The organism is Streptomyces sp. NPDC002403, assembly GCF_053593015.1.
Genome location: NZ_JBSFBQ010000016.1, coordinates 1 through 108734, shown reverse-complemented (window position 1 = coordinate 108734; position 108734 = coordinate 1). Strand labels below are relative to the sequence as shown.

Here is a 108734-nt window from a genome sequence, read left to right as displayed (position 1 = left end):
TCCGTACTCCATCGTCCATGCCACGCAGTTCTTCGAGTTCATGAAGGGCATCGCGGCCGAGGCGACCGACGGCGACACCGTGCGCCTGGCCCCGGTCAAGATCCAGCCCATCCACTCCGACGCCGTGGCCGTCACGGTGGGCCGCACGGCTGTCGGCGCCCCCGTCAACGGGGTGGTGGAGGTGGCGGGCCCCGACACCTTCCGGCTGGACGAACTCATCCGCAAGGGCCTCGCCGCGAAGGACGACCCGCGCACCGTCGTGACCGATCCGCACGCCACGTACTTCGGTACCGAACTGGAGGAGACCACGCTCCTGCCCGGCCCCGACGCGCAGACGACCGGCACCCGCTTCGATGACTGGCTCGCCCGGCAGGCATGAGCTCCCCGGGGTGGCCCGCGCGGGCCCTCAGAGCGCGGCCCGTCAGGCAGACGTACCGCGCAACCTCATCGACCACGCCCCGCGCCGCACCACGTGAGCGTGCGCGAGGCACCGAGGCGGTGTCCGGTCCGCAGGCCCACCGATTTCAGCGACGCGGCGCTGCCGATCGGGCAACTACTCGATGAGCGACGGCATTTGCTCGCCGCTCGCACCGGCCTTCATGCGGCGGACAGCGGCATCGGGCAACGGCGTTCGCAGGGCCGTGCGGGCGTCCGACCCGAGCAGGATCGCCGCGTTCCTCGACTCACGCACCCGGGACGCGACCGCGCTGGGCGATCATCCAACGTACCGCCTCCCCCGTAAGGACCGTCATGCGCGACCCATCACGCCCGGGAGCGATCAGCGCCGTGCTCCTCACCCTGTTCTCCCTTTGCGGAACGGCCCGGGCGACTCCGGGCGGACCCGGTGTCACAGGGAAGACGATCGCCCGGACCACCATCGGCGACCGGGACCACGTGCTGCGCGAGATCACCATTCCACCCGGTCAGGGGACGGGGTGGCACTATCACGACGGCACACTGTACGGCCGTGTCAGGCAGGGAACCCTGAGCCACTTCGTTGCCGGCTGCGTCTCGGACGGTGTGTACCCCGAGGGAAGCTCGCTCCAGGAGCCACCGGGCGTCGACCACGTGCACATCGGTCGGAACCGTGGCAGCACCGACGTCGTTCTCGACGTCCTCTACGTTCTGCCGCACGGTGCACCCTTCTCCCAGGACGCCCCCGATCCGGGCTGCGACTTCGCGTAGTCGCCGCAGGCAACCGGGGCATCGAGCAGAGCCCGGACACTCACCTTCCGCGCAGCTGGGGACAGGGACTGAACGACGGGCGTTACGGCAGGCGCCACTGCGAGGTGCTCCGGGCACGTCCGGTCGGGGTCACTCAACTCCTTGCGAAACCTACACCGTAGGAACTATCGTGCGCCGCGTAAACCTACGGCGTAGGTCAGCGATCTCAGGTCGCGAACCTGTCCAAGGAGGAGCTATGAGCGAGGCCACTGCTACGGAACGGCCGCCGGAGCCGGACTGGTTGACGATGACGCCCCAGGACCTGGTCGCCTACCGCGACGCGGAGAACCGCTTCCGGGCGTCCGATGCGGCACGGGCGATCACCGGGGATCCGGATCCCGGAGCCGCGATCCGGTGGCAGGATGTGGCACTGCCCGGCCGCGAGCTCCCGGTCCGGGTGTACCGGCCGCTCCCCGGGCGTGACGACAAGAACGACGGCCCTGCCGAGTTGCCCCTCGTACTCCATGTGCACGGAGGAGGGTTCGTGGGCACGGCGTTGCAGTGCGACTGGGTCAACAGCCACCTCGCCGCCCGGCTGCCCGCCGTCGTCGTCTCTGTCGAGCACCGCCTGCTCGCCCCGGACACCCCCCTGTCCTCGGCCGTCGACGACGGCTGGGACGTCCTGCGACATGTGCTGGAACACCCCGCGCAGTGGGGCATCGACCCGGCACGGACAGCCCTCTTCGGAGAGAGCTGCGGCGCGTTGATCAGTGCCCTGGTGGCGATCCGGGCCAGGGAGTCCGGTCTGCGGCTCCGGGCGCAGGTGCTGGTCAATCCCGCTGTCGATGTGACCGGGACGATGCTCGACCACGCTTCGATGACCGAGCATGCCCGCACCGCGGCCCTCGCCCTGCCCCAACTGCGGCTGTTCCAGCGGCTCGCCGTCCCACCGGGCACCGACCCCCGCGCGCTATCGCCGCTGTACGCCGACGGCCTCGACGGGCTCGCCCCCGCGCTCGTGGTCGTGCCGACGCACGACCCGGTGGCCGATCACGGCCGCCGCTACGCCGAACGGCTGCAAGCGGCCGGTACACCCACGCGGCTGACCGAGTACCCCGGAGCCGGCCACGCGTTCCTCAGCATGCCGGGAATCGCGCAGCAGGCCGAGGCCGCACGGGTGGAGATCCTCGATTTCCTCCGGGTCTCCCTTGCCGCACGCGCCGGGGGAAATGCGCTCCGATGACGAGGACAAGCCATGTACGAGCAGGCCATGTTCCCCCGCAGCGCCGAGACACCCACCTTTGAGGGTGACGAGCTCCTCTGCGACGACGCCACGGCCCGGAACCGGATCGCCGTACCCACCGAGAAGGACCATTGAGCCGTCGGCGTCGGCGTCGGGGTGGGATCGGGGCAGAATCAGCCGTTACCGGCTTCGCTCGCTGCGCGCTCCAGCCGGCGCCGGTGCTTCTCCCACCACGCCCGATCCTCCGGTGGCATGCTGTCGTTGCCCTCCTGGCACCCGACGGATCCGTCGATGATTTCCCGCACGATGTCGGCGTGGCCGGCATGCCGCTGCGTATCGGAGATCACGCGCACCAGGATGTGGTTCAGTGTCACCTCCCGCCGCTCCTCCGGCCACCACGGGACATGTCCGATCGCGTCGAGCTCCAGCGTCGCGATCGTGCTGTTGGAGTGCTCCCACGCCTGGTGGTACAGCCCAACGATGTCTTCGCGCGATTCGTCCGCGGTGGCCCACATGTCCGCGTTGGGTTCCGCGTCCTCCGTATACCACCAGGACGGCGGGTCCGCGGCGAAGAACGGCCGCCCGAACGTGTCACCGAAGTACCCCAGCTCCACGCCGGCGATGTGCTTGACCAGTCCCAGCAGGTTCGTGCCCGTGGGGGTCAGCGGGCGGCGGATGTCGTACTCCGAGAGTCCATCGAGCTTCCACATCAGGGCGTCACGCCCCTCCTGCAGGTATCGGAGAAGGTCTGCTTTCGGATTCGGTTCGATCACGCCGGGCAGTCTTCCACCCGGCACTGACAATCAGGCTCGACGGAACGGGACATCGGGGTTCGGGAACGGGCGCCGAGCTCGTTCCTCAACCTCCGATATCCCGTGACGTCGCACGTGCTCATGCCTCTATGCGCAGCCAGGTATTGCCTGCGCGGAGCCAGAGGGAGCCGTTGCGGCCCTGGCCGCAGCGCATGACCACCCGCCCGGGAACGCGAAGCGTGCGGCGGCTGGTCACGGCCCAGGTGGTGCCGTCGAAGGCGGCACGTACGAGCTCGACGGACCGTTTGTTGTGGTTCCGGCGGGTGAGTACTGCCCGGTTGCCGCTGACCGCGAATCCGTCCGGACCGGGCACGGGGCTGGGACAGCTGTCCACCTCACCGGTGTCCGGAGAGATGTGTGTCAGGAAGGTGCTGCCCCTGCTGCTGCCGGAGTACCAGACGAGCCACACCTTTTCGTTCTCGGTCGCGGCGGTGCAGCCTTCCAGTGGGTGGTCGGGCAGTCGTCCCTCGGGGACCCAGGTCGTCCGGCCCCGGGTGTTCCAGCCCGCGAGACCCGCTGCCGACTCTGGGTGGCCGCCGTAGATGCCTTCGTCTCCGTAGGCCGTCCAGATGCCGCCGTGGATGTCGGTGACCAGGGCAGAGATGCCGTGCCGACGCAGACCTCGGCTTCGGGTGTCCCCGACGGCGAGAACACCACGGCGTTGGTCGCCCATGGACCATCGGTCCGGTTCCGGGACGTGCGGCCGCTCACCAGCAGGAATCGGGAATCCGGGAGCAGGGCCAAGTGGCTGGGCCGAATCCGAATCTCCTTCACCGGGGTGCGCCGCTCCTCCTGCCCTGTGATGGTGACCAGCTCACCGGTGAACGGGACCGCCGGCCCCCACCCGATCCACCCTTTGACGTAGCGGCTGTGATCGAGGTACCGCCGGTGGACCAGCAGGACCGCAAGCTCCCCGGCCGGCCCGACGCTCCACCAGAGGGCGCGGTGCCCCCGCATGGCGTCGGCAGCAGGCAGCCGCCACACGTGGTGTACCGCGGCATCGGAACGAGCAGTCGTGGGGCGGATATTCATAGGCGCTCGCCTTTGGGACTCCGGGGCCGGGCCGTCCGAAGGGAGCTACCTCAGCCTGTGCTCGAAGGTCCGCGACCGAAACCGTCGTGGTCTCTTCCGTGCCAGACGTCAGGCTTCGCGCAGCGCGTCGTCGGGGGCAGGCGTGTTGTTGCGAACCACCTTTGCGGCGCAGGCAGTCGAGGGCGTCGCATTTCGAGGCCCTCAGTATGACGTGAGTCACTCTCCGGCTGATTCGAGGCGAGTGTGCGCGATCATGATCGGAATGGACACTCGTTTCGTTGGCATCACCGAGCTGGCCGAGGACCCGTCCGTGGCGGTCGTAGTCGACGTCATGCGTGCTTTCACCGTGGCCGCCTGGGCCTTTGCCCAGGGGGCGGAAAAGATCATTCTCGCCGAGTCGCTGGACGACGCTCTGGCACTCAAGGCCCGCCATCCGGATCGAGTGGCGCTCAAGGACGGGCCGGCTGCGCCCGGGTTCGACATGGTCAACTCGCCGGGCCTGCTGCGGTCCGTCGACCTTGGCGGACGGACCGTTGTGCAGAAGACCACGGCGGGGACGGTCGGCGCCCTTGCGGTCAAGGACGCTTCGCTGGTGCTGTGCGCCGGCTTCGTGGTGGCGGAGGCAACGGCTCGGCTCTTGCGGGCACACGGCAGCGACGACGTCACGTTCGTGGTCACCGGCGAAGACGGACAGGCCGATGAGGATCTGGCGTGCGCTCAGTACATCGCCCGGAGAGCAACCGAGGCCGGGACGGATGCCGCTGGGTTCCTTCGCCGCGCTGCCGAGTCGCGCGCCGCCGCCGAGCTGGCGGAGGGGGTGCGTCAAGGAGTCCATCCCGATGACGTCGCGCTCTGTCTTGAGCTCGACCGGTTTCCCTTTGCCATGGTGGCGGCCCTGGAGGACTCGCTCATGGTCCTGCGCCCGTGCGCCGTGCCTTCGCCGGCCGACGTCACCTCGATCCGATGAGCGAGCGCCGGCGTCCGGTCGGGCATGCGGCATCAACCGCACCTCCCGATGAGGGTGGTTCGGGGCGGCGGCAGGCGGCTGGGCGGAGTGGCGCCGATGGCGGCTTCGCGCGGCAGAAGGTGTGACAGCGGCGGCCCAGACACCCGGATCCGAGGGTATCCGGCGCTCGGATGCGCTTCCAGCAAGGACGGTTGCCCCATGTCGTGCCCCTGGTGGATCGTGAGCCCGGCGGCGGACGGGACCGGACCGAGACCACGGGCATAGCCGCCGAAGGCGCCCGAGGCGGCGCGCGGCGCTTGACGCCCGGCGCCCGCCGAGGGCGCGCCAGGGCACTGGGACTGCCCGCCCTCCGGGTCGTCGAGACCGGGGGCGACGCGTACGCCTCGGAGCGCCAGCAGTGGGACAGCGGCAACAACGCTGTCGCCGTCGAGCCCGGCGTGGTCTTCGCCTACGACCGCAACACCGGACCAACACCCAACTGCGCAAGGCGGGCGTGGAGGTCATCACCGTCGTCGGCGCCGAACTGGGCCGCGGCCGGGGCGGCGGCCACTGCATGACCTGCCCGATCATCCGCGAACCCGTGGAGTACTGACCCCGGACCGTGATGTGCCGGCCGGCCGACGCCGCCCTCGCTGTCCGTCGGTGAGCGTGATAGCTTCCCTGTCAGCACTTACGCCTTCCCGGCCGGGCCTCGCCTCCACCAGGGAGGCTTTTTTCATGCCCTGGACCGATCAGGGGCTGATGTCCCGGACCTTTCACGGGCCGGTCGGGCAAGCACCGTGATGCCCGCCGCACCACCGAACCGCACCGCACCGCTGCACATGGAGGAGATTCATGACCGATGTATCCGTGCGCCTCGCCGATCCGGCCGACCGGCCGATACTGGAGCGCCTCTGGCTGCTGTTCCGACATGACTTGTCGGAGTACAGCGGTGAGCTGCCCGGCCCGGACGGCACCTTCCGAAGCGATCGGCTCCACGCCGCCCTCACCCTGGCCGACTGGGCGCCCTACCTCCTGACCGCGGACGGGTCCCCCGTCGGTCTCGCCCTCGTCCGCGGCCTGGCCGGCCCGACACGCGTGCTGAACAGCTTCTTCGTGGTGCGTGGAGTACGCAGGACGGGGATCGGGCTGTGTGCCGTTCGGGAGGTCGTGGCGAAGCACCCGGGACCGTGGGAGGTCGCCTTTCAGCAGGACAACGCGACCGCGGTCGCCTTCTGGCGTCGCGTTGCCACCGAGGTCGCCGGCGAGGCGTGGACCGAGGAACTCAGGCCGGTCCCGGGGCGCCCGGACCTGCCGCCCGACACCTGGATCTCGTTCACCGCCCCGGCCGGGGCCCGGGGCTGAACGTCGATTGCCGTGTGCCGGTCGTGACCGACGGATGTCCCGACAGGGATCCCGGCAGGTCGGCGGGGCGTTCAGATACGGCCCTCCGGAGCGCTCCGGAGGGCCTGATCCGTTCGGGCCGCTTCCTGGATTGGCGCCGCCACGAACGCGGTGGCGGCGGATGCCGTCGGCCCCGGAAGTCCATCGCGTTGATGGGCGATGGCCGCGGTGACCACCGCGTCGTTCCGGTGAGGGTCCTGGTACCACCGGCCGCCGTCGAGCTTGGAGCACAGTTGCCCGTCGGCGGCGAATCGCAGCGCGCGGCAGGCGTTGAGGACCGCGTACGTCGCGCTCGCACGGTCCAGTGCCCAGCGCAGCTCGCTCACCATCGCGGCACGCACGCGGTCGGCCGGCACCGGGGCGAAGACCTCCTGCGCCGGTGGCCCCCAGACGGCGAGCGCGTGGTCCCGGCACACGGCGCAGTGCAGGATCAGGTCGGCGTCACCGGCATGGCCCGCCCCGGGGATGACGGCGGTCCCGGTCGCGGTGGTGCGGATGTGGACCTCGAACGGGCAGGAACCGATGTCGGCCGCGGTGGCCGCGGTGATGACGCTCATCTCCAACCCTGTGCCGGGACACCGCGAAGTGGTCTCCACCACCGCCGCGCCCAGGGCCCGTTGGTCGCGCTCGGTGCCCTGCCCGGCGACGACCGCCAGCACATCCACGTCACTGCTGTCAGCGTCGAAGCCCCCCAGCACGGCCGAACCATGCAGATAGACGCCGATCAGATCGGAACGCATTTCGGTGAGGACCGCCGAGACCTCGGCGGACGTACGCGACGACATGGGAAGGCGCTTGAACTCCGGCATCCACGCAGCCGATCATATGGGCGGCTCACCGATGCATCACTCACCGATGTGCCACTGCACGGTGGAGACGTTCCGGGCGGCACTCGACACGCCCTGAACGCGGAAGACCGTGAACCCGGACGGGACGGCGCGCCCCGACGTGGTGTCGGAGTGCGCCGCCCTCGGGCGTCCCGGTTACTTCGGGTCGCGGTTGAAGACCGCCTTCGACCAGTAGTAGCCGAGCGCGGAGAGAGCCAGGCACCAACCGACCGCGATCCACCCGTTGTTGCCGATCTCGCTGCCGAGCAGGAGGCCGCGGAGGGTCTCGATGGCGGGCGTGAAGGGCTGGTACTCGGCGATCGGCTGGAACCAGCCCGGCATCGCGTCGATCGGGACGAAGGCGCTGGAGATGAGCGGGAGGAAGATCAGCGGCATCGCGTTGTTGCTGGCCGCCTCGGCATTCGGGCTGACCATGCCCATCCCGACGGCGATCCAGGTGAGTGCCAGGGCGAACAGTGTGAGCAGTCCGAAAGCCGCGAGCCATTCCAGGGCGGTGGCGTCGGTGGAGCGGAAGCCGATGGCCACGCCGACGGCGCCCACCAGGACCACACTGGCGATCGACTGCAGCACGCTGCCGATGACGTGCCCGGTGATCACCGAGGTGCGGTGGATGGCCATCGTACGGAAGCGGGCGATGATGCCCTCGGTCATGTCGTTGGAGACGGACACCGCGGTGCCGATCGTGGTGCTGCCGATGGTCATCAGCAGGAGGCCCGGCACGAGGTAGGCGATGTACTCGGACCGGTCCGCGCCACCGCCGCCGATGCCCGCGCTCATCACGTCGCCGAAGATGTAGACGAAGAGCAGCAGCAGCATGATCGGCGTGAGCAGCAGGTTCAGGGTGAGGGACGGATAGCGCCGCGCGTGCAGGAGGTTGCGGCGCAGCATCGTCGACGAGTCGCGTACGGCGAGGGAGAGGGAGCTCATCGGACATTCTCCTTGGTCTTCTGGCTCGGCACGCCGGAGCCGGTCAGGGCGAAGAACACATCGTCGAGGTCGGGGGTGTGCACGGTCAGCTCGTCCGCCTCGATGCCGGCCGAGTCGAGCCAGTCGAGGATGGAGCGCAGTTCGCGCTGGCTGCCGTCGCTGGGGATCTGCAGCGACAGCGATTCGTCGTCCCGGGTGGCCTCGTTCAGCGCGAGGGCGGCGGACCGGTACGCGGACGGGTCGGTGAAGCGGAGCCGGACGTGGCCGCCGGGGATCAGCCGTTTCAGCTCCTCCGCGGTGCCCTCGGCGGCGATCTTGCCGTCGTTGAGAACAGCGATGCGGTCGGCGAGTTCGTCGGCCTCGTCCAGGTACTGGGTGGTGAGGAAGACGGTGACGCCGCCGGTGACGAGTTCGCGGATGATCTGCCACATGTTGTGGCGGCTGCGGGGGTCGAGGCCGGTGGTGGGTTCGTCGAGGAAGATGATCCGCGGGTCGCCGACCAGGGTCATGGCGATGTCGAGGCGGCGCTTCATGCCGCCGGAGTAGGTGGAGGCGGGCTTCTTCGCGGCCTCGGTGAGGTCGAAGCGCTCCAGCAGCTCTGCGGCGACCCGCCGTCCCTCGTGCTTGGTGAGGTGGTGCAGGTCCGCCATGAGGAGCATGTTCTCCTCACCGGTGATCAGGCCGTCGACGGCGGAGAACTGCCCGGTGACACCGATCGCGGCGCGCACCCCGTCCGGTGCCGTGGCGACGTCGTGGCCCGCGACCTCGGCCTGGCCGCCGTCGGCGGTGATGAGCGTGGACAGGATCTGCACGGTGGTGGTCTTGCCGGCGCCGTTGGGCCCGAGCAACGCGAACACGGAACCGGCCGGAATGTGCAGATCGATGCCGTCGAGCACGGTCTTGTCACCGTACGACTTGCGCAGACCGACGACGGAGACGGCGTCGGGCGACTGCCGACCGTCACCCTGGCTGGACGTGGGCATGACAGAAGAAGGCACGGGCCCTCCCTTTCGGAGGCTGAAGCGACTGGGTCTGGAGAGGTGGGAGCGAGCTGGTGAGCGGGCCGGGCGGGCGGCGCTCAGAGACGGGCGCGGCGTACGTCGATGTTGCCGTGGCGGGTCCGGGCGCGGACCTCGACGGTCTCCTCGGTCTTCGCCGGGGCCTCGGAGGAGGCGAGCGTGTTGCGCACCTGCCCATGGGCGGAGTTGACGTCGAGCCAGGCGGCGGTCCCCTCGCGGATGCCGACCTCGATGGCGCCGTAGGAGGTCTCCAACTGGACGCGGCCACGGGCGACTTCGGCGACGCGCAGGGTGCCGTGGGCGGTGGTGGCGACCAGCGGGCCCCCGGCGCGGGTGATGTCGATGTCGCCGTTGGCACCGTTCACCCGCAGGTCGCCGGTCACGGTGCCGACGGTCGTGGTGCCGTGCGAGTTCTTCAGTACGGCGGGGCCGTCGACAGTGCCGACGCGCAGGCTGCCGGAGCTGGTGGCGATGTCGGCCATGCCCTCGACCCGGTCGACGGTGATCGAGCCGTGAGAGGCGATCAGCTGGAGCGGCCCGGTCGTGTCGAGGCGGACGTCACCGGAGGAGATCTTCACATGGACCTCGCCGAGCCGACCCTCGCCGAGCACCTGGGCCCAGGCACCCTTCACGTCGACGTGCGAGCCCGTGGGCAGTTCGACCGTCACGTCGACGGTGCCGGTGCGTCCGAAAAGGTTGCGCTGCCTGGGCGTCCTGACGGTCAGGACACCGCTCACGTACGTGACCTCGGTCTGCTCGGCCGACCGCACGTCCTGGTCCCGCTTCGGGTCGCGGGGCAGCACCTCGACGACCGTGTCGTGGCGGTCGCCCGCGCCGAACCGGATGGAGCCGGCGTCCACGTGAGCGGTGACCGAGATCGGCTCGGGAGTGTCGAAAGAAGGCATGGCTGTACCGTCCTCATGAGTCCTTGGGGCGTCCCCGCTGGTGGGACGTGGTGTGGGTGAAGTGCGGCGGGCGCGGGCGCGGCTAGCGCACCCAGCCCGTGAAGCCTTGTCCGATGGTGCGGGTCCGCTCCGGCGTACGCGGTGCGCCACCACCGTCGACCGCGGCCGAAACGGCCCGGACCAGCCACGCGTTGACCGACAGGCCCTCACGGCTCGCGGCCTCCTCGGCGCGCGCTTTGAGGTGGGCCGGCAGGCGCAGATTGACGCGAGCGGTGCCCCCCTCGTCGCCCTCGACCGGAGCCTGCGCCTTGAGCGGTTCGACGGGCGCGGCCGGCTCCGCGGGACCGCCTCCGGCGGGCGGCAGCGTCACCACGAAGTCGGGGTCGACACCGCGCAGTCGTACGTCGACCGAGCCGGGAGCGAGCTCGCGGGTGATCTCGTCCATCGCGGCGGAGAGCACGTTGAGCATGGTCAGGCGGGTCGCCGACTCCAGCGGAGCGGTGAGTCGCTCGGCCAGCTCACGAGCACTTTCCCCGCCGGCTTCGGCGGCCACCGCGAGTTCGCGGCGGAGGGTGTCGACATACGGGGTGAGGTCCATGGCGTCATCATGGCACCAATATGGCACCACCTGCAAGCCCGCATGGCACCTCACAGGCGGCCACTGCAAGGAACATGGCCCTGACCTGCGGAAATACAGAAGCAGGCGAGCCGATCCGCCGTGGCGGCCTATGCACTCACCCACCTCGTGAGCCATGGGATGGCGTCGCATGGCACCAAGTGACACCACTCGACACCGCATGGCGCCATGTGGTGGCGCCATGTGGTGACGCCATGCAGGTTGCCCCGTTGTGCAAGGTCTGCCTCAGCGCGCCGGCCGGGCCGGTCGCGAGGCCGCCCGCAGTATGGCGCGCAGCCCGGACGTGTCGATGATGTGCGCGCGGGTCGGGAAGACCTTGTCGATCAGGATCCGGTGGATTTCGGGGTCCCGGTCGGCGACGCCGTCGGACAGGACATAGACGCGGTAGTCGCGGTCGGCGACATCCATGAGGGTCGACAGGACGACGCCGCTGGTGCTGATCCCGGCGAGGATCAGGGTGTCGATGCCGCGGTCGGCCAGCTGCTCGTGCAGATTTGTGGTCGAGGCCGCACCGTAGCGGATCTTGCGGACGACGATGTCGCCGTCCTGCGGGGCGACCTGATCGTGTATCTGTGTGGCGTCGAGCTCGTGGTGCATGGCCTTCGCGGACGCGACCGCGCTGAAGGACTTGTTGCGGTCGGGTACCGCCTCCCAGTCGTCCTGCGTGAATCCCACGCGGACATGGCCGACGGTGCCGCCGGCGGCACGGATGTCGGCGATCGCATCTCTCACCCGCGCGAGGAGGGCCTCGGGCTCGGGGGCGAGCGGGACGATGCCGTTCTGGAAGTCCATCGCGAGCAGCGCAGTCCGCTCGGGCGCGAAGTCCGGGACGGTGGGAGTGGTCATAGGGGCGCTTCTCCTTGGGGAGGGCGAGGTGGTTGTGGTTGGGGTAGGTGCGGGTCAGGCAGCCGCGCGGTGGCGGCGCATCAGGTCACGGTCCAGGACGGTCAGCAGCAGGACCGTGAGCCCCGCCGCGACGAGCACGAGGCCGAGACTGTGCAGTCCGTGGTCGTCGGCGCCGTCACGGAAGACGATGCCGGCGATCACGGATGAGGTGATGGTGCCCAGGTAGCCGAAGGTCCGGAACAGGCCCGAGGCCGTTCCGATCCGGTCGGCCGGTGCCGCCCGGTAGAGGGCGGTCTGATTGCCGACGGTGGTCGTGGCGGTCGTGACTCCGAAGACGAGCGAGACGAGCACGAGCGCGATCACCGGACTGTCGGAGTCGAGCAGCATGATGCCGATCGAACCCAGCAGCATGCTCAGCGCGGAGGCGACCACCGGCCCACGTACCAGGTTGCGGCGGGCCAGCGGGCGCGAGAGCAGCGCGGATACGGCACCCATCGGCAGGAGCATCAGGCCGGTCCGGAGGGCGGACAGGCCGTAGGAGGCTTCCATCCACTGCGTCAGTCCGTACATCACCGAGTAGGCACCGAGCAGGGTGAGGGCCTGTCGCAGGTAGGTGCGAGCCAGAGCGCCGTTCGAGGCCAGGCCGCGGAGGTCGAAGAACGGCGCGGTCCGGCGCAGCTCCCACCAGGTGGTTGCGGCCGAGGCCACGACGAAGACCACGAGGGCCGCCCACCGCATGTGGGGCAGGACCATCAGGAAGACGACCAGGGAGGTCATCGAGGTGGCGAAGCCGATGATGCCGATCAGGTCGATCCGTTGCGCGATCCGGCGGAGCCCGCTGTCCGCGGGGTCGAGCGGCGGATCCTTGGGCAGCCACAGGGCCATCAGCAGTGCGATCACGGTGACGGGGATGTTGATGAAGAAGGCCCAGCGCCAGCCCGCGGCTCCCACGAGGAGGCCGCCGATGGGCGGGCCGATCGCGGCGGTGGCCATACCTGCGATGGCGAGCCCGCCGAGCACTCCGCCGGGTGGTTCGTCGAGTCCGGCCTGCTCGGCGCGGCGCCGGATCATGACCATGGCGCAGGGGAACGCGGCCGAGGTACCGATTCCGATCAGGACCCGGGCGACGGTGAGCACCGCGAGGTTCTGGCCCAGACCGCCGACCACGCCACCGAACAGCACGAGCACGATGCCGGCCAGGAAGACGCGGCGGGCACCGAGGGCCTCGGCGAGTTTGCCTGCCGTCGGCTGGGCGACGGCACTGGCGAGGTAGAGGGAGGAAACCAGGACAGCGGTGGCACCCACCGCGACATTCAGCTCGGTCGCGATGGGTACGAGTGCGGTCGCGATGACGGAGCTGTTGACCGGGTTGAGGCTGGAGCCCACGTACAACGGCGTGGTGAAGGTCCGGGCGAAGGGCTTGTGGGTGAGGTCAGGCGGTATGGATTCGGTCTCGGCAGCGCCTGTGGTCATAGGGCGGCCTCGGTCACGTCGGCGTCGGCGAGCCGCTCGAGGAGTTCGATCGCCTTGTCCATGTCCGTGCGCTCGTGCGGGGCGACGACCTTTTCGATGGCGCGCGCCAGGAAGACGGCGCGACCCGTGAGCAGCTTGTCGATCAGCTCGGTCGCCGACGGGTCGGCGCTCATCAGCTTCTTGCGCCCGTCCTTCGGATCGGGCTCGCCGTGCACCAGCCCCGCGGCCTTCAGCACAGCCAGACTCTGGGCGATGGCCTGGGCGCTGACGTGCTCCACGGCGGCGAGCCGGGCCGCGGTGATCGGGCCCTCACGGACGACGCTCGCCAGCACACTGAGCTGCGTGACGCTCAGCCCGGTGGCGTGCTGGCCCGATTCCGCGCGCATCCGTGCCCGAAGCCGTTTGATCGCGTCGTTGAGGCGTTGCGCGGCCGCGGTGGACTCCTGCGGTCCGGGGTTCCTGTTCATGCCCCCAGCGTAAAACCCCACAAGAAACTTTGCCAAGTTACTTGTGGAGTCTCCTAGGACTCCGCACCCTTCGCGGCTCGGTGATCGGCATCGGCGGCGTAGCCGGTGAGCAGTGCGGCAAGGATCTCGGTCAGCCGGGGTTCGACATCGACGACGGAGTGGGACAGTTCGGGGTCGGTCTCGTAGAACGCGCGCAACCGCGTCCCGGGGGCGGCCATCTGCCACAGGGCCCCGGCCATCGAGGTGGCGGTCGTCACGACGCTGCGCGCCTGATCGATGTCGAGCGGGGTGACCGCGCACAGCGCGGCGCCGATTTCCGTGACCTCCGCGATGGCGCCTTTCTTGAACGTCCGGACGGTGTCGGTGGAGACGTTCCGTTCCAGGTTCAGCGGGGTGTGGGCCAGCAGGTCACAGAAGAGCGGGCGGGCCACCAACGTCCGGGCCAGCGCACCGGCGACCGATCGCGCGGTCCCGGCCCTCAGCCGCCCATCGCCTCGGGGGCAGGGCGTGATGCCCCCGAGGCGGCTCTGCACCGCACCCGACCAGTCGCGCCAGGCGGCGCCGGCCAGGCGCAGGAAGATGTCCTCGCGCGTCTCGAAGTAGCGCAGCATGGCGGACTTGTGCATGCCGACCTCGTCGGCGATCGCGGTCATGGTCACCTCCCGCACCCCCTTTGCCGTTGCGAGGCGTGCCGCTGCCGCGAGGATCTCGGCCTCGCGGGCGGCTTTGGCCTCCGGGCTGCGGGCGCGCAGGAATTCAGACTTGGTCATGACCCCATCCTAACGAAACGGGGTTTCAGTAACCGTGCGCAACCACGCCGCCGCGGTGGCGGTGACGCACAAAGCTAGCGCAACCGTGTTGCACTAATAACGCAACCATGTTTCGCTAGAGCTATGAACGCACACACCCACACCTGGTTCATCACCGGTTCGTCCCGCGGTTTCGGCCGCGCCCTCGCGATCGCCGCCCTCGAAGCCGGCGACAACGTCGTCGCCACGGCACGCAAGCCGCAGCAACTGGACGATCTTGTGCGGCAGTACGGCGACCGCGTGCTGCCCGTCGCACTCGACGTCACCGACCGGTCGGCCGCCGTGACCGGCCTGAAGGCGGCGATCGGCCGGTTCGGCAGGGTGGACGTCGTGGTGAACAACGCCGGATACGCCAACGCCTCGGCCGTCGAGACCACGCCCGAGGACGACTTCCGCCGTCAGTTCGACACCAACTTCTGGGGCGTCTACAACGTCTCGACGGCGGCACTCCCGATCCTCAGGGCGCAGGGAGGCGGCACGATCGTGCAGTTCTCCTCCATCGGCGGCCGCGTCGGCGGTACGCCGGGCCTCGGGTCCTACCAGGCGGCCAAGTTCGCCGTGGACGGCTTGACCCGGGTGCTCGCGGCCGAGACCGCACCGTTCAGCATCACGTACCTGGTCGTGGAACCCGGCGGGTTCGCGACGGACTGGGCCGGAGCCTCGATGCAGGTCCCGGACGTCGCACCGGAGTACGACGCGACGGTCGGCGCGATGGTGCGCCGGTTCAGCGGCGCGGCCGCCCAGGGAGACCCGAAGCGCGCCGGCGAGATCCTGGTCCGCGTGGTCAAGCACCCGGCCCCGCCCACCCACCTCATCGTCGGGGCCGGTGCCGTCCGGATGGCGCAGGACTACTCACGCGGCCAGCTGGAGGAAGCAGCCGCATGGGAAGCGGTGAGCCGTTCCGCCGACTTCGACCGGGACCCGGTCGACCTGCCCGCCCCCGTGTAGCAGACGGGGGCATGGTGATACCGCATGTGATGAGGCGGAGCGGTCGGCACGGGCATACGGCGCCGGCCCGGGTGGCGCGATCCGCCTCGGTGCCCGCGCCGGCGACGTACCCGTCGGGGCGGTCTTCACTGCGATGACCGTGCGCCGTGGTCCTTTCTCAGGGCCTGGATGAGCCAGGGGTACACCGGAACCGGGTTCGGCACCACCTGCCAGTCGTTGACGATCCAGACCAGCCGCCAGTACCGGTCCACCCCGGGATCGTGTGCCTCTTCGAAGCGCTGGGCCATCCAGTGCCGGAACTCCGTGTCAGGTGTGCGCGCGAAAGCCTCGGCGAAGCGGCGCACGAGGTCGTCGATGACAAGTGTGCCCCTGTCACCGAGCGGGTCGATGCCCGACTCCACGGCCTCGGCCACCTTCTGACGCGTGAACTGCATCAGCTCCTCACCGGCCTCGCTCTCGATGGCGAGCGGGCTCCCGGCGGCCCGGAGCATGGCCGCCCGGCGCATCCGGGCCCGGAATTCCTCGTCCCCGACCAGCTCGGCGAGCTCCACCCACGCGGCGACCTGCTCGCTGGACGGATCATCGGGGAGGTCGGGAGTGGCGGCACGAACCATGGCCGCCGCGGCCTGGTCGGCATCCGCCGATCCGAAGGTGCCCTCCATGAAATCGTCGATCAGACGCCGGCGTTCCTCACCGGACAACTGCGTGAGCCTGTGCATGAGCTTGATCTCCTCGGGATCGGACCCGCGTCCGGCCACGACTCGCAGAACGCTCCGACGCAGTCGCAGGGCCCGGATCCGGACATCCATGGCGTCGGCGTGCGCCGCGGCGACTTCCGCCAACGAGAGCTCGCGGTCCAGTACCCGTCGAATCGTGGCCAGGTCCATGCCCAACTCGCGCAGCGTGCACAGGAGTTCCAGACGAAGCAGTGCGTCGAGGTCGTAGAGCCGATAGCCGGTGGGACTTCGAGTGGTCGGCGCCACCACCCCCGAATCGGAGTAGAACCGGATGGTCCTCACGGACAATCCGGTCCGCCGGGAAAGCTCCCCGATCGAGTAGAGGGTCGTGACGTCCATGTCCCCAACTCTGCTGTCTCCAGTCACTGGAGACTCAAGGCTATTCCTCCGGCCGGGCCGCGGCCGAGACGCCCTCCGAGCCGCTGAGCACACATCACGTGGTTCCCGCCGACCGTCAGGACGGCCGGCCGTCGCTGCGGGCCTCGGCAGCGGTCTTCAGTTCGCGCAGCCATGCTTCGAGGCCCTGGCGGAGGATCTCCGTCGCGGTGGGCACATCCGCGTCGACCTGGGCACCGGAGTGGGTTTCCTCGGTGCTCACACGGACGCCGCCCTCGACCGCGGTGAAGTTCCATACGTGGACGCCGTCGATGCGCAGCCCCTCACCGATCGCGGGGCCGGTCCAGCGGATGCAGGAGTTGGGCCCGAGCTGCTCGACGGTCGAGGTGATCTGCAGCTCGGTCGCCGGAGTAGCGGGATTGGGGGGTATCGGGGTCGTCCACCGGAACGCCGAGCCCCTCCGGAGGGGGCCGTGGTCGAGGCGTTCCGCAGTCTTGACGGAGGCCTGCCAGGACGGCCAACGCGCCACGTCCGTCTGCAGTTTCCAGACCGTACGCAACGGCGCGTGGATCAGGGTCTCGGTCCTGTGGCGGACACGCGCATCGGGATCAACACCTTCCCCGTGGCAGGTGAGGGATGCGCCGGTGTGGTGGGGGATGGCTCCGGCGGGTGCGACAGTGGCGCCGAGGACGGAAAGGGCGAGCGGGACGGCGAACAGGACGGTGCGGATACCGGGCATGGTGTTCCCCTTGTCGGTTGCCGGGCGGGAGCTGTCTGTCGAGTGCGCCACGACTGTCGGGCGGATGTCTGCCGTCGGACGGGGCGGCGAGCGGGGCAGCCGTGCGGCGCACCCCGAACGAGCTAGAAGCCTGCATGTTCGTTAGAAGTTATAACTAGCGATGTGATGGAGAGTCAAGACCTCGCGTGATAGCTTCTAACGAAACCTTGAAGATGTAGCGGAGAGAAGAGGAAAGGCGGCGGGCCGTGGGAGAGCCGGATCCGAGGACCCCTCGGGAGCGATACCGCGCCCAGGTCCGCGCGGAGATCAAGGAACACGCCTGGAAACAGATCGCCGCGGCAGGAGTGCCCGCGCTCTCCCTCAACGCGGTCGCCAAACAGATGGGCGTGAGCGGCCCCGCGCTCTACCGCTACTTCGCCGGCCGCGACGAGCTGATCACCGAGCTGATCCGGGACGCGTACCAGAGTCTCGCCGACACCTTCCGCACGGCCTTCGCCGCCGGCGCCGACGTGACCGGGCTGGCGCATGCGCTGCGCGAGTGGGCCCTGGCCGACCCCCAGCGCTACTTCCTCATCTACGGCACCCCCGTGCCCGGATACCACGCCCCCGAGGACACCACCAGGATCTCCTCGCAGATCATGGCCACCCTGCTCGACGCCTGTGCGGCCCTCACCCCGGACGGCCCCGCGACACCGTTCGGCGCCCACCTGGAAGAACACCGGGACTGGGCCGAAGGCCACCCCGCCCCGCCCGCGGCCCTTCACCGGGCCCTGACCTTCTGGACCCGGCTGCACGGCGTCCTGTCCCTGGAACTCGCCGGTCACTTCTCGGGAATGGGGCTCGACCCCGCCCTGCTCTTCGCAGCCGAACTCGATGACCTGCTTGCACAGCGGGCTTGACGTCACCAGCCCGCACCGGTTCGCCCCGGTGGGATCTTCCCGACGGGCCCGGCCCCTTCGAGACCGTCATGGCCCGCATCCGCGTGGCCGGCCGTCCCGTGCGACGGACTCGCCATCGCCCACCGGACCGCACCCAGCCGTGAACGCCCCGTGCGACCACGCCCGGGATCGCCGAACTCCGCCGCCGGGACTCGCCTTCGGATGATCCGCCGGACAGGACCTACGGCTCCTCCGCCGGCAGCAGGACCACCATCCGGGTCCCCGGACGGTTGTCCTCGATGTGCGTGCTGCCGTGGTGGGCCGTCACGATGTCGCGGACGATGGCGAGGCCGAGTCCGCTGCCGCCGGTGTCCCGTGTCCGGGCGTCGTCCAGGCGGGTGAACCGGCCGAAGACTCGCTCGCGGTCGGCCTCCGGAATGCCGGGGCCGTCGTCGGCGACGACCAGGTGTGCGGTGTTGTGCACCGTACGGAGACTGATGTCGATGCGGGTCGCGGCATGACGCAGGGCGTTGTCGAGGAGGTTGCGTACGACGCGGGCGAGGGCGTCCTCGTCGCCGGTCAGGCGTGCCGCGCCGACGGCGTGCTGGTCGATGACCAGGCGGGTGCGGCTGCGCGCCTCGCGCACCTCGGCGAAGACGATCTCGTCCAGGTCCACGGGCCGGGTCCGCAGCCGGGGCCGGGCGTCCAGCCTGGCGAGTTGGACGAGGTCGTCGACGAGGTGGTTGAGCCGTTCGGTTTCACGGAGGAGGTCGGGGGCGAGGGTCTGCCAACGGGCGGATTCCGGGTGGTGGTGGGCGACTTCGAGGCGGGTGTGCAGGGTACTGAGGGGGCTGCGCAGTTCGTGGGCGGCGTCCGCGACGAACCTGCGCTGTCGCCGGGTCGCGGCGTCCAGGCGGCCGAGCAGGTCGTTGAAGGTCGTGGCCAGTCGGCCGAGCGCGTCGTTGGCGGGTGGTACGTCGAGGCGGCGGCTCAGGTCGGTTCCGGTGATCTCGGCGGTCTGGGCGCGCATCGCGTCCACGGGCCGCAGCGCGCGTCCGGTGAGCAGCCACACGATGCCGGTGAGCAGGGCGACGACCGCGGGTACGCCGGTGGCCAGGCCCGCGGTGAGTTGTGACAGACCGTGGTCGACACTCTCGGTGGGCAGGGCCACATACACCGTCACGGGGTTGTGCGGTGTGCCCGCGGGAATGCCGACAGCGCGCCAGGTTCCGTAATCGTGCTCGGGAATGCCGTGGACGGTGTGGGCGCGCGGGGTCCCGGACCGGTCGGCCGGGAAGGTGAACACCCGTGGCAGGCCACGCAGGTTGGCCGAGCTGGCGAGTACGTGTCCCGCGGCATCGACGACCTGTACGGCGGCTTCCGCGTGGGAGGTGGCCGGTACCTCCGCGCTGATCCGGTTGTTGTCCTCGTCCGCGGCCACGACTTGGGCGCGTTGCAGTGCGGTCTGGTCGAGTTCCTTGATCAGGCTGGCGTGCAGCCAGACGACGAGCAGCAGCGCGGCACCGGCCAGTCCGGCCGCGATGACCAGGGCTGCGGCGGCGGTCAGCCTCAGCCGCAACGACCGGCGGGCCCACCAGGAGCGGACGACGGCGGCCATGGATCATCTCGCGGTGCTGTGGAGTCGGTAGCCGGCGCCGCGAACCGTTTCGATGGTCCGACGGCCGAACGGGGCGTCGATCTTGCGTCTGAGGTAGCCGACGTACACCTCGACGATGTTGGTGTCGCCGTCGAAGTGTTCGTCCCAGACGTGGGTGAGGATGTCCGTCTTGCTGATCACCTCGTCGGCGTGCCTGAGCAGGTACTCCAGGAGGGCGAATTCCCTTGCTGTCAGGTTGATGTCGTGCTCCCCGCGCCGGCAGCGGTGGTGGGCGGGGTCCACGGTGAGGTCGTCGGCGGTGAGTACGGCGGGCCGGGCGGGTGCGCCGCGCCGCAGCAGGGCTCTCAGGCGGGCGACGAGGACCACGTAGGAGAACGGCTTGCTCAGGTAGTCGTCGGCACCGAGATCGAGGGCGTCCGCCTCGTCGTACTCGCCGTCCTTCGCCGTGAGCATCAGCACCGGTGTCCAGATCCTGGCCGCCCTCAGCCGTTTCAGGACTTCGTACCCGGACAGTTCGGGCAGCATGATGTCCAGCACGATGACGTCGTAGGGCTCGTGCAGGGCCCGCCACAGTCCGTCCGCTCCATCGTGCGCGATGTCGGCGACGAAGCCCTCCGTGGCCAGTCCGTCGGCGATCGCATCGGCGAGCGCGGGCTCGTCCTCGGTGATCAGCATCCGCATGGCGACCTCTCCGTCCACCATAGCTCCGGGCCGGAATCGCTGTTTCCTGAAAGGACGCTGAGGCGCGAGCCGGCTCTCAGTCTCTTCTCAGTGCCCCGGCCACAGGCTGGGGGTGTCAATCGGAGATGGCCCACTCGGACGAGGAGAGGAACGATGAGCGACCTCAGAGACGGACGCAGGGGCAGGGACGAGGGCGAGCGGCGGGACGACCGGCGGTCCGACGGACGGCGTGAGACCGGACGGCGTGAACCCGGACGGCGTGAGACCGGCCGTGAGGACGAGATCGAGGAACGGGCTCGCCTGGCCCGTACATCGCGCGTCGCCGATCACCCACTCCGCTGAACGGCGGCTGAGTGGCAGCGTGACCAACCGGAACAACTGAAGGTATCGAGAAGCGTGCGTGACCGGTCCGTATCCCGGGCCGGCCACGCACGCTGCTCTGCGCTCCGCGTCATGCCGTCACTCCTGTATCTTCCCCCTTCGTCGTCACTCCTGCATCACGGCTTCCACCTTCGTCGTCACTCCTGCATCACGGCTTCCACCAGTTCCTGGGCCAGGTCCAGGGTCTGCTGAATCGGCAGGCCGTGGTCCGCGTACCAGTCCGCGGTCGCTTCGGGGTGTGGTCCGGTGACCGCCACGCGGCCATCGCCGTACCGGGTCACGAGCGCGGCGGCGGCTCCGCTGTCGTAGGTGGCGAGGATCCTCGCGTCGGCCCCCTCGGCGAGGACGAAGAGGGGGCCGTCCTGGAAGAACACGGTGCGCGGGCGGCCCCGCCATGTCACCTGGATCACCGTGTCGCGCTCGTCGTGGACCGTGGCGCCCGGGGAGGAGATGTACTGGTCGGTGTCGCCGGGCAGGAGGCCGAAGCCCGGGGTGGCTCCGGCGAGGTAGCCGCCGAGGCAGAAGCCCAGATAGCGCCCGCCGAGGTGCACGAAGTCGCGTACCGCCCGGCGCTGCCACCGCAGTATCCGGTAGGCGGACGAGAGCGTGCCGCCGCCGGGCTGGGCGTACAGCGCGGCGCGGGCCAGGGTCCGGGCCGTCAACGGAAGCACCTCGTCGGGCCCGATGAACCGGACGTCCAGATCCCATGGGGTCGAAGCAAGGAGCTCCGCGACCGCCTCGGGGCAGCCGGGCTGTGAGGCCGGTCCCCGGTAGACGAGGGCCAGGCGGCGGTGACCGGTGGTCGCGTCGGCGGGTGTCGGGGAAGCCTCCCCCAGCGGTTTCCCGGCACTCTCCCTCGCCGGCTTCATGGCGTCCTCCCTCAGCGCACGGACGGGGCGGGACAGCGCGCGGGACGGTCCGGACCGTCGGACGCGTCGCGGGCGGGTGCCACGGTGGCACCTTCGGCCGGGAGCCCCTGCCAGCTCGTCCCCGCTGTCAGCCGCTCCCCCTTCATGACCAGCGACAGCGCCCCGAGCCGGACATCGGCGCCCACCACCGTGTCGTAGAGCACGACCGTGCGTGGTCCGATGCTCGCCCCGGCGCCGACGGTCACCTTCGACATCTTCATCACCCGGTCCTCGAACAGGTGGCTCTGCAACGAGACGTGCATGCCGATCTCGGCGTCATCGCCCACCTCCACCAGGTCGAATTCGGTGAGGTACGTGGTGCCGATCCAGGTGCGCCGTCCGATCCGGGCACCGAACCGGCGCAGCAACGGCGGCAGGACCGGTGTCCCGATCAGGAGAGACGCGCCGAGCGGGACCACGACCGCCTCGAACAGGCCGGTGACGAACTCCGTACGGCGTACGAACAGGCTCCACAGGGGCTCGACGCGTGGCCGGTACCTTCCGACGACCGCCCACTTGGCCACGACGCAGTACGCGATGACGGCCAGCGCGGCGCCCATGGCGAGCAGCGGGGACACCAGCAGCGTCCCGAGCGTCCCGCTCCGGCGGGCGATGCCGGACAGGGCCAGCAGGTACAGACAGCCGCTGACGGCCAGGAGCGAGGCGGGCATGGTGATCCGGAGGAACTCGATGGCCAGGCGGCCGAGCACGGCCTTGCGGGAGGGCGAGAACGTCAGCTCCTCGGGGTACGTACCGCTGTCCTGGCGTACGGGGAGCCGCAGCGCGGGCGAGCCCAGCCAGGTGCTGTCGGCAGGCACACGGTCCGTGGGCGGGACCGTGCCCACACCGATCAGGCAGCCCGGACCGAGCCGTGTTCCGGCGGGAACGAGCGCCGCGTTGCCGACGAAGGAGCGTTCACCGACGGCGGTCGGCCCGAAGGTCACACGGTCGGCCGCGAAGGCGGCGGTACCGATGCCCGCCAGGTCGGCGACGAAGCTGCCGTCGCCGAGGGTGAGCAGGTCGGGATCGACGTGCGACACGGTGGACACCTCGGCGTTCCGGCCGATGCGGGCACCGAGCAGCCGCAGCCACGGAACCGTGTAGAGCGTGGCGTAGAGCGAGTTGGTGAACAGCAGGCTGTACTCCAGCAGCTTGTCCGCGATCCACTTGCGTACGCCGAGCGCGGAACGCACCGGGTGGGTTCCCGGGGGTGTCCTGCGCAGAACCGCTCGCTTGCCGACGGCGACGATCAGGCACACCGTGGCCACGAAGACCGGGCCGGACAGCGCGGCGGCGGCCAGTCCGGCGACCGTGCCGCCGCGCAGCCAGGCCCACCAGAGCAGGACGACGCTCGGCAGGGCCATGGCGATCACGGCGGTCTCCAGCAGAACCAGGCCGAGCAGGACGGCGGCCAGCTGGCGCGGCCGCCAGCGGTCCGTCCCGCCCCGGGTCCGCAGCATCGCCTCGACGGCCGGCGAGAGTGCTGCGACAGGGCGTGCGGGCGATCCGGCACGGCGCTCCCCGGCGGGTACCGCCTCGTCCGGGCCCGCCACGGACTGCTCGCCGAGCGCGGAACCGGGCCCCAGGCACGCGCCGGGTTCACAGACCGCGTTGGCGCCTACGAAGGCCCCCGCGCCGATGGTGATCGGGGCGACCGTGACCCACCCGTCGGTGACCTGCCAGGGACGCAGCACGGCCCCGTACCCGATCGCGGCGTCGCGGTCGATGCGCAGCAGGGCGGGCAGGCCGATCAGGCTGGTGGCGATGGTGGCGTCGGGCCCGACGCGGGCGCCCATGAGCCGCAGATAGGGGCCCATCATCGGGGACCCGCTGAGCACCCGGAGGGGACCGATGCCGAACACGAGCACGTCCAGCACCCACAGCCGCAGATAGGTCGTCCCCCACAGCGGGTACCGGCCGGGCCCGATGCCCGCCGCCAGCGGTCGGGCGAGAGCGACCGGGACGAGCCAGCGTACGACGAGGTAGCCGGCCATCTCGGTGACGGTGAGCCACACCGCTCCCCAGCCCGACACCTGGCCGTGGCGTGCCACGTAGGAGAGCGCCACCGGCCCGGTGAGCAGCAGGAGCAGCCCGTACAGCGCTGCCGTCTGGGCGATCCCCGCGCGTGCGATCCGCCCGCGGCCGTGCCGGAGCGGGGCGGGGCGGGGCCTCGCCGCCGGGCCGGCCCGGCCGGCCGAGGAGCCCAGACGTGCCGCGAGCGCCCGCACGGTGGGGTTCTCGTACAGGTCCCGCAGGGTGGCGCCGGCTGCGCCCTCCCGGTCGCGCAGCAACGACACGGCACGGGCGGCGAGCAGGGAGTGACCGCCGAGGTCCGTGAAGAAGTCGGCCTCCGCCGACAGCTCACCGGGGGCGATGCCGAGCGCCTGCGCCCATGCGTCGCGCACTCCCGTCTCCAGGTCCCCGCGGACCGGAACCACCCGACCGACGGCGGCGAACCGGCGGCCGGCCGGTGGGGGCAGCCGCGTGCGGTCGGCCTTGCCACTGGGCATGACCGGCAGCCGGCCGAGGAAGTCCAGGGTCGACGGAACCATGTAGGCGGGCAGCGACCGGCGCAGCCGCTCGTGCAGCCGGGCGGTGAGAACGTCGTCTCCCCCGGGGCCTTCGCCCTCCTCGGAGCGCACGACGTACGCGGCGAGAGAGCTGTCGCCGTCGCGCGCGGTCACGAGGGCGGTGCCTGCCTGGGCGACGCCGGGGTCCTCCAGCAACACGCTGTCGATCTCCTCCAGCGACACGCGGTATCCGCGGATCTTCACCTCCGCGTCCGCCCGGCCGTGGTACTCGATCTCCCCGTCGTCGGTTATTCTGCCGAGGTCGCCGGTGCGGTAGAGGCAGCCGTTGCCGGACGCCAGAGGGTGCTCGACAAAGCGGTCGGCGGTCAGGTCCGGCCTTCCCACGTAGCCGCGGGCGAGGCCGGGGCCGCCCAGGCAGATCTCGCCTACGGTGCCCTGCGGCACGGGGCGCAGCCGCTCGTCGAGGAGGAAGGCCGTGTACGTCGGCAGGGGGCGGCCTATGGTGACCGGGCGGCCCGGGAGGAGTTCCTGCCAGGTGGCCGTCACGGTGGTTTCGGTCGGTCCGTAGGTGTTGAGCATGCGCCGTCCCGGCCTGCTCCAGCGTTCGACGAGCGCGGCGGGACAGGCCTCACCTCCCACGACGACGCTGCGGATCCGCGGGAGGTCGCGCGGGATCGTCGCCAGCAGCGTCGGTACGCAGTACAGGACGGTCACCGCGTGTTCCTGGAGGAAATCGGCGAGCTCGGCACCGAGCCGTCCCGGGCCGGCCGGTCCGGCGACGAGCGTCGCGCCGGCCGCCCAGGTCGGCCAGATCTCCTCGATGGAGAAGTCGAACGAGATCGCCATGCCCTGGTACACCCGGTCCTGCGGCCGGACGCCGTAGACCGGGGAGACGACGCGCAGGAAGTTGCAGATGCTCGACCGGGCGATCTCCACGCCCTTGGGCCTGCCGCTGGACCCGGACGTATACATGACGTACGCCAATGGATCGTCCCCGTCCCGGTCCCCCACGTCCCGGCCTTCCGTGGGCGGGCGCCAGGGCGGCAGCCGGTCGAACTCCCCGGCGCACGTGTCGGCCTCGACCACCGGGCACGCCTTGCGCGGCCCGGCCCAGACGGCGCCGGAGGCGAGAGCGGACGTGGTCAGCACCACGTCGGCACCCACGTCACGCAGGATGAAATCGGCCCGGTCGGGCGGTGCCGCCGGGTCGACCGGGACGAACGCCGCCCCCGCCTTGCAGACACCCAGCAGACACACGTACGTCTCCACGGACTGCGGCAGCAGCAGGGCCGCGAGCCTGCCCGGTCCGATTCCGATCCGGCGCAGGTGGTGGGCGACTCGATTGGCCCGGGTGTCGAGTTCGGCGTAGGTGAGCCGGTGTTCGCCGCATTCGAGCGCGATGGCCGACGGCGTGCGGTCGCAGGCGCTCTCGAAGAAATGGTTCAGCCTGTCCGCGCTGCCCGTTCGCCTCGGTTCGGTGCGGTCACCGATCGGCATGCCGGGCAGCACGACAGTGCGGGAGACCATGAACTCCCCCTCATCCGATACGAAAGGTGCTCGGTCACCTCAAGACTGGGCGACACCGGCTGAGAAGAAGCTGAGCCCGATGCCCGGCTCGGCCTTCTGCGCTGTTCCGGGGAGGCTCGGTGCCTCCACGCGGTCCGGAGGTCCGGGTGCCGACGGTCAGCGGTAGGCGGCGAGAAAGGCGCGGACGCCGGCGGTGACGTAGTGGTCGAGTTCGGCCTGGGTGTGCCGGGGACCGCCGTGGAACATCGCCTTGTTCACCGGGATCCACATCAGCAGGCCGGAGAAGTGGTTGGCGGCCAGCAGCGGTTCGTCGATCCGGAGCAGTCCGTCCTCGGCAAGACGCTGGAAGGTGGCCGCCAGGGTGGCCAGGACCCGCTCGAAGCCCTGCTCGTACCAGGCCGCGCCGAGCTCGGGGAAGGCGTCCGCGTTGGCGATGACCAGGCGCCGGAGCTGAAGCACCTGGGGCTGTGTGAGAGTGGTGAGGAACTCCCGGGCGAGGCGGGTCAGATTCTCGTCCAGCGCGTCGGCGTCGGACGGGATGTCGGCCACCAGGTCGATCACGCCGTCCACACGGTCGGTGGTGGCCAGGACGATCTCGGCGAACAGCTTCTCCTTGTCGGCGAAGTGCTTGTAGACGGTCTGCTTGGACACCGCCGCCAGCTTCGCGATGTCGTCCATGCTCGTGCCGGAGTAGCCCTTCTCCATGAACGCCATGGTGGCGGCCTCCATGATCGCCTGGCGCTTCCGCGCCGACCTGCCCTGCTCGTTCGCTTCCATGCCGTCCCCTTGCACTGACAGTACTGGACAGTCCAGTTCCTATGTGAGTACTGTACCGTCCAGTTCCTGGCAGTACCACACCGTCCAGTTCTGCGCGGTGCCCGCGATCGAGGAGGACTCCCATGACCCAGACGATCGGCGCCCCGATCACGGCCGGCCCCCCGGACTCCACGGGACGGACGACGCGAGCCCTGCTGGCCGCCGGCGTCGCGGCGGGCCCGCTGTTCCTGGGCGCGGGGCTGATCCAGGGTCTGACCCGCGAGGGCTTCGACTTCACCCGCAACGCCATCAGCCAGCTCAGCCTCGGCGACCTGGGCTGGATCCAGGTGACGGGCTTCCTGCTCACCGGGGTGCTGGCCGTCGTCGGCGCGATCGGGATACGCCGGGCCCTGCGCGATGCCCCCGGCGGGGTCTGGGCCCCGCGGCTGGTCGCGGTGTTCGGCGCCTCGTTCCTCCTCGCCGGGGTGTTCACCGCCGACCCCGGCGCCGGGTTTCCGGCGGGCGCGCCGGAGGGACCGGCCACTTCGATGAGCGCGCACGGCGCCGCCCACATGCTCAGCGCGGGAGTGGGCTATCTCGCGCTGTGCGCGGCGTTCATCGTGCTGGCCCGGCTCTTCGCCTCCCGGCGCCGGCGCGGCTGGGCCATCGCCTGCCGCCTCGTACCGGTGGGAGTCCTCGCCGGCTTCGTGGGCTCCTCCGCCGGCGCCCTGGCCTTCACGGCCGGGGCGGGACTCGGCCTCCTCTGGCTCACCGCGGTGTCGGCCCGACTCCTCACCGCCGAGCCGACAGCGCAGCGGTGAACACTCACCTGCGGCTTCCCTCTCGGACGGGAACAGAGCAACAATCCAAGATCACCAAGCATGGACGGATGGGACACAGCATCATGACTGAACCGGTCAAGGGCCCTGCCGGCTACTTCCCTTCGATCGAGAAGAAGTACGGCCGCCCGATCAGCGAGTGGAAGGACCTCATCCGGTCCTCTCCCCTGACCAAGCACATGGAACTCGTCTCCTGGCTCAAGACCGAGCACGGCCTCGGCCACGGCCACGCCAACGCCCTCGTCGCACACACCCTCGCCGAGGACAAGGGCGAGTAGCCCACCCGCCGCCGTATCGACTCGACGGGCCCGGCCCGGGGCCGCGACGCCACCGGGCCCGGCACTCTCGGCAGTCGTACTTGGACACGCATCGATGCCGCACCTGTTCGAAAAGCGGACGCGAAACACGCGCCGAATCACCCCGGAACAGGTCACGCGCGCCCCGAACCCCTCCCCAGCACCCCCGAACCCCTGCCAGACTGGCCCCGGCCCCACCGCGCTCCGTCGGCGGGGCCACCCCGGGGAGGTCTCCGATGACGTGCGGAAACTGTGGCGCAGCGGCCACCCAGGGCCCCGACGGGTCCTGGACCTGCAGCAACCAGTGCGGCTGGTCGTCCACCGCGCCCGGCCCCGTCATGACCCCGGAGATCACCACCACCAGATGCCGCGGCTGCGACGCCGAGATCCACGGCCTCAACGGCCGGTACGCGTGCGGGCTCTGCGGATGGTCCAACCACTGGGACGAAGGTCATCAACCGCTCCCCGCCGCAGGCAAACCCCCCAGGGGTACGAACGGCCTGCAGTAGAGCGGCCACACGGCTCAGCTCATGGCCGGTGCGCGCCTGCCAGGCCCGTCTCGTACGCGACGATCACCAGTTGCGCGCGGTCGCGTGCCCGGAGCTTGGCCAGCAGCCTTCCGATGTGTGTCTTGACCGTGGCGAGGCTCAGGTGCAGGTGCTCCGCCAGTTCCGTGTTGGACAGGCCGCGGGCGATCAGGCCGAGGACCTCCAACTCGCGGTCGGTGACGCCCTCAAGAATGCGGGCGGGTGGGCGGCCCGGCTCGGGCCGGCGGGTGAACTCGGCGACCAGACGGCGGGTGACCGAGGGCGCGAGAAGGCAGTCGCCGTCGGCGACGACCGCGATGGCGCTCAGCACCTCCGACGGCGGCGTGTCCTTGAGGAGGAAGCCCGCCGCACCCGCGCGGAGAGCGGCGTAGACGTACTCAGGACCAGGGCGGCCACGCCCGCGGCGTCCTGCCCGTCCCCGGCCGGGGTGATGGACGCCTCGCCCAGGTACACCCCGCCGGCCGCCACCGGCAGGGCGAGGACGAGCGCCGTGACCGAACGGCGAGCGGGCTCGGCCAGGCCCACCAGGTAGGCGGCCAGCCCCGCCGCGGCGTACGGCTCCCGGGTCAGGTCGAGGACCGAGGCGGCGGTGAGGGCCGCGAGTACGACGCCCAGCACGGGCAGCGGCCGGCGGCGGCGTACCGCGACGGGCAGGCCGACGGCGGCGGCGATCAACCAGGCGAGCCAGGCCGGGCCGGCGTAGGCCGGCTGTCCGTCGGCCGCGGTCATGCCCGCGAAGCCGACGTAGACCATGGTCAGGACGAGGGCCGCCGCGAGGTCGATGGCGTGGAGGTGCCGCCCGGCCGTGCGATTCATGGCATGACGGCGGGCCCAGCATCATGGCGACGCAACCCACCCAACGGCCGGGGAACGCCTCCATGCGCTCCACCGGCAGGATGCGCCCGAGCCCGCGGGAGGCGGAGGGCCGTGCGGTGAGCGGGGCGGACACGGCATCGGACACGGCTGCTGCGGGCGAGGGTCCGGGGGCGGTGGTGCGCGGCTGGATGGTCATACCCCCGACCCTGTCCCGGCCGCCTCCTCCGGGCATCGGACCAGAGCCTGGCTTCCGGCGTCGGACCTGGGTATGACGCGCGGCGCCGGTCGGCCGAATTGTCAGGAGGTACGGGTGTGGTGGTCCAGCAGGCGGGCGAGCAGCAGCACGAACCGGTCGCGTTCGGACGGGCTCAGCGGCGCGAGCAGTTCGTCTTCGAGCCCGTCCAGGACCGTGTCGAGGAGGTGCAGGTGGCGGCGGCCCCGGGCGGAGATCGTGATGATGTTGCGGCGCCGGTCGTCGGGGTCCGGTGCCCGCTCGACGAGTTGACGCCCGGCCAGTTCGTTGAGCACGCCGACCATGTCGCTGCGGTAGATGCCGGAGCGCCTGCTCAGCTCCGCCTGGCTGCCCGGCCCGTACTCCTCCAGCGAGGCGAGCACGGCGTAGTGCCACTTGCGGGCGTCGGTCCGGGCCAGCCCCTCGGTGATCAGCCGGTCCGACCGCACGGTCAGCTGCGACAGCAGCCGGCTCGCCCGTCGGCCCAGCCGGTCGGGCGTCCTGAGCGCGCTGTCGTCGGGTATGTCCGCGGCTTCGGCCCTGATCATGGCACCCATTCTACCGATTGCGTTAGTGCGACTAACGATGTACGGTCCTTCACGCCGAAAACGTTAGTGAAACTAACATTGCTTGAGCGAACTCCAAGGACGGAAGATCTTGCCCACCAAGACAGTGCAGATTCCCACCGCGGACGGCCGGGCCGACGCTTTCGCAGCCTTCCCCGACGGCGGCGGGCAGCACCCCGGGGTGCTGCTGTACCCGGACGCCTTCGGCATCCGGCCCGTACTGCGGGAGCTGGCCCGCGAACTGGCCGGGCACGGCTACTACGTACTCGCCCCCAACTTCTTCTACCGGCACGGCCCGACACCGGTGGTCGAACTTCCCGAGCACATCGGAGAAGAGGTCCGGCCCGCGCTCATCGGCCGGTTGATGCCCTTGATCAAGGAGCACACGGCCGAACGAACCCTGCGCGACGCCGACGCCTACCTCGACTTCCTCACCGCCCAGCCCGAGGTCAGTGCCGGACCGGTCGCGGTGACCGGCTACTGCATCGGCGGCCTCCTGGCGATGCGCACCGCCGCGGCCCACCCCGGCCAGGTGGCCGCCGTCGCCGCATTCCACGCCCCCGTGGGCGCCGACGGGCCCGGCCTCTTCTCCGAACTCACCGCCCAGGTCCACCTCGGCCACGCCGAATCCGACCTGACGCCCGAGACCCTCGGCGAGCTCAACCAGGCCCTGGACGCCGCGGGTGTCGACTACACCTCCGAGATCTACCCCGGCACCGTCCACGGCTTCGCCATGTCCGACACCGACGCCTTCAGCCCCTCCGGGATGCAGCGCCACTGGGACCGCCTGCTCCCCCTCCTGAGCCGCACCCTGTCCAGCAACTGACGCTCCGGCGGCTCGACCGACCGGGCGACCGCTCCGGCATCGGCATCGGCATCGACATCGGCTGAGTCGCGGTGCCACCCATGCACCGCTGTCGGCCCGACAGGCGACGGCGACGATACGTGCGTGAAGTGGCCGAGCGAGCCCCCCCGGGGGGCTCGGGCCGCGGCCCGGCGGGCAGACTGCGCTCATGCGACTCCCCGCCGAAGCCGTTGCCAGCACCGCCCTGATCGAGGTCATGAGGATCTCCGCCCTCCCGACCGAGCGGGGAGTCCCCTACCCGGGCCGGACGGTCGCCCACTGGACCGGGAGTGAGATCGCCGACGTCCTGACCTTGATCGACAGCCTGCCCGGCAGCGAACAGCACCGCTGCGGATTCTCACCGGGATGGAGTGTCCGGGCCTACGAGGACTCCCTCGGCCCGGCGCTGTTCGAGGCGGCGTTCTGCTTCACATGCCACGAGGTCCGCATGCACGGAACCGCAGTGCCACCCGAGCTGGCCACGCAGTTCTTCGACGCCGACGCCCCGTCGGCCCAAGCCCTCCTGGCCCGCTTCCGCGTGGCGGGCCCGTAGCCGGCGGACCGGACGAACGGGTGCACGGAGTCCCGCAGGGCTTCTGACGAGCGACTGCCGGTGCGTACGGACCTGCCGGGCCGTCACCCGACGAGGGCCTCCCAGGTCTTCGGTCCCGCCTGGCCGTCGATGACGGGGCGATCGACGCCCTGGTGGGCGCGGACGGCGGCGTTGGTCACCGAGCCGAAGTCGCCGTCGACGGCGAGTCCCGCGCTGTGCTTGTTCAGCGCCACCTGAAGACTGCGGACATGCGCTCCGGAGCTGCCCCGCCGGAGCGAGTGGACCGGACTCGGCCAGGTCTTCGGGCCGACCTGACCGTCCGCCACCAGGCCTCGGGCGGACTGGAACTTCTTGACCGCGGATACCGATACCGAGCCGTACGTACCGTCTGCGACCAGCGCGGTGCCGCGCCGGGTGATCAGGTACTGGACTGCCTTCACGGTCGCGCCGACGGCGCCGGGGCCATCATCCGGATCGTGATGGCCGGCGTGCGCTGCCGGACGTCGGTGAACAGGGCGCGGATCAGCGCCAGGGAGGACGGCGCCAGCGCGGCGGCGGCGCCCTGGACCGCCCGTGCCGCAATGAGCAGGCCGGCGTCGGGCGCGTACGCGGCGAGGACGGAGGCGCAGGTGAACGCGACGGCGCCGACCAGCAGGATGCGGCGGTGTCCGAAGCGGTCGCCGAGCATGCCCGTCGTGACCAGGGCCCCGGCGACCATGAGGCCGTAGATGTCGGTGATCCACAGCAGCGGGGAGCCGTCGGGCCGCGGAGCGGCGCTCAGGCTCGGCAGTGCCAGATGGAGCACCGACATGTTCCTCATCACCAGCACGGCGGGCCCGCCCAGGACCGCCAGGGCGGCCCACTCCCGGATTCCGGCTCCGGCGGGTGTTTCTTGGGCCGTGCCGGCTCCGATCTCAGTCATGGACACGACCGTCGGGGACGAGCAGGGTCTTGCCGGTGGTGGTCCGGGACCCGATGGCCCGGTGCGCGGCGGCTGCCTCCTCCAGCGGGAACGTCTGGCCGATCACCGGCCGCAGCTTCCCGTCGGCCGCGAGGTTCAGCGCATCGACGACGAGAGCGCGGGCCTGGGCGGGGCCCGGTGCGGCGGTGAGGCCGATGACATCGATGGAACGCGCCCGGAGTCCGTCCTCGTAGAGCTCGGCGTCGACGAGGACGGACTCCGGGCGCGTCGAGCTCGGCGTCGGCGCCACCGGCCATCCCGTAGATGCTCACGCGCCCGCCGTCACCCAGCGCCCCGATCGCCTCGGTGCCGATCCGGCCGCCGACTCCGTCGAAGACGAGATCGAGTCCGGCACCGCCGGTCGCCTCCGCCACCCGATCCAGCCAGTCGGGCCGGGAGTAGTCGACATAGGCGGCCGCGCCGAGCGAGGTGACCCGTGCGGCCTCGTCGACTCCTCGGGCGGCGCCGGTCACGTGGGCGCCCGTCGAGGCGGCGAGTTGCACCAGCAGGCTGCCGACACCCCCTCCCGCAGCTTCCACCAGAACGTGCTCCGCCGGCTTCACCTCCGCCTGCCGGTGCAACAGCAACGCCGTACGCCCATCGGCCAGCAGCGCGACCGCGTCCTTGAGTCCGAGGCCCTCGGGAACCGGAACCACGTCCTGGGCCCGGGCCAGTGCCAGTTCGGCATAGCCGCCCGTGCCGCCGGTGGTGGTGACCACGGGGTCGTGCCGATCAGGGCCGGATCCGCGCCCTCCCCGACGGCGACGATGCGGACGCCCACGCCGTTGCCCGGGTACGCGGGGCAGGGCGGGCCTGCCGAACGGTCCGCCGCCCGAGCGCGTCTGCGTCTCCCCAAACGGATAAATTCGCTTCGTTTGAAGGAATCTATAACGGAGTGAATCGCTTCGCAAAGGGATACAGTGCGTCCATGGCCCGCAGAGCTCCCCGACACGCCGAAGCAGAACGCAACGACCAGGCCCTCCTGGAGGCCGCGAAGAAAGTCCTGGCCGTGGACGGGGCGCACGCATCGGTGGCCGCGATCGCCGCACACGCCGGAGTCGGCATCGCCAGCCTCTACCGCCGCTACCGGTCCAAGGACGAACTCTTCCAGCGCCTGTGCGCGCTCTCGCTCGACCAGTGGATCCAGGCCGCCGAACACGGCCTGCGGCACGACGACCCGTGGGAAGGCCTCACGCACTACATCAGCGCCTGCGTCGAGTTCAGCGGCGGCTCCCTCGGGCCGCTGGCCGGCACGATCGCCGTCACCGACGAGATGGCGGCCAAGTTCAGCAGGTCGGATGAGCTGATGCGAGACCTGGTGGCCCGCGCGCACGCCGCCGGAGTACTCAGGCCGGACGCCACGGCCACAGACGTCTCGCTACTGATCGAACAACTCGGCAAGTCCCCCTTGATCGAGCAACTCGACCGGCAGGGCCGCACCGATCTGATCGACGCGGCGCGCAACGCCCGGAAGCGCACGATCGCCATCGCTCTCGACGGACTGCGCTGCGACCACCCCCGACTGCCCGGGGCCGCCCCCTCCCCCGCCCTGCTGGCCGACCGCTGGGAGCACGCCCCCACGGACGCGACGACGCCGGACAGGTGACTCGTCCGGGGGCGTGGCGACCGCCTCGGAAGTCCGCTCAAGTTCCGGTGGGGCTCCCGTCGCCGAGGGCCCAGGCCTCGATGTCGCGGTAATGGATCGGTCCCCGGCTGCGGCCGACGTTGCTGCCCACCAGGTGCAGACGTTCGGTGGTCCATGGCCGCCCGGTGAAGCCGGCGAGCCTCTCCGCGATTTCTTCCACCGAGGACCGGTCCCCCCGGCGGGCACGGGCCAACGTCAGATGGGGCCGCAGGGGCCGCTCCTCGAAGGCGACACCGCGGCTCCTGACCGCGGTACGCACATCGGCGGCGAGCATGCGCAGCTCATCGAGGTCTCCGTCGATTCCGCTCCACAGCACCCGGTCGTCGAAGTTCCCGCTGCCACGCAGTGCCAGAGACAGTGGCCGGTGGTCCGCCGCGAGGTCGGCGAGGGGCGGGCGCAGGAGCGGAACTGTCCCGACCGGCAGCTCCCCGAGGAACGCCAGGGTGATGTGCCAGTCCTCGATGCGGTTCCACCGCATGCGAGGGTGCGTGTCATGGGCGGGGCGCAACTCCCGGGCCAGCTCATCCTTCGCGTGATCGGGCGGGGCGAGCGCGATGAACACGCGAACAGTGGCGGGCTGAGTCTGATCGTTCACACCGGACTTCGTACCGCACCCGGTGATGGATGCGACGACCCGGGTACGGCGGAAGCGCGCTGGCGGCCGTGATACCGAGGAAGCGACTTCCGGGGCGGCGACGAGGCCGAGCGACCCGGCGCCGGCCCGGGTCCCCCGAGGCCGTCGGCGCCGGACTCGCTTCGGATGACGGGGGCCGGTGTCAGTGTGCGATGCCGTCGATCAGCTCGCGTGCACCCTGGCGCAGCAGGCTGACGGCGACGGAGGTACCGAGGGTGGCGGGGTCGAGGGGGCCGGCCCATTCGTGGGCGTTGAGGACGGTCTTGCCGTCGGGGGTGAAGACCTTGGCCCGCAGGGACAGTTCGCCGTTGCCTTCGACCTGGGCGTATCCGGCGATGGGGCTGTTGCAGTGGCCCTGGAGGACGTGGAGGAACATCCGCTCGGCGGTGGTCTCGCGATACGTGGCGGGGTGACCGAGGGGGCTGACGGCGTCGATCAGTGCGGTGTCCCCTTCGCGGCACTGCAGGGCCAGGACGCCGGCTCCGATCGGCGGGCACATCATCTCGACCGGCAGGATCTCGGTGATCACGTCGGTGCGGTCGATGCGTACGAGGCCGGCGACGGCCAGGAGCAGGGCGTCGGCCTCGCCCGCGGCGAGCTTCTCCAGGCGACGGTTGGCGTTGCCGCGCATCGGTACGCATTCCACATGCGGGTGGGAAGCGGCCAGTTGGGCGATGCGGCGTACGGAGGAGGTGCCGATCCGGGAGCCGGGCGGGAGCTGGTCGAGGCGCAGACCGCCGGGGTGGATGAGCGCGTCGCGGATGTCGTCGCGTTCGAGGAAGGCGGCGAAGGTGGTCCCGGCGGGCAGGGGCCTGTCCGCGGGGATGTCCTTGACGCAGTGCACCGCGAGATCGGCTTCCCCGGCGAGCAGTGCCTGGTCGACCTCCTTGGTGAACGCCCCCTTTCCCTCGACCTGGGCGAGGTCGCCCATCCATTTGTCACCCGTCGTCCTGACCGGGACGACTTCGGTGGCGGTGGTGGGGTGGAGTGCGGCCAGCTCGGCACGGACGCGCTCCACCTGGGCGAGGGCCATGGGCGAGTCGCGGGACACGATACGGATCAGCTCAGGGGCGGACATACCGCTCACGATAGACCGTCAGGTCCGGGTTCCGGCGCGCGCCCCGGGCGTCCATGTCGCGGGATCGGCCGACAAGTTGGCTTGATCGGGCAGGCGTGCGAGGAGAGCGCGTGGCGGGACGCCGTGTTCCGAACCCGACCCGGGTCCAGGGACGGCCCGGCGGACATCCCCGACGACGCGAACCGGATGCAGGCCTCGCATGACGCCCTCTCAGCACTCGTGCAACCGGGCGCGGAGTCCTGGCCCGTGCTCATGTCCGCTGCCGGAACGTTGCCCCACGTGCCGTTGTCGAGCTGTGTCCACTACCAGATGTCGTCCTCCCGGGTGGGGGTCGCCGTGTCCCCAGCACTGGAACCAGCTGAAGGTGCCGTTGAGCGTGCCGCGGGTCGCGGGTCGCGGAACGGTGGGAGCGGTCGGCGTACCCCTTCGCGCCCGCCTTGTTGCCGCAGTAGAGCCTGCCGTCGGAGCGGACCCCGCACTCGGCGGCATGGGCAGCCGGTACGGGGACGGACAGGGCGAGCAGAGTGGTCGCGGCGAAGGCGCCGAGGGCCATGACCATACGCCGAATGATCATGGTCGATCCCGGACGAAGCCACGCCCACCTGCGCGGACGGCGGACAGTATTCCCCCGTACGGCCGTTGGTACCGGCGGGATGGGTAATCTGTCGCCACCGGGGGCACCGCGCGCCGGAGACCGCCGCCGCTGCTCGAAGACCCTTGGAGACAGTTGGAGACAGAAGTGTCCGCATCCGTGTCCCGCTCCGCCGACATGATGGCGAGTCACCGGACCGTCGAGAACCTGATCATGCGTTACGCCGAGCTCGTGGACGACGGGGACTTCGCGGGGCTCGGTCTTCTGCTCGCCGACGCGTCCTTCGTCGGCAGCGGAGTTCCGGTGCGCGGCCGCGCTGCGATCGAGAGGATGTTCCGGGACACGCTGATCGTCTACGCCGACGGCACTCCGCGGACCCAGCACGTCACGACCAATATCGCCATCGAGGTCGACGAGCAGACCGGCACGGCGGTGTCACGTTCGTACGTCACCGTGTTGCAGGCGCTGCCCGAACTGGCACTGCAGCCCATCGCCGCCGGCCGGTACCGGGACCGCTTCGAGCGTCGAGACGGGCAGTGGCGCTTCGTGGAGCGGCGCGTCGACATCAAGCTCGTCGGCGATGTGAGCCGCCACCTGCGCCGGGTCGCCGAGCAGCCGTAGGGGCTGTCGGCTCCGCCCGGGCCCGTTGGGCTCACGGGGCCGGTCCCGATCCGCACCGTGTCTATTGCCCGACCGCGAGGACGAGAACGAGGGACGCGGCGGCCAGGACCAGATAGGCGCCGGGAAACACGATGTTGTGGTGGACGCGGGCACGGATGTGTACCGCTGTCGCACCGATGAAGAACAGGACGAGTCCCGTCGCGGCGGCGACGCCGACGGCAGTGAATCCCATGAGCCCGAGCAGGAGTCCGGCGGCTCCCGCGGCCTTGAGTGCGGCGAGCCACGGGACCCAGGTCTGCGGGACGCCCACCTCGGTCGAGTTGGCGACGACGAACCCCGCCCGTGAGAAGTCGGCTGCGGCGATCCCGGCATTGGCCAGGATCGTGATGACGGTGATGATCGCGTAAGCGGTGAACATGTGCCGCTCCCTCCACTCCCTCGGAGCTCTGTCTGCTCGCTGCGACAAGCCTCCCCCCGAGTCCTGAGTGACTTCCAATACCTGTTTCCATAACCTGGCGGCATGGATGTGGACACCCGGCTGCTGCGCTACTTCGTCGCCGTGGCGGAGGAGGGGTCCCTCACCCGTGCCGCGGAGCGGCTGTTCGTGTCCCAGCCGGCACTCACCAAGCAGATCAAGCAGTTGGAGGCATTGCTGGGGGTGCGACTGTTCACGCGGTCCCGCACCGGCATGGCACTCACCGAACCGGGCCGGGCCCTGGGAGAGCGGGTACCCGCGCTGCTGGCCGAGTGGGACCAGGTGCTGCGGGAGACCAGGAGCGCGGCCGACCGGGCGGCCCGTGTGCTGCGGGTCGGCTTCATGGCCAGTGCCGCCAACGAGGCGACTCCGCGCATCATCGCGGAGTTCGCCCGGCGTCGGCCGGGCTGGCGGGTGGACATGCGGCAGGCCGCCTGGTCGCAGCCGAGCGCCGGGCTCGCCGACGGGGACGCCGACGTCGCCCTGTTGCGGCTGCCCTTTCCCGGCCAGGACGCGCTGCGGACGGTGGTGCTGTTCACCGAGCCCCGCTGGGTCGCCCTCCCCGCCGGGCACCCTCTCGCCGCGCGCGAGGTGATCGCCTTCCGGGATCTGTGGGACGAGCCGTTCGTGGCCGCCCCTCCCGAGACGGGCCGGTGGCGCGACTACTGGCTGGCCACCGACGAACGCGACGGCCACCCGGTCCGCATCGGCGCCGTCACCGATCAGCCGGACGACTGGCTGAGCGCGATCGCCAATGGCTACGGCATGGCCCTGGCCCCCGCGTCGGCCGCCCGCTTCTACGCCCGTCCCGGCATCATCTACCGTCCTGTCAGCGGTGTCAGTCCCAGTCGGGTCGGCGTCGTATGGGCCCGCGCCGACGACGCCGATCCCGTCGTCCAGGACTTCGTCCGCTGCTGTGTCGACAACAGACCGCAGCCGACGGAGAGCGGCGACTGATCCACGTCTGCGGGGCCGACGCACCATCCGGTTGCGGGGCGGGGCCTGCTCCGGTGCGGCGGTGGTCAGCCGAGCCAGTGGCCGTCGCGCATGAGGGTGCGTCCCTGCAGCTCGTTCGCCTCCCGCCAGGCGTGAACGCGTCGGGGCACGATCCGGAAGTACTGGTAGGGCTCGTCGAGTCCGCGCGGGTCGAAACCGGTCCTGGCAGCAAATGCGTCGCCCGCCTCCGCACCGAGGTCGGTGAGGTCCACCGGCTCGGCGGTGCCGTCGATGACGACGACGTCGCGCGTCGGCCCGAGGCCGAGTCGTACCCGGCCGTCCGCCAGCAGGTTGCGGCCGGTGGCCGAGGTACGCGGCGTCGCGACGAGGACCGCGGTTCCGTCCCAGAGGTACGAGAGCGGGATGAGGTGGGCGCCGCCCGGGGTGCCCGAGGTCGCGACCCAGATGTCGATCTCGCTCTCCAGCTTCGCGCGGGTGTCCCGCAGCCTCTCATCGAGTCCACGCGGCGGCTCGCCTGTCATGCTTCCTTTTACCTCCGGTCATCTCGTGCGGGGCCGTTCCTCGGCTCGACGGCGGTCAGCAGGGGTGCGTCAGGGCGTGTGCGCCAGTGAGGCAGCCTCCCATGCGAACCCGTCCGGGTCGGTGAAGGGCCCGGCGTCGCTGCCGATCACGAGCCCGTGCGATCCGGTTCCGTCCGGGGAGACGCCGACGTCCTTGGCCAGGGCGCGGTGCCTGTACAGCGCCAGCTTCACGGGGCTCGCCCCGGCGGCGAACTCGACGTACACACGGCTGAAGCTCTTCGCCACGGCCAGGCCCCGCTCGACGTAGAACCGCTTGCTCGCGACCACGTCCGTGACTCCCAGCAGGAGCACGATGTCGTCGATCTGCCTGGTGGCGGGGCCGGTGTCCTTCTTCGCCGAGGTCGCGACCTTCCAGACGGTCCCGTCCGGGGCCTGTACGACGCCGCCGTAGCCCCAGAGGGACTTCGCGGCGGGCTTCAGCGACGTGGCGCCCGCGTCGAGTGCGGCGTCGATGAGGTTGTTGACGGTGGCCGGCTGGGACACGGTGAGCGCGAGCGCGAATCCGCGGAAGCCGGCTGTGGACGCTTCCGAGGCCCGCAGGCGCACCTGGGTGTCCAGCCCGAAGGCGGTGGTGCAGAAGCGGTGGGCCGCCGTGGGGTCGGCCACTTCCAGGGTGATGGTTTCGATGGATGCCATGTCCGTCACGCTAGATGCGGCCCGCCGACCGGTGCTTCTCGATTCCTGATCGGTCCTGCCGCCCCGGCCGTCCGCTTCGGAGGCTCAGCGCAGTTCCTGGAGGCGGACGAGGTTGCCCGCGGGGTCGCGGAAGGCGCAGTCGCGGATGCCGTACGGCTGCTCGGTCGGCTCCTGGACGACCTCGGCGCCACGGGCCCGCACCTGGTCGAAGGTGCCGTCGAGGTCCCGGGTGGCCAGCAGGATCCAGCCGTAGGTGCCCTTGGCCATCATCTCGGCGATGGTCCGGCGCTCGTCCTCGGTCACCCCGGGATCGGCGGCCGGCGGGGCCAGGAGGATGGACGTGCTGGGCTGGCCGGCGGGGCCGACCGTGATCCAGCGCATCTTGCCCTGTCCCACGTCGCCGCGGACCTCGAAGCCGAGGACGTCGCGGTAGAAGACCAGGGACTCCTCCGGGTCGTCGTGCGGGAGGAAGCTCGTGTGAATGGTGATGTCCATAACGATCATGCTAGAGCCGGCTCGGCGGCCGCACCCCTCGAACGGGAGCGCCGGACGCGATCACCGCACCTCGCGGAGTGCGGCGTCCAGGTCCCGCCCGGTCGGGCACTCCATCACCGGGCGGCTCACTGCCGACAAGGCGGAATCCACTCGAACCCGAGATGCTCCGCCCGCCCCGGGACGCACTGCATCGGACATGCAGAACCGGCTCAGGGCCGCTCGGTCAGCAGGGGGAACAGCCTGGTGACCGCGGCGACGGCCACAGTGCCTGCCGGGCGGGCGGCGGGGTGCTGGTCCCGTTCGCGGTAGCCGGCCAGCAGGAGGCGGATGGCGGCGGCGAGTTCGGTCGTCTCCGCCGGAGTGAGGTGGACCACGGCGCTGAAGGACTCGTCGTGCTGCCACTCGGCCGGCGCCTGGTCCCGGTGGGCCAGCCAGTGCTGGTAGCTCTCGTCCTCCAGCCCGCGCGCGAGCGCGTCGAACTGTTCCGGCGCTTCCTGGCCGGAGGCTCGGGAGGGCTCCCAGCGGAGCCGCCACGGCCGCGCGCGCCCGCCCTTGTGCGGCACTTCCTCGATGAGGCCGTGCCGGGCGAGCTGGCGCAGGTGGAATGAGCAGAGGCCGGAGCTGTGGCCGAGCCGGGCTGCGGCCTGCGTGGACGTGACGGTGCCGACCTCGGCGAGGAGGTCCAGAAGGGCGACGCGTACGGGATGGTCCGGGAGGGGCTGCCGGGCACGTCGCGACGGCGGCGGTCCCACGGGGGCTGATTGACGGTTTTCATCGCTCACTTTGCAAAGGGTGCTACTTTGCAAAGCATTCGGTCAAGTCGACCGCGACCGGACGGAGTTCGGCATTCGGAATCCCGCGTACGGCCCCTGGTCGGCTCGGGCACGCACGGAAGGCGTTGATGATCCATGACTGTTCGGTTCGGTGACACCCCCCACGACCGCCGGGTACGCGTGCAGGGCGAACCTGTCGAGTCCTATCCGAGGCTCGCGCCGGAGGTGGAACGGGGCGCGGTGCGCCGTATCACCGTCGTCGGGGAGGAGATTCTGCGCCGTCGATGCCAGGAGGTCACCCGGTTCGGCACGCCGGAGCTCTCGCGGCTGATCGACGACATGTTCGCCACGAACCAGGTGGCGGAGGGCGCGGGTCTCGCCGCCAACCAGGTCGACGTGGATCTGCAGCTGTTCGTATGGGACATCACGGATGAATGGGGGGTCCGCCATGTCGGTCACATCGCCAACCCCGTCCTGGACGAGGTGCCGGCCGAGGATCGCAGCCTGGTCGAGGAATCCGAGGGGTGCCTGTCCGTTCCCGGCCCGTACCGTGTGGTGCCCCGGCTCGACCACGCCGTCGTACGAGGCCGCGACAGAGACGGCGCGCCCCTGGTGATCGAGGGCCGGGGCTACTTCGCCCGGTGCCTGCAGCATGAGACGGACCACCTGCGCGGCCACCTCTATCTGGACCGGCTCGCCCAGCGGGAGCGGAAGGCGGCGCTGCGCGAGATGGCCGAGTCCAAGGAGGAGATGTTCGCCCGGCGTGCCGCCCTGGCCGCGGAGCTGGGCAAGTAACGCCGCTCGCACCTGCCTGCCATGGCAGGCATAAGTGCAGGCCGGAGCGGTGCATAGGTGCATGCATGACCGGCCATCGGCGCATGACGGCCAGGCGTTCCGTACGGCCGTTTCGAGGGCTCATGGTTGGTCCACGGCACCCCGCACCCCACGGTCCCCACGGCTCGACGCGGGACCGATGGAGTCCGGGAACACGCTCCCGGACTCCCGGGGCACGCCGGCCCGACCGACCTCGAAGGAGTGATCACCCATGTCCGCGACCTCTCCCCTGCGTACCCGTGCCGCTGTCATCGGCCTGAGTGCCATGGCCGTGGTGACCCTTGCCGCCGCCACCGCCCCGGGCGGTCAGGCCGCTCCCGCGTCCGGCGGCCGCCCGGCTGCGGCCGCCGCCGTCACCACCTTGAAGTTCGTACGCAACGCCGATGACCCTCAGAACTCACGTCTGATGGTGGTACGCAACAAGAGGACGGAGGCCGTCTTCCGCGCCGGTTCCGGGCTCGGCCGCGACAGTGCGAAGGGGCGCGACGAGTGCGCCTCGGGCAAGGGCTGGCTGCCCGCCGGCACGTACACCGTCGGCGCCCGCCAGACCCGCTACAACGGCAACTTCATCAAGGGGTACGCCATCCCGCTGAGCAACAAGACGTGCAGGAACGGCCGGACCACGCGCACGGAACTCTTCATCCACAGCGAGATGACCCGCACCGGAGGCCAGGGCAGCACCGAGAGCCGACGCTGGGACGGCGTGGGCGACTACAAGTCCGCGGGCTGCATCAAGCTCGCCCCGGAGGACATCAAGAAACTGTTCCGCAACCTCGGCCGGGGCTCGGCGCCCAACCGTCTCGTCGTCGTCTGACGGTGCGGGGCGGCTGTGCTCCGAGGCCACGGCCCGGAACGCAGCCGCCGCGCCGGTCGTACCCGCCGGTGCGCGGGTTCTCCGCGCGGCGCCCCGGCTCCGAAATCCCCGCGGTCGGCGCGTATGTCCGGTTCGGAGCACTTCCGCCGCGAAGATGGGTCCGGACACGGTTCGGCTCCGGATGTCGAGGCGTACATGGCGCCCGAGGACGGCCTCAGTGACCCATGGCGAGGGACGATGATCGTATCGATGGTGTCGATGCCGGATGGAACGGTCACCCGCACCCATGTGGCGGAGGCACGCGAGCATCTGGCGGCGTCCCGTTTCCTGCTCGTGGACATCGAACTGCCCAGGGAGGGCCCACCTCGCGGCAAAGAGCCGCCCGAGGAGGAACCGCCTGCCGAGGAGCCGCTCGCCCATCTGCTCGGGCTGGAGGCCGAGGACGTGGCGTGGCTCGGCAGGGCGGGCGAATCGGCACGGGCCGAGTTCCTCGGGGACAGCGCCGCGTTCGTCGTGCCCGTGGTCCAGGAGACCCGGATCACGCACGTCCATGCCTTTGTGACCGAGCGATATCTGGTCACGGTGCACCGCGGACCGGCCGGACCGGTCGAGAGCCTCACCGCCAGACTGCCGCGCGAAAGGCCCCCCGACAGTGTGGCCATGCTGTTCCTGCTGCTCTCGGAGGCCCTGGACACCTTCCGCCGATCCGCGGTGCGGGCGCTGCTGGAGGCGGAGGACCTGGAGGACGAGATGTTCCGGCACCGGGTCCCCCAGCATGTCTACCGCCTGGCACGGCTGCGACGCCGTGGGGCGCTCCTGCACCACGCGCTCCTGCCCTACCTCCAGGTGACGGACGAGATCTTCACACGCCGGATGATGAACCCCGGCTTCCCCGAGGAGCGCCAGAAGCTCGCCCGCGACTACCAGCACACCGCGCGGCTGGTGCTCACGGACATCGAGTCCCTCCAGAACGCCGCCCGTCGCGCCTTCGCCAGCTACTCCTCCCTCGTGTCCGGCGAACAGAACAACGTGATCAACCGGCTGGCGATCGTGTCGACGGTCTTCCTGCCACTGACCTTTCTGACCGGCTTCTTCGGCATGAACTTCACCTACCTGACCGACGAGCTGGAGAGCAGGGGCATCTTCTGGCTGCTCGCCGTGGGGTTGCAGGTGGTGTTCCTGCTCATCGCCCTCTACGCACTGCACCGCAGCCGCCTCTGGCGGAGACTGCGCGACGACGACAGCCTCGACGTCCAGTAGAGGCCGAGCCGGGCGTCGGACGGCGACGGGTACGGGCGGCTCCGTCGGCGGTCGCACGGTGAGGGGGTGCCGGTCTTCCCTGCGAGGGCGGCGGGAAGACGGAGATCCAGGTCACATTCCTCCGTGTCACAGGGGGTCGGGCTGTCTCGTCTCAGGGGTGTAGCCACTGACGACCACGGAGGAGCACACCATGGACGCGCGACTGAACTACTTCGCCAGCCCCACCGCCGGCAAGGCCTTCAAGCACCTCATGTCGGCGGGGAAGGCGATCAAGGACTCGTCGCTGCCGGCAGCGACGCAGGAATTGGTGGCGCTGCGTGTGAGTCAGATCAACGGCTGCGCCGTCTGCATCGACATGCACACCAAGGACGCGGCCGCCGCCGGCGAAACCCCCGTGAGGTTGCATCTGGTCGCGGCGTGGCGGGAGGCCACGGTGTTCACCGAGGCCGAGCGGGCCGCGCTGGAGCTGGCGGAGCAGGGGACCCGGATCGCGGACGGGGCCGGCGGAGTCAGCGACGAGGTGTGGGCCACCGCCGCCAAGCACTACGACGAGGAGCAGCTCACCTCCCTGGTGGTCCTGGTCTCCTTCATGAACACGGCGAACCGGCTGAACGTCATCGCCCAGCAGCCGGCCGGCTCCTACGAACCCGGGCAGTTCCACTGAGCGGTACCGGCCACCGGGCCGGGGCACTACTCTGGCCCGCCCGTGGTCCGGCCTCTCACGTTTCGGGCTGTCGGCGTCGGCGAGTCGGGGAGTTGAGTCGGTGTGAGCAAGGTCGAGGAGTTCGAGGAACTGCGGCCGCTGCTGTTCTCGATCGCGTACCGGATTCTGGGCAGTGTGAGCGAGGCCGAGGACGCGGTGCAGGAGACATGGCTGCGTTACGACGGTTCGACGACCCGGCCCACGTCGACCAAGGCCTTTCTGTCGGCCGCGGTGACCCGGATCTCGATCGATGTGCTGCGCTCCGCGCGGGTCCGACGGGAGGAGTACGTCGGGCCGTGGTTCCCCGAGCCGCTGCTGAGCGATCCGTACCAGGATCCGGCGCGGTCGGTGGAACTGGCCGACTCGGTGTCGATGGCGGCGCTCTTGCTGCTGGAGCGGCTCAGCCCGCTGGAGCGGGCGGTCTTCCTGCTGCGGGAGGTGTTCGCCTTCGGGTTCGACGAGGTCGCCTCGGCGGTGGGGCGTTCAGAGGCGGCGTGCCGGCAGTTGCTCGTACGGGCGCGGCGGCACATGGAGGCCGGGCGGCCGCGGTTCGCGGCGGACTCCCAGGAGCGGCGGGAGTTGGCGACGCGGTTCTTCGACGCGCTGAAGAACGGCGATGTGGGCGGGCTGCAGAATCTGCTGGCCGCCGATGTGCAGCTGGTCGGGGACGGCGGTGGCAAGGCCCCGCAGCTGGCCAGGGCCGTCGTGGGCGCGGAGAACGTGGCCCGGGTGCTGGGCACGGCCTTCCCCTGGCTGTTCCGGATCGACGTGACGTGCGAACCGCACGAGGTCAACGGCCAGCCCGGCGCGGTCTTCCGCGACCGGGACGGCAGGGTCCTGAACACCATGGTTCTGGAGGTGCTCGACGGCAGGATCCAGACCGTCCGCGGGGTGATCAACCCCGACAAGCTCGGCCACCTCGGGCCGGTCGCCGACGCCTGGGCCGTCGACCGCGAGGCGAAGCGGGTCCGCCGGCGGATGAACTGACCTCGACATCAGCATTCGCACACTCTGATGTTCATTCTCACTCACCCGTGATAGAAATTGAGGCATGGGTGTCGCCAATCGTCTGGACCTGACCCTGCGATTGGTGCAGGGCTCCGACCGGGTTTCCGTGTCGGAGCTCTCCCATCGCCTGGGCGTCTCCGAGATGACCGTGCGCAGGGACCTCGACGCACTGGAGCGGCAGGGCCTGGTGCGCAGGGTGCACGGTGGCGCCGTCGCCACCCGACCGCGTGACGAGGACGCGGGATTCTCCGCACGGGAGCCCTGGCAGTCAGCCACCAAGGACCGCCTGGGTGCGGCCGTGGCCGCGCTGGTGGAGCCGGGATCACGTGTGCTGCTCGACGCGGGGACAACGACCGTGCACGTCGCCGAGCACCTGGCCGCCCGCGCCCCGTTGACGGTCGCCGTGCTCAGCCTGCAGACAGCGATGAGCCTGGCCGACCGGCCCGGGATCGATCTGCTGGTCGTGGGCGGCCGCTCCCGTCCCGCCGAACGCTCCCTCGTCGGCCCACTGGCGCTGCGCACCCTGGAGTCCCTGGCCTTCGACTGCTTCGTGATGTCCATCGGCGGTGTGCACGCCGAGCACGGCTGGTCGGAGTTCTCACTGGACGACGCGGCCGTCAAGCAGGTCGGGCTCACCCGGGCCACCCGCACGATCGCGGTGGCGGACGCGACCAAGCTGGGGGTACGCGCGTTCAGCCGGGTCGCCCCGCTCGACGCGGTGCACCGCTTCGTCACCGACAAGGCGGCCGAGGACGCCGCCACACATCCCAGCGGCCCGGAGACCCTGGACGCCCTGCGGGACGCGGGCGTCGACAGCATCCTCGTCTGAATCCGCCCACGCCCAGGAGCAGGCCGATGCCGATGCCCCTGACGAAGGAGTGAAACGGTCATGACCAGCGTTCCACGCGCGCAGATGATTCTCGTCGCGGGCCCCTACCGGTCGGGCACCGGCGACGACCCCCGCAGACTCGAAGCCAACGCAAGGGCGATGAACGAAGCGGCTCTCGTCCTGTTCCGCGCCGGGCACCTGCCCGTCACCGGCGAGGCCCTCGCCCTGCCGCTCCTGGAGACGGCCGGCAGCACCGGCCCCGGCGACACGCTCTTCCAGGAGATCTTCCACCCGGTCGCCGAGCGGCTGCTCTCCCGCTGCGACGCGGTCCTGCGGATCGGCGGCCCCTCCGAGGGCGCGGACCGGATGGTCGACCTGGCCCTCGCGCAGGGCAAGGACGTCTACGCCGGTCTCGCCGCGGTTCCGGCCGCCCGGTGACCGCCGGCATCGACACCCCCGACCGGCGCGGCCGCACCGGCCTGGACCAGCACGGCCGCGACCTCACCGGCAACCCGCGCGTGAGGGTGCGCGAGGTCGAGTTGCTCTCCAGCGACTGGTACGTGCTGCGCAGGACCACCTTCGACTACCAGCACAGTGACGGTCACTGGAGCCGCGAGCAGCGCGAGACCTACGACCGCGGTGACGGGGCGACCATCCTGCTCCACAACACCGAGCGGCGCACCGTTCTGCTGACCCGTCAGTTCCGCCTCCCCGCCTATGTCAACGGCCATCCCGACGGGATGCTGCTCGAAACCGCTGCCGGGCTCCTGGACGGCGACGGCCCGGAGGAGGCGATCCGCCGGGAAGCCGCCGAAGAGACCGGACACACCGTCGGCGCCGTCGAGCACGTCTTCGACGTCTACATGAGCCCCGGTTCGGTCACCGAGCGCCTGCACTTCTTCGCCGCCCCCTACGACGCGGCCGACACCCCTGCCCGAACCGCCGGAATCGCGGCCGAGGGCGAGGACATCACCGTCGTCGAACTGCCCTTCGCCGAGGCGCTCGACCGGATCCGCGACGGCACGATCGCCGACGCCAAGACCATCATGCTGCTCCAGTGGGCCGCCCTCGACGGGCCGTTCGCACAGCGCGGGTGGAGGTGAGGCTGAGGTCGAGGTCGAGGTCGAGGTCGAGGTCGAGGTCGAGGGTACGGATGCGCCGCCACGGGAGCGTCCCGCCCGGAACTCATCGCCGCGCGAGCGAAGCGAGGAAGTCGTCGACCATGGCGACCTGTACGTTCTCGGAGAACCGGCCGGGGTCGAAGAGGGCCTGGACGACGAGTCCGTGGGTGAACGCGACCGTGGTGGCGGCGAGTTGCTCCGGGTCGGCGGCCGCGGGAAGTTCACCCAGGCCGCGCGCGGCTTCGAGGTGCGGGCGGAGCGTCGAGCGCATCCGGGTGTAGCGGTCGGCCTGGTCCGTGGCCAGCCCGTCGTCGGCGAGGGCCAGGTCCCAGGAGCTGACCCAGATGCGGTTGCGGGCGGTGTCGCCCGGGGTCAGCGGCAGGATGTCCAGCAGCATGGCCCGCACGGTGGCAAGGCCCTCGGCGGGACGCTCGCGGCGGGGACGTTCCGCGGTGCGCTTCTCCAGCAGGTCCAGCGCATGAGCGATCAGGGCCCGCTTGGCCGGGAAGTAGTGCATGAGCATCCCGGTCGAGACGCCCAGCTCGGTGGCGACGGCGCGCAGGGTCAGCCCGCCGAATCCCTTTTCGGCCAGTACGTGCCACACCGCCTCGGAAACGTCCTCGCGGCGGGCTTCGCGGTCTCCAGGTGCGGGCGGCATGCTGCTACCTTACGTACCGAACGCTTGTTACGCACCCAGGGACGAGGTATCCGTGTTCACACTGCCGCTCGGCGACGACGCCCAGCTCCGCCCCCTGGAACCCCGGCACGCTCAGGAGTTCCTCGCCCACATCGACCGCGCACGGCCCCATGTGGACCCCTGGATACCCTGGGCGACCTTCAGCACCGACCTCGCCTCCGCAACGGCAGTCCTCCGGCGTTACGCCGACAAGCAGGCCGAGGACACCGCCCGGATCTACGGGATCTGGCTGGACGGCACACTGGTCGGCGGCGTCATGTTCACGCGCTTCGACAGCACCTCCGGGGTGTGCGAGGTCGGCTGCTGGCTGGAGGCCGCCGGGGAAGGGCGGGGACTGGTGACCCGGGCGAGCCGGGCACTGATCGACTGGGCCTTCACGGAGCGCGGGATGGCCCGGGTCGAGTGGTGGGTCGCGGCGGGCAACACCCGCAGCGTCGAGGTCGCGCGCCGGCTCGGGATGACCCGTGACGGTGTGCTGCGGCAGCACTCCCTGTACCGGGGTGTGCGGCGCGACAGCGAGATCTGGTCGGTCCTCTCCGAGGAGTGGCCACCCGCAGGAGCGGCGGCTGCGGCGGAGGTGTCCGCCTCCGACGTCAAGGCCGAGCTCGACCGGCTGATGCGCACCTTCCTCGGCGCGTTCGCCAACACCGGCGGCAGCCGGCCGAACGTCGACGTCATCCGTGAGGTGTTCATCCCGGAAGGGATGATCATCGCGAATGTCGGGGACGCGCCCGTGGTCTACGACATCGACTCATTCATCGAGCCCCGGGAGAAGGTGCTCACCGACGGGACGATGACGGAGTTCTCCGAATGGGAGGTCGCCGAGCGGACCGAGATCTTCGGGTCCATCGCTCACCGGTTCAGCGAGTACCGGAAGGCCGGCATCCTCAATGGCGAGCGGTTCGAGGGCGAGGGCCGCAAGACCACCCAGTTCGTCCGGACGCCGGCCGGCTGGAGGATGAGCTCGATGGCCTGGGACGACGTGTAGACCACCACGTGCGGACGACGTGCAGGGGTGCGTCCCGGGCCCTCCGGATCCACACCTGCACGCTCACACTGCGGGCAGCGCGTAGAGCCGCTCCCGTGCATCACGGCCAGCCGGTCGCCCGCCGACACCACGTACCACTGCTGGATGTCACCGGTGTGGTCGTTGCAGGTCCAGCGCAGTTTCCCGGTCGCCGCGTCGAAGGCGTGCACCCCGCCGTCCTCGTCGAACTCGGTCGCGCCGTGCAGGGTCCGGTATGCCTGGGCACGGTCGGCGGTGGCCGATGAGCAGTTCGGCGCACCGGCCCGAGGAACACGTCAGGGCTCGTTCAGGTAGGCGAGGACGGCCAGCACGCGCCGGTGGCTGTCGTCGTCATCGGTGATACCGAGTTTGCCGAACATGGAGGTCGTGTACTTGCCGATGGCGCTCTCGCTGAGGAAGAGCCGCCGGGCGATGGCCTGGTTGGACAGTCCTTCGGCCATGAGGCCGAGCACGGAGTGTTCGCGTTCGGTGAGCCGTTCCAGCCGCCGGTTCGAGGAGCCGCTGGACAGCAGCTTGGCGATGACGACCGGGTCCATGGCGGTCCCACCGTCGGCGACGCGTTCCAGGGCGTCGATGAACTGGTCGGCGTCGAACACGCTCTCCTTGAGGAAATAACCGATGCCTCCGGTGCCGTCGGCCAGGAGCTCGCGGGCGTACAACTGCTCGACGTACTGGGAGAGGATCAGGACCGGCAGTCCGGGCAGTCCGCCGCGCGCGGCGAGGGCCGCGCGCAGGCCCTCGTCCGACTGGGTCGGCGGCATGCGGACATCGACGACGGCGACGTTCGGGCGCCACTTCAGCAGTGCGTCGAGCGTCTCGGGTCCGGTGGTCGCCGTGGCCACCACCTGGTGTCCGTACGCCTCGATGAGGCGGACCATCCCGTCGCGCAGGAGGTAGAGGTCTTCGGCTACAACGATTCGCATGGCACCACTATCCTCGCTCGGGTCGGGCCGCCCGCCGGGCTGGTGACCTCCACAGTGCCGTCGAAGGCCGCGAGTCGGCGGCGCAGCCCCGCGAGTCCGCCGCCCTCGTGCACGCGGGCTCCGCCCCGGCCGTCGTCCTCGACCTCGACGACGAGCCCGGTGTCGTCCCGGGCCATGGAGATCCGTGCCCGGGTCGCGCGGGCGTGCTTGATCGCGTTGGTCATCAGCTCGGCGATTCCGAAGTAGACGGCGGACTCGACCGGCGGGTCCAGCCGGGGCAGGGGCTCGGTGGTGACGGTCGCTTCGAGCGGGCTGTCCAGGGCAAAGGCGCGCACGGCCTCGACGAGCCCCCGGTCGTTCAGCACCGGCGGGTTGATTCCCCTGACCAGTTCGCGGAGTTCGGTCAGCGATGTGGCCGCGCCCGCCCGCGCCTCCCGCATCAGTGCCTTGGCCCGGTCGGGATCGGTCTCCATCAGCTTCTCCGCAGTCGCCAGGGAGAGCCCGAGCCCGACCAGACGTGCCTGCGCGCCGTCGTGCAGGTCCCGCTCGATGCGGCGGATCTCGGCGGCCTGCGCGACGGTCGTGTCCGCGCGCTGGGCCGTCAGCTCCGTCACCCGGTCCGCCAGCACCATCGCGGGCGACGCACGCAGGAAGCGGACAGCCACCGGCTCGACGGTCCGCCAGGCGTACGGGGCGCCGGCGACGGCCACGACCAGGCCGAGCACCCCGAAGAGGCGCCCGGCGGCCTCCGGCCGGCCGAGCCCGACGACCGCCGCGGCCAGCCCGGCCGGCGGGAGCGCGGCGACCACGCCCATGGTGAACGGAGCGATGGCGATGAACCACAGGTCGCGCCGGTTCGCGGGGTCGTTCCAGCGGATCCGCCATCTCTGGTCCATGAGGGCGTCACGGCTGGTGCGCTCGTAGCCGAAGCCGTTCCACCAGTACCCGGTGGACATCCGCGTCACCGGTCCGGCCTGCCGGTAGCCGGCCGGGATGACGGTGGCCGTCCACCTGGCGACGAGGAGGCGGACCGTCCGGCAGACCGGGCGGGAGAGGCCGAGCGTCCCCACGCACACCAGCACGAACGGCGCCGGCCACGACCACGGGTTCCCCGCTCCCCACCTAATCCCCAGCGCCACCGCGGCCGCCCACACGGCGGGGACCAGCATGCTGACGATCACCACGACACACGCTCGTACGAACCCCACGCAGGCACTTGCCGCCCACGACATCAGCTGTCGCATGCCCGTTCCCTCTCACTCCGTGACTCCGGCCGCGGCACCCTCGTGTCCCGCTACCGCGCGCCGCACCGACCCGTGCGGCTCGGTGTCCTCACTGTGCACGGTACGGCGCTCGATTCCCGCCGGATCGGCCCCGGAGTGGGTCCGGCCCCACCCACCCGTGCGGCCGGACCCCGGCCGCACCACCCTTACGACCGGAGGCTGACACCCATAGGTCTCTCGGTTGAGGTGAACGCGTCGGATGTTACGGATCACGGTTGATGAACCGGGAGGGTGCGGCCGTGAAGGATGGAACACGCCACGAAGGAACGTCAACTCGCAGGAGAACAACGTGATTTGCCTGTCACCTCGCAGGACGACGGCCGTATTCGCCGCGCTCGCCGTCTGCCTGCCGCTCAGCGGCGCCTCTGTTGCTTCCGCGTCCTCGGCCGAGCGGAGAGAAGAGAAGCCTGCGCACGCGAGCGTCACCGGAAGGGCTGAGTTCGTCCTGCCCTACTACAAGGACGACGACGTCCGCTCGTTCACCTTCGACGCGCACGCCGCCCCGTACAGCCGGCCGCTGCCCGGAATACCCACGGGCCTCCCGACCGACGCCCGGGGAACGGTCAGGGTCTCCCACTACTCGGCCGACCGGAACACCACCTACATCTCCGAGGGACGCGTGGACTGCCTGGTCACGGGCCCCCGTACCGCGACCCTGACGGCCGTCATCACCGAGGTCAGCCCCGGCGGTCCGCCCGATGTCGGGCGGCGGCTCGGGTTCAGCGTCTACGACGGCGGCAGGGACAGGGGGCACTCCGACGACCGCGTGGGCTTCTCCTGGAACGGTGTGAACCTGATGCCGGCCGGCGATGCCGCTCCCGAGGAAGCCCCCGTCGGCACCTGCATGGCACCCGCGCCGTACGCCCCGGTGACCAGGGGCGGCTACACGGTCAGGCACACCGAACTGCCGCCGGTTCCGAAGCCTTGAGGCTCCGTACCGGTAGGGCGTGAAGCCGCCGGACCGGCGCCGGCGGGCCAACACGAACGACGGCGTTCGGGGCGTGGCCGCGCGCCGGCCGTGGACCTCAGGTGAGGGACTTGCCGGACCCGACGACCACCCCGTAGAGGTCGGAGATGGTGGCGAGTGCGCTGTGATGGATCTGGTCGGCGGTCAGTTCGGCGCCCACCGACCGCAGGGACCGCGTCGCACAGGCGTCGGCGACCACCGTGGGCCGGTTGCCCCGCAGGAAGGCGCCCTCCGCGGTGAACGTCACGCACATGTGCGTCATGAACCCCGCGACGATGACGTCCTCGTGGCCCGCGGCGTCGACATGCTCGCCCAGGTCGGTGCCGACGAAGGCGTTCGGGGCCTTCTTGACGACGACGGGCTCGCCCTCGACCGGTGCCACGCTCGGGTGGATCATGCCGATCTCCGCCCGGATGTCGTACGGGGTTCCCTCGCCGCCGTCGTTGATGACGTGGATGACCTTCGTGCCCGCCTCCCGGGCCCGGCCCAGCAGCGCGGCGGCGGAGTCGAGCGCGGCCTGCCAGCCCTCCAGCTCCATCACGCCGCCGACGTAGGTGTTCTGGTAGTCGACCAGGATCAGCGTCGAATCGGCGAGCGACGCGGGCGTCTCGTCGAAGCCGTTGAGTTCGCGCAGGGTCGTCGTAGCCATGGAAATACCGCCTCGGATCGTGTGCTGGGATGCGCTCAGAACGCTACGGTCGACCTCTGCATGTCGGCAATGCCGTCTAACATGCAGATACCGACATCGCCGCTGCCGAGATCACTGCTGGCGGCATCGCTGTCGCAGACCTCGCTGTTGCACACTCGCCATTTGCCGATCAGGCGGAGACCATTCCATGAGCATCGTCGAACGACTCGTCGTCATCGTCCTGTTCGAAGGGGTCGACCTGCTCGACGTCACCGGACCACCGGAAGTGTTCGCCCTCCTGCGACGCGAGACGGACGACGAGACGGGCTACACCGTCGTCCTAGCCGCCGAGACCATGGACCCCGTCACCACCTCCGCCGGCGTGCGCGTCCTCCCCGATGCCACCTTCCGCGAGGTGTCCACCAGGAGCATCGACACGCTCCTGGTGCCCGGGTCGGTCGAGGTCGACGGCCGGCGCCGTGTGCACGCCCTCACCGACCCCACCGTGGTCGCCCGGGTGAAGACGCTCGCCGCCAGGACCCGCAGGGTCACCTCCGTCTGCGTAGGGGCACACATCCTCGCCGCCGCCGGGCTGCTCGACGGCAAGCGCGCCACCACCCACTGGTCGACCGCGCAGCAACTCGCCGCCGACCACCCCACGGTCGAGGTCGACGCCGACCCGATCTTCATCCGCGACGGCGACGTATGGACCGGTGCGGGCATCAGCGCCTGTCTCGACCTGTCGCTCGCCCTCGTCGCCGACGACTTCGGCGAAACCGTCGCGCTGCGCGTCGCCCGGCAACTCGTGATGTATCTGAAACGGCCGAGCGGGCAGAGCCAGTTCAGCGTTCCTCTCGAACCCGTCTCCACGACACGGCGCATCGAGGACCTCCGCCACCACATCATGGACAACATCGGCGAGCGGCTCACCGTCGCGGACCTCGCCGGGTACGCGCACGTCGGCGAGCGCCAGCTCACCCGGCTCTTCAAGGCCGAGCTCGGCACGACCCCGAGCTCGTACGTCGAGTCGGTCCGCGTCGAAAGGGCCCGCAATCAGCTCGAATCCACCGACGCCACCCTCGAACGCATCGCGTCCGCCTGCGGGTTCGGCACGACCGACACCCTCATCCGGGCGTTCCGCCGGAAGCTCGACACGACACCGACGGAGTACCGGCTCCGGTTCCGGGCCGGCTAGCGACGGTGGAGGCGCCGTTGCCCCTCGGCCGTTTGTCCCCTTGGCCGTCGTCTCGCGACACGCCCGGCCCCGGTGCACCCCGCCGGATCAGGCGGTCACCGCGCGCAGGGCGAGCTCCCGGCTCTTGCGTACGTGGAGGAGGGTGATCGCCGCGGCGGCGTCGGCGTCTGCCGCGGCGATGCGTTCGTACATCTCGCCGTGTTGTGCGCGCATCGGGGCGGGCTCGGTGTTCAGGCCGAAGAGCAGCCGCAGCTGGCCGCTGAGCCGCTGCATGAGCTGGGCCAGCAGCGGGTTGTCGGCAAGGGCCACGATCCCGTCGTGGAAGGTGGTGCCGGCCTCGTTCTCCCGGGTCCGGTCGCCGGCGGCCGCGGCGGCCTCCGCCTGTTCCAGTACGGCCCGCAGGTCCGTCAGGGCGGCGGGCGCACCGGGTGCGGCGGCGGCCACGCGGCGGGCGGCGAGGCGGGAGGCCTGGATGGCCAGCGGCTCCCACACGTCGTACAGATGCTCCACGTCGGCGCGCTCCAGCCGGCGCACCCGCACACCGCTGTGCGGCAGCAGGTCCAGCAGCCCTTCCTCCACCAGGGCCCGCAGCGCCTCCCGCACCGGGACCCGCGACATCCGCAGGTCCTGGGCGATCTCGCGCTCCACCATCCGGGCGCCCTGGGCGTAGCTGCCGTCGATGATGCGGTCCCTGACGGCCTGGCGCGCGATCTCGCTCAGTGGTGTGCGCGTCGCCGGGGCGGCCTGCTGTTCCCCGTCGCCCTTCCGGCCGGTGGCTGCCGTCACGTGTGCCGTCCTCCTTGTGCCTTCCGGGCTGTCCCGGCGCCCGCGCTTCGTCCGGGGCGTCCCGTCACCCTATGCGTGCGAGGCAGTGACGGGACGCCATCGCGGTGGCCCGGGCGGCGGGCCGGAAGGGAGGGGAACGGTCAGGTCAGCCGGCCGTCACGGGCGACCACCCGTCCGCCGTGCACCACCATGTCGCGGGCGGGCATGTCGACCACGACCTGCGGCAGGCACTCGGCGCGGACCAGGACGAAGTCGGCCGGCGAGCCCGGGGTGAGGTCGGCGTGGGGCAACCGCATGACGTCGGCGCCGCCGTGCGCGCCGGCTTCGTAGCAGGCGGCCAGTTCCGCGTCGAGGCGCACATCCGTGACCCAGCCGAGCAGGTGTGTCCGGTGGAACATGTCCGCGTTGCCGAAGGGGCTCCAGGAGTCACGCACCCCGTCCGAGCCGAGCCCGACCCGTACACCGTGCTCACGCAGCTTCTCGATCGGCAGGACCAGCGACGCGCTGGGCGCCACGGTGGTCAGGGCGATGTCCAGCTCCCCCAGGTCCGCGGCGGTCCTGGCCAGTTCGGCGTCGGAGAGGCCGGGCAGGCAGAAGACGTGGCTGACGGTCACCTTTCCGTTGAGGGACAGGGCCCGGGTGCGGTCGATGATGGCGCGCAGCACGGTCAGGCCCGTCTCGCCCCGGTCGTGGAGGTGGATGTCGACGCCGACGCCGTAGCGGTCCGCGAGACCGAAGAGCAGGTCCAGCTGCTCGTCCATGGCGTGGTCGAAGCTGATCGGGTCGAGCCCGCCCACCATGTCCACTATCCCGCTGCGGGCGGCGTCCCGGAGCAGCTCCGCGGTGCCGGGCGCACGGATGACACCGTGCTGCGGAAAGGCCACGATCTGTACGTCGAGGGCGTGCTTGAGCCGCTCGCGCGCCTGTCCCAGGCCTTCCACGCAGGCCAGGCCGTAGGCCGGGGCGATGTCGGCGTGTGCCCGCATCCCCCTCGTACCGCGGGTCACGGCGTGCGCCATGAGTCCGTACGCCCGCTCGGCCACCGGGCGACGCTGGCTTCGGAACAACTCCGCGTCCTGCTGGGCGAGTTCGGCGATGGTGTCGGCGGGCTTGCGCGACACCCAGTCACCGCCCCACGTCGTCTTGTCGGGGTGGATGTGCGCATCGACCAGGGCCGGGAGTGCGATGCGCCCGCCGCCGTCGATCACCTTGGCGCCCCGGGGTGCCGGGTCACGTGTGATGCGGCCGTCGACGACCGTGAGGTCCACCGGCTTCGCCGCGCCCATGGGCCGGACGTCGCGGAAGACCACCGCGTCGCGAGGCTCGCGGTGGGAAGCACCGCGGGAGTCGGCCGCGGCCGACGGCACACCCGTGGACATGGCGACACCGGCGCCCGCCAGGGAGGCGGCACCGGCGAGGACGCCGCGCCGGGACAGCGGGGAGGGAGGGGGCGTCATGGAACTCCTTCGGTTGTGTCGCTCGATGCGGACAGGAACCAGTTTGTATACCAAGACCGGAAGAGGAACAAGAGAACCGAGAGCCGGTCGCGGAATTATCCCGAAATCACCCTCGGGATCTCCGGCTCCACACATGCTGGTATACGAAAGCCGACGGGGTGGGGCGGTCGGTCTCGTGGCCGGGTCGTCGTCCGTTCCCACGGGCCCGCCCGCGGTGACGCCCGGGCCGCCGTGACCAGGGCGCTCCCCTGCTCGACGATCACCGCCGGGCGCTCGGCCCGTACGGCACGAGGCTCACCGCGGACGGGTCCCGGCCGGAGCGCGGGTGCCGGGTCGGGCCTTCGCGTCGTAACCGGCCCGGGCGGCCAGGACCTCGTCCATGTTCTGCTCCGCCCACGCCTTGATCGCCTGCATCACCGGGACCAGGCTCTCCCCGAGGGGAGTGAGGGCGTAGTCGACCCGGACCGGCACCGACGGCGTGACGGTCCGGGTGAGGAGACCGTCCCGTTCGAGATCGCGCAGGCTCTGGGTGAGCATCTTCTGACTGACGCTCACCAGCCTGCGGGACAGTTCGCCGTAGCGCTGCGGACCCTCGGCGAGGGCGTTGACGATCAGGCTGACCCATTTGTTGCTGATGCGGTCCAGCAGGTGCCTCGCGGGGCACACGGCGAGGTAGGCGTCGTATGCGGCACGTGCTGCGTCTGTCGTTGCCATGGCTCTCCTCGCCGTTCGTTGGGCACCCTGAAGTGCGTTCTTCCTCATGGAGAGTAACTCTCCCTAGGGTTGCGTCTGTTGAATCGAACGGAACGAAGGGAGTCACGCATGCGCGCGATCGTGGTACGAGCGGTGGGCGGGCCGGAGGCGCTGGAACTGGTGGATGTGCCGGTGCCCGCGACCGGCGCCGGGCAGGTGCGGGTGCGCGTCGAGGCCGCCGCGGTCAACCCGGTCGACGTGGCCACCCGTTCCGGGAGCCTCGTCGCGGCGGGGCTGATGGCGCCCAGGGAGATGACCGGTCTGGGCTGGGACGTCGCGGGCCGGGTCGACGAGCTCGGTCCGGGCGTGACCGCGTTCGCCCCGGGAGACCCGGTGATCGGGGTGCGGGACCGGCTGGACGTTTCGCTCGGCACCTATGCGGAGTTCGTGGTGCTGGACGCCACGGCGGTCGCCGCCGCGCCGACCGGTCTCCCGGCCGTCGAGGCCGCGACCCTGCCGCTGAACGGGCTCACCGCCCTCCAGGCCCTGGATCTGCTCGATCCGGAACCGGGCGCGACGCTGCTGGTGACCGGTGCGGCGGGTGCGGTGGGCGGTTACGCGGTGGAGCTGGCCGCCCTGCGCGGGCTGCGGGTGGTGGCCTGCGCCGGGGCCGGGGACGAGGAGTTCGTCCGGGGTGCGGGAGCACGGTGGTTCGTGCCCCGGACGGCCGATCTCTCCGAGGCGGTGCGGACGCTGGTCCCGGGTGGTGTGGACGCCGCCCTGGACGCGGCCGTGGCCGGGATCCCTGCGCTGGGCGCCGTACGCAATCGCGGCGCCTTCGTCTCGGTCGTCGGCGGCGCCGCGCCCGTACCGCTGCGCGGCATCAGCGTGGCCGAACAGTGGATCGCAGCGGACGCCGAAGCCCTCGCCCGGCTCTCCTCGCTGGCCGGGGCGGGGCACCTCACCACGCGGGTGGCCGGCACCCTGCCCCTCCACGAAGCGGCGCGGGCCCACCGCCGGCTGGCCGAGGGCGGCATCCGGGGCCGGCTGGTCCTGGTCCCCTGACGGAGATGCGGTGGGGGCGTCAGGGGTACGTCAGCCGGACGTCACCGCAACGGCGAGCGCAGAGGCCGACGCCATGAGTCGACGACGCGGCCGCGAGGGCCGGTCACTGGACGTACGAGTTGCGCAACGGTGCCGACGAGTTCTGGGCTGCCCACCGAGCCCCCGTCCTCACGAAGCGTTTCACCAGCCGTGCGAGAGAGGCCTGGTAGGCCACGTCGAAGAACACGGACAGGGCCCCGGTGGCGAAGACCACCTCGAGCAGGACCGGCAGCCCCAGCACGCCGGCGAGCCCGGCCGCGGCGACCGCTCCCAGCACCAGGGCCCGGCCGAAGTCGGCCAGGACCATCACCGTACGGGTGCGTTCGAGGCGTGTTCCGATTCCGAAGGTACCGCCGAACGGGAGGACGTCGGGCTGTGGCCCTGCGGAATCCGGAGTGGTCCGGTGTGGTCCGGTGTGGTCCGGTGCGGCCGGAGCGAAAATCGGTGTCCGTGGCAGCCCGCCGGCGTTAGCGTGCGCCGCATGACTGAGACCGATCTTCCGCCGCGCCTGACCCGGCTCACTTTCCATGGCCCCCTCTCCGAGGCTCGGGCGGCGCGGATCGTCGACCGGCTCGGCCGGGCCGCCCCCGCACGAGTACTCGACATCGGTTGCGGCTGGGGGGAGTTGATGCTCCGGGTCCTCGAAGCGGTGCCGGGGGCGACCGGGACCGGAATCGATCTCAACGGTGCGGACATCGCCCGGGGTCGCGCGAACGCCGAGGCCCGTTCGCTGGCCGGACGCGTGGAGTTCGTCGAGGGGTCCGCCGAGGAGGCGTCGCACGGGGCCGCCGACCTCGTCCTGTGTCTCGGGGCCGGCCATGCCCTCAGCTCCGCGGAACCGCCGGAGAGCACCGCGGGCGCGCTGAGTGCGCTGCGCCGGATCGTCGCGCCCGGCGGGCGGGTCCTGCTCGCCGAGGGCTTCTGGCAGCGCTCCCCCACTTCGGCCGAACTGGCCGCGATGTGGCCGGACGCCCGTGCCGACGAGTTCCATGATCTGGCCGGACTCGTCGACCTCGCCGTGTCCGCCGGTTTCCGGCCCGTCTGGATCGAGACGGCAGGGGACGACGAGTGGGAGGACTTCGAGTCCGGTTATCAGTCGGACGTGGAGGAGTGGCTGGCCGCTCACCCGGACCACCCGCTGGCCGAGGAGACCCGCGAGCGCGTCGACCGGCACCGGACGAGCTGGCTGAGGGGCTACCGGGGTGTGCTCGGGATGGCCTACCTCACACTGGTCCCGGTGGACTGACCGGCACCGGCACCGGCTCCGACAGTGGCGGCAGCAACACCGGGCCCGCCCCCGGTCACTCCCACCTCGCGCAGCCAGACGGTCAGGCCCGGCGCGAGCCCGTCGTAGTACTCGGCGTACCCGGGGTCGTCGACGTACATCCGCCCGATGCACACCTGCATCGCCGCCAGGTGGGCGTCGACGATCCGGAGGCCTGCCGCGAATCCGGCGAAGTCCGGCAGCCCGACGTGCTGTTGCCCCAACAGGCGCGCGGTGGCGTCGCCGTGCACGTACGCGGGCAGGTTCCCCATCCCGGCCACATCGATGCCGGTCACGACCTTCGCGTGGGCCTCGTCCAGTTCCGCGCCGGACAGCATCGTCGTCCAGGGCCCCATGGCCCCTCGCCCGCCGGTTCCCGTACGAACGCCTCGGCCACCACCTGCTCGCCGATCGTGACCGCAGTGGGCCCAGCATGTCCCGCAGGGCGTCGGGCCGCTCCTCCAACGGGCTGTGCAGGAGATCGAACATGGCGGACGCGGTGTCATGAACAACAATCTTCGTGCACGGAAACCTGGGACCTCCTGTTGCCGGAGGGGCAGGCCCTGCATGATTCCGTCCGCTCGGGAATCAGCGGGAGGCCGGGATGTCGGTTCGCTCGGCGGTGACGTCCGGCGCGGTGCCCGGCGAGGCTTCCACCAAGGCGGACGGCCCGGCGCCCCGCCGGGAGCGCAGGCCGAAGGCGCTGATGACAGCGGCGGCCACCGCCGCCGCGAACGGGACGAGCAGACCGGCCCGGTAGCCGTCCAGCAGCGCGGCAGGAGTGTCCGCGTGCGTGGCGGCCACGCTGACGGCGGTGACCGCGGAGAGCCCGAGGGCGGCACCGAACTGGAAGGCGGTGTAGAGCAGACCGCCCGCGAGCCCCTGCTCCTCCTCCGCGATCCCTTCCGTGGCCACGATGGTGAGCGGCCCGTACGCCAGGGAGAAGGCGAGGCCGAGGACGATCAGGCCGGGGAACATCGCCGCGTAGCTCCAGTCCGCTCCCAGGGGGAGGAACAGTCCGTAGGAGAGCACGGCCAGCAGGAGCCCCCCGAAGATCACCGCGGCGTTGCCGAAGCGGTTGACCAGCCGTGGGGTGAGGGTCGGCGAGAGAATCGCGTCGACTCCGACGACGAGCATCGCGAGGCTCGTCCGCAGCGTCGACCAGTCGCGCAGTTCCTGGAGATAGAGCACCACCAGGAACTGGAAGCCGAAGAACCCGGCAGCGAACAGCATCGCCGAGAGGTTCGCCCGCACCAGGGGGGCGTTGCGGAGAATGCCCAGGCGTACCAGGGGCTCGGCGGAACGCCGTTCGATGACGAGGAAGGCCACGAGGAACGCCAGCCCGGCCAGCAAGGTGCCTGCGGTGACGGTGATCCCGGCGTGGGCCGCACGTTCGACGCCCAGCACGATCAGTACAAGGGCAGTGGTGACGGTGAGCGCGCCGGCGGCGTCGATGCGCTTGGCGGTTCTGTCCGGGCGTTCCGACCTGGGGACGAAGGCAAGGGCGGCAACGAGGATGAGGAAGGAGAGGACGACCGGGGCGAAGAAGACCCACCGCCAGTCGACGGCGGTGAGCAGCCCGCCGGCCACCAGTCCGATCGTGAACCCTCCCGCGGCGGTGCCCGAGTAGAGGAGCAGGGCCTTGTTCCGCTCGGGCCCCTCGGCGAATCCCGTGGTGATGACGGACAGACCCGCCGGGGTCATGAAGGCCGCGGCGACACCCGTGATGAATCGCGCGGCGATCAGCGTCCACCCCTCGGTGGCGAATCCGCCGAGCCCGGAGAACAGCAGGAAGACGGTGAGCCAGAGGACGAACATCCGACGGCGCCCGAACAGGTCGGCCGCCCGGCCTCCGAGGAGCATGAAACCGCCGTAACCGAGTACGTAGGCGCTCATGACCCACTGCAGCTCACCGGTAGTGAGCCCGAGGTCGGCGCGGATCGAGGGCAGCGCCACATTGAGCATGGCGACATCGATGCCTTCGAGGAAGATCGCGCCGCACAGCACGAGCAGGATGCCCCACTTGCGCGCGTCCAGCCCGCTCGAAGTACTCAAGGCACTCATGACGATGAACCCCTTCCGGAGTGGTGGGTGTTGGTGATGCCTCAAGCCTTCTCCACGCCCCGGACGGGAACAACAGCGATGATCGCAACGTTCGTTCAGCCAGGCTTACCCATACATGTCCGACGTGATCCCGGAGACGTACGTGGACCAGCACGAACTCGAATGCTTTCTCGTACTCGCCGAGGAACTGCACTTCGGCCGGACCGCCACCCGCCTGCGCCTCTCCCGCGCCCGGGTGAGTCAGCTCGTCCAGAAGCTGGAGCGACGCGTGGGAGCGCCTCTGTTCACGCGCACGAGCCGCAGAGTAACGCTCACCGCTCTGGGCAGCCGCCTCCGTGACGACCTCGAACCCCACTACCGCGGCATCGAAAACGCCCTGGCGCGTGCCGTCGCGTCGGCGCGTGCCATCGAGGGGATCCTGCACATAGGCTTCTCGACGCCCCTGGCCGGGGAGGTGGTGATGAAGGCGGCCGGGAAGCTGCGCACCACTCATCCCGAGCTCGCCGTCGAGGTGTGCGAAGTGCCGCTCTCCGATCCGTACGGAATGCTGCGGAGAGGCGATTTCGACCTCCAGCTGACGGATTTCCCGGTGCACGAGGACGACTTGACCCGCGGACCGACGCTCCTCACCGAGGACAGGGTGCTGGCGGTCGCCGCCGGTCATCCCCTGGCCGGGCGGAACGCGGTGACGCTCGATGACCTGGCCGGTGTGCCGTTGCTGACGATCGCGGGAGACATTCCGGAGTACTGGCTGGAGTATCGGCTGCCGACGCGCACCCCCAGCGGCAGGCCGATCGAGCAGGGCCCGTCCGTCACCAACTTCCAGGAGGCACTGACGCTCGTCGCGGGCGGCAGCGGGGCTTTGCTGGCAGGGGCCCACGTCGCCCTGTACCACGGCCGACCAGGTATCTCCTACATCCCGGTGGAGGGGGACGAACCTCTCGGATACGGCCTGATGTGGCGGTCCGACGGCGGCAGCCGGGCGATAGAGCTCTTCGGTCGCACAGCGCGCGAGATCGCACGGGACATGGCTCCGGCCGGTCCGAGGCAAGCGGTGCCCGGCCGATCATCCCGGGGCGGCGGCCCGGGATGATGAGTCCTCGGCCGAACCGGCCTCCCTTTCCGTCGTTACGCGGCGAAGCCGATGTTGGTGACGTACTCGTACTGCCCCCACTGCGACCCCAGGTCGACGATGACGTCCTCCCAGGCATCGTCCAGGCCCTGCTGGTCACCGGATGCCCAGGCCTCGACGATGCGGTCCCAGCGGCGGACGTTCATCGTGCGGTACTCCACCATCCGCTGGAGCGGCCGCGGCACCTGCGACTGGTTCAGCGGATGGATCTCCACCCGCGTCCCGCCGCCTCTCCGGCCCGAAGCACGCCCTGTGCACGCCCCCGGCCTTCGAGAGCCTGGCCTGCTCCCGCAGCTCCCGGCGGACCTCCCGCGGCGGGAGCTCCGCCTGCGGACCGACAGCCGCGAGCAGCGCGTCGTTGGCGTCGAAGTCACTCACCGGAGCGCTCCTTTCGCGGCGACTGGAGTGTCATGGGGGCCCGTCAGATGTAGGTGACGGGGTTACGGGACAGATGCGGGCTACCGGTCGGGCGGCCGACGCGCGGGTCGTCGCGGAGGAGCTCGCCCTCGAGAGCGTAACGGTCACCGTGCTTGGAGATGCCGATGATCCTGGCGACCGCGAGAACCGTGCCCTCGGTATTGATGATCTGCGCCTCGTCCTGCGACAGGGCCCGGTCGGCGTTGAACTTCCAGATGCCCCGGCCGGCTTCCCACGCCTCGTCCTCGCTCATGCCCCGGCGCCACCCGAGGGTGGTCCGCATCAGGTGGTCGTCCGGGTCCGCCGCGCGCTCGGGGCCGATCTGGATCTGCAGCACCCGTCCACCTCCAGGATCCATACTATTCAACTTGTTACGAAGTTATCATGCACGCCGTCGGAGTGGGGAGCGGCGGGCAGCCGTGGACCCTTCGGCGCGTCACGAAGGAGCCGGACCACCAGCCGGAGAAACTCTCGCCATGACCGACGCACCGAAAGCAGTCCTCGAAGGCGGCCCCGACGATCTCCCCGACCGGATCGTCCCCCTCTCCGCACCCGGGCCCGACATCAAGATCCCGTTCCGTGGCGGGTACGAACACTTCAGGGCCACGTCACGCCACCAGGCAACAGCCGAGGGGAAGTTGCCCGTCTACGAATGGTGGGAGCGCACGGAGGTCCCCGGGTAGGCCGCTTCCCCGCAGGCGTCCTCCGGGCAGTGCGAGGCAACTGCCGCGGTCGGCATCCCGTGCTCTGCCGTGGCAGTTCGGCAGAGCACGACCACCGGACGATCAGTTCGGGACTCCGGCCCCTCCGCGGCCGTGCAGTTTCAGGCTGTGCGCCAGGCAGCCCAGGGCTGCGGTGCACAGCAGGGTGCGCATGATGTTGGTGGTTTCCCAGACCCCCTTGAACTTGCCGACGACCGAGAGGTCGCTCGCCTTCGCCGGATCGGCGATCGCGGCGAGCTCGTTGTTCAGCGGAATGTTGACGGTGAAGGTGACCAGCAGTGCCACGACGTAGAGCGCGGCGGCGACCCCCGCCCACAGGGCGACCGTACGGCTTCCCTTGCGGTACTCGATGACGGCAACGGCCACCGTCACGGCGAGTGCGCCCAGAAAGATCACCGCGAACAGGCCGCTGTTGTCTATCACCTGGTTGAAGTTCCGCATCGCCTCCGCGTACACGCGGTCGTCGGTACGGGCGAGGCCGGGCATGACGGACACGTCGAAGGCGAAGAACAGACCGGCCATCAGACCCACGGCGATGACGGACATCGTCAGCAGAATGCCTGCGGCCCTGCCCGGCCGGGGCGACGGCGCCTGCGGCGCGAGCGGCATGTGCTGGGGATCGGCGGCAATCGGATCAGTGGTCATCGGGGCGTCCTCACTGTGGAATTCGGTCGTTCGTGCAGCGCGGGAGCGCGGGAATCATGGGTGACCGCCCGCCCGACTGCCAGGTCGGGCGGGCGGGCGGGCGTGACGCGAGCGGGCTGGACCGGACCTCAGCCGCCCAGCACCACTGTCCGGGACGGCGTCGCCTGCGGCAGGACCATCGGCGCGGCGCCGCCCTTCCGGTACTCCTGCGGGCTGACCCCCCGCACCCTCTTGAAGGCCGAACTCAGCGCGAACGCGCTGCTGTAGCCGACCTGGTGCGCCACCGCGGCCACCGTGGCATCCGGTTCGCGCAGCAGGTCGGCGGCCAGGGCGAGGCGCCAGTTGGCCAGGTAGGTCATCGGCGGTTCCCCGACGACCTCGGTGAAGCGGCGGGCGAGGCCCGCCCGGGAGACACCCACCTTGCGGGCCAGCGATTCCACCGTCCACGCATGGGCCGGATCTTCGTGCAGAATCCGCAGTGCGGGTCCCACCCTGGGGTCGGACCGGGCGTGGTACCAGGCCGGCGCACCGGCGTCCGGCTCGGCGAGCCAGGCGCGCAGCACATTGACGAAGAGCAGGTCGAGGAGGCGGTCGAGGACCAGTTCCTGTCCCGGCTCGTCGCGGCCGATCTCCTCGGCCAGCAGGGGGACGAGCGGGGTGTCGTCGAAGGCGGCGGGGAGCACCAGGAGGGTGGGCAGGGCGCCCAGCAGCCGGCGGCCGATCTCGCCGGGTGCCTGGTACGTCCCGCTGAGCATGACGGACGAGCCCTGTCCGAGCGGGTCCCCCCAGGTCCGCACCCCCAGAGCCATGGTGTCGGTGACGTCCTCGCCGACGGTGGTACTGCAGCGCTGATCGGGGCCGACAGTGATCTGGACCGGGGTGTCCTGCGCGTCGGCGATCGTGTACGGGTCGGGGCCGCGCAGGACGGCGATGTCACCGGGACCGATGAGGGCCGGTACACCGCCGTCGGGCATCACCCAGGCGCTGCCCTGGACCATGGTGGCCAGGGAGATCGGAGCGCGGTCCTCGACGCGGAGCGACCAGGGCGGGTCGAAGACGGACTTGAGCAGGAAGGCGCCGCGCGCCTTCGGCCCGTCCAGGAGTCCGGTGAGCACGTCCATGTGGTGATCCCCATTCGGCTTGAGGGCGCGGCGCCGGGCCGAGTATCCGTACCGGGCACTCCGAAGATCTTGCCGGGTGATGCCGGGCGTTGTCAGACGTTCCAGACGCCGGCGGCGGCAGCATCCTTCGCGAAGACCGAGAAGTCGCGCGGCTCGCGGCCGAGGACCTCCTCCACGCCGTTGACGACGCCGGCGTTGCGCCCGTCGAGGATCAGCGCGAACAGGTCGGCGAACTCGACAGGCAGATCGTTCTCCCGCAGGGCTGCCCGGTAGTCGTCGAGGGAGACCGGGGTGTACGTGATCTCCCGGCCGGTGATCCGCGACAGTTCGGCGGCCACATCACCGAAGCTCAGCGACCGGGGCCCGGACAGCTCGTACGTCCTGCCGATGTGCTTGTCGTCGGTGAGGGCGGCGGTGACGACGTCGGCGATGTCCTCGACGTCCACGAACGGCTCCACCGCGTCGGCGGTCGGCAGCACGAGCTCCCCGGCGAGGACGGGCTCCAGGAAGAAGCTCTCGCTGAAGTTCTGGTTGAACCAGCTGGCCCGTACGACGGTCCAGTCGGCTCCGGACTCCTTGAGCTTGTTCTCGCTGTTGACCGCGCCGTCTTCACCGCGTCCGGAGAGCAGCACCAGTCGGCGCGCGCCCTTCTCGACGGCGAGTTCGGAGAAGGCGCCGACGGCCTCCGCGGCTCCGGGGAACCCGAGGTCCGGGTAGTAGGTGACGTAGACGGCTCCGACGCCCTCGAGTGCCGCCTCCCAGGTGTCGGGGTCCTCCCACACGAAGGGCGGTTCGGCGTTACGGGATCCCACGCGCACCGGCAGCCCCTGCGCGGTGAGCCGCTCCGCCACGCGGCTTCCGGTCTTCCCGGTGCCGCCGATCACCAGAATCGTCTTCGAGTCGGCCCGCTGAATGTTCTGTTCGTTCGTCATGCCCATCAGTCAACGCCGTCCCCACGAGACGAACCATAGCCACAACGCTCACTTCCATACGCGTGCGTCCAAAGCCAGGTGCCGCCGGTCAGGCGTCGTCCCTGAGCCGGTCGCGCTGGATCCGGTGCGCGAGGGTGCGGCGCACGGTGGCCGATCCGAGGGCGGTGGTCGCCTTCGGGGGGACGTCGAGGCCGCGGCTGATCCTGTCGTACGTGTCCTGGTAGCTGCCGGGCATCGTCGCCCGGTGCAGCCTCAGGTCCTCCTCGACGAGGCGTCGCAGCTCGTCGACGTTCTCGGGGGTGAAGCGCTTCTTCCCACGGGCGACGGCGTCGACGCAGCGGGCGCAGCGGGCGGCGCCGCGGAGGGTCTCCGAGATCTCCTCGGCAAGGGCCCACAGGCGCCCTTCGAGCCATGGGGTGTCGTGCTGGTCGAGGGAGAGCTCCATCGGGGGCGGCGGTCCGTCCGTCCGGTACTTCGCCATGTGTTTGGACACTGCGGGCTGGCTCATGGCCGCGAGCCGGGCGATCCTGTCCTGCGTCCAGCCGAGGCCGATGAGCAGCTCGATCATTTCGGCGCGCAGCTTCCGCATCTCCTCGCCCGCGCGGATGACTTCGTTCATGTCGGCGAGCATCCGCCCGGCCTGTTCCTCGGTCAGCTCCCCGGGGATCCGGTGCGCACTCTCTCCGCCTGTCATGACTCGGTTATATACCCCCGGGCCGCACTTCACCATAACCAGGTTGTATAACCGGGCTATGGCTGGCAGGGTCGATGCCCATGCCCACCTTCTTCGCACCTGACGGAACCCGGCTCGCCTATCGTGTGCACGGCGACGGCAATGGCGACCCGGTCGTCTGCATCCCCGGCGGACCTGCGGACTCCCGCTACCTCGGCGACCTCGGCGGTCTGTCGGCGCACCGCCGGCTGGTCGTCCTGGACCTTCGCGGCACCGGGCGGTCCGCGATCCCCGAGGACACCTCCTCCTACCGCTGCGACCGTCTCGTCGCGGACGTCGAGGCCCTGCGCGCACACCTCGGACTCGCCCGGATCGATCTGCTCGGCCACTCCGCCGGAGCGAACCTCGCGACGCAGTACGCGGCGCGTCATCCCAAGAGCGTCGGCAGGCTCGCCCTGATCGCCCCCGGCACCCGGGCCCTCGGAGTCACCGTCACCGGGGAGATGCGACGTGAGGTCGCGCTGCTCCGCAGGAACGAGCCGTGGTTCCCGGGGGCGTTCGCCGCTCTGGAGGCGATCACCGAGGGAACCGGCAGCGACTGGGAGGCCATCGGCCCCTTCTTCTGCGGCCGTTGGGACGCCGCGGCGCAGCAGCACCGGGTGGCGAGCAGACCGGACAACGAGGTGGCCGTCGCCCTCTTCGCGGCCGAGGGCGCCTTCACTACGGATGCCACCCGTGCGGCACTCGCCGGCTTCGGCGCCCCCGTCCTGCTGCTCGCCGGAGAGTTCGATGTGAACAGCCCTCCCCGGTCGGTGGCCGAGGCGGCCGGGCTGTTCCCCGAAGCCTCACTCGTCGTCCAGCCGGGGGCAGGCCACTGCCCCTGGCTGGACGACGCGGACCCGTTCGTGGCAACCGTTGCGGCGTTCCTGGGGTGAAACCCGTGCGGCTACTGCCGACTACTGCTGCGCGAAGCGCTCGAACGCCGCGTACAGGGCCTCGCTCATGGCGGCGCTGCCCTTGTGTCCCGAGTCCTCGATGACCACGAGTTCCGCGCCGGGCCAGGCATGGGCGAGTTCCCAGGCCGTGTCGAGCGGTCCGCTGATGTCGAGGCGGCCGTGGATCAGGACGCCGGGGATGCCCGCCAGGCGTCCCGCGTCGCGGATCAGCTGCCCCTCCTCCAGCCAGGCGCCGTGGGAGAAGTAGTGCGAGCAGATCCGTACCAGCCCCAGCATGGCCCGGGGCGGCCTGCTGCCGTACGGGTTCGGTGAGCCGTTCGGCTCCGCGGAGAGGACCGCGTCCTCCCAGGCACACCAGTCGGCCGCGGCCTTGGCCCGTACGTCCGGGTCGGGGTGCGCCATGCGGCGCGCATACGCTCCTACGAGGTCGCCGTCCCGGTCGACCTCGGGGACGCCTTCCCGGAACCGCTGCCAGGCCTCCGGGAAGAAGCGGCCCGCGCCCCGGTAGAGCCAGTCGATCTCGGAGCGGCGGGTGCTGGTGACCGCGGCGAGCACGATCTCGGACACCCGCTCCGGGTACCGCTCGGCGTACGCAAGGCTGAGCGTGGAGCCCCAGGAGCCGCCGAAGAGCAACCACCGGTCGACGCCGAGGTGTTCGCGCAGCCGCTCCATGTCGGCGATCAGATGCTCGGTGGTGTTGAGCTCCATGTCGGTTCCGGGGTCGGCGGCATGGGGCGTGCTCCGGCCGCATCCGCGCTGGTCGAAGAGGATGATCCGATAGCGCTCCGGGTCGAAGGACTTGCGCGGACCTGTCGAGCAGCCCGAACCGGGGCCGCCGTGGACCACGAGGGCGGGCTTCCCTTCGGGGTTTCCGCAGGTCTCCCAGTAGATGAGGTTTCCGTCGCCGGTGTCGAGCATGCCGTGGTCGTAGGGATCGATCGGCGGGTACGGGGGCGTCATGTCCGGTTCTCCTCCATCGGGTTCGTCGCAGGCACAAGCCGAACACGATACGCGTGAATCACCGGCGTCACCTGTTTGACCGGTGATGTATCGCATGGAACAGTCGTGCGTGTTCAGGTCCGCACCTCGACACGCACGGAGGGCTCCGCATGATCGACAGGCGCACGTTCGGCAAGGCCCTGGGACTGGGCACCGGCACGGCCGCCGCCTTTCTGGCGAATCCGGCAGCCCCCTCGACCGCGTCCGCCGCCGCGCGGAGCAGGGCCGGAGCACCGGCCGGGCACACGTCCTTCGAGTCCCTGAAGCAGGTCAAGGCCGGCCTGCTGAACGTCGGTTACGCCGAGACGGGCCCCGCTCACGGCCCCGTGGTCATCTGCCTGCACGGCTGGCCCTACGACATCCACAGCTTCGTCGACGTCGCACCCCTGCTGGCGGCGGAGGGCTACCGCGTGATCGTCCCCCACCTCCGGGGCCACGGCACGACGCGCTTCCTCTCCGGCCGCACCTTCCGCAACGCCCAGCAGTCGGCGGTCGCCCTCGACATCATCGCCCTGATGGACGTGCTCGAGATCGAGCGGGCGGTACTCGCGGGCTTCGACTGGGGCGCACGGACCGCCGACATCATCGCGGCGCTCCGGCCGGAGCGCTGCAAGGCCCTGGTGTCGGTGGGCGGTTACCTCATCACGAACCTCGCGGGCAACCTCCAGCCGCTGCCACCCGCGGCCGAACACGCCTGGTGGTACCAGTACTACTTCGCCACGGAGCGGGGCCGGCTGGCCATGGCGGACCCGGCCAGGCGGCACGAGCTGAACAGGCTGGTCTGGGACACGGTCTCCCCGACCTGGGACTTCGACGACGCCACCTTCGAGCGTACGGCCGCGTCCTTCGAGAACCCCGACTACGCCGACATCGTGATCCACAACTACCGCTGGCGGCTGAGCCTCGCCGACGGCGAGCGCCGTTACGACCGCTTCGAGGAGCGTCTCGCCGCACGGCCGGTCATCGAGGTGCCCACCCTCACCCTCGACGCCGAGCTCGACCCCTTCACCGCACCGGGCGGCGGATCGTCGTACCGGGACAGGTTCACGGGCGCCTACGAGCACCGCACGCTGAAGGGCATCGGCCACAACCTGCCGCAGGAGGCACCCGCCGCCTTCGCCCGGGCCGTCGCCGACGTGGACCGCTTCTGAGCCACCAGGCGCGTCACCGGCTTGACAGGTGACGCAGGCGATGCGACGCTCATATCAGCCGAGCGCCATGACCTGATCCGCGAGCGACAACCGATCGAGCGGAGGTTGACCGTGAACACCGGAACCGCTGTGAACACCAAGGCCACTGTGGACAGCAAGAACGCCGTCATCACCGAGAACGCCGTGAACACCGGGAGCGCCCTTCGCGCCGAGGACACGGAGGACAGCGCCGCCGCTGCCAGGCACGAGCGGTTCGGGAAGCTGCCCGAGCGTATCCCCTACCAGGACATGGTCGAGGTGAAGCCCGCTTCCCCGGGGGAGCCCGCGAAGGACGCGTACGACCCGGAAGGCTCGTGGATGTCCTTCTCCTGCCTGGCCGCCGATCTCGGCCTGTAGGACCCGGGAGCCTGCTAGGCTGACGAGAGCTTTGATCATGTAGTGAGGAGACCAGACATGGTGGGTGACGACGACATCTCGGGGTGATACCCCGACCTGTCAGGCCACCGGCCGATGCCCAGAAGCATCGCCGTCGTGGCCGTTCAGTCGTCCCCTTCTTCCATGTCCCGGGCACCAGTCTCTGTCTGCCCGTATCTCTTTCGAGGTCTCTTCATGTCCGACGCCTCCGTCGTCTGCTCCAACCTGTCCTTCGCCTGGCCCGACGACACCCCGGTCTTCGAGGACCTGTCCTTCACCCTGAGCAGTGGTCGTACGGGCCTGGTCGCGCCCAACGGCTCCGGCAAGAGCACCCTGCTCAAGCTCATCGCCGGTGAGCTGCGGCCCGGCACCGGGTCCGTCTCCGTGGGCGGCACCCTCGGCCACCTCCCGCAGACCCTTCCCCTGAGCGGTGATCTCACGGTCGCCGAGGTGCTGGGTGTCGCCGCGGTCATCCGGGCCCTGGACGCCGTGGAGTCCGGGGACGTGAGCGAGGAGCACTTCACGGCCATCGGCGACGACTGGGACATCGAGGAACGCACCCGCGCCCAGCTGGACCGGCTCGGTCTCGCCGATCTCACCCTCGACCGGAGCCTGAGCACACTCAGCGGTGGCCAGGCCGTCTCGCTCGGCCTGGCGGCCCAGTTGCTGAAGCGGCCCGACGTACTGCTGCTCGACGAACCGACGAACAACCTCGACCTCGACGCCCGTCACAAGCTCTACGACGTGCTGGAGGACTTCGGCGGCTGCCTCCTGCTGGTCAGCCACGACCGGGCACTGCTCGACCGCATGGAGCGCATCGCCGAACTCGAACGCGGTGAACTGCGTTTCCACGGAGGCAACTTCACCGAGTACGAGGAGGCCGTGCGGGCCGAGCAGGAGGTCGCCGAGAAGAACATCCGCAACCCCGAGCAGGAGCTGAAGCGGGAGAAGCGGGAGATGCAGCAGGCCCGCGAACGCGCCGATCGCCGAGCGAGCAATGCCGCCCGCAACCTGAAGAGCGCGGGCCTGCCCCGTATCTTCGCCGGGAACATGAAGCGGGGCGCCCAGGAATCCGCGGGCCGGTCGGGGCAGCTGCACGCTTCCCGGGTCACCGAGGCCAGGGCCCGGCTGGACGAGGCTGGGCGCGCCCTGCGCGACGAGCAGCGCATCACACTGGATCTGCCGGACACCGACGTGCCCGCCGGGCGCACCCTCGTCCTCGGCGAACACATGCAGGTCCACCACGCCGGACGGGCCGTGTTCGCCGAACCGGGCGTCGACCTGACCGTGCGGGGCCCCGAACGCATCGCGCTGACCGGTCCCAACGGCTCCGGCAAGACCACGTTGCTGCGGCTGCTCGACGGCGAACTCGGCCTGGACGGCGGGCAGATCAAGCGGGCCGACGGCCGGATCGCGTATCTCTCGCAGCGACTGGACCTGCTGGACCCGGACCGTACCGTCGCCGAGAACTTCACCGCTTTCGCGCCGCACCGGCCGGAGGCGGAGCGGATGAACCTGCTCGCCCGCTTCCTGTTCCGGGGCCCCCGGGCCCATCTGCCCGTCGGGGTGCTGTCCGGCGGCGAGCGGCTGCGCGCCACTCTGGCCTGTGTCCTGTGCGCCGAACCGGCTCCGCAACTGCTGCTCCTGGACGAGCCGACGAACAACCTCGACCTGGTGAGCGCGGGCCAGTTGGAGAGCGCACTGGGCTCGTACCGGGGAGCGTTCGTGGTGGTCAGCCACGACGAGCCCTTTCTGGCCCGGATCGGCGTGACCCGGTGGCTGCGGCTGGCCGGCGGTGGACTGACGGAGACGGGCGCGCCCGAGGTGTGAACCGCCGACGTGCCGACCGGGCCCGCGCCCGAGGTGGGTCACCACCCGGCGGGCCGAACACCGAACACATCAGGTGGACCACCATGTCTCGACCGGCCCTGCTCGCACACGACGTCGTCCGCACCCTGGGGACCAAACGGGTCCTCGACGGCGTCTCCCTCACCGCCTCCCCCGGCCACCGCATCGGGCTGATCGGGGAGAACGGCGTCGGCAAGTCGACGCTGCTGCGTCTGCTCGCCGGAGCGGACGAACCCGATACCGGGACCGTCACGCGCCCGGCCGACCTGGGCTTCCTGCACCAGGAGATGCCGTTCGACGACGCCTCGACGATCGCCGACGTGCTGGACGAAGCCCTGCGCGAGGCCCGGGACGACCTGGCCGAGCTCGAACGTCTCACCGAGCGGCTCGCCCGCGTCCCGCAGGACTCCCCCGGGTACGCCGAGCTGCTCGACACGTACGGCCGGCGGCTCGAACAGGCCCAGGAGCGGGAGGTCTGGGACGCGGACCGGCGCGCCGCCATCGTGCTCGACGGGCTCGGCCTCGGCGCGTTCCGGCACGACCGGACGCTCGGCTCCCTCTCCGGCGGGCAGCGCGGCCGTCTGGCGCTGGCCGCTCTGCTGGTCCGGCGCCCTTCGGCACTGCTGCTGGACGAGCCGACCAACCATCTCGACGACGGCGCCGCCGCCTTCCTGGAGGAGCAGGTACGCGGACTGCCCGGGGTCGTCGTGGTGGCCAGCCACGACCGGGCGTTCCTCGACGCCGTCTGCACGGATCTGATCGACCTCGATCCGGCCGTGGACGGCCCGGTCCGTTACGGCGGCAACTACAGCGCCTACCTGGCCGAGAAGCGTGCCGAGCGGGAACGCTGGGAGCGGCGGTACGCCGAGGAGCAGGAGGAGCTGACGGCCCTGCGCCACTCGGCCGGTGTGACCGCGCACCGGGTGGCGCCCGACCGGGAGCGACGCGACAACGAGAAGATGGGATACGGCCACCGGGGCGGCCGGGTGCAGAGCCAGATCTCCCGGCGGGTGCGCAACGCCACCCGCAGGCTGGACGGGCTGGAGCGCAGGCAGGTCGGTGAGCCGCCGCAGCCTTTGCGTTTCCACGGGACCGCGCTCGCCGTCACCGTTCCGCCCGCCGAGGGGGCGGTGGACGATGCCCTGGTCTCCCTCCGCGATGTGCGGGTGCCGGGCCGGCTGGCCGTCGGCCGCCTGGACGTACCGGCGGCCGAGCGTCTCCTCGTCACGGGAGACAACGGCGCGGGCAAGTCGACGCTGCTGTCCGTGCTCGCCGGGCGGCTCGCGGCCGAGGGCGAGGTGAGGCGGCGGCAGGGGCTGACGGTGGGTCTGCTGGCCCAGGACACCGTGTTCGGCCGGCCCGGCCTGACCGGGCGTGAGACCTACGAGCGCTCGCTCGGCGCCGAGCGGGCGGAGGCGGTCCCGTTGGGCTCGCTGGGCCTGCTGCACGAGGCGGATCTGGACAAGCCGGTCGGCCGGCTGTCGGTCGGTCAGCGCCGCCGGCTCGCACTGGCGCTCCTGGTGGCGCGTCCGCCGGAACTGCTGCTGCTCGACGAGCCCACGAACCACTTGTCCCCGCGGCTGTGCGACGAGCTGGAGGCCGCCCTGGGCACCGGGCCCGGCGCGATCGTCCTGGCCAGTCACGACCGCTGGCTGCGCGGACGCTGGCAGGGCCGCGAGATCCGGCTGCGCTCCGGCCGGGAACACGGGGACGGCAGCACGGGGACGACCACCGGAGCGGCAGGTGACCTGCCTTGCTGACGCAATAGTCACCTGCCAGAATGGTGATGTGAATCTGGACCACGTCTTCGTATGCGGAAACCCGGCGCTCGACTTCGCCGCGACACTCCGGGCCCGGCGTTCGGTGCGGTTCGAGATGTTCGTGACGCCGGAGCGGCTGCGGGCGTGGTACCTGGAATCCGGCATCGTCGACGCGGTCTCCCCCGGCGACCAGACGGACGTCGACCGCGCGAAGGCCGTACGGGAGGCCGTCTACCGACTGGTCACGGCCCGTCGGATCGGTGAGGGGTACGCCGACGAGGCGCTGGACGTGCTGAACGGTGCGGCGCGCAAGCCGCCTGCCGCACCGCAGCTCACCCCCTCGGGGCGGTGGACGGAAGCGACGCCGGACGAAGCCCTGTCCACCGTGGCGCGCCTCGCGGTGGAGCTCCTGAGCGGGCCTGACGTACCCCTGCTCAAGGAATGCGGCAACCCCGAGTGCACCCGTGTCTACATCGACCGCTCCCGGGGCACGCGGCGGCAGTGGTGCGGCATGGAGTCCTGCGGCAACAAGATCAAGGCGGCCGCCTACCGCGCGCGCAAGAAGAGCGCACACGCCGCCGCGGCCGCGCAGTAGCGGCCGCGGCGAGCGTGACGGGGCGGGCCGTCACGCTCAGGGGCTACGGCCTCACAGCGGCGGGTTGCCATGTTTGCGGGGTGCCGACTCCGCCTGCTTCGTGCGGAGCATGGCGAGCGCGGACACGAGCGTCTGGCGGGTGTCGGCGGGGTCGATGACGTCGTCCACCAGCCCGCGCTCCGCCGCGTAGTAGGGGTGCATGAGTTCCGTCCGGTACTCCTTGACCAGCCGGGCGCGTGTCGCCTCGGGGTCGGCGGCCTCGGCGATCCGACGCCGGAAGATGACGTTGGCGGCACCCTCGGCGCCCATCACAGCGATCTCGTTGGTGGGCCAGGCGAAGGTCAGGTCCGCGCCGATGGACTGGGAGTTCATGACGATGTAGGCGCCGCCGTACGCCTTGCGCAGGATCACCGAGATCCTGGGCACGGTGGCGTCGCAGTAGGCGTACAGCAGTTTGGCCCCGTGCCGGATGATCCCGCCGTGCTCCTGACCCACTCCGGGCAGAAAGCCGGGTACGTCCAGCAGGGTGACCAGCGGAATGCTGAACGCGTCGCACATCTGGACGAAGCGGGCCGCCTTCTCGGACGCCGTGATGTCCAGGACGCCCGCCAGCGCCATGGGCTGGTTCGCCACGATGCCGACGACCTCGCCGGCCAGCCGGGCCAGGACGCAGAGCACGTTGGGGGCCCATCGCTCATGGACCTCCAGCAGCTCGCCGTCGTCGACCAGTTCGGAGATCACCTCATGCATGTCGTACGGCCGGTTCCCCTCCGCCGGCACCAGGTCCAGCAGCGCCGGCGACCGCCGGCCGACCGGGTCGTCGGTGACGGCCCGGGGCGGGCGCTCGCAGTTGTTCAGGGGCAGCAGGCTGAGCAGGTAGCGGACCTCGGTGAAGCAGGACTCCTCATCGTCGTAGGCGAAGTGACAGACTCCGGAGGTCTCCGCGTGCACGTCGGCGCCGCCCAGGCCGTTCTGGGTGATCCGCTCGCCGGTGACCGCCTGCACGACGTCCGGGCCGGTGATGAACATCTGCGAGGTTCCGCGCACCATGAACACGAAGTCGGTCAGCGCCGGACTGTAGGCCGCGCCGCCGGCACACGGACCCAATATCACGCTGATCTGCGGAATCACTCCCGAGGCCCGGGTATTGCGACGGAAGATACCGCCGTACCCGGCGAGCGCCGGGACACCTTCCTGGATGCGGGCGCCGGCCCCGTCGTTCAGCGACACCAGGGGCGCGCCGGCCGCGAGTGCCATGTCCATGATCTTGTGGATCTTCGCCGCGTGCGCCTCACCGAGTGAGCCGCCGAAGATCCGGAAGTCGTGGGCGTAGACGAAGACGGTCCGGCCCTCCACCTCACCCCAGCCGGTGATGACCCCGTCCGTGCAGGGCCGCTTCAGCTCCAGGCCGAAACCCGTGGCCCGGTGCCGGCGGAACGGCTCCACCTCGTGGAAGGTCCCCGGATCCAGCAGCAGGTCGATCCGCTCACGGGCGGTCAGCTTCCCGCGCGCGTGCTGGGCCGCGGTGGCCTTCTCGCCCGGACCCGCATGCACCTGGGCGCGCAGCGCACCGAGTTCGTCGACCCGCTGCCGCACTCCGGACACGGGCGGCCTCGCGGGCGCCGGTGTGGCGGCGGCCGGGGCCGGTGTATCCATGGTCGTCATCGCAGCCTCTCGGTAGGGGGCACCGGACGGGACCGGACCCGGTCGGACTGACACGCGGGCCGGTCAGGCGCCGGCCGGGGCGAGGACGGACCGCGCGGCGGCCAGACAGTCGCGGGCCTCCGCCTGATCGGCCGGACCGGCCGGCAGCAGCGGGAGCACCCGGCTGCGCCCGGCCAGTACCGCCGGATGCCGCCTGGCGATGGCGGTCAGTGCCCGGCCGGGACCGCACTCCACGAGTTGCCGGCCCGGACCGCGCAGCAGATGATCCAGAGCGGGCCAGAACCGGACGGGCGCGGTCGGATGGGAGGACCACCAGGCGGGGTCGGCTGCCTGGTCGGCGGTGAGCGGGGCGGCGGTGTAGCCGGAGATCAGCGGGAAGGCGGGCGGCTGCGCCCGCACCGTGGCGAAGGCCGGCTCCGCGCGGGCGGCGAGCGGCGCGAGCACCGGGCTGTGGAACGGTGTGGAGCCCGGCACGGCCCGGCACACCATGCCCTGCTCCCGCAACAGGCCGGTGACCTCGCCCAGTTGTGGTTCCGGGCCGGCCAGCACGGTCTGGCGGGGCGCATTGTGCGCGCCCACCACCACATCGCCGCGCAGGTAGGGCGTCAGCGCGCCGGGGGCCGCGGCCACCGCGACCATCCCTCCGGCCGGCCCCTCGGCGAGCCGGGTCACGCGGTCCCACATCAGTCGGGCGGCATCGGCCACGGCGAACACCCCGGCCAGGGCCGCCCCGGCCATCTCGCCGACGCTGTGGCCGAGCAGCGCTGCCGGGCGCACCCCCCACGACTCGACGGTCCGTCCGAGGGCGTAGTTGATCGTGAACAGCAGGATCTGGGACCGGGTGACGTGGTCCACCGGTACCCGGGGGCGGTCCCCGAGCCAGTCGTCGCGCACCCGGCCGCCGTCCGCGCCGAGTGCGGCGAACACCTCGTCCGCCGCGCCGGTGAAGGTCTCGTCGTAGCCGTACAGACCGGTGGCCATGCCCGGGTGCTGGGCCCCCTGGCCCGGCAGCAGGAGCGCCACGGGAAGCGGCTCCGGTCCGGCGGCCGGCACTGAGCGCGACATGGTTCCTCCTCTCGGCACACCGCCCCGAGCGGTCCGCCGCGGCCGATCCTCGCAGGGTCCGCTACAGATTCACTCGACCGTGGATCCAGGGCGAGCGAGCGTGCCGGACCGCGCGGGCCCGGCACGATCCCGACGACAGGCCCCGGGTCCTCCAGCGGTCCTCGATCCACGGTCGAGAAGCGGGCTGGACGATCGGAGCGGTGCCCGTGGATCCGGGCCCGGAGAGGAAGCGTCCATGAGGTGCGATCAGCTGTACATCGCCGGTCTCGGCAGCTGGCTGCCACCCGCGCTGCCGGTGGCCGAGGCGGTGGCTCGGGGAGAGTGGGCGGCGGCCGCGGCCGCGAAGAGCGGCATGCGGTCGGTGACGGTCTGCGCGGACGGCACCGAGGCACCCGCCGAGATGGCCGTGCGGGCCGCCGGCCGCGCGCTGGAGCGGGCCGGAACGGATGGCTCGGAGGTGGACCTGTTGCTGCACGCGAGCCTGTACGACCAGGGCAACGCCCTGTGGGGCACCGCCTCCTACGTGCAGCGGCGGGCACTGCCCGGCGGCTGTCCGGCGCTGGAGGTGCGCCAGGTGTCGAACGGGGGCATGGCGGCGCTCTTCCTGGCGTCCGCCATGCTGTCGCCCGGGACAGGGCCCGGGCCGGGGTGCCGGCAGGTACTGGTCACCACGGCCGACCGGTTCTGCCCGCCGGGCTTCGACCGCTGGCACAGCGACCCGGGCACCGTCTACGCCGACGGCGGCACATCGATGCTGCTGTCGGCGCGGGAGGGATTCGCCCGGGTGCGTTCGATGGTGCTGGTCTCGGACCCGGAGCTGGAGGGGATGCACCGCGCCGGCGATCCCTTCGGGGTGGCACGGACCGCGCCGCCGGGCGTGCTCGATCTGGAGGGGCACAAGAAGAGGTACGTCGACCGGGCCGGGGTGTCGTTCAGCCTGGCCCGGGTGGCGGCCGGGCAGCGCGACGCCGTGAAGGAGGCGCTGGCCGACGCCGGGGTGAGCGCCGCCGAGATCTCCCGGTGGGTGCTGCCGCACTTCGGGCGCCGTCGCCTGGAGACCAACTGCCTGCGCCCGCTGGGCATCGACGCAGAGCGCACCGCCTGGGAGTTCAGCAGCCGGGTGGGGCATCTGGGCGCCGGGGACCAGATCGCCGCTCTGGAGCACCTGGTGCTCTCCGGCGCCCTCCGGGCCGGGGAGCGGTGCGTGCTGATGGGTGTGGGAGCCGGCTTCACCTGGTCGTGCGCGGTGGTCGAGGTGACGCGGACGCCGGGCTGGACGGCATGACGCCGCTCTGAGGCGGGCCGCCTGTGCCGTGGACGCGGGTGGCGGGGCACACACCGGGTGTGTGCCCCGCCACCCGCGGTTCGAGCGGGCGCCGGTTCACGGACGTCGGTTGGGCGGACGCCGGTCGAGCGGACGTCAGCTCTGGTCGATGGTCCGCATGAAGTGCGCGGGGTAGCGCAGCCCGGCGGTGGCGCCGACCGGGAAGGTGTCGGAGAGCCGGCCGACCTCCTCGTCCGTCAGCCGGACCTCGGCGGCCGCGGCGTTCTGCTCCAGGTGTGTGATGCGCCGGGTACCGGGAATCGGCACCACGTCACCGCCCTGTGCCAGCACCCAGGCCAACGCGAGCTGGGTGAGGCTGATCCCCTTGCTCTCGGCCAGTTCCTCGACCATGTGCACCAGGTTGCGGTTGTGGTCGAAGTTCTCGCCCTGGAACCGCGGGTGGTTGCGGCGCTGGTCGTCCTCGGCCAGGTCGTCGGCGCTGTCGAGGGCTCCGGTGAGGAAGCCGCGGCCGAGCGGGCTGTAGGCCACGAAGCCGGTGCCCAGCTCACGGCAGGCAGGCAGGATCTCCTCCTCCACGTGCCGTTCCCACAGCGAGTACTCGGTCTGGAGGGCAGCGATCGGGTGCACCGCGTGCGCCCGTCGCAGGGTGCGTGCGGAGACCTCGCAGAGTCCGATGTGCCGCACCTTGCCTTCGGCGACGAGTTCGCCGAGGGCGCCGACGGTCTCCTCGATGTCGACCTTCGGATCCAGCCGGGACAGGTAGTAGAGGTCGATGTGGTCCAGGCCCATGCGCTGCAGGGAGGCCTCGCAGGCCTCGCGGACGTACGCGGGGCTGCCGTCGATGTAGGGCGGGCCGCCGGCCGGGCGCCGCATCCCGAACTTGGTGGCGACCACGGCCTCGTCCCGGCGGCCGGAAAGGGCCTGGGCGACGATCTTCTCGGCGGTGCCCGGCCCGTAGAAGTCGGCCGTGTCGATCAAGGTGACTCCGAGGTCCAGCGCTCGGCGGACGGTGGCGACGGCCTCGTCGGTGTCCGCCACCCCGTATGCGCCTGCCATGCCCATGCAGCCGAGGCCGAGGGCCGAGGTCGCGAGGCCGGCCGAACCGAGTTTCCTGTTCTCCATGAATGCCTTTCCATAGCCCGCCCGTTGGGCGGTGCGAGGGGGAACCGACGCCGGATGCGCGTCGCGAGAACCACGGGGCCGAGCCCGCGCTGTTCGAAATGTAGCCGACTAAGTAATGGCCTGTCAGGAGATCCCGGAGTCGGCCGGGACGTTCCTTTCCACGTCGGCCGCCGTTCACTTCTCGATCAGCGCCACCACCCGTGACCAGCCCGCACCGGCACCGGCGATCTTCACCGGCAGGCAGCTGACGGTGAACCCGGTCGAGGCCGGCAGGTCTTGCAGGTTGGCCAGCCGTTCGAGCTGGCAGTACTCCTCCTGGCGTCCGGCGAAGTGGGCCGGCCACAGAACGTCCCGATCCCCGGTGCGTTGGTGTTCGCGGATGATGTGGGTAAAGGGCGCGTCGAGGCTGAAGGCGTCGGTGCCGATCACCCGTACCCCCAGGCCGAGCAGCAGCCTTGTGGCCGGCCCGTCCAGTCCGGTGAACTCGGTGAAGTACTCCGGCTTGCCGAGGTGCCGGTCGGCGCCGGTGTGCAGCAGTACGACGTCCAAGGGCCGGGGCCGGCGCCCCACGCGCGCGAACTCACGCTCCAGGTAGTCGACCCCGACCGTGCCCGTCCCGGCCTCCCGCAGGTCCAGCACCATGCCGGGCCGCACGAACCAGTCCAACGGCATCTGGTCGATGGTCCGGGGGATGCGTCCGTGCGCCGCGGGGCCGTAGTGCGCGGGCGCGTCGACGTGGGTGCCGGTGTGTGTGGTGAGTGTCAGGTAGTCATTGGTGAGGAAGGCGCCGTCCGGGAAGACGTCCGGGTCGAGCTCCAGACCGAAGTGCGCCTTCATCTCGTCGCGGACGTGCAGGGCCGCCTGATGCGCGTCGAGCACCCGGTGCACCACCTCGTCCGGTTCCCAGAACGATGCGTCGATGGGTGAGGAAAGATCGATGATTCTCATGTTCCGGCAGCCTCCCGGCGTGTCGGTTCCGCCTCGCCGAACAGGTCCGAGCGCACGGTGACCGGCCGGGCCCCGAACGCGATGGCGCGCAGGATCCTGCCGTAGAGCGGGGTGTGCGCCAGGGAACGCGCGGCCAGCGGCCGGACCGCCCCGGCGATCCGGCCTCCACCGCCGAGCATCGCCTTGCTCTGCCGGGCCTGCAGGGTGAAGACCTTCTCGATGTCCTTGCGGCGGTCCGGCACCCAGGCCGACAGCGCCGCCTTGCCGAAGTCGCCGGTCCGCAGGGCCGACAGCAGCACCGGGTGCAGCAGAACGGCGTCCTGCACGGCCAGGTTGATGCCCTGGGCGCCGATCGGGCTGTGCGTGTGCGCGCTGTCGCCGAGCAGGACCAGTCCGTCGGCCGCCCACTCCTCGGCGTACCCGGAGAAGACATCGAGCAGGGTCAGGTCGCCGAGCTCCTTGACCTGTTCGAGCACCTGGTCCGCGTACGCCGGAACCGCCCGCGCGATCCGGGTCCGCAGCCGTTCCGCTCCTTCCTCGGCGATCTTCCGGTAGCCGTTGTGCGGCAGGGTCCAGCCGATCTGCACGCAGTCCGGGTACGAGTCGTAGATGAGCACCGGTGCGCCGTCGGTGCGGTGCACCCGCACCGTGCGGTCCCGCCGGTCCCCGGCCGGCACCCGGAACCACAGGATGTCGTGCGCGAAGGCATCCAGACGGTGCTGTTCGATCCCGGCCAGCCGCCGGGTCTTCGAGTACCGGCCGTCGGCGGCGACCGTGATCGGCGCGGTGATCCGGCGGCGCCGCTCACCCTGTCCGCACACGATGCCGGTGACGGCGTTCCCGTCGCCGGAAAGCTCCCGGAGACCGCAGCCGTCCAGGTAGGTGAAGTCCGGATATCTGGAGCAGGCGTCGAACAGCTCCGTCAGCAGATGCTGTTGGGGCAGGCTCAGCAGGAAGCCGTAGGGCGGCGGGAGGGTCCCGTAGTCGATGTCCATCAGCAGGCGCTCGTTCTCCACGAGCTGGAACCGGCCGAGTTCGTAACCACCGCGGGCGCGTGCTCCGGCGAGCAGGCCCAGATCGTCCAGGAGTGTCATCGCGCCGGGCTGGAGGATCTCGCCCCGGTACTCGCGGTCGAAGGACCGGGAGCGTTCCACCACGGTGACCCGGGCGCCGGACCTCAGCATCAGCAGGGCCAGCGTCAGGCCGGCCGGGCCCGCGCCGACCACACAGACATCGGTCGTGATGTCCACGTCCGCCCCCTCAGGCCCGCAGGCCGAGGCCGCCGTCCGCCACCACGACCTGCCCCTGTATCCAGGCGGCCTCCGGCGCGCACAGCAGGGCGATCACGTCGGCGACGTCCTCGGGGCGGGTGAGACGGCCGTTGGGGGTGCGGGACGCCAGCAGCCCGGCGATGGCCTTGTTGGAGGTGTGCTCTCCCTTGTCGAGCAGATGGGTGGAGACAGCGTTGACGGTGATGCCGAACGGCGCCAGGTCGACGGCGAGATAGCGCACCAGGTTCTCCAGCGCCGCCTTGGCCACTCCGGTGGCGAGGTAGTGCGGGATCACCTCGAACGCCCCGTTGCCGGAGACGGCGATGACCCGGCCGCCCTCCGGCATGAGCTTGGCGATCGTCCCCGAGCCGTGCAGCAGCGGGTTGAGGGCGAGGGCGATCTCGTCGAAGAGCGGGCCGATCTCCGGTGCCACCGGGAGCATCGGGTGCATGGTGGCGGCGTTGTGCACGAAGATGTCCAACTGCCCGTGCTCGTCCCGGATCCGGTCGAGCAGGCCGGCCAGGAACTCGGCCGAGCGGATGTCCCCCTTGACCGGTGTGGTGCTGCCCGGGAGATCCGCGGACGCCTCGACGGCCTCGGCGGCGGCCGCGTCGTCGCCGGCGTAGTTCAGGTAGACGTGGCAGCCGGCCTTCCGCAGCCGGTGGGCGACGGCCCGGCCGAGCCCGCGGGAGGCTCCGGTGACCAGGGCGATCCGGCCGGCCCGGAAGAGCCGTGGGGGTTCGGTACCGGGGCCGGGCCGGTGGTGCGCGATGCGCTGCTCGTTCATGTGTCAAACCGCCTTCGCGTGATCAGGGCCGACCGCCGTTGACCACCTGAAGGTGGCCGTTGACGGGAGCGCACAGGTCGGAGGCGAGCGCGAGAACGCAGCCCGCCACTTCGTCGGGGGTGGTCGGGACGATGCCCGGGCCCAGGGGGCCGCTGTGCGGCGTACCGGGCTCCTGTACCGGGCCGGGGGCCAGGCAGTTGACCCTTACGCCCTCGCCCGCCAGGTCGTGGGCCAGTGCCAGGGTGAGGCCGGCCACCGCCGCCTTGACCGAGCACAGGTGGGCCGCGGCCGGCCGCCCGCGTACCCCGGCCAGCGAGGACAGCAGCACCACCCGGGAGCGCCCGGCCGCGGCCAGCAGCGGAAGAGCGGCGGTGACCAGGCGGAAGACCGCGACCAGGTCGGTGTCCAGCAGCGAGCGGAACTCCTCGGCGGTGAGCGCGGCGGCCGGCCGGGGCCGTCCGTCATAGCCGGTGACGCAGTTGACGAGGACGTCCAGCCGTTCCACGCCCGCCGCGTCGAGTCCCGCGCGCAGCGCCTGCGGGCCTTCGGGCGCGGCGAGGTCGGCGGTCACCGGATGCGCGCGGACGCCGTACTCCGCGGCGACGCCGTCGGCGAGTGCGCAGGCCGCCTTCTCGTCCCGGCCGTGTACCACTGCCTCGGCACCCGCCGCCGCGAAGGCGCGCACCACCGCGCCGCCCACCAGTCCGGTCGCCCCGGCCACCAGCACCCGGGCGCCGGCCAGGCCCAGCGGGTCAGCCGCGTTCGACATGCGACACCACGGTGTGCAGCTGCGGCGTGGCCTTGGCGACGGACGCGAGCTCCCGGATGTGCTCCTGGAAGCCCTCGGACTGCACGACCTGCATGTGTGCCGCCGCGTCCTCCCAGCGTGCGATGTTGGTGTAGACGTTCGGGTTGGTCAGCGACCGGACCAGGGTGTGGTCGATGAACCCGGGCTGCGTGCGCATGTACACCGAGCTGGCCTCGAAGACCTTCTCGAACTCCTCGGGCGCCGAGGTCAGGATGAACTCGTTGATCAGGATCACCATCGGGGAACCTCCGTCGAGCCGTGCGTGGAAGGAAGCCCGCAGCTCGCGCCGCGGGATCTTGCCGTTGGGGGTACGCGGAAGCCGTGCGACGACCTCGTGACCGCGGACCTGCTTGTAGTAGGGCAACCGGGCGTTGAGCCGACCGATGATCCGCTCCGCCTCCTCGGGGGAGCCGGGGTCGGTGAGGACGAGCAGGGCGTGGGCGACCGCGCCGGACACCGGGTGCGGCCGGTCGAGAACGACGCTGTCGGCCACGGCCGGGTCCTCGGCGAGGGCGGCTTCGATCTCGGTGGGCGAGACGAGCCAGTTGTCGCACTTGAAGACGTCCTTGATGCGGTCGGTCAGGTGGAGCCGGCCGTCCGGGTCGATCCGGCCGACGTCACCGGTGGCGAGCCAGCCGTCGGCGTCGACGGCCGGGCCGTGCTCGCCGTCGAGGTAGCCCCGCATCACCTGAGGTCCCCTGAGCTGGATCTCCCCGTTCTCACCGGGCGGCAGCACCGCGCCGTCGTCCAGGGACACCACCCGGTGCTCGGTCCCGTCGACCGGCGTGCCGACCGATCCGGGGCGGTGGTCGCCGGGCCGGTCGAAGTGTGTGAGGGGCGAGGTCTCGGCCAGCCCGTACCCCTGGACCACGGGGACGCCGAAATGCCCGGAGAGGGTGTCGGCCAGGGCCGGGGCGAGCGCGGAGCCGCCGGAGGCAATCATCCGGGCGTCCGGCAGCCTCAGTTCGGACAGCCGGGGATGGGCGGCCAGCCGGGCCAGCCGGGCGGGCAGCAGGTATACGTGGCTCGCGGCGTGTGCGCGGGCCTGTTCGACCGCCTCCGCCGGGTCCGGTCCGGGCACCAGGACCTGGGTCGCTCCGGCGGCGAGGGCCGAGTTCATATGCATGGGGTGGTAGCTGGGGAAGTGCACGAGGGTGATGGATGTGTGGTCCAGACCGTGTGCCCGGGCGGTCTGGACCGCGTTGACCGTCACGTTGCGGTGGCTGAGCACGACGGCCTTCGGCATCCCCGTGGTACCGCTGGTGAAGTGCAGCGCGGCCGGATCGTCGGGGGCCGCGCGGTGCTCGGACACGCCGGGACCGGCGGTGTCGAGCAGGTCCGCGAAACGTCCCGTCTGCCGGTCGTCCCCCACGGGGTCCTCGCCGAGGACCGCCACGAGTTCCAGCCCGGGCAGCCCGCCCCGTATCCGGCGCAGCCGCGCGTAGAGCTCGGCACCGACCAGCGCGGCCCGCGCGCCGGACTTCTCCAGTACGTACTGCAGTTGCTGCTCGCGCAGCAGCGGGACCACCGGGAGTGCCAGGTTCCCGCTGCGCAGGGCACCGTGGTAGGCGATCACCACGTCGGGGTGCAGGTCCGCGCCGATCGCCACGACCGTGCCCCCCGCGCCCAAGCGTTCCCGCAGCAGCGCGGCACACCGGTCCACCGCCGCGTCGAGCCCCGCGTACGTGACCGCACGGCCGCCGAGGACGAGCGCGGGGTGGTCGCCGGACCGGCGGGCACCGGCCCGCAGCAGCAGATCGGCGCGGGCCGGGAGTCCGTCCAGGAGGTCAGGCACCGGTCTCCCCCTCCACGAAGGCCTTGGCCTGCCGCAGTGTCGCCGAGCTGTTGCGGCCCAGCGCGTCCCGGACGAAGGTCCGGGCCTGCTCCTCGGTCGCGTCCGGTCCCAGTACCCGGCCGATGGCGTCGGTCGCCAGTACGACGGTGTGCTCGGCGGTCGCCGTGACGCCCCCGCCCTCGTCCTCGGTCAGCAACCAGCTGCCGGTGTGCACGCGCAGCAGAGCCGGGGTGACGAGCTGCTTGTAGTGGATGCTGTGGGGCGCGGCGCAGACCCGGACCGACCGGGTGGTGTGGGACGAGCCGTCGGCGGTCCGGGTGTCCATCTCCAGGATCTGCACGCCGGGCAGATCCTCGGTGAGCTCCACCCGGGCGACGTGGGGGAGCCGCTCCACCCAGTGCTCCGCACGATCCAGGAAGGCGTGGACCGCGGCGGCGGTCCCGTCGATGCGCAGGCTGTCGCGGAAGGTGAAACTGGTCTCCCGGCCGGTTCCGGCGTCCCGGGCCGCCTCGGCCAGGGCGGCCAGCTCGGCGCGGCTGTTGCCGTCGACCGCCTTCTCCAGCCAGGCGAGCGTCTCGGCATCGTCGTCGACCGCGGCGTAGACGTGGGTGAGCACCACCTCGCTGCCGCCTGCCACCGGGCGCACGATCCACTCCCCGCCCATGGCTGCGATCGGTGCCACGGGCCGGTCCTGCCCGAAGGAGATACGCTGCCGCGCCGGATCGAGCAGCCGACGGGACGTCCAGGTGCGCACCCCGCCGTTGGCCGTGGCCCACAGCTGAAGCCGTTCCGGACCGCCACCCTCCGGCGCCCGCTCAAGGACGCGGGCGTGAACGGTGGGCGGGAAGATCAGCGGCCACCGCTCGACTGCGGCGAGCAGGGCGAAGACGACCGCCGGGGCGGCGGGGACGGTGACGGTGTGCGCGACGTCGACGCGGGTCGGGTCACCGGGCCGTTCGCCCGGTGTGCGCCGCGAGGGGCTGACGGTGAGGTCCGAAGCAGGGGGCGTGGCGGTCCGGGGCATGGTCTGGGACACGGTGTGCACCTTCCGGAGAGGAGTGGCGGGCCGGTCAGTAGTTGCCGAGGCCGCCGCAGACGTTGAGCGCCTGCGCGGTGACGGCGTCCGCGGCCGGCGAGGCGAGGTAGCCGACCATGGCGGCCACCTCCTCGGGGGTGGTGTAGCGGCCGAGCGGGATCTTCGCCTCGAAGCGTTCGCGGATCTGTTCCTCACCGGTGTTCCACGCCTCGGCGTAGGCCCGGCGCACCCGCTCCGCCATGGGGGTCTCGACGTATCCGGGGCAGACCGCGTTGACGGTGGTTCCGGAGCTGGCGAGTTCCAGTCCCAGCGCCTTGGTCATGCCGACCACACCCGCCTTGGACGCGGAGTACGGGGCGGCGAGGACGACGCCTTGCTTGCCCCCGGTGGAGGCGATGTTGATGACGCGTCCGCGCGGCCGGCCGAGTATCCCGCCGGCCGACAGCACCTCCCTGGTCACCAGGAAGACGCTGTTGAGGTTGGTGTCGATGACGTCGTACCAGACCTCGTCGGAGAGTTCGGCGGTGACGCCGCCGCCGTTGCGGCCGGCGTTGTTGACCAGCACGTCGATCGGGCCGTACGCCGCGACGGCCGCGGCGACCAGCGCCGTCACCTCCGCGCGGGAACGCACGTCACACGTCGTGCCGTCGGCCTCGTGCCCCTGGGCACGCAGTTCCTTGACGGTGGCGGCGACGTTCTCCGCGGAGCGCGCGCACAGGAAGACCCGCAGTCCGCTCTCGGCCAGGGCGCGGGCGATCGCGAGCCCGATTCCGCTGGTGGCGCCGGTGATCAGGGCCGTGCGCCGGTCCGCCGGGGTGCTGGTGTCGCTGGCAGGCATCTCGCTCCTCGTTCCTGGCCGCAGTGCGGCGTTCTCGGGGCACGGGCCGGTGGGTGGAGCCGGTGCCCGGCGTCGCCAGCGAGGCTGCCGGGAGCCGGTAGAGGCCCGCTGGAGCACGGGTGGAGAGCTGCCGCGAGGGCGTGTACTGGTTTTCGAGTGCTTCTCCAGCCACCGCTTCTACGTTGTCGACGTCCTGGCGAACGCCGGGGTCTGTGGGGGACCTGATAAAGGAGTGGTGATGGAATTTCCTGCCGATCAGCCGATGCGGGTGCCGGCTACCCAGGAGGTCGTCGACTACGCGGTCGCCAGCGGCATCGCACCGCTGCCCGCCCATCACGACCTGGTGGCACGCACCGAGAAGGAGACCGGTGACAAGGCCGGCATGCGCATCGCACCCGAACAGGGCGCCCTGATCACCCTGTTGGCCCGGATGGCGGGTGCCCGGCGGGCGGTGGAGGTGGGCACCTTCACCGGGTACTCCTCGCTGTCCATCGCCCGCGTCCTGCCCGCCGACGGACACCTGCTGTGCTGCGACACCAGCGAGGAGTGGACACGCATCGCCCGGGACGGGTGGGAGTCGGCGGGACTGGCCGACCGGATCGAGCTGCGCCTCGGCCCTGCCCTGGAGACCCTGCGGTCCCTGCCGCGCGAGGAGAGCATCGACTTCTCCTTCGTGGACGCCGACAAGACCGGCTACGCCGCCTACTACGAGGAGCTGATCGTCCGGACCCGGCCGGGCGGCCTGATCGTCTTCGACAACGTCCTCTACGGCGGCCGGGTGCTCGGTGACGAGCCGGTGACCGGAAACGCCGCCGCGCTGCGCAAGTTCAACCCGGCGCTCGCGGCCGACCCGCGGGTCGAGGTGGTCATGCTGCCGCTCGCGGACGGCCTGACCATCGCCCGCAAGCGCTGATCCGCTCTCGACGCCGCGCCCTCCGTACGGCCGCCCGGCGTCCGGGCACATCGGCTGCGGCCCGTTCCAGTACCCGTTCTTCGCTCAGTCAAGGAGTGGTATGTCAGGCAGAAGCGGACTCTCCCGTCGCCGGTTCCTCACCGGTGTCGCGGCAGGCGCGGCGCTCGGAGCACTTCCGCTGCGTTCCGCCGCCGCCGCGGAATCCGTCAAGATACTGATCATCGGCAGTGGTTACGCCGGCAGCGTCGCCGCGCTCCGGCTCGCGCAGGCCGGACTGGACTCCGTGGTCCTGGAGCGCGGCAAGCGGTGGCCGATCACCGCCCAGGGCGGCACCTTCGCCACCCCCGCGGCCCCGGACGGCCGGGCTTCGTGGCTGAACTCCTGGAGCCCCTTCGTCAGCCAGCAGCTCGACGTGTACCCCGGGGTGCTCGAGGCCTACCAGGCGAACGGGGTCATCGCCCTGGCCGGCGCGGGCGTCGGCGGCGGTTCGCTGGTCAACAACGCCGTCATGCTCAAGCCCTCCCAGAAGGCGTTCAACAGGGCGTTCGGCACCCACATCGACTTCGACGAGATGAGCGAGCAGTGGTACGCCAGGGCCCGCTCGCTGATCGGTCCGGCCCCGATGCCGGACGACGTGTACGCCTCCACGCACTACGCCGCCGCCCGCTCGTTCACCGCCGAGACCACGGCCGCGGGGCTGGCGCCGTTCCGGGCCGACATGTCGGTGGACTGGCAGACGGTACGGGAGGAGCAGGCAGGCACCAAGGAGGCGTCGCTGATCATCGCCCGCTCCATCTGGGGCGCCAACAGCGGTGCCAAGCGCAGCGTCGACCGGACCATCCTGGCAGCAGCCGAGGCCACCGGCCGGGTGTCGGTCGAGACGCTGACCCGGGTGGTGGACGTGGTGCCCTCGGCCGGCCGCTATCTGGTGCGGTGCGAACGCATCGATGACACCGGTGCCGTGGTGGCCCGGCCCGAGTACTGTGCGGAGCACGTCTTCTTCGCCGCGGGCTCGCTGGGCACCAGCCGACTGCTGGTCGCCGCCAGGGGCCGGGGCAGCCTGCCCGCCCTGCGCGCGTCGGTGGGCAGGGGCTGGGGAACCAACGGCGACCGGCAGACGGTACGGGTGGGCATGCCCTGGAACAACCCCACGCAGGGCGGTCCGTCCGGCATCGTGGCCCAGGACAACGACAACCCCTACGAACCCGTCACGATGATCAATTTCCCGTGGCCGGTGCCGCCCGCGGACGGCACCGGAGCACTCGGCGCACTCGCGATGACCACCTGCTCCGCCGACGGGTATTTCACCTACGACGCGTCCACCGGCAACGTGTCCCTGACCTGGCCGAACAACAGTCCCTCGGCCCTGCGCGCCACCCAGGCGGTGACGACCACCGTGGACCGGATCAACGCCGCCAACCCCGGCACCTCCACGCTGCGGCTGAACGCCGACACCACCTCCCACACGCTCGGCGGCGTGGTGCTCGGCCGAGCGTGCGCGACCGACGGGCGGCTGTACGGCTACAAGAACCTCTACGTCATCGACAGCTCGCTCATACCCGGCACCATGGCGACGGTGCCGCCGGCGCTGACCGTCACCGCGCTCGCCGACCGATGCGTGGAACAGGCGCTGCACCACATCCTGGGCTGATGGCACGCGGCCGGCCGGCCCCTCGGCGATGTACCGGTCGGCCGCCTTGTGGAGAAACTCGGTACCCCATCGGCTTTAACCAGCACAACGCCCTTTTCGCAAGTGTTTTTCGGGCAGATTCCGGTCTTGTCCGAGTATGTTTGCTCATCGGTCCGAGATACCGGCCGCTCTTCTGGGTAGCGTTCGGGACATCACAGGCGCTGCACGCGAAGCGGCCAGGCGATGTCGGCACTCAGGGGAACCGCGGCACCATGCATACGGCGACGCAGGCACGGGGGGAAACGGATGGACATTTCCGTCGGCATACTAGGGATGCTGGAATTACGGTTCGGGGACGTCGTGTGTGTGCCCAGCGCTCCGAAACCGAAAAAGGTGCTGGCGCTTCTTCTCATCTACTGCAACCAAATCGTCCCGGTCTCGGTCCTGGTGGAGGAGCTGTGGGGGAACCGGCCGCCGGCCAGTGCCAGGACGACGCTCCAGACGTACATCCTGACGCTCCGCAAACTGCTGCAGCGCGCTGACCCCGGCCTCGGCGAGCATCTGCTGACGGCCGGGCCCGGGTACATGCTCAAGGTCCCCGAGGCGGCCTTCGACCTGTATCGCTTCGACCAACTCGCCAAACAGGGCCGGGAGACGATCGGTCAGGGCGACGACGAGACGGGCGTGATCCTGCTGCGCCGGGCGCTTGACCTGTACCGGGGGCAGGTGCTCGTCGACGTGGACGCCGGCCAACTGGTCACCGCTCACGTGACCAGGCTGGAGGAACTGCGGCTGACCACCCTCGGGTTGTGCATCGACGCCGAGATGAGGCTCGGGCGGCACCAGGAACTCCTCGACGAGCTCGGCACGCTCGCCGCCCACCACCGCTTCCACGAGAATCTGCACGCCCAGTACATGCGGGCGCTGTGGCGGTCCGGGCGGCGCTCCTGCGCACTGGACGTGTACCAGCGGCTGCGCCGGGCCCTCGCGAAGGAACTCGGCATGGAACCCGCCTGGTTCCTCCAGCAGTTGCAGAGCGCGATACTCTCCCCCACCGCACCCCAGCACCATCCTCCGGGCCCCGGCCTGTCGCACAAGTCGGCCTGCTGACCGGCGCCCATCCCCCCGAACCCGTCCGTGGGGCCCCACCGGGCCCCACGGACCGGCATCAGGTCAGGTCGTCCCTGCTGACCTGACGGTGCTTCACCAGCCACGGCCCGGTGCCCTCGCGCACCAGCAGGTCCTCGCAGACCGTGCTGCGGTGCACCACGGGGGTGCTGCCGAGGGCGGTGGCGACGACCAGAGCGTAGCACCGGGCCGCCACACTGCCGTCCGGCCGGGGATCCACCGTCAGCATGCCGAGCCAGTGCCGATGCCTGATGCCCTGCTCGGCGAGCGCGGCGCGGGCCTTGGAACTGCTCGCCGCGAGGGCCTGCCGGCCGACCGCCCGGTCGTGTCCGCCGTGCAGGACGAAGACCCCGTCCTCGGTGAAGGTCTCCGCCCAGTCCTCGGTCCGCCCGTCGTCGAGCGCCTGCATCTGCCGTGCGTAGAAGTGTGAGACCTCGCTGTACAGCCGTTCCGTTTCAAGCGATGCGGTGCCGGTGTGCGGCATCGGACCTCCTTGGCGCGTAGGGATCCTCAGCCTGCCCCGCCCGCCTGGAGTGCGGCTCGAGTCGCGCTGGAACGGGTGGCCGCCCCTCAGCCGACGCCGGATCCGTCCACCGGCCTGGACGTCTCGTAAAGCCGCAGCAGGAGGGACATGAACTGCTCGCGTTCCTCCGGCGAGAACGGGGCGAGCAGTTCCTGCTCCAGCTCCGCGAGGGCGGCGGTCACCTGTGGCCATGCGCGCCGGCCGGCCGGGGTCAGCCAGACCCGGCTGCGCCGGGCGTCCTGAGCGTCCGGGGTGCGGCGCACCATGCCGGCGGCCTCCAGACGCTTGACCGCCTGGGTCGCCGTGGGGGCCTCGACCCGTACCTGCCGGGCGAGCTCTCCGACCGTGCTCCCGTCCGCCTCCCACAGGCAGCGCAAGAAGAACTGCTGGCCGGCGTGCAGGCCGAAATCGTTGAGCAGGCGTTCGGCACGAATCCGCGCCGAACGCCCCACCAGCGCGAAAAGGGTGCTGAAGTCCCCCAGGGACAGGGCGGGCTGAGTGGTCATGCGGCTATGACCTTCGGATCGCGGACGGTGTACGGAGCATGGGCCGACGACGCGGCGGACCGGTCGCCAGCGGCCATGGTACGCGGCGTCCCGCAGCACGGTCCGGCCCCGGTTCCACCGGCTTCCTAGTCCCGCTCCAGCGGTGCGGCCAAGGATCGTCCATGTCCCCCGGGCCATCCACGGGTGACGCGTCACACCACCGGCCGAGCACGGGAAAGGGTCGATTCGATGGACAGCGCACAGCCTTTGACGGGGACGTTCCGGAACGAGGCGGCATCCCCTCGGAATTGGCCGGGGAGCCGGCTCCCGGAGGCCCCCCACGCAAGTGGATCTACCCATTCCATGGCCCGGACCACGGGCGGGACCCGGTGAGTCGCAGGGTCGCCGTCACGGGCATCGGCGTCGTCGCGCCGGGCGGCAACGGGACGAAGGAGTTCTGGTCGCTGATCACCTCCGGACGGACCGCGACCGGTCCCCTCACCTTCTTCGACGCCACGCCCTACCGTTCGCGCATCGCCGCGCAGTGCGCCTTCGATCCGCTGACCGCCGGCTTCTCACCGCGCGAGGCCCGGCGTCTGGACCGGGCCGCCCAGTTCGCGGTGGCCTGCGCGCGGGAGGCGCTGGCGGACGCCGGTTTCGCCTCCGGCACACCCTCGGTGCCCGAGCGGACCGGCGTGTCCATGGGCACCGCCGTCGGCTGCACGATGAGCCTGGAGAGGGAGTACGCCGTTGTCAGCGACGGCGGCCGGGACTGGCTCGTCGACCACCGGCGCGCCGTACCGCAGCTGGTGGACTACCTGGTACCCAGCAGCCTGGCCCGCGAGGTGGCGTGGGCGGCGGACGCCCTCGGTCCGGCCGCGGTCGTCTCGGCCGGCTGCACCTCCGGGCTCGATGCCGTCGGGCATGCCTGCGAACTGATCCGTGAGGGCACCGCGGACGTCATGCTCACCGGCGGCAGCGACGCCCCGATCTCGCCGATCACGGTGGCCTCCTTCGACGCGATCCGCGCGACCTCGGCGCGCAACGACGACCCGGCCACCGCCTCCCGGCCCTTCGACCGGACCCGGGACGGCTTCGTCCTCGGCGAGGGCGCCGCCGTGCTGGTACTGGAGGAATGGGAGCACGCACGGTCCCGGGGGGCCCACGTGTACGCCGAGATCGGCGGTCATGCCGCGCGCAGCAACGCGTTCCACATGACGGGACTGCGCCCGGACGGCAAGGAGATGGCGGAGGCCATCACCCGCGCGCTGGACGAGGCTCGGCTCGACGCGACCGCCGTGGACTACGTCAACGCGCACGGATCAGGCACCCGGCAGAACGACCGGCACGAGTCGGCCGCCTTCCTGCGAGCCCTCGGCGAGCACGCCCGGACCATCCCGGTCAGCTCGATCAAGTCCATGATCGGCCATTCGCTGGGGGCCATCGGGGCCATCGAGATCGCCGCCTGCGCCCTCGCCCTGGAGCACGGCGTCGTACCGCCCACCGCCAACCTCCACGAGGCCGACCCTGAATGCCCGCTCGACTACGTCCCGCTCACCGCCAGGCAGCAGCGTCTCGACGCGGTCCTCACGGTGGGCAGCGGCTTCGGCGGCTTCCAGAGCGCCATGGTGCTCACCCGGCCCGAAGGGACCCACCGATGACCACCCACGCTCTCCCGACCGACTCGCCGGCCGGCCGGGCCGACGGCCGAGAGGACACGGTCCTCGTCACGGGCCTCGACGTACGGGCGGCCAACGGCAGCGGCACCGACGCCTTCTGGCAGAGCGCTCTGGAAGGGCGAAGTGGCATCGGCCCGATCACCCGCTTCGACGCCTCCGGGTACCCGAGCCGGCTGGCCGGTGAGATCGACGCCTTCGATCCGGCCGCCGGCCTGCCCGGCCGGCTGCTGCCGCAGACCGACCGCGTCACCCAACTCGCCCTGACATCCGCGTCCGAGGTACTGCGGGACGCCGGTCTGGACCCGGCCGTGCTCCCGGAGTACGGCGTCGGGGTGGTCACCGCCAACTCCGCCGGCGGGTTCGAGTTCGGCCAGCGGGAGCTGGAGAGCCTGTGGGCGAAAGGGCCGCGGTATGTCAGCGCGTACCAGTCCTTCGCCTGGTTCTACGCCGTCAACACCGGCCAGATCTCCATTCGGCACGGCCTGCGCGGCCCCAGCGGAGTCCTGGTGACCGGTCAGGCCGGCGGGCTGGACGCGGTCGGGCACGCACGCAGAATGCTGCGCAAGGGGACGCACGCCGTCCTCACCGGGGCGATGGAGTCGGCGCTGTGCCCGTGGGGTTACGTGGCGGAGCTGACCGGCAACCGGCTGAGCACCGCCGACCGCCCCGAGGAGGCGTGCCTGCCCTTCGGGGAGCGTGCCGCCGGACAGGTCGTCGCCGAGGGCGGTGCGCTGCTGATCCTGGAGAGCGCGGCCTCGGCCGGCGCCCGGGGCAGCACCCGCGACTACGGCGAACTGGCCGGTTACGCGGCCTGCTTCGACCCTCCGCCCGGCTCCGGACGGCCTGTCGGCCTGGTCAGGGCCGCCCGGGCGGCGCTGGTGGACGCGGGCATCGAGCCGTCGGCGATCGGCGCGGTGTTCGCCGAGGGCGCGGCCGTACCGGAACTGGACGCCCAGGAGTCCGCGGCGATCACCGAGGTCTTCGGGGCACACGCGGTCCCGGTCACCGCGATCACCTCCCTGACCGGCCGGCCCGGCGCCGGGGCCTCCGCGCTCGATCTGGCGGCGGCGCTGCTCGCGGTCCGGGACGGGGTGATCCCCCCGACCGCGGATGTCGGCCGGGTGTCGGCCTCCCACCGGATCGACCTGGTGACAGGACGGCCGCGTCCGCTCGCCGGCGACGCGGCACTGGTGCTGGCCCGCGGGCACGGAGGCTTCAACAGCGCCGTGGTCGTCCGCCGCGCCGACCGGCCGTGACCACCGTTCTCCTCCCCCACCGCTACCACCGCTCCCATCAAACCCACAGATCCCACCGGAAGGTGACCACCATGACCGATTTCACCCTCGACGACCTGAAGCGCGTGATGCGGGAGTGCGCCGGCGAGGACGAGAGTGTCGACCTGGACGGCGACATCTTGGACTCGCCGTTCGAGGGCCTCGGCTACGACTCGCTCGCCCTCCTCGAAACTGCGACCCGGATCGAGCGGGAACGCGGCGTGAGCGTGCCGGAGGAGATGCTGAGCGGCGCGAAGACCCCCCGGCTGCTGCTGAACGTTGTCAACTCCGCCCGCTGAACCGGCCGGTGGCCGCCGCCGGGCGGCGGCCACCGCGCACGGCAAGCCGACTCGTGGATGAGGAAAGATGACCGACCGACCTCTCGTCCTGGTCACCGGAGCCACCGGGGCCCAGGGCGGCTCCGTCGCCCGTCACCTGCTGCGGTCCGGCCGCTGGGCGGTGCGGGCCGTGACCCGCGACCCGCGGTCGGCGGCCGCCGGCGCCCTGGCCGCCCTGGGGGCCGACGTCGTCGCCTGCGACCTGACCGACGGCCGGCAGGTGCGCCGGGCGGCGACCGGTGTCCGGGCCGCGTTCCTGGTGACCGACTACTGGTCTCTCAAGGAACGCGAGTACGAGGCGGCCCGCACGACGGCCGAAGCCGTGCTGTCCGCCGGTGCCGGGACACTGGTGCACAGCAGCCTTCCCGAGGCGCACCGGCGCAGCGGCGGCGCGCTGTCCCTGCCGCACCACGACGGCAAGGCCAGGCTGGAGGAGGAACTGCGCGGGCGCGGCGCGCCGGTCGTCACGGTCCACCTGTCCACGTACTACGAGAACTGGCCCGCCCGTCGGCTACGCAGAGAACCGGACGGCTCGCTGGCCTTCGCACTGCCGCACGGGGACACCCCGCTGCCCGCTGTCTCGGTCGCCGACCTCGGCCCGGTGGTGGCCGCCGTGATGGCCGCCGGCCATACCTTGCACGGAGAGGTGGTCAAGGTGGTCGGCGACCTGCGCCCCGCCGCCGCCTACGCCGCCGACCTCACCCGGGTGCTCGGCGTCCCGGTCGCCTACCGGGACGTGCCCTACGAGACGTACCGGGAGCTGCCGGTGCCCCACGCCCACGCCATCGCGGACATGCTGGAGTTCACCCGCCGCCACCCCGACGTCACCCCCGCCGACGTGTCCCGCGCACGGACCCTGCACCCCGGGATGAGGACCTACGGCGACTGGGCGGAGTCGGCGCGCGATCAGTTCGCGCACCTGCTGTGAGGCGACGGCTGGAAACGCATCCGCACGGCACGGTCGGCGGTGTCGTAGTAACCGCCCTCCGCGCGTGGGCCGGTATCCCGGGTGCGCGGAGTGCGTTCGGTGGTCCCCGACCGCGTCAGGGCTCCGCCTCGGCCGCCGGGCCGGACGGTCTCGGCGCATGGCCCGTCACCTCGACGACCGGAGTGAGGTCAGCCGTGGAACCGTCTCTCACCCGCCGCCTGCTGCGTTCGATCTACCGCAGCCTGGTGGCGTACGGAACGATGTATACGGGAGTGGATCCGGTCGGCTCGGGCGGGACCGCGCCCGAGCCGACCGAGATGCTGCGTGGGCCCGGAGCCGCCCACCCGGAGCGGGTGCGGCCGGACATGCCTCTCACGCCGTCGGAGCGAGCGCACCTGCGGGAGCTGCGCTCACGCTGATTCCCGCGCCGAGGAGATCTCCACCTCCCCCAGCGAGTCCGGCCATTGCCTCAGCGGGACAGACTCAGGGCCCGGCGCGAGCCGAGCCCCACCTGTTCGGACGGCCGCCGGTCTCCACAACGGCCCCTGGTCCTGGAGCAAGGACCGTCCCGCAACCCGTGGCGGATCAGCGTGCGGCGTCAGATGCGGTGATGCGCTTCGTGGGGTCGGGCGCAGGGAACCACGACCGCGGTGCCTATCAGGCCCTGACGGACGGTCCATCGCCCCTGGAAGTGTCCGAGCCGACGGCCTTCCACCAGCGGTCCGGGCACGAGCAGCACGGCACGGAAACCTCCCTGCTGCCCCTGTCCGGGGTCCGCGGTGATGTCGATGTCGGCTTCGTCGAAGTCCAGCGGACTTCCGGTCAGGGGAAACCACGCCTTGTAGACGGATTCCTTCGCGCTGAACAACAGCCGGTCCCAGTGGATCGCGGGCTGCCGAGCCGCCAGTCGTGTCAGACGCCCCCGCTCGCCGGGCAGCGAGACGGATTCCAGGACACCATCCGGGAGCGGGGCATGGGGTTCGGCGTCTATGCCGAGGGAGGCCAGGTCGGCCGAGCGCGCCAGCGCGGCCGCGCGGTAGCCCTCGCAGTGCGTCATGCTGCCGACCAGCCCTTCCGGCCAACGAGGGGCACCTCGCACACCGGGCAGAACGGGCTGTGGTGGCAGGCCGAGCTTCTCCATGGCGAGGCGGGCGCAGGCGCGTACCGTAGCGAACTCCCGGCGGCGCTTGGCCACCGCCCGCGCGACGATCGCCTCCTCTTCGGGGTACAGGAACGCCTCGTCGGCCGCATCGTCATGGCAAGTCTCCACGGCTACCACCGAGTCGGGGAGCAACTCATCGATCACCCGGATCGGCCTCCAACGGAAGAATGCGGCGCAGTGCCCCCGGTGGGTGCGGACGCCCGCGCCACTCGCGGGGATATCCCACGGACACCTCTTCGAAGCGGACGCCCTCGTGGTGGGTGGTCCGCGGGATGTGCAGATGACCGTAGACCATGGCGGCCACGCGGAACCGGCGGTGCCAGTCGGCGGTCAGCCGGGTTCCGCACCACATCGCGAACTCGGGATACCGGAGAACATCCATGGGGTGCCGGTCGAGCGGATAGTGGTTGACGAGGACCGTCGGCATGTCGGCAGGAAGTTCGGCGAGCCGACGCTCCGTCTCGGCCGTTCTGGCCAAGCACCACGCCTCACGGCTCGGGTAGGGGTCGGGGTGCAGCAGGAACTCGTCGTTGCATACGACGCCCGTGCGATGCGCATAGGCCAGCCCCTCGTCCTTCGTCGTGCAGCCGGCCGGCAGGAAGCTGTAGTCGTAGAGCAGGAACAGCGGTGCCACGACCACCGGGCCGCCCGGACCCTCCCAGACCGGGTAGGGATCTTCGGGAGTGATCACGCCCAGTTCCCTGCACAGCTCAACCAGGTGTTCGTAACGAGCCGCACCGCGCAGTGTGACGAGGTCCCTCGGGTGACTCCACAGTTCGTGGTTGCCCGGTACCCAGACAACCTTGCGAAAACGGCCTGCCAACGTCTTGAGGGCCCACTGGATGTCGGCCACGGTCTCGGCGACGTCCCCGGCCACGAGCAGCCAGTCGTCGTCGGAGCCGGGGCGCATCCCCTCCACGAGAGCGCGATTCTCCTCGTAACCGATGTGGAGGTCGCTGACGGCCATCAGCCGCCCCGTACCCCCCGCTGTCGATGCCAACTCCCCCTCCCCTCATCGGTGAACGGCATCACAAGAACACACCTGGACACGTGCTGACAAGGCCCGCCCGGTGGCACGGCAGGTCACTGCCGCAGGGCGAGGACGAGAGACTGCTGCAGCCGGGCCGTGGACAATCCGGGGCGTGCCGGGGAACTTGATCCGATCCGGACCGATCCCGGTCATCACGGCGGCGCACTGCCGGAGATGGGGCATGGGCGACGCGTTGACTGCTCTCGGCCCCACTCCTCCCGACAGCCGTGCGCCTCGATCGCCTCATCCAGCACGTCGCGCGACACCAGCGACGCCAGGACCCGGCACCGGCTTGCCAGACCGTCACCAACTGCCCTGCGGCCCATAGGCATTGCCCTTGCCTGAGTCCAGGCTCCGATCCCGAGCCGTTCCACGGAACGGCTCGCATGTCCAGGCGGAGAACTGTAAATTCTCTGGGCGGGATACACGGGGATGCGCGCATCCCCGACATTTCTGGCGCGCGTTGGAGGTGTGGCTGTGTTGATGGCGGGTAGGGCTCTCAAGTTCGATGAGATCAAGCGCTACGGATCCTTCGCCCCCGAGGAGAGGGCGAAGAGGTCTTCATGCACGCCAACGATCTGGCCGACGAGAAGCACCTTTACCAGGCCGGCGGCACCGTCGAGCTCTTCAACGGGAGAGAAGGGGCCGAAGGCATCGGAGATCCTGCTGTCTTACCAGCCATCACCCAGGTGAAGTGATCCACCACACGCCCGCAGAGGGAAAGACGGGGGCGTGAGGGAGAATCTCGAAATGCTCGGCAACGCAAGGATCGGACACCCTTTATGAAGCCCTCGCAAGTCGCCCAAGAATTGTGGATCAGAAGATTTCTGAGCGCCCCCGGCGCAACCTCCGCGCCCGCTCGCGCTCGGACAGCACTGCTCGTCTGCCTGCCGCACGCGGGCGGCTCGGCGTCTTTCTTCTTCCCTGTCTCACGGGCCCTTTCGCCCGCACTGGACGTCGTGGCCGTGCAGTATCCCGGCCGCCAGGACCGGCGGCACGAGACACCCGTGGACGACATCCCGGAGCTGGCGCGTCAGGTCGCCGACGTGCTGGGCCCGGTGGACGGGCGGCCGGTGGCCCTCTTCGGCCACAGTCTCGGTGCCTCTCTCGGCTTCGAGATCGCCCGGCTGCTCCAGGCACGCGGTACCGACGTGTGCCATCTCTTCGCCTCCGGCCGTCGCGCGCCGTCGCGCACCCGGGACGAGCGCGTGCACCTGCGCGACGACGAGGGTCTGCTCGCCGAGGTGCGCGAGCTGAGCGGCACCGACCCCCGTGTCCTGGGTGACCCGGAGGTGGTGCGCATGGCGCTGCCCGCACTGCGCGCCGACTACCGGGCGGCGGAGACCTACCGTTACGTGCCGGGGCCCCCGCTCACCTGCCCCATCACCGTCTTCACCGGTGACAACGACCCCAAGGTCAGCGCGGAGGAGGCCGGCGCCTGGTCCGCGCACACTTCTGCGGAGTTCGATCTCCGAACCTATCCTGGCGGGCACTTCTTCCTCACCGACCATCAGGCAGACATGACCCGGATCATCCGTGAGCGCCTGGCACCGGTCGCCCCGCAGAGGTCCAGCTCGGCGCAGTAGCCCCCGGGGACCCCTACCCGGTGTGGACCGGCAGGGCGGTCCGGTGGCCGTGGCCCCCTGTTCGTGGGGTACGACTACACGTGCCGCCCGGCCGGGGCCCGTACCCAGGAACCGGGCCTCACATTCGCGCAGAGCACCGACGCCGAGTGATACCGGCACCCGGAGTTGACCCAATGGTGCGGCGCAGAGGCCAGTGCCGAGTGACACCGGCGGTTCAACGTGGCGCACGAGGGGTGCTGCTCGCGGTCTTCGTCGTCGTGCCACGTACGGCGGCCGAGCGGGACATGCCTGGAACATGTCCCCCGGCCGTCCGGAAAGTGCCGGGCCCAGGAAGCATGATCCACCGCAGAATGCGGGGCACGGACTCGGGGGCAGCAACAGTGCTCGGCGCGAACCCCGATCGGGTAAATGCACTGCTTTCGGTTATTGCCCACAGAATCCGGACAAGGCGATCGTGTATTTTTCGCGTGCTCGTGTCGTACCCGTCGTGGTTGCTCTTGCGGCCGGCATGGTGCTGGCCGTAATCGGCCCGCTCATGGATAGATTCGACAACCCAATTTGCCATGCCGCTGCTCTCGTCTTCTCCAGCGGATGGGCGTGGGCGTGCTTCGCCTTTCTGGTGGGCCTTTCACGCCGGTCCAGGATCGAGTCGGCGCTCCTGGCTTCTTCCGCACTGGCCGTAGCCGTGGCCGGGTACTACGTTTTCAAGTTCATGTTCCCGATTTCCCCCATCGGCCCGGTCATCTCCTCCGGTTCCAAAGAGGAACTCGTTTCCAGGATCCTCGGCTGGGGAATTGCGGCTCTCATCCTTGGGGCCCCTGTAGGGCTGGTGGGGAACATCGCACGGACGCGCAGTATCGGAGGCCTCCCGTTCCGGCTGCTCATTCCGTTGATCGCCTTCTTCGAGACCTCTGTGCGATTGGACGTGGAGGCCCCCTTGCAGGAAGCGGTTGCCGGGGCCACCTGGAACACGATCCGCATTGCAGCGGGGATCGCCGCTGTGGCCCTGCTGGCACACGGGCTGACGACATGGCGTGCCCGGCGGAACAAACCCGAGGCAGGCATGGGGTCGACGCGCTGACGAAGTGCCTCTGAAGCGCTCGCACACGTCAGGGGCCTGCGCCTGTCAGCCCGGGCAGTTGTACGAGGAAGTCCCGGTTCGGCCTTTCGGACTCGGCTGGCAACGGCGACGCCTTCGACTCCCCGTCCATCGGCAGCACCCCTCCGGATCCCCCAGGCGAGGGCGGCGGCACTCGCCGAAACCGGAACCCACGAAGTGCGCGATGCCCGCCTCGGCGACTGCCGCGACGGCGAACGCAGCCTCGCCACCCGCTGACCGACTCCACCGGACCGGGCGAGCCGGCCATCGCCGACCGCGGGCGCTGCCGGCGTCGGCGTCGGCGTCGGCGTCGGCGTAGAGGTACGGGACGCCGCGGTCAGCGGCGAGTTGTGCGCGGCGAGCGACGACGGCGCGGAAAATGCCCCGCCTCCTTCGCGTGGCCTGTCGCGGGACAGACACGCTGGTTGAGGCGATTCCGGCGTCCATGCAAGCGTCGGATGGCCGGCGGATCGGCATTCCTGCAGCGCCTCGGCCTTGAGCGGCACGGGTTGACCTGGCTCCGGCCGGAGATCGACTGTGTCCACCCGCTCGATGGCGGCGAGGCCGGCGTGCTGCACCGCTCGGTTGAGGCGACCGCCGCCGGGCTCGGCCGGGACGGTTCCCGCTGGCGGCTGGCGTTCGCGGGGCCGGCGGCCCGCTTCGACATGCTGGCCGAGGACATCATGGGGCCGCTCTTGCGCCTGCCCAGGCACCCGCTCGCCCTCGCCCGGTTCGGCCTGCCGACGCTGTTGCCGGGCTCGGCCATCGCACGGCTGTTCACCACCGAGCGAGGCCGGGCGTTGTTCGGCGGGGTGGCCACGCACGCGTTCCGGCCGCTGCACCACTCGCTCTCCTCCGCCATCGCCCTGGGCATCATCGCCGCCGGGCATCGGCACGGCTTGCCCGTCGCCGCCGACGGATCGCGGTCGGTCTCGGCGGCGCTGGCCGCAGTCCTCGCCGAACACGGTGGCAAGATCGAGACCGGCATCGAGGTGCGGCACGCACACGACCTGCCACCTGCGGACATCACGATGTTCCCGACCTCGCTCCGCGGGCCGTCGCCGGCATCATCGGCGACCGGCTGCCGTCTCGTGTCACCCGCGCGTACCGGCGCTTCCGACACGCCCCGGGAGCCTTCGAGGTCGACTTCGCGGTCGACGGCGGCGTCCCGTGGACGAACCCGGACGCCCACCGAGCCGGCACGCTCCATCTCGGCGGCCCGTACGCCGAGATAGCCGCCACCGAACGGGACATCCACGCCGGCCGCATGCCCGAGCGCCCGTTCGTCCTCATCGGCCAGCAGTACCTCGCCAACCCCCAGCGCTCCGTCGGCGACATCCACCCCCTCTACAGCTACGCGCACGTGCCCCACGGCTACACCGGCGACGCGACCCAGGCGGTGATCAGCCGGATCGAGCGGTTCGCTCCCGGGTTCCGGGAACGCATCGTCGGACACGTATCGCGATCCACCATGAACATGCACGCCTACAACCCCAACAACGTGGGCGGCGACATCGTCACCGGCGCCAAGGACGTACGCCGGCTCGTCTTCGGCCCGCGGCCCACACTCTCCCCCTATGACACCGGTGTCCCCGGCATGTACATCTGCTCGGCCGCCACACCGCCAGGACCGGGCGCGCACGGCATGTGCGGCGCCAACGCCGCCGAAGCGGCGCTGCGTCACTTCCACCGCTCTCGCCTGGCGTAGCTCCACACTCGGCCAAGGACTCCGCCAACCACAACGCTCAACCGGCCAAATGCGCCGCTCATCGCCATCCATAGCGCTCAGCGACACCTTCGGCGCCCCGACGTCGTGCTGACGGTGCGTCACTCTCGTTGCGGCCGTTCTGGTCTTCTGGGTCAGGAATTCTGTTCAGATAGCCGGCGAGGCGTTCGAGGATCTCGTCCACGGTCTTGGTCCAGACGTACGGGCCTGGGGTCGGTTTTCCATGCGGCGATCCAGGTCCGGATGCCCTTCTCCGGGGTCTGGAGAGATCTGTGAACGTCTCGCCGTATCTGCTTGTTCGCCAGCTCGGCGAACCACCGCTCCACCAGGTTGCCAGGACGATCCGGTGGGTGTGCAGTGCGGGTGGAACCGTGGGTACGCGAGCAGCCAGGTCTTGACAGCCGGGGTCTCGTGGGTGGCGTAGTTGTCCAGCACCAGGTGGACCCGGGGAAGGACGGGCGGAGAGCCAGTGGAGTTTGGGGGGTTCAGGGGTTGATGGCGTGTTCGGTGAACTGGCCACAGGAGCGGAACCCCAGGCGGCGGTAGACGGGCTCGCCGTCGGCTGACGCCTGCAGGACTGCGATGCGGTGGTCTCGGTCGCGGGCCGTACGGAGTGCCGCGAGCGTGATGGCGCCGCCGTAGCCGCGTCGACGGTGGGCGGCCAGAGTGGAAATGTTGTAGATGCCGGCGACTCCCGCGTGGTGAAACACTTCAGCGGAGCAGACCGGACGGCTCTCCACGTAGCCGACCAGATACCGGGCCGGGCACTGCGCGGCCAGTGCCTGCGGGGCGGCCTGCGCGAAGAAGCGGCGGACAGTGTCTGCGGGCGGGTCCCAGTTCGCGGCAAGAACCGTGGCGTAGTCGGCGAGCTGTTCGGGCGTGGCCACCTGCTGGATGCCCAGTCCCTGGGCGGCAGGCGATGGCAGGGTGTCGTCCAGTTCGGCCCACATCGCCGTCTCGCGTTCGGACGGCGGCAGACCGGCCGCGGTCAGGTGGGTGGTGAGGTCCACCGGTGTCGAGGCGGGCCCCACCCACCAGGAGAAACGACGGCCGGTGCGCGCCAGCGTCCCAGTAGTCTCGGTGATACGTGCCGTAGCGTCGGCGGCGGTGAAGCGGGCCGCAGCAACGATGTTGAAAGTGTCGTCGTCCAGGCCGCTGTCCGCGACCAGGAGGTCACCAGCATCTGTGACGGTCGCACCGGCCATACTCCGATGCAGGTGACAGGCATGTTCCGCCAGGTTCCGTTCCATCCTGTCCGTCAAGTCGGCTTCATTGAGGAAATGATCATTCATAGCAATGGATCCCAGCATGACTGGGCGAAGATCGCCTGCGATTTCGGGCCGTCCGTCGGCAGTGTCGCGCTGGCGCCCAGCACATTCGATACACGCCCTGACGCCCTGTGGGCGCATAGGTTCACCGGGCTGGATCCGCGCTCGCCGTGACTGGGCACGATAGTTGGCCGTTGACCGGCCGGTCGGCGACGGGATCCGAGCCTCGGCGTGGCCCTGTCATCTGTGGGGCAGGCCGGGGCCACTTGCGGGTGGGGGCTGCGGAGGTGGAAGGGTCATGCGACTTCGTAGGATCGGCGGACGTTACGGAGGTCCCCGGCCTGCAGGTCCTCGTCACGGATCCAGAAGGAGACATTGACGATCTCGCCCCAGGCGGTCCCGGCTTCCGCCTCCAACTGCAGCAGCGGCCGATGGCCCTTCGGCTGCGGGGTGTCGCTGCTGTCGCACCAGCCGAGCAAGCGGTGTCGCGGAGCCGGCAGGAGAGTGGATAGCGCCTGGTCCAGGTTGATCAAGGCAATGACGTCCCCTCCGACTGCTTGATCGGCCTCCGCACTTGTCCAGCCCGGCAGTGAGGGCAGTGCACTGGCCTCCAGCGACAGGGCCGGCAGTGCGGGGCCATTGCCTTCACGTGGCCGCCAGTCAGATCGAGCCGCCACATGCACGACACGGCCACCGTCATCACCAAGATCGAACTTCAACTCAGCAGCGAAGTCATCGTCATGGAAGAAGAGCAGGTAGCCGTGACCGGGAAACGTCCAGTCCTTGCCGAGCAGACGCGCCGCCTGGCTGCAGTCCACCTGAGCCAGCAGCACCATCGGCTTCCCTCCGTAGTGGGGCCATTCGAACGACTCGGTGGTTCGCGGCAGGCCCCCGATCATGCTGCCCGCCTCCGAGAAGTCGGCTCGCACGGCAAACCCCACTGACGGCCTGACCAGGGAATGGAACCGTTCAGCAGCATCCGTACCCAACTCGGTACGGATGATCTCCTCGATCGCTGGTCGGTTGCCGGAATCGCGGCCTACAAGATCCATGACAATGAGTCTGTCACCACGCCGCACGGTGATCGCGAAGCCGGTCCAGGCCGACGAGTACACCGTCCGCGACGTGATCCACCGGTTCAAAGAGATCGGCCTGGCCTGTCAGGATCCTCGGTGGGCTGGAGGCCGTCCCCGCCTGCTCCGCCCTGACGACGAGGACTTCGTCATCCAGGCGGCCATCACTCGCCCGGCCAAGCTGAGCCGGCCTTTCACCCACTGGTCGATCCGAAAACTCGCCGCCTGCCTGCGCCGCGTCCACGTCCACGTCCACGTCCACGTGATCCGGATCGGCCGCGAGGCGTTACGGTGCCTGCTCGCCCGCCGCGGCGTTACCTTCCAGCGGACCAAAGCGCGGACGTCCTCTCGGGACTGCTGGCTGACCAATCCGGCGAACCTATGCGGTCAGAGCACCGGACGACGGCCCCGCATCAGACACGCCGGCCGGTTTGTCCATCCGGTCGAGAAAGCGAAGCGTACGAGGGACCCCCACTCCGGCCCCAGTGGCGGGCGTAGTGCGACGCCTGCGTCGCGGCCGGCTTCCTGTCGGGCGCCCCCGTTCCGGGCCTCGACGCCGCCGACGAAACCGCCTGGGACTCTGAAACAACGCCTACCCGTCGGCGGCCAACGCCCGCACCGCACGCTCCACTGCGACTTGGCGCCCCTCGGGAGTTCGGGCTTGGAGCAAGGGTAGAAGCACCAAGTACTTCGCGGTCTTGTCGAGTGCCGAGAAGGCGTTTGCCGCCCGGATGTCCTCCGCCAGAGCCGCTGCCAGTTCATCGGGCACCGCGGCCGTCGACTGCGGCGCGTATGCGGCGGCCCAACGCCCGTCCGCCTGCGCCTTGCGTACCTCCGCCAAGCCCGGCTCGCGCATCCGGCCCGCAGCCGCCAGCACGGCGACCTTGTCGACGTTGACCTGCGACCACAGGCTCTTCGGGCGCCGCGGCACGTACTTCTGCAGGTAGTACGAAGCGTCGAGCGACCGGCGCTGACCCGAGATCCAGCCCCAACACAGCCCCACGTCGACCAGTTCGTCGGCTGTCACGGACGCGATCCCGGAGCCCTTCTTGGCAACCTTGACCCACACGCCGTCGTGCCGAGCATGGTGATCCGCCAACCAGCCTTCGAACGCATCGCTGTTCGCGAAGGCCACGACCTCGACACCGCCGATCTCGTCCATGGCCCCATGGTATGCGGCCGCCAGCCCGACGCCGGGCCACGCGCTCCGATCCACCTCGCCCTGGTGTTCGGACTCGGCGAGAAGACCGAAGCGGATGGCTCGCGCGCGGAGTTCGGTGGGGGCGCTACCGATCTCCCGGCAGCAGGTGGCGAGTTGGACCGTCATGATGCCGACGGGTTCGGTACCGGTGGCGTCGAGCTCACCGCGCAGGGCGAGGTCGTCGGTGCGACGTGCCCGGTGGACGAGGGTCACCTGGCCCGGGAGCGTCTCGAAGAGCGCGCGCAGCGGAGTGATGCCGACGCCGGCCAGGAACAGCACCTTGGAGGCGGTGCAGCGGCCGGCGGTTAACCCGGGCATGGCCCCTCGGCCCATACCCGGGTGCCCGGCGTCAGACGGGCGAGTGCGGCACTGTGGCCGCCGACGGCCTTCACCGTGATGCGCAGATGGTGTGGGTGCGCGGGTGCGGAGAGGGAGTACGGGTTGGCGGTCCACCACAGGCCGGGGGCCAGGAAGCGCCAGCGCAGGAACTGCCCCGGCTCGCCGCCCAGCTCGTCCAGGCGGTCGCCGGTGAGGTGGACGGAGACCACGCCCGGCGCTTCGGGGCGGACCGCGGTGACGCGCAGACGGTGACGCGGTCTGCCCCGTACGGGTACGGCGAACCGGTACCAGGCCAGCATCGCGGCGACGCCGAGGAAGAGTGTGTACCAGGCCACCTGGGCGAAGCTGTTGCCGACGAAGTCGACTCCGTCGGAGAGCTGGTGGCCGGAGGCGAGGAAGACGGCCCGGGTAGGTGGCGAAGTGCAGGTAGTGCCAGGTTTCGTAACTGAGCCTGCGCCGGGCCACGCGTGCCGAGAGGGCTCCGACGGCCAGGAGCAGCAGGAAGCCGGCCGTGCCCTTGAGGAGGTCGGGGTAGTGCAGCACGAACACGGAGGTCTGACTCATCATGTTCGTGTGGGAGGCCAGGGAGTAGCCCCAGGTGATCAGCAGGGTGTGGGCGAGTACCAGGGAGACGGTGCAGCGGCCGCCCCAGGCGTGCCAGCGGGCGAGCCGGTCGGTGCCGATCGTGTGGTCCAGGAGCGGCGTGCGGGCCGTCAGGGCCAGCAGGACCACACAGGTGTAGCCGGCCAGGAGACCGGTGATGCGTCCCGCGCCGGTGAGCCAGCCCGCCGGACCGACTACCGAGGTCGTGTCGCTCCACCGGGCCGCAGATCATCCTCCGTGAGGTCGAAAGGCTCGGGCAGACTCTGCCCGTAGAGGCGCAGCCGCCAGAGGTCGAAGATCTCCTCCCCGTCGGCCGTGAAGTCCACATCGACCTCAGATCCGTCCTGGCTGATGAAGAGGCAGCCTGCTCCGTGGACGCTGTAGGAGCAGGTCCCGATATCACCGCTCCGGCTGATCCGGTGCGAACGGACCAGACCGAGCACGTCCGCCAGCCGCTCGAGCGGAGGGAAGGCCGCCCGCATGGCCTCGCCGGCCGAGTCGAGAACATCGACGTAACCCATCACCAGATCACGAGCCGTCGTCACTTGCGTCCCTCCCCTGCTGCGCCACCCCCGGCATACGTGTACGAGGGAATTGTTCCACGTGGGCTTCCGGTGTCTCCGCCGATGTCCGCGATCTCCGGGGCACCGCCTCGCCGCAGCCCGCGCGGAGTGACATCCCGCCAGTTCCTGAACCCGGCCTTCCGGGATCAGGAGGACCAGCTCGCCGAGTTCGAGCGGCGGCACCTCGACGACGTCCAGGCACCGCGGCAGGCACTCGTAGCCACCCGGAGCCAGATCCTTGAACTGCGACGACGCCTTGGCCCCCGAGCCAGTGGCGGGGCCCTGATTGGCCTTCAGTCAATACGGCACCCTCGGCGGACTTCGCTCCGAGCCTGTTGAGTCTGCGGTGCATAGCGTGGATCGAGTCCGAACATGGCGAGTTCGGGTCCGCCGTGAGTATGCGCGAGGCCGATCGTGCACGCGAATCCAGGACCGATCTCGTCCTGTCGAGCGGCCGGGGTTCGTGACCACCCTTTCGACCGGACCACACCGTCACCGTCCGCGACCGCTGCCCAAGATCTGTGCCAGAACCACAGTTGTGACAGTGAGTCCGCGGTGTGGGCCGCCTTCGCCGACCTTCCCATCTTGTTCCGGGAAAGGTGTGTTCCTGACACACGCCGGGGGTCGAGCGAGGCCTCCGCTCGGCCTGAAGGGAAGCAGTTACAGGTGGCGCTGTCCCTCGCCGGAGTGATGGCTCAGACGTCGATGCGGGAGCGGTCCAGGGTGGCGGCGGAGCTGGTGATGAACTCCTTGCGCGGCGCCACCTCGTTGCCCATCAGCAGATCGAAGACCTGCTCGGACGCCTCCAGATCGCCGATGTTGATCCGGCG

The 108734-nt window shown here is 70.8% G+C and carries 113 protein-coding genes and 9 pseudogenes (1 of these 122 running past the window's edge); 53 read left to right on the top strand and 69 right to left on the bottom strand.

Annotation, left to right across the window (positions count from 1 at the left end):
* The 4 genes from ACWCPY_RS19745 to ACWCPY_RS19730 all read left to right on the top strand — a co-directional run.
* Positions 1-379, top strand: the 3' portion of a protein-coding gene (locus ACWCPY_RS19745; RefSeq protein ID WP_451266589.1) for an SDR family oxidoreductase. It extends 368 nt beyond the left edge of the window; 379 of the gene's 747 nt are visible here — the last part of the coding sequence; the start codon falls outside the window, past its left edge; the stop codon is at positions 377-379.
* Between the two features lie 371 nt (positions 380-750).
* Positions 751-1185, top strand: a complete 435-nt coding sequence (locus ACWCPY_RS19740; RefSeq protein ID WP_451266587.1) for a cupin domain-containing protein — start codon at positions 751-753, stop codon at positions 1183-1185.
* Between the two features lie 235 nt (positions 1186-1420).
* The gene (locus tag ACWCPY_RS19735; RefSeq protein ID WP_451266585.1) at positions 1421-2407 is read left to right on the top strand and encodes an alpha/beta hydrolase; all 987 of its coding nucleotides are present in this window, start codon (positions 1421-1423) and stop codon (positions 2405-2407) included.
* Positions 2408-2419: 12 nt separating this feature from the next.
* On the top strand, positions 2420-2542 hold the full coding sequence (locus ACWCPY_RS19730) for a hypothetical protein (RefSeq protein WP_451266583.1): 123 nt from the start codon (positions 2420-2422) through the stop codon (positions 2540-2542).
* A 38-nt stretch (positions 2543-2580) separates the two neighbouring features.
* Here ACWCPY_RS19730 and ACWCPY_RS19725 read toward each other — a convergent pair whose 3' ends face one another.
* Positions 2581-3180, bottom strand: a complete 600-nt coding sequence (locus ACWCPY_RS19725; RefSeq protein ID WP_451266581.1) for a DinB family protein — start codon at positions 3178-3180, stop codon at positions 2581-2583.
* A 118-nt stretch (positions 3181-3298) separates the two neighbouring features.
* Positions 3299-3892, bottom strand: a complete 594-nt coding sequence (locus ACWCPY_RS19720) for a hypothetical protein (RefSeq protein ID WP_451266579.1) — start codon at positions 3890-3892, stop codon at positions 3299-3301.
* Positions 3893-4513: 621 nt separating this feature from the next.
* Here ACWCPY_RS19720 and ACWCPY_RS19715 point away from each other — a divergent pair.
* The 3 genes and pseudogenes from ACWCPY_RS19715 (at position 4514) to ACWCPY_RS19705 (ending at position 6562) form a co-directional block, all read left to right on the top strand.
* Positions 4514-5218 (top strand): 2-phosphosulfolactate phosphatase, encoded by a 705-nt coding sequence (locus ACWCPY_RS19715; protein WP_451266577.1) that lies wholly within the window; start codon positions 4514-4516, stop codon positions 5216-5218.
* Between the two features lie 323 nt (positions 5219-5541).
* Positions 5542-5810 (top strand): annotated as a pseudogene (locus ACWCPY_RS19710) (arginine deiminase family protein); the annotation flags it as partial.
* A gap of 242 nt (positions 5811-6052) precedes the next feature.
* Positions 6053-6562 (top strand): GNAT family N-acetyltransferase, encoded by a 510-nt coding sequence (locus ACWCPY_RS19705; protein WP_451266575.1) that lies wholly within the window; start codon positions 6053-6055, stop codon positions 6560-6562.
* Between the two features lie 71 nt (positions 6563-6633).
* Here the strand turns inward: ACWCPY_RS19705 and ACWCPY_RS19700 are convergent, their stop codons facing one another.
* From ACWCPY_RS19700 to ACWCPY_RS19660, 9 genes and pseudogenes are all read right to left on the bottom strand, one after another.
* Complete coding sequence (locus ACWCPY_RS19700) at positions 6634-7410, bottom strand: aminoglycoside adenylyltransferase domain-containing protein (RefSeq protein ID WP_451266573.1); 777 nt, start codon at positions 7408-7410, stop codon at positions 6634-6636.
* Between the two features lie 285 nt (positions 7411-7695).
* Positions 7696-8337: pseudogene (locus ACWCPY_RS19695) on the bottom strand (ABC transporter permease); the annotation flags it as partial.
* 35 nt (positions 8338-8372) lie between these two features.
* Positions 8373-9359 carry an ATP-binding cassette domain-containing protein gene (locus ACWCPY_RS19690; RefSeq protein ID WP_451266709.1) on the bottom strand — a complete coding sequence of 329 codons (987 nt, stop codon included), beginning with the start codon at positions 9357-9359 and terminating at the stop codon, positions 8373-8375.
* 95 nt (positions 9360-9454) lie between these two features.
* A complete protein-coding gene (locus tag ACWCPY_RS19685) occupies positions 9455-10300 on the bottom strand; it encodes a DUF4097 family beta strand repeat-containing protein (protein ID WP_451266571.1) in 846 nt (281 codons plus the stop codon).
* Between the two features lie 82 nt (positions 10301-10382).
* The gene (locus ACWCPY_RS19680; protein ID WP_451266569.1) at positions 10383-10898 is read right to left on the bottom strand and encodes a toxin-antitoxin system HicB family antitoxin; all 516 of its coding nucleotides are present in this window, start codon (positions 10896-10898) and stop codon (positions 10383-10385) included.
* Positions 10899-11162: 264 nt separating this feature from the next.
* The gene (locus ACWCPY_RS19675) at positions 11163-11783 is read right to left on the bottom strand and encodes a cysteine hydrolase family protein (RefSeq protein WP_451266567.1); all 621 of its coding nucleotides are present in this window, start codon (positions 11781-11783) and stop codon (positions 11163-11165) included.
* A gap of 54 nt (positions 11784-11837) precedes the next feature.
* On the bottom strand, positions 11838-13256 hold the full coding sequence (locus tag ACWCPY_RS19670; protein ID WP_451266565.1) for an MFS transporter: 1419 nt from the start codon (positions 13254-13256) through the stop codon (positions 11838-11840).
* Complete coding sequence (locus tag ACWCPY_RS19665; RefSeq protein ID WP_451266563.1) at positions 13253-13723, bottom strand: MarR family winged helix-turn-helix transcriptional regulator; 471 nt, start codon at positions 13721-13723, stop codon at positions 13253-13255. Before ACWCPY_RS19665 ends, ACWCPY_RS19670 begins: the two co-directional genes overlap by 4 nt.
* Before the next feature lie 53 nt (positions 13724-13776).
* Positions 13777-14493, bottom strand: a complete 717-nt coding sequence (locus tag ACWCPY_RS19660) for a TetR family transcriptional regulator (RefSeq protein ID WP_451266561.1) — start codon at positions 14491-14493, stop codon at positions 13777-13779.
* A 123-nt stretch (positions 14494-14616) separates the two neighbouring features.
* Between ACWCPY_RS19660 and ACWCPY_RS19655 the strand changes: the two genes are divergently transcribed.
* Complete coding sequence (locus ACWCPY_RS19655) at positions 14617-15480, top strand: SDR family NAD(P)-dependent oxidoreductase (RefSeq protein ID WP_451266559.1); 864 nt, start codon at positions 14617-14619, stop codon at positions 15478-15480.
* 125 nt (positions 15481-15605) lie between these two features.
* On the opposite strand, the gene ACWCPY_RS19650 is transcribed toward ACWCPY_RS19655, so the two are convergent.
* Together ACWCPY_RS19650 and ACWCPY_RS19645 are read right to left on the bottom strand one after the other, a co-directional pair.
* The gene (locus tag ACWCPY_RS19650) at positions 15606-16556 is read right to left on the bottom strand and encodes a MerR family transcriptional regulator (RefSeq protein ID WP_451266557.1); all 951 of its coding nucleotides are present in this window, start codon (positions 16554-16556) and stop codon (positions 15606-15608) included.
* Between the two features lie 115 nt (positions 16557-16671).
* Positions 16672-17292, bottom strand: coding sequence for an SRPBCC family protein (locus ACWCPY_RS19645; RefSeq protein ID WP_451266555.1), 621 nt, complete (start codon positions 17290-17292; stop codon positions 16672-16674).
* Between the two features lie 245 nt (positions 17293-17537).
* Between ACWCPY_RS19645 and ACWCPY_RS19640 the strand changes: the two genes are divergently transcribed.
* Positions 17538-18191, top strand: a complete 654-nt coding sequence (locus ACWCPY_RS19640; protein ID WP_451266553.1) for a TetR/AcrR family transcriptional regulator — start codon at positions 17538-17540, stop codon at positions 18189-18191.
* 220 nt (positions 18192-18411) lie between these two features.
* On the opposite strand, the gene ACWCPY_RS19635 is transcribed toward ACWCPY_RS19640, so the two are convergent.
* Both ACWCPY_RS19635 and ACWCPY_RS19630 read right to left on the bottom strand, forming a co-directional pair.
* On the bottom strand, positions 18412-19788 hold the full coding sequence (locus ACWCPY_RS19635; protein ID WP_451266551.1) for a HAMP domain-containing sensor histidine kinase: 1377 nt from the start codon (positions 19786-19788) through the stop codon (positions 18412-18414).
* Positions 19789-19791: 3 nt separating this feature from the next.
* Positions 19792-20469 carry a response regulator transcription factor gene (locus ACWCPY_RS19630; RefSeq protein ID WP_451266707.1) on the bottom strand — a complete coding sequence of 226 codons (678 nt, stop codon included), beginning with the start codon at positions 20467-20469 and terminating at the stop codon, positions 19792-19794.
* Between the two features lie 153 nt (positions 20470-20622).
* Between ACWCPY_RS19630 and ACWCPY_RS19625 the strand changes: the two genes are divergently transcribed.
* On the top strand, positions 20623-20811 hold the full coding sequence (locus ACWCPY_RS19625; RefSeq protein ID WP_451266549.1) for a hypothetical protein: 189 nt from the start codon (positions 20623-20625) through the stop codon (positions 20809-20811).
* A 176-nt stretch (positions 20812-20987) separates the two neighbouring features.
* Here the strand turns inward: ACWCPY_RS19625 and ACWCPY_RS19620 are convergent, their stop codons facing one another.
* The 3 genes from ACWCPY_RS19620 to ACWCPY_RS19610 form a co-directional block, all read right to left on the bottom strand.
* Positions 20988-21719, bottom strand: coding sequence for a BPL-N domain-containing protein (locus ACWCPY_RS19620; protein WP_451266547.1), 732 nt, complete (start codon positions 21717-21719; stop codon positions 20988-20990).
* Between the two features lie 11 nt (positions 21720-21730).
* The gene (locus tag ACWCPY_RS19615; RefSeq protein ID WP_451266545.1) at positions 21731-25816 is read right to left on the bottom strand and encodes a Pls/PosA family non-ribosomal peptide synthetase; all 4086 of its coding nucleotides are present in this window, start codon (positions 25814-25816) and stop codon (positions 21731-21733) included.
* Between the two features lie 156 nt (positions 25817-25972).
* Positions 25973-26593, bottom strand: a complete 621-nt coding sequence (locus ACWCPY_RS19610; RefSeq protein ID WP_451266543.1) for a TetR/AcrR family transcriptional regulator — start codon at positions 26591-26593, stop codon at positions 25973-25975.
* Between the two features lie 122 nt (positions 26594-26715).
* Here ACWCPY_RS19610 and ACWCPY_RS19605 point away from each other — a divergent pair, with 122 nt between their 5' ends.
* Positions 26716-27393 (top strand): DUF998 domain-containing protein, encoded by a 678-nt coding sequence (locus tag ACWCPY_RS19605; protein ID WP_451266541.1) that lies wholly within the window; start codon positions 26716-26718, stop codon positions 27391-27393.
* An 83-nt stretch (positions 27394-27476) separates the two neighbouring features.
* Positions 27477-27689: a DUF4287 domain-containing protein gene (locus tag ACWCPY_RS19600; RefSeq protein ID WP_451266539.1), complete on the top strand. Its 213-nt coding sequence runs from the start codon at positions 27477-27479 to the stop codon at positions 27687-27689.
* Positions 27690-28235: 546 nt separating this feature from the next.
* On the opposite strand, the pseudogene ACWCPY_RS19595 reads toward ACWCPY_RS19600, so the two are convergent.
* The 3 genes and pseudogenes from ACWCPY_RS19595 to ACWCPY_RS19585 all read right to left on the bottom strand — a co-directional run.
* Positions 28236-28634 (bottom strand): annotated as a pseudogene (locus ACWCPY_RS19595) (LuxR C-terminal-related transcriptional regulator); the annotation flags it as partial.
* Positions 28559-29008: a hypothetical protein gene (locus ACWCPY_RS19590; RefSeq protein ID WP_451266705.1), complete on the bottom strand. Its 450-nt coding sequence runs from the start codon at positions 29006-29008 to the stop codon at positions 28559-28561. The pseudogene ACWCPY_RS19595 and the gene ACWCPY_RS19590, both read right to left, overlap by 76 nt.
* A 360-nt stretch (positions 29009-29368) precedes the next feature.
* Positions 29369-29851, bottom strand: a complete 483-nt coding sequence (locus ACWCPY_RS19585) for a MarR family winged helix-turn-helix transcriptional regulator (RefSeq protein ID WP_451266537.1) — start codon at positions 29849-29851, stop codon at positions 29369-29371.
* A gap of 109 nt (positions 29852-29960) precedes the next feature.
* On the opposite strand from ACWCPY_RS19585, the gene ACWCPY_RS19580 reads away from it, so the two are divergent.
* The gene (locus ACWCPY_RS19580) at positions 29961-30695 is read left to right on the top strand and encodes a dienelactone hydrolase family protein (protein ID WP_451266535.1); all 735 of its coding nucleotides are present in this window, start codon (positions 29961-29963) and stop codon (positions 30693-30695) included.
* A gap of 187 nt (positions 30696-30882) precedes the next feature.
* On the top strand, positions 30883-31266 hold the full coding sequence (locus ACWCPY_RS19575; RefSeq protein ID WP_451266533.1) for a hypothetical protein: 384 nt from the start codon (positions 30883-30885) through the stop codon (positions 31264-31266).
* 83 nt (positions 31267-31349) lie between these two features.
* Here ACWCPY_RS19575 and ACWCPY_RS19570 read toward each other — a convergent pair.
* From ACWCPY_RS19570 to ACWCPY_RS19555, 4 genes and pseudogenes are all read right to left on the bottom strand, one after another.
* Positions 31350-31727, bottom strand: a pseudogene (locus ACWCPY_RS19570) (peptidoglycan-binding domain-containing protein); the annotation flags it as partial.
* Positions 31703-32077: an MFS transporter gene (locus tag ACWCPY_RS19565; RefSeq protein WP_451266703.1), complete on the bottom strand. Its 375-nt coding sequence runs from the start codon at positions 32075-32077 to the stop codon at positions 31703-31705. The pseudogene ACWCPY_RS19570 and the gene ACWCPY_RS19565, both read right to left, overlap by 25 nt.
* Positions 32078-32180: 103 nt before the next feature.
* Entirely contained in the window at positions 32181-32477 is a 297-nt protein-coding gene (locus tag ACWCPY_RS19560; RefSeq protein ID WP_451266531.1) for a zinc-binding dehydrogenase, read from the bottom strand.
* Positions 32473-33255: pseudogene (locus ACWCPY_RS19555) on the bottom strand (zinc-binding dehydrogenase); the annotation flags it as partial. The gene ACWCPY_RS19560 and the pseudogene ACWCPY_RS19555, both read right to left, overlap by 5 nt.
* On the opposite strand from ACWCPY_RS19555, the gene ACWCPY_RS19550 reads away from it, so the two are divergent.
* Entirely contained in the window at positions 33156-33833 is a 678-nt protein-coding gene (locus ACWCPY_RS19550; RefSeq protein ID WP_451266529.1) for a TetR/AcrR family transcriptional regulator, read from the top strand. The pseudogene ACWCPY_RS19555 and the gene ACWCPY_RS19550 overlap by 100 nt on opposite strands.
* A 37-nt stretch (positions 33834-33870) precedes the next feature.
* Here ACWCPY_RS19550 and thpR read toward each other — a convergent pair whose 3' ends face one another.
* On the bottom strand, positions 33871-34467 hold the full coding sequence (gene thpR, locus ACWCPY_RS19545; RefSeq protein ID WP_451266527.1) for an RNA 2',3'-cyclic phosphodiesterase: 597 nt from the start codon (positions 34465-34467) through the stop codon (positions 33871-33873).
* Positions 34468-34648: 181 nt separating this feature from the next.
* On the bottom strand, positions 34649-35584 hold the full coding sequence (gene hemC / locus ACWCPY_RS19540) for a hydroxymethylbilane synthase (RefSeq protein WP_451266525.1): 936 nt from the start codon (positions 35582-35584) through the stop codon (positions 34649-34651).
* 769 nt (positions 35585-36353) lie between these two features.
* Here hemC and ACWCPY_RS19535 point away from each other — a divergent pair.
* Entirely contained in the window at positions 36354-36797 is a 444-nt protein-coding gene (locus tag ACWCPY_RS19535; protein WP_451266701.1) for a nuclear transport factor 2 family protein, read from the top strand.
* Between the two features lie 61 nt (positions 36798-36858).
* Here the strand turns inward: ACWCPY_RS19535 and ACWCPY_RS19530 are convergent, their stop codons facing one another.
* A complete protein-coding gene (locus ACWCPY_RS19530; RefSeq protein ID WP_451266523.1) occupies positions 36859-37215 on the bottom strand; it encodes a DoxX family protein in 357 nt (118 codons plus the stop codon).
* Positions 37216-37317: 102 nt separating this feature from the next.
* Between ACWCPY_RS19530 and ACWCPY_RS19525 the strand changes: the two genes are divergently transcribed.
* Positions 37318-38229 (top strand): LysR family transcriptional regulator, encoded by a 912-nt coding sequence (locus ACWCPY_RS19525; RefSeq protein WP_451266521.1) that lies wholly within the window; start codon positions 37318-37320, stop codon positions 38227-38229.
* A 65-nt stretch (positions 38230-38294) separates the two neighbouring features.
* Here ACWCPY_RS19525 and ACWCPY_RS19520 read toward each other — a convergent pair whose 3' ends face one another.
* From ACWCPY_RS19520 to ACWCPY_RS19505, 4 genes are all read right to left on the bottom strand, one after another.
* A complete protein-coding gene (locus tag ACWCPY_RS19520; RefSeq protein WP_451266519.1) occupies positions 38295-38750 on the bottom strand; it encodes a pyridoxamine 5'-phosphate oxidase family protein in 456 nt (151 codons plus the stop codon).
* Between the two features lie 69 nt (positions 38751-38819).
* Positions 38820-39446 (bottom strand): glyoxalase, encoded by a 627-nt coding sequence (locus tag ACWCPY_RS19515; RefSeq protein ID WP_451266517.1) that lies wholly within the window; start codon positions 39444-39446, stop codon positions 38820-38822.
* 84 nt (positions 39447-39530) lie between these two features.
* Complete coding sequence (locus ACWCPY_RS19510; RefSeq protein WP_451266515.1) at positions 39531-39941, bottom strand: VOC family protein; 411 nt, start codon at positions 39939-39941, stop codon at positions 39531-39533.
* 209 nt (positions 39942-40150) lie between these two features.
* Positions 40151-40723, bottom strand: coding sequence for a helix-turn-helix domain-containing protein (locus ACWCPY_RS19505; protein WP_451266513.1), 573 nt, complete (start codon positions 40721-40723; stop codon positions 40151-40153).
* Positions 40724-40849: 126 nt separating this feature from the next.
* Here ACWCPY_RS19505 and def point away from each other — a divergent pair, with 126 nt between their 5' ends.
* From def to ACWCPY_RS19465, 8 genes are all read left to right on the top strand, one after another.
* Positions 40850-41509: a peptide deformylase gene (def, locus tag ACWCPY_RS19500; protein ID WP_451266511.1), complete on the top strand. Its 660-nt coding sequence runs from the start codon at positions 40850-40852 to the stop codon at positions 41507-41509.
* A 250-nt stretch (positions 41510-41759) separates the two neighbouring features.
* Positions 41760-42362 carry a L,D-transpeptidase family protein gene (locus ACWCPY_RS19495; protein ID WP_451266509.1) on the top strand — a complete coding sequence of 201 codons (603 nt, stop codon included), beginning with the start codon at positions 41760-41762 and terminating at the stop codon, positions 42360-42362.
* Between the two features lie 258 nt (positions 42363-42620).
* Positions 42621-43622, top strand: a complete 1002-nt coding sequence (locus ACWCPY_RS19490) for a magnesium transporter CorA family protein (protein ID WP_451266507.1) — start codon at positions 42621-42623, stop codon at positions 43620-43622.
* Positions 43623-43812: 190 nt separating this feature from the next.
* Entirely contained in the window at positions 43813-44286 is a 474-nt protein-coding gene (locus ACWCPY_RS19485; protein ID WP_451266505.1) for a carboxymuconolactone decarboxylase family protein, read from the top strand.
* A gap of 102 nt (positions 44287-44388) precedes the next feature.
* Entirely contained in the window at positions 44389-45312 is a 924-nt protein-coding gene (locus tag ACWCPY_RS19480; protein ID WP_451266503.1) for an RNA polymerase sigma-70 factor, read from the top strand.
* 64 nt (positions 45313-45376) lie between these two features.
* Positions 45377-46162 (top strand): DeoR/GlpR family DNA-binding transcription regulator, encoded by a 786-nt coding sequence (locus ACWCPY_RS19475; RefSeq protein WP_451266501.1) that lies wholly within the window; start codon positions 45377-45379, stop codon positions 46160-46162.
* A 60-nt stretch (positions 46163-46222) separates the two neighbouring features.
* Positions 46223-46600, top strand: coding sequence for a DUF4406 domain-containing protein (locus ACWCPY_RS19470; RefSeq protein WP_451266499.1), 378 nt, complete (start codon positions 46223-46225; stop codon positions 46598-46600).
* Complete coding sequence (locus ACWCPY_RS19465) at positions 46597-47265, top strand: NUDIX domain-containing protein (RefSeq protein ID WP_451266497.1); 669 nt, start codon at positions 46597-46599, stop codon at positions 47263-47265. The genes ACWCPY_RS19470 and ACWCPY_RS19465 overlap by 4 nt, the downstream gene beginning before the upstream one ends.
* 82 nt (positions 47266-47347) lie before the next feature.
* On the opposite strand, the gene ACWCPY_RS19460 is transcribed toward ACWCPY_RS19465, so the two are convergent.
* Complete coding sequence (locus ACWCPY_RS19460; RefSeq protein ID WP_451266495.1) at positions 47348-47941, bottom strand: TetR/AcrR family transcriptional regulator; 594 nt, start codon at positions 47939-47941, stop codon at positions 47348-47350.
* A gap of 52 nt (positions 47942-47993) precedes the next feature.
* On the opposite strand from ACWCPY_RS19460, the gene ACWCPY_RS19455 reads away from it, so the two are divergent.
* Positions 47994-48968: a GNAT family N-acetyltransferase gene (locus ACWCPY_RS19455; protein WP_451266493.1), complete on the top strand. Its 975-nt coding sequence runs from the start codon at positions 47994-47996 to the stop codon at positions 48966-48968.
* Between the two features lie 314 nt (positions 48969-49282).
* Here the strand turns inward: ACWCPY_RS19455 and ACWCPY_RS19450 are convergent, their stop codons facing one another.
* Together ACWCPY_RS19450 and ACWCPY_RS19445 are read right to left on the bottom strand one after the other, a co-directional pair.
* The gene (locus ACWCPY_RS19450; RefSeq protein WP_451266491.1) at positions 49283-49930 is read right to left on the bottom strand and encodes a response regulator transcription factor; all 648 of its coding nucleotides are present in this window, start codon (positions 49928-49930) and stop codon (positions 49283-49285) included.
* Positions 49915-51174: a sensor histidine kinase gene (locus ACWCPY_RS19445; protein ID WP_451266489.1), complete on the bottom strand. Its 1260-nt coding sequence runs from the start codon at positions 51172-51174 to the stop codon at positions 49915-49917. The genes ACWCPY_RS19450 and ACWCPY_RS19445 overlap by 16 nt, the downstream gene beginning before the upstream one ends.
* Before the next feature lie 328 nt (positions 51175-51502).
* Between ACWCPY_RS19445 and ACWCPY_RS19440 the strand changes: the two genes are divergently transcribed.
* A complete protein-coding gene (locus ACWCPY_RS19440; RefSeq protein ID WP_451266487.1) occupies positions 51503-52141 on the top strand; it encodes a hypothetical protein in 639 nt (212 codons plus the stop codon).
* A 97-nt stretch (positions 52142-52238) separates the two neighbouring features.
* Here ACWCPY_RS19440 and ACWCPY_RS19435 read toward each other — a convergent pair whose 3' ends face one another.
* Positions 52239-52829, bottom strand: a complete 591-nt coding sequence (locus ACWCPY_RS19435) for a cysteine hydrolase family protein (RefSeq protein ID WP_451266485.1) — start codon at positions 52827-52829, stop codon at positions 52239-52241.
* 187 nt (positions 52830-53016) lie between these two features.
* Between ACWCPY_RS19435 and ACWCPY_RS19430 the strand changes: the two genes are divergently transcribed.
* A complete protein-coding gene (locus tag ACWCPY_RS19430) occupies positions 53017-54003 on the top strand; it encodes a GlxA family transcriptional regulator (protein ID WP_451266483.1) in 987 nt (328 codons plus the stop codon).
* A gap of 87 nt (positions 54004-54090) precedes the next feature.
* On the opposite strand, the gene ACWCPY_RS19425 is transcribed toward ACWCPY_RS19430, so the two are convergent.
* From ACWCPY_RS19425 to ACWCPY_RS19415, 3 genes are all read right to left on the bottom strand, one after another.
* Positions 54091-54789: a GntR family transcriptional regulator gene (locus tag ACWCPY_RS19425; RefSeq protein ID WP_451266481.1), complete on the bottom strand. Its 699-nt coding sequence runs from the start codon at positions 54787-54789 to the stop codon at positions 54091-54093.
* A 140-nt stretch (positions 54790-54929) separates the two neighbouring features.
* Positions 54930-56246, bottom strand: coding sequence for an amidohydrolase family protein (locus tag ACWCPY_RS19420; RefSeq protein ID WP_451266479.1), 1317 nt, complete (start codon positions 56244-56246; stop codon positions 54930-54932).
* A 294-nt stretch (positions 56247-56540) separates the two neighbouring features.
* Positions 56541-56960, bottom strand: a complete 420-nt coding sequence (locus tag ACWCPY_RS19415; RefSeq protein WP_451266477.1) for a winged helix-turn-helix transcriptional regulator — start codon at positions 56958-56960, stop codon at positions 56541-56543.
* Positions 56961-57068: 108 nt separating this feature from the next.
* Between ACWCPY_RS19415 and ACWCPY_RS19410 the strand changes: the two genes are divergently transcribed.
* On the top strand, positions 57069-58004 hold the full coding sequence (locus tag ACWCPY_RS19410; RefSeq protein ID WP_451266475.1) for an NADP-dependent oxidoreductase: 936 nt from the start codon (positions 57069-57071) through the stop codon (positions 58002-58004).
* A gap of 103 nt (positions 58005-58107) precedes the next feature.
* Here the strand turns inward: ACWCPY_RS19410 and ACWCPY_RS19405 are convergent, their stop codons facing one another.
* Entirely contained in the window at positions 58108-58350 is a 243-nt protein-coding gene (locus ACWCPY_RS19405) for a hypothetical protein (RefSeq protein ID WP_451266473.1), read from the bottom strand.
* Positions 58351-58524: 174 nt separating this feature from the next.
* Here ACWCPY_RS19405 and ACWCPY_RS19400 point away from each other — a divergent pair, with 174 nt between their 5' ends.
* Complete coding sequence (locus ACWCPY_RS19400) at positions 58525-59289, top strand: SAM-dependent methyltransferase (protein WP_451266471.1); 765 nt, start codon at positions 58525-58527, stop codon at positions 59287-59289.
* Here ACWCPY_RS19400 and ACWCPY_RS19395 read toward each other — a convergent pair.
* A pseudogene (locus ACWCPY_RS19395) lies at positions 59262-59734 on the bottom strand (DUF2268 domain-containing putative Zn-dependent protease); the annotation flags it as partial. The gene ACWCPY_RS19400 and the pseudogene ACWCPY_RS19395 overlap by 28 nt on opposite strands.
* Before the next feature lie 161 nt (positions 59735-59895).
* Positions 59896-61371, bottom strand: a complete 1476-nt coding sequence (locus tag ACWCPY_RS19390) for an MFS transporter (protein ID WP_451266469.1) — start codon at positions 61369-61371, stop codon at positions 59896-59898.
* Positions 61372-61486: 115 nt separating this feature from the next.
* Here ACWCPY_RS19390 and ACWCPY_RS19385 point away from each other — a divergent pair, with 115 nt between their 5' ends.
* Complete coding sequence (locus ACWCPY_RS19385) at positions 61487-62464, top strand: LysR family transcriptional regulator (protein ID WP_451266467.1); 978 nt, start codon at positions 61487-61489, stop codon at positions 62462-62464.
* Positions 62465-62499: 35 nt separating this feature from the next.
* On the opposite strand, the pseudogene ACWCPY_RS19380 reads toward ACWCPY_RS19385, so the two are convergent.
* Together ACWCPY_RS19380 and ACWCPY_RS19375 are read right to left on the bottom strand one after the other, a co-directional pair.
* A pseudogene (locus tag ACWCPY_RS19380) lies at positions 62500-62739 on the bottom strand (transcriptional regulator); the annotation flags it as partial.
* Between the two features lie 185 nt (positions 62740-62924).
* On the bottom strand, positions 62925-63257 hold the full coding sequence (locus ACWCPY_RS19375) for a hypothetical protein (protein ID WP_451266465.1): 333 nt from the start codon (positions 63255-63257) through the stop codon (positions 62925-62927).
* A 139-nt stretch (positions 63258-63396) separates the two neighbouring features.
* On the opposite strand from ACWCPY_RS19375, the gene ACWCPY_RS19370 reads away from it, so the two are divergent.
* A complete protein-coding gene (locus ACWCPY_RS19370) occupies positions 63397-63603 on the top strand; it encodes a DUF5988 family protein (protein ID WP_451266463.1) in 207 nt (68 codons plus the stop codon).
* Positions 63604-63705: 102 nt separating this feature from the next.
* Here ACWCPY_RS19370 and ACWCPY_RS19365 read toward each other — a convergent pair whose 3' ends face one another.
* The 4 genes from ACWCPY_RS19365 to ACWCPY_RS19350 form a co-directional block, all read right to left on the bottom strand.
* On the bottom strand, positions 63706-64287 hold the full coding sequence (locus tag ACWCPY_RS19365) for an anthrone oxygenase family protein (RefSeq protein WP_451266461.1): 582 nt from the start codon (positions 64285-64287) through the stop codon (positions 63706-63708).
* Positions 64288-64415: 128 nt separating this feature from the next.
* Entirely contained in the window at positions 64416-65408 is a 993-nt protein-coding gene (locus tag ACWCPY_RS19360) for an AraC family transcriptional regulator (protein ID WP_451266459.1), read from the bottom strand.
* 92 nt (positions 65409-65500) lie between these two features.
* Complete coding sequence (locus tag ACWCPY_RS19355; protein WP_451266457.1) at positions 65501-66340, bottom strand: NmrA family NAD(P)-binding protein; 840 nt, start codon at positions 66338-66340, stop codon at positions 65501-65503.
* A gap of 88 nt (positions 66341-66428) precedes the next feature.
* The gene (locus tag ACWCPY_RS19350; protein ID WP_451266455.1) at positions 66429-67034 is read right to left on the bottom strand and encodes a sigma-70 family RNA polymerase sigma factor; all 606 of its coding nucleotides are present in this window, start codon (positions 67032-67034) and stop codon (positions 66429-66431) included.
* 80 nt (positions 67035-67114) lie between these two features.
* Between ACWCPY_RS19350 and ACWCPY_RS19345 the strand changes: the two genes are divergently transcribed.
* Positions 67115-67948: an alpha/beta fold hydrolase gene (locus ACWCPY_RS19345; RefSeq protein ID WP_451266453.1), complete on the top strand. Its 834-nt coding sequence runs from the start codon at positions 67115-67117 to the stop codon at positions 67946-67948.
* A gap of 21 nt (positions 67949-67969) precedes the next feature.
* Here ACWCPY_RS19345 and pip read toward each other — a convergent pair whose 3' ends face one another.
* The gene (gene pip / locus ACWCPY_RS19340) at positions 67970-68929 is read right to left on the bottom strand and encodes a prolyl aminopeptidase (protein WP_451266451.1); all 960 of its coding nucleotides are present in this window, start codon (positions 68927-68929) and stop codon (positions 67970-67972) included.
* A 149-nt stretch (positions 68930-69078) separates the two neighbouring features.
* Here pip and ACWCPY_RS19335 point away from each other — a divergent pair, with 149 nt between their 5' ends.
* From ACWCPY_RS19335 to ACWCPY_RS19315, 5 genes are all read left to right on the top strand, one after another.
* On the top strand, positions 69079-70119 hold the full coding sequence (locus tag ACWCPY_RS19335) for an alpha/beta fold hydrolase (protein ID WP_451266449.1): 1041 nt from the start codon (positions 69079-69081) through the stop codon (positions 70117-70119).
* A 111-nt stretch (positions 70120-70230) separates the two neighbouring features.
* On the top strand, positions 70231-70515 hold the full coding sequence (locus ACWCPY_RS19330) for a hypothetical protein (protein WP_451266447.1): 285 nt from the start codon (positions 70231-70233) through the stop codon (positions 70513-70515).
* A gap of 213 nt (positions 70516-70728) precedes the next feature.
* A complete protein-coding gene (locus tag ACWCPY_RS19325; RefSeq protein WP_451266445.1) occupies positions 70729-72363 on the top strand; it encodes an ABC-F family ATP-binding cassette domain-containing protein in 1635 nt (544 codons plus the stop codon).
* An 83-nt stretch (positions 72364-72446) separates the two neighbouring features.
* Positions 72447-74141: an ABC-F family ATP-binding cassette domain-containing protein gene (locus tag ACWCPY_RS19320; RefSeq protein WP_451266443.1), complete on the top strand. Its 1695-nt coding sequence runs from the start codon at positions 72447-72449 to the stop codon at positions 74139-74141.
* A gap of 28 nt (positions 74142-74169) precedes the next feature.
* Complete coding sequence (locus ACWCPY_RS19315) at positions 74170-74736, top strand: CGNR zinc finger domain-containing protein (RefSeq protein ID WP_451266441.1); 567 nt, start codon at positions 74170-74172, stop codon at positions 74734-74736.
* A 51-nt stretch (positions 74737-74787) separates the two neighbouring features.
* Here ACWCPY_RS19315 and ACWCPY_RS19310 read toward each other — a convergent pair whose 3' ends face one another.
* The gene (locus ACWCPY_RS19310) at positions 74788-76401 is read right to left on the bottom strand and encodes an acyl-CoA carboxylase subunit beta (RefSeq protein WP_451266439.1); all 1614 of its coding nucleotides are present in this window, start codon (positions 76399-76401) and stop codon (positions 74788-74790) included.
* Positions 76402-76464: 63 nt separating this feature from the next.
* Positions 76465-77466: an acyltransferase domain-containing protein gene (locus tag ACWCPY_RS19305; RefSeq protein WP_451266437.1), complete on the bottom strand. Its 1002-nt coding sequence runs from the start codon at positions 77464-77466 to the stop codon at positions 76465-76467.
* 235 nt (positions 77467-77701) lie between these two features.
* Here ACWCPY_RS19305 and ACWCPY_RS19300 point away from each other — a divergent pair, with 235 nt between their 5' ends.
* Entirely contained in the window at positions 77702-78751 is a 1050-nt protein-coding gene (locus ACWCPY_RS19300; protein WP_451266435.1) for a ketoacyl-ACP synthase III family protein, read from the top strand.
* 135 nt (positions 78752-78886) lie between these two features.
* Here the strand turns inward: ACWCPY_RS19300 and ACWCPY_RS19295 are convergent, their stop codons facing one another.
* The 8 genes from ACWCPY_RS19295 to ACWCPY_RS19260 all read right to left on the bottom strand — a co-directional run bounded on the left by ACWCPY_RS19295 (position 78887) and on the right by ACWCPY_RS19260 (position 87356).
* Positions 78887-79873: an aldo/keto reductase gene (locus ACWCPY_RS19295; RefSeq protein WP_451266433.1), complete on the bottom strand. Its 987-nt coding sequence runs from the start codon at positions 79871-79873 to the stop codon at positions 78887-78889.
* A 174-nt stretch (positions 79874-80047) separates the two neighbouring features.
* Positions 80048-80821 carry a cyclase family protein gene (locus tag ACWCPY_RS19290; RefSeq protein ID WP_451266431.1) on the bottom strand — a complete coding sequence of 258 codons (774 nt, stop codon included), beginning with the start codon at positions 80819-80821 and terminating at the stop codon, positions 80048-80050.
* Positions 80818-82071: an FAD-dependent monooxygenase gene (locus tag ACWCPY_RS19285; protein WP_451266429.1), complete on the bottom strand. Its 1254-nt coding sequence runs from the start codon at positions 82069-82071 to the stop codon at positions 80818-80820. Before ACWCPY_RS19285 ends, ACWCPY_RS19290 begins: the two co-directional genes overlap by 4 nt.
* 10 nt (positions 82072-82081) lie before the next feature.
* Complete coding sequence (locus ACWCPY_RS19280; RefSeq protein ID WP_451266427.1) at positions 82082-82879, bottom strand: SDR family oxidoreductase; 798 nt, start codon at positions 82877-82879, stop codon at positions 82082-82084.
* Positions 82880-82901: 22 nt separating this feature from the next.
* The gene (locus ACWCPY_RS19275; protein ID WP_451266425.1) at positions 82902-83648 is read right to left on the bottom strand and encodes an SDR family NAD(P)-dependent oxidoreductase; all 747 of its coding nucleotides are present in this window, start codon (positions 83646-83648) and stop codon (positions 82902-82904) included.
* Positions 83632-85482, bottom strand: a complete 1851-nt coding sequence (locus ACWCPY_RS19270) for an AMP-binding protein (RefSeq protein WP_451266424.1) — start codon at positions 85480-85482, stop codon at positions 83632-83634. The genes ACWCPY_RS19275 and ACWCPY_RS19270 overlap by 17 nt, the downstream gene beginning before the upstream one ends.
* Complete coding sequence (locus ACWCPY_RS19265) at positions 85475-86518, bottom strand: aromatase/cyclase (protein ID WP_451266422.1); 1044 nt, start codon at positions 86516-86518, stop codon at positions 85475-85477. The genes ACWCPY_RS19270 and ACWCPY_RS19265 overlap by 8 nt, the downstream gene beginning before the upstream one ends.
* Positions 86519-86552: 34 nt before the next feature.
* Positions 86553-87356 carry an SDR family NAD(P)-dependent oxidoreductase gene (locus tag ACWCPY_RS19260; protein WP_451266420.1) on the bottom strand — a complete coding sequence of 268 codons (804 nt, stop codon included), beginning with the start codon at positions 87354-87356 and terminating at the stop codon, positions 86553-86555.
* Positions 87357-87594: 238 nt separating this feature from the next.
* Here ACWCPY_RS19260 and ACWCPY_RS19255 point away from each other — a divergent pair, with 238 nt between their 5' ends.
* The 3 genes from ACWCPY_RS19255 to ACWCPY_RS19245 all read left to right on the top strand — a co-directional run bounded on the left by ACWCPY_RS19255 (position 87595) and on the right by ACWCPY_RS19245 (position 91009).
* Entirely contained in the window at positions 87595-88269 is a 675-nt protein-coding gene (locus ACWCPY_RS19255) for an O-methyltransferase (protein WP_451266418.1), read from the top strand.
* Positions 88270-88369: 100 nt separating this feature from the next.
* On the top strand, positions 88370-89920 hold the full coding sequence (locus tag ACWCPY_RS19250; RefSeq protein WP_451266416.1) for a GMC oxidoreductase: 1551 nt from the start codon (positions 88370-88372) through the stop codon (positions 89918-89920).
* Between the two features lie 285 nt (positions 89921-90205).
* Positions 90206-91009 carry an AfsR/SARP family transcriptional regulator gene (locus ACWCPY_RS19245; RefSeq protein WP_451266414.1) on the top strand — a complete coding sequence of 268 codons (804 nt, stop codon included), beginning with the start codon at positions 90206-90208 and terminating at the stop codon, positions 91007-91009.
* 58 nt (positions 91010-91067) lie between these two features.
* Here ACWCPY_RS19245 and ACWCPY_RS19240 read toward each other — a convergent pair whose 3' ends face one another.
* On the bottom strand, positions 91068-91511 hold the full coding sequence (locus ACWCPY_RS19240) for a nuclear transport factor 2 family protein (RefSeq protein WP_451266412.1): 444 nt from the start codon (positions 91509-91511) through the stop codon (positions 91068-91070).
* A gap of 86 nt (positions 91512-91597) precedes the next feature.
* Positions 91598-92056 (bottom strand): MarR family winged helix-turn-helix transcriptional regulator, encoded by a 459-nt coding sequence (locus tag ACWCPY_RS19235; RefSeq protein WP_451266410.1) that lies wholly within the window; start codon positions 92054-92056, stop codon positions 91598-91600.
* 275 nt (positions 92057-92331) lie between these two features.
* On the opposite strand from ACWCPY_RS19235, the gene ACWCPY_RS19230 reads away from it, so the two are divergent.
* The 5 genes from ACWCPY_RS19230 to ACWCPY_RS19210 all read left to right on the top strand — a co-directional run bounded on the left by ACWCPY_RS19230 (position 92332) and on the right by ACWCPY_RS19210 (position 96673).
* A complete protein-coding gene (locus ACWCPY_RS19230; RefSeq protein WP_451266699.1) occupies positions 92332-93696 on the top strand; it encodes a beta-ketoacyl-[acyl-carrier-protein] synthase family protein in 1365 nt (454 codons plus the stop codon).
* Positions 93693-94970 carry a ketosynthase chain-length factor gene (locus ACWCPY_RS19225; protein ID WP_451266408.1) on the top strand — a complete coding sequence of 426 codons (1278 nt, stop codon included), beginning with the start codon at positions 93693-93695 and terminating at the stop codon, positions 94968-94970. The genes ACWCPY_RS19230 and ACWCPY_RS19225 overlap by 4 nt, the downstream gene beginning before the upstream one ends.
* 71 nt (positions 94971-95041) lie before the next feature.
* Positions 95042-95287 carry an acyl carrier protein gene (locus ACWCPY_RS19220; protein ID WP_451266406.1) on the top strand — a complete coding sequence of 82 codons (246 nt, stop codon included), beginning with the start codon at positions 95042-95044 and terminating at the stop codon, positions 95285-95287.
* A gap of 67 nt (positions 95288-95354) precedes the next feature.
* Positions 95355-96254, top strand: coding sequence for an NmrA/HSCARG family protein (locus ACWCPY_RS19215; RefSeq protein WP_451266404.1), 900 nt, complete (start codon positions 95355-95357; stop codon positions 96252-96254).
* A gap of 194 nt (positions 96255-96448) precedes the next feature.
* On the top strand, positions 96449-96673 hold the full coding sequence (locus ACWCPY_RS19210) for a DUF6059 family protein (RefSeq protein ID WP_451266402.1): 225 nt from the start codon (positions 96449-96451) through the stop codon (positions 96671-96673).
* A gap of 179 nt (positions 96674-96852) precedes the next feature.
* On the opposite strand, the gene ACWCPY_RS19205 is transcribed toward ACWCPY_RS19210, so the two are convergent.
* Entirely contained in the window at positions 96853-97560 is a 708-nt protein-coding gene (locus ACWCPY_RS19205; protein WP_451266400.1) for a 4'-phosphopantetheinyl transferase family protein, read from the bottom strand.
* The gene (locus ACWCPY_RS19200) at positions 97550-98416 is read right to left on the bottom strand and encodes a metallophosphoesterase family protein (protein WP_451266398.1); all 867 of its coding nucleotides are present in this window, start codon (positions 98414-98416) and stop codon (positions 97550-97552) included. The genes ACWCPY_RS19205 and ACWCPY_RS19200 overlap by 11 nt, the downstream gene beginning before the upstream one ends.
* Positions 98417-99009: 593 nt before the next feature.
* Between ACWCPY_RS19200 and ACWCPY_RS19195 the strand changes: the two genes are divergently transcribed.
* From ACWCPY_RS19195 to ACWCPY_RS19175, 5 genes are all read left to right on the top strand, one after another.
* Positions 99010-99144 (top strand): hypothetical protein, encoded by a 135-nt coding sequence (locus tag ACWCPY_RS19195; RefSeq protein ID WP_451266396.1) that lies wholly within the window; start codon positions 99010-99012, stop codon positions 99142-99144.
* Between the two features lie 84 nt (positions 99145-99228).
* Positions 99229-100032, top strand: a complete 804-nt coding sequence (locus tag ACWCPY_RS19190; protein WP_451266394.1) for a thioesterase II family protein — start codon at positions 99229-99231, stop codon at positions 100030-100032.
* 487 nt (positions 100033-100519) lie between these two features.
* Entirely contained in the window at positions 100520-101113 is a 594-nt protein-coding gene (locus ACWCPY_RS19185) for a hypothetical protein (protein WP_451266392.1), read from the top strand.
* 476 nt (positions 101114-101589) lie between these two features.
* Positions 101590-102366 (top strand): hypothetical protein, encoded by a 777-nt coding sequence (locus ACWCPY_RS19180; RefSeq protein WP_451266390.1) that lies wholly within the window; start codon positions 101590-101592, stop codon positions 102364-102366.
* A 32-nt stretch (positions 102367-102398) separates the two neighbouring features.
* Positions 102399-102839, top strand: coding sequence for a phytoene desaturase family protein (locus ACWCPY_RS19175; protein ID WP_451266388.1), 441 nt, complete (start codon positions 102399-102401; stop codon positions 102837-102839).
* A gap of 503 nt (positions 102840-103342) precedes the next feature.
* On the opposite strand, the gene ACWCPY_RS19170 is transcribed toward ACWCPY_RS19175, so the two are convergent.
* Positions 103343-104107, bottom strand: coding sequence for a GNAT family N-acetyltransferase (locus tag ACWCPY_RS19170; protein ID WP_451266697.1), 765 nt, complete (start codon positions 104105-104107; stop codon positions 103343-103345).
* A 314-nt stretch (positions 104108-104421) separates the two neighbouring features.
* Complete coding sequence (locus ACWCPY_RS19165; RefSeq protein ID WP_451266386.1) at positions 104422-105177, bottom strand: DUF1963 domain-containing protein; 756 nt, start codon at positions 105175-105177, stop codon at positions 104422-104424.
* On the opposite strand from ACWCPY_RS19165, the pseudogene ACWCPY_RS19160 reads away from it, so the two are divergent.
* Positions 105125-105553 (top strand): annotated as a pseudogene (locus ACWCPY_RS19160) (helix-turn-helix domain-containing protein); the annotation flags it as partial. The gene ACWCPY_RS19165 and the pseudogene ACWCPY_RS19160 sit on opposite strands and share 53 nt — an antisense overlap.
* Before the next feature lie 237 nt (positions 105554-105790).
* Here ACWCPY_RS19160 and ACWCPY_RS19155 read toward each other — a convergent pair.
* The 4 genes and pseudogenes from ACWCPY_RS19155 to ACWCPY_RS19140 all read right to left on the bottom strand — a co-directional run bounded on the left by ACWCPY_RS19155 (position 105791) and on the right by ACWCPY_RS19140 (position 108488).
* Complete coding sequence (locus tag ACWCPY_RS19155; RefSeq protein WP_451266695.1) at positions 105791-106054, bottom strand: YdeI/OmpD-associated family protein; 264 nt, start codon at positions 106052-106054, stop codon at positions 105791-105793.
* Positions 106055-106549: 495 nt separating this feature from the next.
* Positions 106550-107557: pseudogene (locus ACWCPY_RS19150) on the bottom strand (ferredoxin reductase family protein); the annotation flags it as partial.
* Positions 107536-107886 (bottom strand): DUF6896 domain-containing protein, encoded by a 351-nt coding sequence (locus ACWCPY_RS19145; RefSeq protein ID WP_451266384.1) that lies wholly within the window; start codon positions 107884-107886, stop codon positions 107536-107538. The gene ACWCPY_RS19145 and the pseudogene ACWCPY_RS19150, both read right to left, overlap by 22 nt.
* 311 nt (positions 107887-108197) lie before the next feature.
* Positions 108198-108488 (bottom strand): DUF4262 domain-containing protein, encoded by a 291-nt coding sequence (locus ACWCPY_RS19140; RefSeq protein WP_451266382.1) that lies wholly within the window; start codon positions 108486-108488, stop codon positions 108198-108200.
* Positions 108489-108734: the final 246 nt, after the last annotated feature.

What these genes read in the sequence shown, in the direction of transcription:
- ACWCPY_RS19365 (WP_451266461.1), bottom strand. Translation starts at nt 64,287, where the DNA reads ATGACCACTGATCCGATTGCCGCCGATCCCCAGCACATGCCGCTCGCG.
- ACWCPY_RS19585 (WP_451266537.1), bottom strand. Translation starts at nt 29,851, where the DNA reads ATGATCAGGGCCGAAGCCGCGGACATACCCGACGACAGCGCGCTCAGG.
- ACWCPY_RS19510 (WP_451266515.1), bottom strand. Translation starts at nt 39,941, where the DNA reads ATGGACATCACCATTCACACGAGCTTCCTCCCGCACGACGACCCGGAG.
- ACWCPY_RS19235 (WP_451266410.1), bottom strand. Translation starts at nt 92,056, where the DNA reads ATGACCACTCAGCCCGCCCTGTCCCTGGGGGACTTCAGCACCCTTTTC.
- ACWCPY_RS19360 (WP_451266459.1), bottom strand. Translation starts at nt 65,408, where the DNA reads ATGGACGTGCTCACCGGACTCCTGGACGGGCCGAAGGCGCGCGGCGCC.
- ACWCPY_RS19550 (WP_451266529.1), top strand. Translation starts at nt 33,156, where the DNA reads ATGGCCCGCAGAGCTCCCCGACACGCCGAAGCAGAACGCAACGACCAG.
- ACWCPY_RS19575 (WP_451266533.1), top strand. Translation starts at nt 30,883, where the DNA reads ATGCGACTCCCCGCCGAAGCCGTTGCCAGCACCGCCCTGATCGAGGTC.
- ACWCPY_RS19700 (WP_451266573.1), bottom strand. Translation starts at nt 7,410, where the DNA reads ATGCCGGAGTTCAAGCGCCTTCCCATGTCGTCGCGTACGTCCGCCGAG.
- ACWCPY_RS19165 (WP_451266386.1), bottom strand. Translation starts at nt 105,177, where the DNA reads ATGGATCTTGTAGGCCGCGATTCCGGCAACCGACCAGCGATCGAGGAG.
- pip (WP_451266451.1), bottom strand. Translation starts at nt 68,929, where the DNA reads ATGACGCCCCCGTACCCGCCGATCGATCCCTACGACCACGGCATGCTC.
- ACWCPY_RS19140 (WP_451266382.1), bottom strand. Translation starts at nt 108,488, where the DNA reads ATGGGAAGGTCGGCGAAGGCGGCCCACACCGCGGACTCACTGTCACAA.
- ACWCPY_RS19670 (WP_451266565.1), bottom strand. Translation starts at nt 13,256, where the DNA reads ATGACCACAGGCGCTGCCGAGACCGAATCCATACCGCCTGACCTCACC.
- ACWCPY_RS19450 (WP_451266491.1), bottom strand. Translation starts at nt 49,930, where the DNA reads ATGCGAATCGTTGTAGCCGAAGACCTCTACCTCCTGCGCGACGGGATG.
- ACWCPY_RS19180 (WP_451266390.1), top strand. Translation starts at nt 101,590, where the DNA reads ATGGCCGGCGGATCGGCATTCCTGCAGCGCCTCGGCCTTGAGCGGCAC.
- ACWCPY_RS19565 (WP_451266703.1), bottom strand. Translation starts at nt 32,077, where the DNA reads ATGTCGGTGCTCCATCTGGCACTGCCGAGCCTGAGCGCCGCTCCGCGG.
- hemC (WP_451266525.1), bottom strand. Translation starts at nt 35,584, where the DNA reads ATGTCCGCCCCTGAGCTGATCCGTATCGTGTCCCGCGACTCGCCCATG.
- ACWCPY_RS19525 (WP_451266521.1), top strand. Translation starts at nt 37,318, where the DNA reads ATGGATGTGGACACCCGGCTGCTGCGCTACTTCGTCGCCGTGGCGGAG.
- ACWCPY_RS19715 (WP_451266577.1), top strand. Translation starts at nt 4,514, where the DNA reads ATGGACACTCGTTTCGTTGGCATCACCGAGCTGGCCGAGGACCCGTCC.
- ACWCPY_RS19305 (WP_451266437.1), bottom strand. Translation starts at nt 77,466, where the DNA reads ATGTCGCGCTCAGTGCCGGCCGCCGGACCGGAGCCGCTTCCCGTGGCG.
- ACWCPY_RS19705 (WP_451266575.1), top strand. Translation starts at nt 6,053, where the DNA reads ATGACCGATGTATCCGTGCGCCTCGCCGATCCGGCCGACCGGCCGATA.
- ACWCPY_RS19680 (WP_451266569.1), bottom strand. Translation starts at nt 10,898, where the DNA reads ATGGACCTCACCCCGTATGTCGACACCCTCCGCCGCGAACTCGCGGTG.
- ACWCPY_RS19655 (WP_451266559.1), top strand. Translation starts at nt 14,617, where the DNA reads ATGAACGCACACACCCACACCTGGTTCATCACCGGTTCGTCCCGCGGT.
- ACWCPY_RS19225 (WP_451266408.1), top strand. Translation starts at nt 93,693, where the DNA reads ATGACCACCCACGCTCTCCCGACCGACTCGCCGGCCGGCCGGGCCGAC.
- ACWCPY_RS19355 (WP_451266457.1), bottom strand. Translation starts at nt 66,340, where the DNA reads ATGACGAACGAACAGAACATTCAGCGGGCCGACTCGAAGACGATTCTG.
- ACWCPY_RS19490 (WP_451266507.1), top strand. Translation starts at nt 42,621, where the DNA reads ATGCCGGATGGAACGGTCACCCGCACCCATGTGGCGGAGGCACGCGAG.
- ACWCPY_RS19600 (WP_451266539.1), top strand. Translation starts at nt 27,477, where the DNA reads ATGACTGAACCGGTCAAGGGCCCTGCCGGCTACTTCCCTTCGATCGAG.
- ACWCPY_RS19335 (WP_451266449.1), top strand. Translation starts at nt 69,079, where the DNA reads ATGATCGACAGGCGCACGTTCGGCAAGGCCCTGGGACTGGGCACCGGC.
- ACWCPY_RS19345 (WP_451266453.1), top strand. Translation starts at nt 67,115, where the DNA reads ATGCCCACCTTCTTCGCACCTGACGGAACCCGGCTCGCCTATCGTGTG.
- ACWCPY_RS19410 (WP_451266475.1), top strand. Translation starts at nt 57,069, where the DNA reads ATGCGCGCGATCGTGGTACGAGCGGTGGGCGGGCCGGAGGCGCTGGAA.
- ACWCPY_RS19740 (WP_451266587.1), top strand. Translation starts at nt 751, where the DNA reads ATGCGCGACCCATCACGCCCGGGAGCGATCAGCGCCGTGCTCCTCACC.
- ACWCPY_RS19495 (WP_451266509.1), top strand. Translation starts at nt 41,760, where the DNA reads ATGTCCGCGACCTCTCCCCTGCGTACCCGTGCCGCTGTCATCGGCCTG.
- ACWCPY_RS19240 (WP_451266412.1), bottom strand. Translation starts at nt 91,511, where the DNA reads ATGCCGCACACCGGCACCGCATCGCTTGAAACGGAACGGCTGTACAGC.
- ACWCPY_RS19515 (WP_451266517.1), bottom strand. Translation starts at nt 39,446, where the DNA reads ATGGCATCCATCGAAACCATCACCCTGGAAGTGGCCGACCCCACGGCG.
- ACWCPY_RS19405 (WP_451266473.1), bottom strand. Translation starts at nt 58,350, where the DNA reads ATGGTCCTGGCCGACTTCGGCCGGGCCCTGGTGCTGGGAGCGGTCGCC.
- ACWCPY_RS19250 (WP_451266416.1), top strand. Translation starts at nt 88,370, where the DNA reads ATGTCAGGCAGAAGCGGACTCTCCCGTCGCCGGTTCCTCACCGGTGTC.
- ACWCPY_RS19290 (WP_451266431.1), bottom strand. Translation starts at nt 80,821, where the DNA reads ATGAGAATCATCGATCTTTCCTCACCCATCGACGCATCGTTCTGGGAA.
- ACWCPY_RS19215 (WP_451266404.1), top strand. Translation starts at nt 95,355, where the DNA reads ATGACCGACCGACCTCTCGTCCTGGTCACCGGAGCCACCGGGGCCCAG.
- ACWCPY_RS19245 (WP_451266414.1), top strand. Translation starts at nt 90,206, where the DNA reads ATGGACATTTCCGTCGGCATACTAGGGATGCTGGAATTACGGTTCGGG.
- ACWCPY_RS19390 (WP_451266469.1), bottom strand. Translation starts at nt 61,371, where the DNA reads ATGAGTGCCTTGAGTACTTCGAGCGGGCTGGACGCGCGCAAGTGGGGC.
- ACWCPY_RS19325 (WP_451266445.1), top strand. Translation starts at nt 70,729, where the DNA reads ATGTCCGACGCCTCCGTCGTCTGCTCCAACCTGTCCTTCGCCTGGCCC.
- ACWCPY_RS19370 (WP_451266463.1), top strand. Translation starts at nt 63,397, where the DNA reads ATGACCGACGCACCGAAAGCAGTCCTCGAAGGCGGCCCCGACGATCTC.
- ACWCPY_RS19170 (WP_451266697.1), bottom strand. Translation starts at nt 104,107, where the DNA reads ATGGAACGGAACCTGGCGGAACATGCCTGTCACCTGCATCGGAGTATG.
- ACWCPY_RS19475 (WP_451266501.1), top strand. Translation starts at nt 45,377, where the DNA reads ATGGGTGTCGCCAATCGTCTGGACCTGACCCTGCGATTGGTGCAGGGC.
- ACWCPY_RS19445 (WP_451266489.1), bottom strand. Translation starts at nt 51,174, where the DNA reads ATGCGACAGCTGATGTCGTGGGCGGCAAGTGCCTGCGTGGGGTTCGTA.
- ACWCPY_RS19615 (WP_451266545.1), bottom strand. Translation starts at nt 25,816, where the DNA reads ATGGTCTCCCGCACTGTCGTGCTGCCCGGCATGCCGATCGGTGACCGC.
- ACWCPY_RS19665 (WP_451266563.1), bottom strand. Translation starts at nt 13,723, where the DNA reads ATGAACAGGAACCCCGGACCGCAGGAGTCCACCGCGGCCGCGCAACGC.
- ACWCPY_RS19220 (WP_451266406.1), top strand. Translation starts at nt 95,042, where the DNA reads ATGACCGATTTCACCCTCGACGACCTGAAGCGCGTGATGCGGGAGTGC.
- ACWCPY_RS19605 (WP_451266541.1), top strand. Translation starts at nt 26,716, where the DNA reads ATGACCCAGACGATCGGCGCCCCGATCACGGCCGGCCCCCCGGACTCC.
- ACWCPY_RS19635 (WP_451266551.1), bottom strand. Translation starts at nt 19,788, where the DNA reads ATGGCCGCCGTCGTCCGCTCCTGGTGGGCCCGCCGGTCGTTGCGGCTG.
- ACWCPY_RS19195 (WP_451266396.1), top strand. Translation starts at nt 99,010, where the DNA reads ATGCACGCCAACGATCTGGCCGACGAGAAGCACCTTTACCAGGCCGGC.
- ACWCPY_RS19630 (WP_451266707.1), bottom strand. Translation starts at nt 20,469, where the DNA reads ATGCGGATGCTGATCACCGAGGACGAGCCCGCGCTCGCCGATGCGATC.
- ACWCPY_RS19530 (WP_451266523.1), bottom strand. Translation starts at nt 37,215, where the DNA reads ATGTTCACCGCTTACGCGATCATCACCGTCATCACGATCCTGGCCAAT.
- ACWCPY_RS19590 (WP_451266705.1), bottom strand. Translation starts at nt 29,008, where the DNA reads ATGGTCTACGTCGGCTTCGCGGGCATGACCGCGGCCGACGGACAGCCG.
- ACWCPY_RS19260 (WP_451266420.1), bottom strand. Translation starts at nt 87,356, where the DNA reads ATGCCTGCCAGCGACACCAGCACCCCGGCGGACCGGCGCACGGCCCTG.
- ACWCPY_RS19400 (WP_451266471.1), top strand. Translation starts at nt 58,525, where the DNA reads ATGACTGAGACCGATCTTCCGCCGCGCCTGACCCGGCTCACTTTCCAT.
- def (WP_451266511.1), top strand. Translation starts at nt 40,850, where the DNA reads ATGACTGTTCGGTTCGGTGACACCCCCCACGACCGCCGGGTACGCGTG.
- ACWCPY_RS19675 (WP_451266567.1), bottom strand. Translation starts at nt 11,783, where the DNA reads ATGACCACTCCCACCGTCCCGGACTTCGCGCCCGAGCGGACTGCGCTG.
- ACWCPY_RS19660 (WP_451266561.1), bottom strand. Translation starts at nt 14,493, where the DNA reads ATGACCAAGTCTGAATTCCTGCGCGCCCGCAGCCCGGAGGCCAAAGCC.
- ACWCPY_RS19350 (WP_451266455.1), bottom strand. Translation starts at nt 67,034, where the DNA reads ATGACAGGCGGAGAGAGTGCGCACCGGATCCCCGGGGAGCTGACCGAG.
- ACWCPY_RS19280 (WP_451266427.1), bottom strand. Translation starts at nt 82,879, where the DNA reads ATGAACGAGCAGCGCATCGCGCACCACCGGCCCGGCCCCGGTACCGAA.
- ACWCPY_RS19420 (WP_451266479.1), bottom strand. Translation starts at nt 56,246, where the DNA reads ATGACGCCCCCTCCCTCCCCGCTGTCCCGGCGCGGCGTCCTCGCCGGT.
- ACWCPY_RS19175 (WP_451266388.1), top strand. Translation starts at nt 102,399, where the DNA reads ATGCCCGAGCGCCCGTTCGTCCTCATCGGCCAGCAGTACCTCGCCAAC.
- ACWCPY_RS19485 (WP_451266505.1), top strand. Translation starts at nt 43,813, where the DNA reads ATGGACGCGCGACTGAACTACTTCGCCAGCCCCACCGCCGGCAAGGCC.
- ACWCPY_RS19685 (WP_451266571.1), bottom strand. Translation starts at nt 10,300, where the DNA reads ATGCCTTCTTTCGACACTCCCGAGCCGATCTCGGTCACCGCTCACGTG.
- ACWCPY_RS19735 (WP_451266585.1), top strand. Translation starts at nt 1,421, where the DNA reads ATGAGCGAGGCCACTGCTACGGAACGGCCGCCGGAGCCGGACTGGTTG.
- ACWCPY_RS19470 (WP_451266499.1), top strand. Translation starts at nt 46,223, where the DNA reads ATGACCAGCGTTCCACGCGCGCAGATGATTCTCGTCGCGGGCCCCTAC.
- ACWCPY_RS19460 (WP_451266495.1), bottom strand. Translation starts at nt 47,941, where the DNA reads ATGCCGCCCGCACCTGGAGACCGCGAAGCCCGCCGCGAGGACGTTTCC.
- ACWCPY_RS19385 (WP_451266467.1), top strand. Translation starts at nt 61,487, where the DNA reads ATGTCCGACGTGATCCCGGAGACGTACGTGGACCAGCACGAACTCGAA.
- ACWCPY_RS19645 (WP_451266555.1), bottom strand. Translation starts at nt 17,292, where the DNA reads ATGCCCGGTATCCGCACCGTCCTGTTCGCCGTCCCGCTCGCCCTTTCC.
- ACWCPY_RS19275 (WP_451266425.1), bottom strand. Translation starts at nt 83,648, where the DNA reads ATGTCGAACGCGGCTGACCCGCTGGGCCTGGCCGGCGCCCGGGTGCTG.
- ACWCPY_RS19320 (WP_451266443.1), top strand. Translation starts at nt 72,447, where the DNA reads ATGTCTCGACCGGCCCTGCTCGCACACGACGTCGTCCGCACCCTGGGG.
- ACWCPY_RS19620 (WP_451266547.1), bottom strand. Translation starts at nt 21,719, where the DNA reads ATGAAGCCGGCGAGGGAGAGTGCCGGGAAACCGCTGGGGGAGGCTTCC.
- ACWCPY_RS19625 (WP_451266549.1), top strand. Translation starts at nt 20,623, where the DNA reads ATGAGCGACCTCAGAGACGGACGCAGGGGCAGGGACGAGGGCGAGCGG.
- ACWCPY_RS19520 (WP_451266519.1), bottom strand. Translation starts at nt 38,750, where the DNA reads ATGACAGGCGAGCCGCCGCGTGGACTCGATGAGAGGCTGCGGGACACC.
- ACWCPY_RS19300 (WP_451266435.1), top strand. Translation starts at nt 77,702, where the DNA reads ATGAGGTGCGATCAGCTGTACATCGCCGGTCTCGGCAGCTGGCTGCCA.
- ACWCPY_RS19310 (WP_451266439.1), bottom strand. Translation starts at nt 76,401, where the DNA reads ATGACGACCATGGATACACCGGCCCCGGCCGCCGCCACACCGGCGCCC.
- ACWCPY_RS19155 (WP_451266695.1), bottom strand. Translation starts at nt 106,054, where the DNA reads ATGCGCGAGCCGGGCTTGGCGGAGGTACGCAAGGCGCAGGCGGACGGG.
- ACWCPY_RS19255 (WP_451266418.1), top strand. Translation starts at nt 87,595, where the DNA reads ATGGAATTTCCTGCCGATCAGCCGATGCGGGTGCCGGCTACCCAGGAG.
- ACWCPY_RS19430 (WP_451266483.1), top strand. Translation starts at nt 53,017, where the DNA reads ATGAGCATCGTCGAACGACTCGTCGTCATCGTCCTGTTCGAAGGGGTC.
- ACWCPY_RS19535 (WP_451266701.1), top strand. Translation starts at nt 36,354, where the DNA reads ATGATGGCGAGTCACCGGACCGTCGAGAACCTGATCATGCGTTACGCC.
- ACWCPY_RS19650 (WP_451266557.1), bottom strand. Translation starts at nt 16,556, where the DNA reads ATGGACGTCACGACCCTCTACTCGATCGGGGAGCTTTCCCGGCGGACC.
- ACWCPY_RS19720 (WP_451266579.1), bottom strand. Translation starts at nt 3,892, where the DNA reads ATGGGCGACCAACGCCGTGGTGTTCTCGCCGTCGGGGACACCCGAAGC.
- ACWCPY_RS19690 (WP_451266709.1), bottom strand. Translation starts at nt 9,359, where the DNA reads ATGCCCACGTCCAGCCAGGGTGACGGTCGGCAGTCGCCCGACGCCGTC.
- ACWCPY_RS19610 (WP_451266543.1), bottom strand. Translation starts at nt 26,593, where the DNA reads ATGGAAGCGAACGAGCAGGGCAGGTCGGCGCGGAAGCGCCAGGCGATC.
- ACWCPY_RS19295 (WP_451266433.1), bottom strand. Translation starts at nt 79,873, where the DNA reads ATGGAGAACAGGAAACTCGGTTCGGCCGGCCTCGCGACCTCGGCCCTC.
- ACWCPY_RS19435 (WP_451266485.1), bottom strand. Translation starts at nt 52,829, where the DNA reads ATGGCTACGACGACCCTGCGCGAACTCAACGGCTTCGACGAGACGCCC.
- ACWCPY_RS19190 (WP_451266394.1), top strand. Translation starts at nt 99,229, where the DNA reads ATGAAGCCCTCGCAAGTCGCCCAAGAATTGTGGATCAGAAGATTTCTG.
- ACWCPY_RS19415 (WP_451266477.1), bottom strand. Translation starts at nt 56,960, where the DNA reads ATGGCAACGACAGACGCAGCACGTGCCGCATACGACGCCTACCTCGCC.
- ACWCPY_RS19730 (WP_451266583.1), top strand. Translation starts at nt 2,420, where the DNA reads ATGTACGAGCAGGCCATGTTCCCCCGCAGCGCCGAGACACCCACCTTT.